We start from the raw sequence: 112,296 nt of genomic DNA, 5'->3' as shown, positions 1-112,296 counted from the left end.
GTGAACAGCCGCGAGCCGTGCGCCGGTACGGCCTGGGTGATGCCGTCCTTGTGCCGGCCGAGGCTCTCGCGGTTCCACACGTCACGTACGGACGCCTGGCCGGTGAAGCCGAGCGCCTGCCAGTCGGCGGTCACCGGCGAGGGGGAGTCACCCTGGTTGAACAGGGCGACGGTGTAGCTGCCGTCGGGGTTCTCGGAGGCCCAGACCTGCTCGTCACCGACCGAGGTGATGGGCTTGGCGGGCTTCCCCGGCTGCTGGTTGATCTCCAGCACGTCGCGGTTGGTCATCAGCGACAGGCCGTAGTCGTCGAGCTTGGTCAGGTCGTCGCCGCTGTACAGCGGCGACTTGGCGACCGCCCACAGCGTCATGTAGCTCTGCCGCTCGGCCTTGGTCAGACCGCTCATGCCGGCGTTGCCGACGTTGATCGCGTCCAGGTCGTTCCAGCCGCCGGGCCCGGCGTACCGGGTCCAGCCGGGCGTGTCACGCCAGCGGTCCTCGACCGAGTTCTCCCACGACACCAGCGTGTTGCAGTAGCACTCGACGTCCGTGTCGACGCGCCAGCCGTTGGACGTGGCCTTCCAGTCCTTGGCGTAGTTGATGTCGAGCGACCAGGAGATCTCCAGGTGGATGGGCCGCCCGGTGGACTTGATGGCCTTCTGCCAGGCGGCGACGTCCGTGCGGTTGTCGTAGTTGTCACCGCTCTTGAAGGACCCCGGGCCCACACCGTCGAGCTTCAGGAAGTCGTAGCCCCAGTCGGCGATCAGCTGCGCCTGCGAGTCGATGTACTTCTGCGCGCACGGCTTCGTGAAGTCGATCTTGTAGGAGCTGTCCCAGCCGTTGGTCGTCCGCAGGTCGCTGTAGACGATGTCCCCGGTGGTGCAGTCGTCGGTGTTCCAGATCTTCAGCTTGCCCTCGCCGTACCCCTCCTTCTCCAGACCCACGGGAAGGTAGATGCCGGCCTTGAGACCCTTGCTGTGGATACGGTCCGCGACCGCCTTCATTCCGCTCGGGAAGCGCTCGGTGTTGGTCTTCTGGCGTCCGTACTCGTCGAACTCCGGAGTCCAGTCCCAGCCACGCCACCAGCCGGCGTCGATGTTGATGTACTCGTAGCCGTACTTCTTGAGCTTCGAGGCCAGCGCGTCCGTCTGCTTGTTCACATTGGCTTCGGTGAGATAGCTGTAGTTGCCGTTGGTGTTCACCCCCGGGTACGAGGTGGTCTGGAGGCTCCAGCTGCTCCAGCCCATGTAGGGCTTCTCGGCGACGGCGTTCTCGCCGGTGGCGGCGGCGCTGTTCTGGGCCTGGGATGCCTGCGGCGCCTGGGCCGGTGCCCGGTCGGGGAGTTGGGCCTGGGCCGTGGTCGGAACGGCGACCGCCAGGCCGGCCGTGACGGCGAGGACGAGTGCGGCGCGCGTGGTTCTCGCGACGGTGCGAGCGGGTGGGCGCATGGGAGGGAGCCTCCTGCTTTCTCGTGATGGGGAGGAGCGGGGGTGGGAGGGACGTGCGGGGGCGCGCGGGAGGGCCTACTTGCCCGCGCCGATGGTCAGACCGCTGATGAACTGGCGCTGGAGCGCGAAGTACACGATCAGCGTAGGAATCGCGGTCATCAGCGCGCCGGCCGCGATGAGGTTGGGATTGGTGAAGTACTGCCCCTCCAGGCTGGCGAGCGCGGAGGTGACGGGACGCTTGTCGCCGGTCTCGATCAGCACGAGCGGCCAGAAGAAGTCGTTGTAGATCCAGATCGACTCCAGCGTCGCGAGCGCGGCGAAGGCCGGCCGGCACAGCGGCAGCACGATCTGGAAGAACTGACGCCACACGGGCGCGCCGTCCACGAGCGCGGCCTCGGTGATCTCCTTCGGGATCGTCTTCATGTAGTTGCTCAGCACGAAGGTGCAGAAGCCGCACTGGTAGGCGATATGGATGACGATGATGCCCCAGTAGGAGTTGTAGAGCAGATACGAGTCGCTCATCCAGCCGGGCAGGTTCCACTGGAGATACAGCCGGTACAGCGGGGTGATGAGCACCTGGGCGGGCAGCAGATTGCCCGCGGTGAACAGCATCAGCAGCGCGATGTTCCAGCGGAAGTCGAAGCGCGATACGTAGAAGGCGACCGCGGCGGAGAAGAACAGGGTGCCGAGCACGGCGGGCACGGTGACGAGCACCGAGTTCCAGAAGAAGTGCGCCAGCCCCGACTGCGCCCACGCGTCGGTGAAGTTCTCCAGGCTCAGACCGCTGGGCCAGGAGAGATAGCCGTTCTTCGCGGTGTCCTCGTACGGGCGCAGCGAGGTGTACATCGCCCACAGCAGCGGGACCAGCCAGAGCAGGGAGATACCGGCGAGGAAGAGATGCCGGCCGGTCTGGCGCCTCGGGCGCGAGGGCTTCGAGGGAGGTGTGGCCTGCGGTGCCCGTGGCGGGGCTGCCGGAGGTGTGGCTGTCGCGGTCACGCCTCCTCCTTGTCCTTGCGGAAGTTCTGTACGAGGAAGGTGCAGATCGCGGTCAGCGAGACCAGCAGCATGATCACCGCGATCGCCGAGCCGTAGCCGATGTGGCTGGTCTCGCCGACGATGTTGTCGGTGATCAGCAGGGAGAGCAGCTCCATACCGGGCTTGCTGCCGATGCCGCCGCCGAGGACGTACACGATGTCGAAGGCGCGCAGCGACTCCATCGCCGTGACGACGAGGATGACGATGTTGACCGGCTTCAGCGCGGGGAAGACCACGCGCAGGAATGTCTGCCGCCCGTTGGCGCCGTCGAGCGCGGCCGCCTCCTTGAGGGCGGGGTCGAAGCCTTTGAGCCCGGCCAGATAGAGAATCATGATGTAGCCGGTGTGCCGCCACGCCGACGCGACGAGCACGGCCCACAGATTGAGGTCGGGATCGCCGAGCCAGTCGATGTGGGTGCCGGGCGAGACCGAACCGATGATGCCGTTCAGCAGGCCGTTGTCCGGGTTGTAGATGATCTCCCAGATCAGCCCGACCACCGCGAGGGACAGCACCATGGGCAGGAAGATCGCGGTCTGGTAGATCCGGGTGAAGCGGATCTTCCGGTCGAGCTGGTACGCGAGGAAGATGCCGAACGGCGTCGGCAGCAGCGCGGTGAACAGCAGCCAGATGACGTTGTGCTGGACGGCCGGCCAGAAGGGCGGGTAATTCGTGAAGATCTCGCGGTAGTTGTCCCAGCCGATCCAGTCGATGCCGGACAGCGAGAGGCCGTCCCAACTGGTGAAGGAGAGGGCGAACGAGGCGAGCGCGGGCAGCCAGACGAAGATCAGCAGGGCCAGCAGCGGTATGCCGACGATGACGCCGAGGAACAGCCGGTCGCGCAGACCGAGCCGGCGCGGCCTGCGCCGGCGCGCGGGCACCTCGCGCGCGGCCGGCGCGACCGGTTCCTCCGGTGCTTTGAGTGTGGAAGTCATAGGGGTGGGCGTCCCTCAGGCGGATCGGCGGGGTGGCGGCTCGGGTGTCTCGGGCGTCGGGGCCGGATCAGCCGGAGAAGAAGCGCGAGCGCTGGGACTCGATCTTCTTCAGCGTGGCCGCGCCGTCGTCGGGGTGGCCGAGCCACTGCGTCAGACCGGGCAGTACGACGGTGGAGATGAACCCGGGATCGCTGTCCCGGTCGCCGAACTGGGTGATGTGCTTGGCGGCGCCGATGAGATCGGCCGACTTCTTCTGCAGTGCGTTGTACTTGCTGGTGTCGGCCTTGCTGTGGACGGCGACATTGCTCGGGTCGACGCCCATGTAGATGCTCTCCGCCTCGGGGCTGCCCAGGAATTCGAGGAACTTCCTCGCGCCCTCGGCGTTCTTGGGCTTGCGGCTGAGCATGAATCCGTCGGTCGGTGCCTCGACGCTGTCCATGCCGTGCGCCGGGTCGATCTCCGGGAACGGGAAGAAGTCGATGTCCTCGCGCAGCGCCGTGTCGGTGATCTGCTGGCCGAGGAAGAGCCCGATGACGGCCATGCCGGACTTCTTGTCGAGCAGCGACTGCGCCGCGTCCTGCCACGAACGCCCGCCGGCGCCCGTCTGGTAGTACGGGGCGAGTTCGCGCCACAGGTCGAGGACGGTGCTCATGCGCCGGTCGTTCCACGCGACGTCGCCGTGCATCAGGTCCATGTGGAAGTCGTAGCCGTTGGCACGGAGGTTCAGATAGTCGAAGGCGCCGAGGACGGACCAGCTGTCGCCGCCGCCGTAGCCGGAGGCGATCGGTGAGAGACCGTCCTTCTTCATCTTCTTGGCGAGCGCGACGAATTGCGACCAGGTCGTCGGCGCCGTGTAGCCGCGCTCCTTGAAGACGCTCTTGCGGTAGAAGACGGCCCACGGGTAGTTGTACAGCGGGACGAAGTAGTACTTGCCGTCGGTGCCCTTGGAGAGCTGCTTGGCGGCCTCGCTGAATCCGGAGCCGATGGTCTCCCACACCTCGTCGACCGGGCTGGCCAGCTTCTTCTCCGCGAAGTACTGCATGCGGTAGCCGGCGAACCAGGTGAAGGTGTCGTCCGGGGTGCCCTGGAGATAGCTGGAGATGCTCTTCTGGAAGGTGTCGTGGTCGACCGTGTTGGTCTTGACCTTCAGCTCGGTGTCCTTGGTGAAGGCCTCGGTCACCGCCGCGTACGCCTTCTTGGGGGTGGCGTCGGCGCCGTTGGAACCGAAGGTCACGGTCTTCGGGTCGCCGGCCGGAGGGCCGCCGCCGCACGCCGCCAGGGCGGGCCCGGCGAGTGCGGCCGCTCCGACCCCCATCAGTCCGTTGACGACGCTGCGTCGTCTCGGACCACCGGCTCCGGGTATGCGGCTCTGCTGCGTCATCGCTTCTCCTAGAAGGTGTCGGACCCGATGAAGGTCTGTATCGCGGTGGCCGCGGCCCCGCGCGCCCACTCCTCGAATGCCAGCGGACGTGTGATCACGTCGCACTGGTCGGCGGTACTGAAAGCGGTCGCGGAGAACGCTTCCTTGATCTGGGCGGCGAACAGGTCGTACGCCGCGAGCCCTTCGCCCGAGATGATCACGCGCTCGGGGCCGAGCAGATTCACCACGGAGCCGATCGCCCGGCCGATCGCGGCGCCCGCGTCCGCGTACGCCTCGCGGGCCACCGGGCTGCCGCCGTGGGCCAGTTCGAGTGCCTGCGCGGGGCCGGCCAGCGGCTCGCCCGTGTCGCGCTGGATACGGCGCACGATGGCCGAGTCCGAGGCGATCGCCTCGACGCACCCGTGGTTGCCGCAGTGGCAGAGCGGTCCTCGCGGGTCGATCGACAGATGGCCGATCTCACCGGCCACGCCGTGTGCCCCGGAGACCACCCGCCCGTTGACCACAAGACCGCAGCCGATACCCGCGCCGACGGTGACCAGCGCGAAGTTGGAGAGTCCCACTCCGGCGCCGAACCACTGCTCGGCGACCGTCAGCGCCCGTACGTCGTTGTCCACCGTCGCCGGCAGCCCGGTCACCGCCGTCGTGAGCTCGGCGAGGGCGATGTCACGCCAGTCGAGGAAGGGGGAGTAGCGCACGACCCCGGCCGCCCGGTCCACATCTCCGGACACGGCGACCGCGAGCCCCTGTACCGGGACGCCGAACCCCTCGGCCTCCGTCCTCAACTCGGCCGTCAGCTCCGCGATCACGGCGATCACGGCGCCGGGCTCACGGTCGGTGAGCGGTACGTGCCGCGCCAGCCGGATCCGGCAGCACAGGTCCGCCAGGACCGCGATCACCTCGTCGGCCGTCACTTTCACGCCGATGAACAGGGCCCTGCCGCCGTCCACCCGCACCGGGTTGGCCGGCCGGCCGACGGCGGGCGGCGCACTCTCGTCCGCGGCCTCGACGAAGTAGCCGGCCGCCATGAGCGGGCGTACGGCCTTGGTCACCGCGGCCGACGAGAGGCCGGTGCGCCGGGAGAGCTCCACCCGTGAGAGCGGGCCCTGGGAGAGCACGGTGGTGAAGACCAAGGAGGCGGCGGGGGTGGCCGCCGGAAACGCCTCCACCTGGTCGGTCGTTGACATGGCCGGAAACGTAGGTGAGTTAATTTCCTCTGTCAATAAAAAAAGCAGGAACCCTGTGAAGTAGAAGTTGATCACCCCTTCTCCTGGAAAAAGTTTGTTGGAGCAGGGCACTTGACAGCGGATCAAAGGGCGGGATTGGCTACCTGCCGTCACAGTGCTGCCCCCGAACGTGAGGATCTCCATGCCCCAGATCTCCTACGCCCCGGATGCCGCCCTGTGGTTGCTCAGTACTCCGCACACGTCGTACGCGGTGCGGACCGACAGCAGCGGCGCGCCGTGTCATGTGGCCTGGGGCGGCAGGCTGACCCTGGACGAGGCGCGGGAGATCGCGGGGCGCCCCCACCCCGTGGACCGTGAGGCCAACAGCTTCGAGGGCCGCCCGCCGGTCGGCGAGGAACTGCCCGTCGACGGCGGCGCGCGCTACGGCGTGCCCTCGCTCCAGGTCCGGTTCGCCGACGGCACCCGCGCCCTCGAATGGGCGGCCGTCGGCCACGACATCCGCGAAACCCCCGGCGGGGCGGCCGAGTTGGACCTGCTCTTCCGCGACCGGCACTACCCGCTCGACATCGGCCTGCACTACCGCGTGCACCACGACAGCGACGTGATCGAGCGCTGGACGACCCTGCGCAACACCGGCACCGACGACATCGTCGTGCTGCGCGCCGACTCGGCGGCCTGGACCCTGCCCCCGCGCCCCGGCTACCGGCTAAGCCATGTCACCGGCCAGTGGGCCGCCGAGACCCAACTGCGGCGCGAGACACTGGCGTTCGGCGAGACCGTCCTGACCAGCCGGCGCGGTATCCCCAGTCACCACCTCAACCCGTGGGTCATGCTGGACGACGGCGGCGCGACCGAGGACCACGGTCAGGTCTGGAGCGCCGCGCTCGCCTGGAGCGGCAGTTGGCGCATCACCGCCCAGCGCACCTCCGACGGCCGGGCCGGCTTCACCGGCGGCGCCGGACACGACTCCACCACGGTGCGTCTGGGCCCCGGACGGACGCACACCACACCGCGCTTCGCCGGGCTCCACACCGAGGGCGGCTTCGGCGCCGCGAGCCGGGCCTGGCACGCGTACATCCGCGCGCACGTCCTGCCGCACCCCGGCGAGCTGCGCCCCGTGCTCTACAACTCCTGGGAAGCCACCGGCTTCGACATCGACGAGAAGCGTCAGATGGCCCTCGCGGCGCGCGCCGCCGAACTGGGGGCGGAGCTGTACGTCATGGACGACGGCTGGTTCGGCGCCCGGCGCAGCGACCGGGCCGGGCTCGGCGACTGGACGCCGTCACCGGACCGGTTCCCCAAGGGCCTCATTCCACTCGCCGACGAGGTGCACCGCCTCGGCATGCTCTTCGGCCTCTGGGTGGAGCCGGAGATGGTCAACGCCGACAGCGACCTCTACCGCGCGCACCCCGACTGGATCCTGCACTTCCCGCACCGTACGCGCACCGAACTGCGCAACCAGCTCGTGCTCAACTTCGCCAGGGACGACGTCGCCGACTGGGCGTACGAGTGGCTCACCGCACTCGTCGCGGACAACGGCATCGACTTCCTCAAGTGGGACATGAACCGCCCGTTCAGCGAGGCGGGCCCCGGCGGCGCGGGCCCGGACGGTGACGACCGGCTGTGGAGCGCGTACGTGCACAACCTCTACCGCGTCATCGACCGGCTGCGTGCCGACCATCCCGCGCTGCGCATCGAGGCGTGCAGCGGTGGCGGCGGGCGTGTGGACCTCGGCATCCTGTCCCGTACCGACCAGGCATGGCCGTCCGACAACACCGACGCGGCCGACCGCATCGGCATCCAGCACGGCTACAGCCAGCTCTACCCGGCGTCGACCATGGCCGCCTGGGTCACCGACGTACCCAACGAACTCACCGCGCGGACCGTGCCGTTGGCCTTCCGTTTCCATGTCGCGATGGCCGGGGTGCTGGCCGTCGGCGGTGATCTGACCCGCTGGCCGGAGGAGGAGATCGCGGAGGCCGCCGGGTTCGTGGGCGCGTACAAGCAGGTCCGTCATCTGGTCCAGCACGGTGTCCAGCACCGGCTGCGGGGACCGGTGGACGACGGACCCACGGTCGTGCAGTACACCTCGCCCGACCGGGCGGAGGCCCTGGTGCTCGCCTGGCAGCGGGCGCCGCGCCGGGGGCGCCCGGAGCTGCCCGTCCGTCTCGCCGGACTCGAACCGGGAGCGGTCTACCGGGACGTGGCGACCGGGATGCGGCACCACGCGACGGTGCTGAGGGAACATGGACTGCCGCTGGAACTTCCGGCGGGTGACTGGGCCAGCACGGCGATCCATCTGATGCGCGTGTCGTCCTGACGGCGGCGGCGGCGTCGGCCGGGCGCGGTGGGCGCCGGCGGGATTCTCACATGGCGCGCAGGCCCCGGTCGGCGAAGGAGATGAGCCACTCGAAGCTCTCGTCGATGTCGGCGCTCCACTGGAAGCCGTTGGCCGCCTGCAACGTGGCGAAGCCGTGGCAGAGGCTGCGGAGCATACGAAGAGCGTGGTCCACGTCGGACTCGTCCGTCTCGTAGCCCCGCAGGACCGCCCTGAACGCGTCGAGCGAACGCTGACCCGCGATGGCCAGCGGATCGTCCGGGCCGTGCGGTTCCACCCCGATCGTCGCGCCGTACCGGCCTGGATGTTCCAGGACGAAGGCGCGGAAGGCACGTGCCGCGGCCGCCAGGGCGTCGCGGCCCGCGTACCCCTGGACCGCGCCGCCGACGGCGTCGGCGGCTTCGCCCAACGCCAGAGTCGCGATACGCCGGTTGAGGTCTTCCTGGCCGCCCACGTGTTTGTACAGGGACGGGGTACGCACGCCCAGCCGCTGGGCCAGCAGACCCATCGTCAGGTGGGCGAGGCCCACCTCGTCGGCGAGGGCGGCACCGGCCGCGACCACGGCCGCCGGGTCCAGACCGGCCCTAGGCACGGGCGGCGTCCGACCGGAGGAAGGCGAGCGTGAGCGAGACGACCTGGTCGGGGAAGTGGTCGTGCGGGTAGTGCCCGGCGCCCTCGATCATTTCGAGGCGACCGAGGCCGGAGGGCAGGGCGTCGACGATCGCCGAACCCTCGGCGTGCGGGTCGGCCCAGTCGGGGTCGAGCGTGCCCATTACGACCAGGACCGGGCAGCGGACATTGCCGAGCTGCGCGCCGGCGTCGGCCGGGGCGCTGCGGCCCATGCCCTGGAGGGCCTTCATCCTGCCCGGCTCGCGCAGCAGGGACTCGATGCGGGCGAGCCGCTCGGCCCAGTCGGCCGGCTTCGTACCGGGGTAGGCCACGTCGAGGTACGAGCGCCAGAGCGGCACGCTGCCGAACGCGCCCGCGCCGAGCAGCCGCAGCATGCCCTGCCGGAAACGCTTGACCCGCAGGTCACCGAGGCGCACCGACTGCTTGCGGGTGAACGGCGTCAGCTCGACAACCGCGGTGATCAGCGAGGGCTCCTGCGCGGCGGCGACGGTCGCGGCGCCCCCGGAGATCGAGTGGCCGACGAGTACGGCCGGGCCACCCAGATGGCGGACCAGTGCGAGCAGGTCACCGGCGATGGCGGTGCGGCTCCAGGCGGGCCAGCCGACGCTGGACTCGCCGCAGCCGCGCAGATCGACCGCGGCGACCCGATAGCCCGCCGCCACGAGCTGCGGGATCACGGCCCGGTACGAGGCGCGGCTGTCGCCCATGCCGTGCGCGAGAACGATCAGCGGGCCGGATCCCGCCACCTCGTAAGCGATCGTGCCGCCGTCGACGGCGAGGTACTCGGTCATGTCATCTCCATGGCTAACGTTGTTAGCTAAAAGCTAATCTGATTAACCGAACCTGTCAAGGGCGGATTGTCCCGGCGCAGCCACCGCGGCGCGGCCGGACAACCAGTCCTGGGCGGGTCACAACGATTGGTTGGGCACTCCTACGATGAGCCGGTGGACACCGAGGCATTGCGATCGTTCGTCCGGGCTGCCGAGCTCGGGCGGTTGCGGCACGCGGCCGACGAACTGGGCATGACACAGCAGGGAGTCTCCAAGCGGATCGCCGCCCTGGAACGCGCGTTGGAGGTGCGGCTGTTCACCCGTACCGCCCGAGGGGTCGAGCTGACGCTCGACGGTCAGGCGTTTCTCCCGCACGCGCGGAGCATCGTCGCCGGTGTCGAGCGCGCCGTCGCCGCGGTCGGGCCGGGCTCCCGGGCCCTTCGGATCGACGTGCTCGGTCTGCGGAGCGCGCAGGCCGTTGTTCTGCACGACTATTGGCGCTCGCATCCCGAGACCGATCTCGACGTGGTGACCCTCAGGGTCAGCGACCCGCGCGTGGCGGTCGCCGCCGTCGAAGCGGGCGATGTCGACGCCTCGTTCCGTACCGTCACCGACCCGGCCGTCCTGCCGCCCGACGTCCGGATGATCCCCGCGTTCGGCTCCCCGCTGGAGCTTCTCGTCGGTCCCGGGCATCCGCTCGCCTCCGCGCGACGACTGACACCGACGCAGCTGCGGAAGCACCGGATCTGGGTGCCGGGTATCGAACCCGGAAGCGAATGGGCGGAGTTCTACGACCAACTGGCGACCGACTTCGACCTACGGATCGACGCGGCGGGCCCGCACTTCGGCGACGAGGTGCTGCTGGACACCCTCGCGGACTCCGCGGACGTGGCCACCCTCGTCGGCGCGCGTGACCGGTACATCTGGCCGGCCAACCACGATCTGCGCCGCATCCCTGTCGTGAACCCGACCCTCGCGTACCCGCTCTCGCTCATCCTCCCCCGTACGAATCCACATCCGGGGCTCCGTCGCATCATCACCCACCTCGGAAGTCTGCCCAGGCTCCCTGAGCCGGTCTGGCTCCCGTCCTGGGCAACGGCCTGAGGGCTGACCGGTTACCCGTACACCAGAAAAGGATCGTGGCATGTCCAGCGACCGTCTCATGCTCATCCGGAGCGCCGAGTTCAACGCCATGGCCGAGAGGGTCCTGCGGGTCACGGAACTCACCTCCCGCCTGAACGTCCTGCCCTTCGACGACGAGGCGGGCAAGGCGGAACTGTTCGAACAGATCCTCGGCAAACCACTGCCGCCGAGAGTCACGATCTATCCGCCCTTCTTCACGGAGCACGGCCTCAACCTCGACCTCTCCGAGCGCGTGTTCATCAACCAGAACTGCACGTTCCTCGATTACGCCGGCATCCGGCTCGGCGAGCGCGTGATGGTGGGCCCGAAGGTCACGTTCATCACCAGCGGCCACCCGGTCGATCCCGGGGAGCGGCGGCTCTACCTCACCGGCGCTCCCATCGACGTGGCGGAGAACGTGTGGATCGGCGCCGGCGCCACGATCCTGCCCGGCGTCAGCATCGGCCGTGACGCGGTGGTCGCCGCCGGCGCCGTCGTGGCCGACGACGTTCCGCCCGCCAGCCTGGTGACGGGCGCCAAGGCGACCGTGCACCGACAGTGGTGAGAACACCGCGCCGGGGGCGCCAAGGCCCCCGGCTACCCGTTCGCCCCCGGCTACCCGTTTCCTGGATGCTCCACCTGCGAATCCGGGCCCGGCACCATGATCAATTCATGACCGCGCTCGTCACGCACCCGGAAAGGCGGTGAATGAGGCGGTCCCAGTACCTCGACGACCTCCATCACCCGGTCCTGCTCGCCAACGACCCGCCCGTGAACCACGAGCCGGTCTCCCTTGTCCGCTTCCATGAATCCGCCCTTCGGTTCAGGCGTGCTGAGGGACCTCGTCCTTCAGCGTGGACCGGATCTGCTCCCGCAGTTCAGGCCCGTCCGCGTGTCCGTGCACGCTCACCGCGTGATCACCGGCGGCGCGGACCACTTCCTCTTCCTCACCGGAGATCGTGAGCGTGCACTTGCTGTCACTCGGGAAATCCCTGCAGTCGGCTACTTTGCGCATGACGCGCCTCCTCTCTTCCAGTGTCCGCCCGTCGCCGGGCATACGCGACTGTCATGGCGTCGCCGACGGGGGCGGACCGGTCCGGAGGGGCCTTGGGGGCGGCCCCTGGGCCCCTGGGGGCGCGCACCGCCGTCCGGTGCCTCGGTACGTGCGCCCGGCGTACGCCGCAGAGCCGTTGTTGGTCTGGACCTGACTATTGCCCTCGAACCGGCCGAAGTCCAAGCTCGCCTCATGGAGCTGGAGTTGCGGCATCTCAAGACGATCCGTGCCATAGCCGACGCGGGCAGCCTCACCAAGGCCGCGTCCGTGCTGGGCCTCGCCCAGCCGGCCCTCAGCGCGCAGCTGAAGCGGATCGAAAGCGCCCTGGGCGGGCGGCTGTTCGAGCGTGGACGGCACGGCGTACGTACGACACCCCTCGGCGAACTCGTCCTGGCCCGCGCCCGGATCGTGTTGCCGGCCGTGACGGAACTCCAGCAGGACGCCGTCCGGTTCGCACGCACCCTGGAGGAGACCCGCCGCTTCCGCCTCGGCGGCACCCACGGTCCCCTCCTCGGCGGGCTCGTGGACCGGCTCGTCACCGCCCACCCCGGCATTCCCGTCACCACGTACACCTCCTGGTCCGAACGGGAGATCGTGGCGTCGGTCTCCGAAGGGCGGATCGACTATGCCCTGATCGGCTGCTGCGGAGCGAGCCAACCACCCGCGGGCGAGCGGCTGGAGTGGCGCGAGATCGCCGGCGACCCCGTCTTCGTCATGCTCGCGGCCGGCCACCCTCTGGCCGGCCGCCAGGAGATCGGCCTCGCCGAACTCGCCGACGAGGCATGGACCGACGTACCGGACGAAGGCTGTTTCGCCGACTGCTTCACCGCCGCCTGCGCCCGCGCCGGCTTCACCCCCACGAGCCTGTACGGGACGGACACCGCCTCCTGCGTCCATCTCGTCCAGGTCGGCCGCGCCGTCGGGCTCTGCCGCGCCACCTTCCCCAACACCGCCGGACTGGTGACCAGGCCCCTGGCCGGCACCCCGGTAAGCTGGCGGCACCTGCTCGGCTGGCACCCGGCCTCGCGGGCCGCCGACGGCGCGCCCGCCGTCTTCGAGCAGGCACGAGCCGCCCACGCCGAAGCGGCGGCACGCAGTGAGAGCTACGCCGACTGGCTCGACGGCGGGCACGGCCCACTCGCCTCCCTGCCGCCCGGCAGCCTCCACGTCAACACGGCAGGGGACCCCGGAGCGTCTTCCATAGCGCCACGCGGAGGGAGAACTGGCATCTTGTGAACGGCAGTTGACCACTTCTACGGTTTCGCTCATTCCCCGCCCGCTCGTCCCCCTCACCGAGGCCGAGGAGACTCCCCATGCTCCACAGACACGCCACGACCGCAGAGTCCGCCGCCGCTCCGCTCCTCGCTCGACGGCCGGCACCGTCTGCGCGGCGGGCGCCCAGGTCACCTACGGCGGTCCTGGCTACCGGTGCCTCCAGCCCCACCAGGCGCAGCCCGGCCGGCGACCCCCGAACGTCCCCGCCCTCTGGCAACGCCTGTGACGCGAGCCATCGCAGACTCGGTCGCGCCCGGTGTTTCAGTCCGCGTCGAGCGGCAACACGAACCTCATGACTGAGGACAGCGAAGCGAAAAGGAACGCGAACGGTACGGCGGCGAAGCTCGGCGCGAGCAAGGCCGCCGCCTCCAAGGCGCGGCGGACCACCAGCGACGCCGCGAGCCGTGCCAAGACGGACTCGGCGCTCGCAGCCTCGAAGGCCAAGTCATCCGTGCGGGCCGCCGAGAAGTCCGCCGAAGCGGGTGTGCGGTCGGCGGGCGAGGCGACGAAACGCGCGGCCACCGCAGGCTGGGAAAGCAGCCGGCAGGCCGTCGTGTCGACGGCGGGCAAGGCGGCCTCCACGGCCACCACCGCGTGGACGGTCGTCAAGCACCGCAAGGCGATCGCGGCAGGAGCCGCCGCCGGTGTCGCCGGCCTGGCAGGCGGGGCCTTCGCCCTGGGGCGGCAGACCGCCAAGCCGCGGGGTCCGCTCTCCAAACTGACCGGAGGCCGGATCTGACAGACCGCTGACAGACCGGACAGCTTCACCACGGAGGACCGACGGACTGCCGTCGGTCCTCCGTGCGTCTGTCCGCGCGTGCGTCCGTCCGGCTGCGACCCAGGGCCCCGGCCACAGCCGCGTCACCCGCTCAGGCGCTCTCGAAACCATATGATCGGACCCGTTATGCGGTGATCACACCCTCATCGCCCCTTTCGGTCCCTGGATGACACGATGTGCTGGAGCGCTACCGCCGACCTCACCGCGGGTGTCTGTATCAGCGCGATCGGAGCGGTCTGTGTCGCGCGCGTACGCCGGGCACGCGATCTGCCGCTCGCCGCGCTGCCCCTGCTCCTGGGCGCCCACCAGATCGTCGAGGCCGTCGTGTGGAACTCGGGCGGAGGCGCCGGACCCGCCACCACCGCCTGGGCCGTCATCGCCATACCACTGCTGGCGCTCTGGGTCCCCCTGGCCGTACTGGCGGCCTCGCCGCCGGGGGCCCGGAGACGGCTGGCCGTGTCCGTCGCCTCCGGTCTCGCCACCTCGGCCGCGCTCTCGTACTACCTGGCCACCCGCGAGGTGACGGCCGACATCCGCGGCCACACGATCGGGTACGCCGTCCACCTGCCGCGGCCGGCGATCGCCGTGGCCGGCTACCTCCTCGCGACCATCGGCGCACTGCTGCTGGCCGCCGACCGGACGGTGCGTCTGCTCGGCGTCCTGATCGCCGTCGGAGCGGTGATCTGCGCGGTGATCTGGCGGATGGAGTTCGTCTCGACCTGGTGCGCCTTCGCCGCGCTCGCCTCACTCGTCATGCTCGGCTGGGCCTGGCGGCGTAAGGGAGCGCCCGGCTCGGCGGCCTGATGCCCCGGGGCTCACGGCCGATGCGCGACCACCATGCGACAGCGCGGGCTTCCGTCCGGCAGCCGCCCCAGGCCGTCGAGCGCGACGAGATCCACCTCGAAGCCCGTACGCGTCAACTCGTCCACCACGTCGGCGAGCCGGAAGGTGCGGTAGTACATGACGAAGGGCGGGTGCCACATCGCGTTGCGCGCCCGCATCGCCGCGTCGAAGCCCCAGAGCGTCCAGTACAGCCGCGAACCGACGCGCGGCGGCGCGGGCACCGGAAAGACGAAGGCGCCTCCGGGCCGCAGGACTTCACGGACCCGGGTGAAGAGCGCGGGGCGCTCGGAGGGCAGGAAGTGGCCGAAGGCGCCGAAGCTCACCGCCACGTCGAAGGCGGCGCGGAAGGGGAGGGCACGGGCGTCGGCCCGTACGAAGTCGACGGCGGGCCCGTCGGAACCGCCCTCGTTCGAACCGCCCCCGCCCGAGCCGTTCTTGGGCAGCACGGCGGACCTGGCGGTGGCGAGCATGCCGGCGCTGAAGTCGACACCGGTGACCCGTTCGACGCAGACCTCTCGCAGGACGTCCACACCGGCTCCGGTGCCGCAGCAGATGTCCAGCCCGGCGCGGAAGGGGCCGAGGTGCCCGAGAGCGTCGGCCACGGCGTCCAGCACGCTGTCCGGAGTACGGAACGGGGTCAGGTCGAACTTCGGCGCGAGCAGGTCGTAGCCGCGCTCCGTCGACGAGAGCGCCTGCACGGTCAGTTCGCGAAGGGTCGGGCCCTGTGGGGTGAACATCACCTCTCACCCTACCGACAGATTCGACACGCGAGGCGGGGAGGGGACATTCACGGACGCTTCCCTCTCCCGGAGGACATAATGCGGCTCGCGGCGCGCGGTCACTGCCCTGTGCGGGTGTTGTCGGGCGTCACGCTTGATCGTTTCTGTGGTCTGGAAGCGAGGAGACGTGTAGCGTCAGTTTTAGCTGTCGTGGTTCCGAAGTACTTTGTCGCCCGTGATCACAGTCGCGGGCGATTCGGCTGTTCAACGTCTCTGAGGACCAGGGCGATCACCTCCGGTTCCCGCACGGTGCGGGGACCGTTATGAGTCCTTTGGAGGACACATGGCCAGCGGTACCGTCAAGTGGTTCAACTCGGAAAAAGGCTTCGGATTCATTGAGCAGGACGGTGGAGGCCCCGACGTCTTCGCCCACTACTCCAACATCGCCACCCAGGGCTTCCGTGAGCTCCAGGAGGGCCAGAAGGTGACCTTCGAGGTCACGCAGGGTCAGAAGGGCCCCCAGGCGGAGAACATCGTCCCCGCCTAGGACACCTCGCCCAGGGACACGACTCCGTGTCCGCCGGTGCCCCGGCAGCGTCCTGCCGGGGCACCGGTGCGTGACGAGGTATCAGGAAGTGGTGACCAAAGAGGTGTAATAGGTGCTCAGACCACCGAGGTACACCGGGTCCCTGGTGTCGTGATCGCGCTCGAACACCGGAGCGCCCTTCACCGTCGACTTCGTACAGCCGACGCGAATCACCCGCGCGGCCGGATCGATCGAGGTCACCAGCCCCGCGGGAATGACGAGACTCTTTCCGAAGACCCACATCCCGGTGTCCACCACCAGGTGTTCGAACGGTGAGCCCTCGGACTGTCTGTCCACGCTGCCCACCGTTCCGTCGGTCGCATGGACGCTGTAACCGGTGAGGTCCATACCCGGCACATGGCCCGACTCGACAGCGAATACCCACATGTCACCCATCCCGGCCCTCACTCTCGTTTCGACTGTCGCGGCGGGATCACCGCTCAAAGTGCACTTGCCCCTCGTGCCCACCCAGCAACCACGCATGGTTCAGCAAGGTGTTACCTGACGGTCGGCTTCGGAATGGACACGCGGGCGGACGTACCATCACGGACAACCGGGGGGCGCCACGCAGATGTCATCCAGAGGAAGCGAGCCATTCATGTCCGGCACCGCCGTCACCGAGTTCACGAGCGTCCAGTCGCAGTACGAGGTCCAGGTCGCGGCCGACCTGGAGCGCAACGTGGCGGAGCGGAAACGTCTCCGCAGTGAGATCGAGTCGCTTCAGGGCCAGTTGGAGACACTGGAGCGTGACCACGCTCTGCTGCTCGGCGTGCAGAGGGTGTTCGCCGACGGCGCAAGGCCCGGCGCCGCGCGGAGCGCGAAGGTGCCGGGGCCGCGGACGGCGAAGCGCCCCGCGAAGGCATCGGCCGGCTCCGGCAAGGCGGGGAAGCGGGCCGAGGTCCCGGCCGGGGCGCCCGCCAAAGCCGGTGCGAAGGCTTCCGGAAGCGCCGGAGCGGCCGAGAAGCGCCCCAGCCTCGCCCAGCTGGTGGGCACACTGCTGGCCGCGCACGGTGAGCCGCGTTCGGCCGCGGAGCTCGCGGCCGAGCTGGCCGCGGCCCACCCGGCGCGCAACTCCAACATCACCGTCGTACGGAACGCCCTGGAAAAGCTCGTCGCCAAGTCCGAGGCCCACCGCACCAAGCAGCAGCAGTCCGTCTTCTACTCCCACGCGGGACGGGACGATACCCCGGCCCCGGTCCCGGCGACGGACTGATCAGGCGACGCGCAGGTCCGCGATCGCGTCCTCGTCCCACTCGATCCCGAGACCGGGCGTCTCGGGCGGTACGACACAACCGTCCTCGATCACCATCGCGCTACGGGTGATGGCGCCGAGCTGCGGTATGTACTCCACATACATACCGGCGGGGACGGCACACGCCAGGCTCGCGTGAAGCTCCATCAGGAAGTGCGGCGCGACCATCACGTTGAAGGCCTCCGCGGCGTGCGCGACCTTCAGCCAGGGCGTGATGCCGCCGACCCTGGCGACATCGACCTGCACGATGCCCGCCGCACCCGCCGACAGATACTCGGCGAAGTGCCCCACGCTGTAGATCGATTCGCCCACGGCGACGGGGACCGTGGTCGAGCGGGCGAGCCGGACGTGGCCGGCGACGTCCTCGGCGGGCAGCGGCTCCTCGAACCAGGCGATGTCGAGCTGCTCGAAGGTACGCGCCCGGCGGATCGCCTCGGCTCCCGTCAGCGACTGGTTGGCGTCGACCATGATCTCGAAGGCGGGCCCTGTCGCCTCCCGTACGGCCGCGAGCCGCTCGGTGTCCTCGACGGCGCTCCTACTGCCGACCTTGAGCTTCGCGCCGCGCAGCCCGGCGGCCTGGGCGGCCTTGGCGTTCTCGACCAGTTCCCCGGACGGCAGATGGAGCCAGCCGCCCTCGGTGTCGTACACCGGCAGCCGTTCGTGCGCGCCGCCCGCCAGACGCCACAGCGGTTCACCCGCGCGCAGACACCGCAGGTCCCACAGGGCCGTGTCGACCGCTGCCAGCGCGAGTGACGTCAGCGCGCCGAACGCGGTCGCGCGGGTCGAGGCGAGCATGCGCGCCCAGACAGCCTCGACGTTACGGGCGTCGGTGCCCGGCAGCGTGCCGGCGAGGTGGTCGCGCAGCAGGGCGAGGACGGAGCTGCCGCCCGTGCCGATCGTGTAGGAGTAGCCGGTGCCGCGCAGCCCGTCGTCCGTCTCGATCGTGACGAGGATGGTCTCCTGACGTACGAACGTCTGGCTGGCGTCCGTACGCAGCGTCTCGGGCTCGATGAAGACGAGCGCGCAGTCGACGCTCTTGATCCTGCTCATATGGGTGCTTCTTTCGTCATCGGTCGATGCGTGTGGCGCGTGGCCGGGCGTCTCGCGGGTCCTCAGGAAGCGGTCGCGACGGGCGAGGGGGCGGCCCGGTCCTTGCGCCGCCAGTCCTCCTCGATCTCCTCCAGGGAGCGGTTCGCCGTCTCCGGTACGCGCGTCAGTACGAAGGCGAGCCCCACCGCCGAGATGGCCGCGTAGATGCCGAAGACCCAGAAGCCGATCGCCGCCAGGATGTCCGGGAACGTCAGCGAGAAGAGGAAGTTGAAGAGGTATTGCGTGAAGGTGACGACCCCCATCCCCAGCGCGCGGGCCCGCAGCGGCAGGATCTCCGGGATGTAGAGCCAGAAGACGGGGCCGAGTCCGAACCCGAACGCGAAGGTGAAGACGAACACGCAGACGATGTCGAGCGCCGCCGCGTGCGGGAACAGCGCGAGCAGGATCAGCGGCGGGACCTGGCCGCCGAGACTGAGCGCCAGCAGCTTCACCCGGCCCAGCCGGTCGATCAGCGGGAGGGACAGGGCCGTCGATATGACCAGTGCGCCGCCGACGCTGTAGTTGGCGATGACGCCGGTGTCGGCGGAGTGTCCGGTGGCCTCGGCGAAGACGGTCGGGGCGTAGTACACGACGGCGTTGATGCCGGTGAAGACCTGGAAGAAGGTCAGTACGAGTCCGATGCTCAGGGCCGGGCGGTAGCGGTGCAGCAGCTCGCGCAGGCCGGCCTCCTGGTGTCCGAGGCTCTGCCTGATCTCGCCGGCCTCGGCGTCGGCCTCCGTCTCGGAGGTGCGCAGGCGCAGCAGGACGGCGCGGGCCTCGTCGTCGCGGCCGCGCAGGATGAGCCAGCGCGGGCTCGCCGGGCTGAGGGCCATGCCGATCAGGAAGAAGACCGCGGGCAGCGCGCCCAGACCGAGCATCCACTCCCAGGAGCCGGAGCCGCGCAGCGCGTCCCCGGTGCCGTACGCGATCAGGATGCCCACGTTGACGCTGAGTTGGTAGAGCGCGCTGATCAGGCCACGGGTGCGCTTCGGCGCCAGTTCGGTCAGATAGATCAGGCCGAACATGTTGGCCAGGCCGACGGCGAGACCCAGGACGAAGCGGGATATCAGCAGCGTCACGACGTCGGTGGAGAACGCGCAGCCGAGCGATCCGAGGATGAAGACGACACCTGCCGCGAGCAGCAGATGGCGGCGGTCGAAGCGTTTGGCGGCCAGGGATCCCGCGACGATCGCGGGCAGCGCGCCGAGCAGGATCAGGCTGGTCACCAGACCCTGTTCGGTCGAGGAGAGACCGAACCGTTCCGTGGCGAAGGGCAGGGCGGTGGCGATGGCACCGGAGTCGTATCCGTACAGCAGTCCGGCCATGCCGCCCAGGACGGCGACGGCTTTGACGAACCGGGGGAGCGGTGGGGGAGCGGCCATAATGCCTCCAGAGGCAGCCGAATTTTCCTATAGGAAATCTGAAGCCTCTGGAGGTTAGCCATGTGCCACGGCCGCACGTCAACCGTTATGCGGCGGGAATTTTCCCGCTCCTGGGCTTCTCTGTCCGAGGCTGTTCCTATAGGTTCCCGCTGGTAGGGGTTCCCGCAGTGGACGGTGGTGGAGGACTGATGCAGCGCATCGCACAGGTGATCAAGGTGCGGCCGGAGAAGCTGGAGGAGTACCGGGAACTTCACCGGGCGGTACCGGAGCCCGTACTCGCCCGGCTGCGCGCCTGCCATATCGCCAACTACTCGATCCACCTGCTGGGCGACCGGCTCTTCAGCTACTTCGAGTACCACGGTGACGACCTGGCGGCCGATCTCGCGGCGATGGCCGCAGACGAGGCGACGCGGGAGTGGTGGAAGCTGACCGACCCCTGCCAGGAGCCGGTCCCCGAGGCGGGGCCCGACGACTGGTGGACCCCCATGGAGCGGGTCTTCCTCATGGAGTAGCGCCTCGGGCCCGGTGGCGAGCCCTATAGAATATGGAGGACGGCTCGCGCGCGGCATGAGGAGATCTGACCTTGTCGGACACGACTTCCGGCCGGACAGGGGGCACGGAGGACACCGGTGCCCCGCACCCGCCCCGCCAGGTCCTGGCCGACAGCGTGTACGAGGCCATCAAGGCGATGGTCATGGACCACGAGATCGAGCCGGGCGCCCGCGTCGGCATCGAATCCCTGTCCCGGACGCTTGAGGTGTCACCCACGCCCGTACGCGAGGCGCTGGCGCGACTGGAGTCCGACGGGCTCGTCACGAAGCGCTCGCTCGCCGGCTATCGCGCCACCGAACTCCTCACCCCGCAGGGCCTTGAGGAACTGTTCGAGATGCGCCTGCTGCTGGAGCCGACAGCGACCGCCCTTGCCGCGGTCAACGCGGACGAGGAGCAGCTGGACGCCATCGAGAATCTGGTGGAGGAGATGCGGGGCCGGCCGGGATCCGGCGAACGGTACGTCGTCTACCGCGAGTTCGCCGCGGCCGACCAGCGCTTCCACGACACGATCGCGCGCGCGGCGGGCCGTTCACTGCTGGCCGACGCGGTGGAGCGGCTCCACTCGCATCTGCACATCTTCCGGCTCAGCGGTATCCCGGGCGCCGGCCCGCTGACCCTCGCGGAGCACGACCGCGTCCTGCGCGCGATCCTGCGCCGCAACCCGGACCGGGCGGCGGAGGCGATGACGGAACACCTGCGCCGCAGCCTGGAACGCCAGCGCACCCGCCGGAGCCCGGACGCCTGACGGCCCGCACCGGTCGGGAGGCGCGGCGCCCGTGGTGTGTTTGGCCGCCGCCTCAAGGGTCACACGCATAGACGTCCATCCGATTCATCGGCACCAGAGGACGTGAGTGACATGACCAAGAAGAAGAATTCGAAGACCGAGGCCAAGATCGAACACGCCAAGGGCAAGGTCAAGGAGACGACCGGGCGCGCGGTGGGCGACGAGCGGCTGGAGGCCGAAGGCCGCGTCGACCAGGCCAAGAGTGACGCGCGTATGGCCAAGGAGAAGGCCAAGGACAGCTTCAGGCACTGACGCCCACGCCGGCTGGCCCACCGGCTCCGGGGCATTCGCCCCCGCCCGGTGGACAGCCCGCCGATTTCGTTGGAGGCGAACCACCGTGACCCATCAGACCGAGAAGTCGGCGGCTGAGCTGGTGCGGCAGACCTCGGAGCAGCTTTCCGAACTCGTCAGGGAAGAACTCCGGCTCGCGACCGCCGAGATGAAGGAGAAGGGCAGAAGGGCCGGCCGTGGCGGCGGGCTCTACGGAGGCGCCGCGCTCGTCGGCGTCCTCGCCCTCCAGGCGCTGGTGGCGACGGTCATCGCCGCGCTCGCCCTGGTGCTCCCGGTCTGGGTGTCCGCGCTGATCGTCACCGCCGTGCTCGCCATGACCGCCGCGGTGCTGGCGGGGCAGGGCCGCCGGGAGACCCGCGAGGCCACGCCGCTGACGCCGGAGCGGGCGACGGCGAGCGTCAAGGCCGACATCGAGGAGATCAAGGAGAGGGCGCACCGATGAGCAAGAACTCGCACGGGCCCGAGGGGTCCGACGACGGTACGGTCGCCGGAGCCAGGCTCCGGGTCGAGAAAGCGCGTGAACGGCTCGGTGACTCGGTGGGAGAGCTCGCCGCCAAGGCCGATGTGAAGGGCCGTACGCAGGAGAAGGCCGCCGAGGTGCGCGACCAGGTCGTCGAGGCCGGCCAGCAGGTCAGGGACCAGGTCAAGGAGCACACGCCGGAACGGGTGCGCGACGCGGGCGTGAAGGCCGCGGTGACCGGCAAGGAGGTGGCCACGAAGGCCGCCGGGACCGGACGCGCCCACCCCCGTCCGCTGCTGCTCGCCGGGGGAGTGGCGGTTGTCGCCCTCGCCGTCGCGCGGGCCCGCCGCAGGGCCCGGAAGTCCTGACCCCGTCGCCACGTGCCGAAGCGCACGAGGGACCGGCCCCCGCCGGACCGCACCACGCGAGACCCGCGGGGGCCCCGCACCGAAGCGTCCCGCCCGAGGAATCGGGGCGGGACGCTTCGGTGTGTACGCTCGCTCCGTACGGCGGAGTCAGGGCAGCGCCGCCGTACGCTCGGCCATCCTCCGGAACTCCCCGAGGTCGTAGTTGGCCAGCGTCGAGTCCAGATTGGTGAGCGCGCCCAGATGCTCCACGAACCCCCGCGGGTCGTACTCGATCTGGAGCGTCACCCGGCTCTCCGTGTCGGTGAGCCGGTGGAAGGTGACGACTCCCGCGTGGTGCACGCCCTCGGTGGTCCGCCAGGCGATGCGGTCCTCGGGGACGACCTCCGTGAGCTCCGCCACAAAGCTCTTGTCGGCGCCCGGCAGGGAGACCTGCCAGGCGAACAGGGAATCGTCGATGCGCTCCACGTGGCCGACATGGCTGAGGAAGGCGGGCCAGCGCTCGACGTCCTTCCACAGCGACCAGCTCACGGCGACGGGAGCCTTGATGTCGACGGCTTCGATCAGTGAGGACGGCATGGATTCTCCTCCTGTGAGTGAGGCGGGACGACCAGGTCTGTCATCCGCTACCCGCCCGATCGGCTTTCACCGCCCGCACCCCCGCATCCTTCGGACATCCCTTCCATAACCATCGAAGGTCCGACCTTCAGCCTGACGCCCGGCGGTGACAGGCTGTCCCTCGTACGAGCACCACCCGTCGCACGAATCACTTACGCACCAGGCCCCACCCGCACCACCGGCCCGAAGACAAGCACGAGAGGCACCCGTGATCCCGAACACCCTCGACACCCCCGGCGGCCATCTGTCACGGCCCGCCCCCGACTGGTGGCGCGAAGCAGTCGTCTACCAGGTGTACGTCCCGAGCTTCGCCGACGCGGACGGCGACGGGATCGGCGATCTCCGCGGGATCACGGACCGGCTCGACCACCTCGCCGGTCTCGGCGTCGACGCCCTGTGGCTCACCCCGTTCTACCCCTCGCCCTGGACCGACGCCGGCTACGACGTCTCCGACTACCGGGGCGTCGACCCGCGCCACGGCACCCTCGACGACTTCCGCGGCCTCGTGCGGCGTGCCCACGGGCTCGGTCTCAAGGTCATCGTCGACGTCGTACCCAACCACTGCTCCGACCAGCACCCCTGGTTCGTGGAAGCACTCGCGTCACCGCCCGGCTCACCGGCGAGGGACCGCTTCATCTTCCGCGAGGGGCGGGGCCCGGACGGGAGTCTGCCGCCCGCCGACTGGAAGTCGAAATTCGGCGGCGGCGCCTGGACACGCGTCCCGGACGGCCAGTGGTACATGCACATCTTCTCCGCCGAGCAGCCCGACCTGAACTGGGAGAACTCCGACGTCCTCGCCGACTTCGAGGGCATCCTGCGCTTCTGGCTCGACCTCGGGGCCGACGGCTTCCGTATCGACGTGGCCCACGGTCTGCGCAAGGACCTCGTGGAGCCCCTGCGGGACACCGGCGGACGTGACTCCGCCTCCCTGAACTCGCCGCCCGAAGGTGAGGACCACCCCTTCTGGGACCGGGACGAGGTCCACGACATATACCGGACCTGGCGCAAGATCATCGACTCCTACGCGCCTCCCCGGATCACCGTCGCCGAAGCGGGAGTCAGCGCGTCCCGGCTGCCCCTCTACACCCGCCCCGACGAACTCCACCAGGCGTTCAACTTCTTCCATCTGCGCTGTCCCTGGGACGCCGAGGAGTTCAGGAAGGTCATCGACACCTCCCTCACCGGCGCCCGCGCGGTCGGCACCCTGCCCACCTGGGTGCTCTCCAACCACGACGTCGTACGCCACCGCACCCGCTACTCCCTTCCCCAGGGCATCGACTACCGCGCCTGGCTGTCCGGCGGCGGCACCGACCCCGCGCCGGACGACGCGCTCGGCCACCGCAGGGCCAGGGCCGCCGCGCTCCTGACCCTCGCCCTGCCCGGCAGCGCCTACCTCTACCAGGGTGAGGAACTCGGTCTCCCCGAGGTCTCCGACCTGCCCCTCGACGCGCTGCGCGACCCCATGTGGGAGCGGACCGGGCGCACGACCAAGGGCCGCGACGGCTGCCGCATCCCCATCCCGTGGACCCGCACGGGCAGCAGCCACGGCTTCGGGCCGGGTGGCAGCTGGCTCCCGCAGCCGGAGGGCTGGGGCGAGAACGCGGTGGACGTCCAGACCGGGCGGCCCGACTCCTTCCTTGAGCTGTACCGCACGGCGCTGTCCATACGCACCCGCTTCCGGGGTGACGAGTCGTTCAGCTGGATGCCCGCGCGCGAAGGCGAACTGGCCTTCCGCAAGGGCCGGTTCGAATGCCGTATCAACCTCTCCGAACGCTCTCTCCCGCTGCCGGACGGCGAGGTGCTGCTCGCCAGCGACAGCCTGGAAGGGGATCTGATCGCCCCGGACACCGCCGTGTGGACAGCGGCGACGGGCGGCTGATCAATCCGTCGGTATCATCCGACTCCTTTCCGTCGCCGTCCCTGTACAACGTGTGAGCACCGACGGGCGCTCCCCTCGGGTGTCACCCGAATGGCTGAATCCGCCCGCCGATGTGCTCGGAGCCCAGCAGGGCGCGTCCAACGCCCCTTTGTCCCCCGGACGGGTCAGAGGGGCGTTCTCCCTGGTTGCCGCCCGCGGTCAGCAGGTGCCGCATGGAAATACGCGAGTCAGCCGACGCGCGGGGATACCGGACCCCGCCGGCTCGCCGCCAAGGAGTGATCACTGATGGCAGCCGACGATGTCTTCCACCACGTGGGTGAACTCACGGGTCTGACGGTCTACGACGCCGCCGGGGAGAAGATAGGCAGTGTTGAGCAGGCATACCTCGACAACCAGACAGGGCGCGCCGAGTGGGTGACAGTCAAGACCGGCATGTTCGGCATGAAGGAGTCCTTCGTGCCGCTCGCCGGCGCAACCCGTGACGAAAACGGTCTCCAGATCCCGCACGCCAAGGAACTGGTCAAGGAAGCCCCCCGGATGGACGCCGACGAACATCTCGACGTCGCCCAGGAGCAGGAGCTGTACGACCACTACGGCCTCGCCCGGCCCAGCGGGCGCAGCGGGTCCCCGGGCATGTCCCCGGCACCCGGAACGGCAGCCACGGAAGGCAGGAGCGGGGAGGACACCATGAGCGGCGAGAGCAGGAGCGACGGCGGCCAGGACCGGACCGACGCCAGGGGCCGGGCGGACATGAACGACCGGACCGACGCCTCGGCCCAGGCCGGGACTGGTCGTACGGACACCTCCAAGGCCGCCATGGCCGGATCGACAGGTGGCGGCGGCGACGAAATGGTGCGTTCGGAGGAGCGTCTGCGGGTCGGCACCGAGGAGCACGAGTCCGGCCGGGCGCGGCTCCGCAAGGTCGTGGTGACCGAGAACGTCACCACCACCGTGCCGGTCACCCACGAAGAGGTCCGGATCGTGCGCGAGCCCATCAACCCGGGCGACCGGAACATCGGCCGCTCGCCCATGGGCGACGCCGAGGCCGAGGTGATCCTGCACGCCGAGGAGGCGGTCGTCCGTAAGGAGGCCGTGCCGGTGGAGCGCGTACGCATGGAGACCGAGAAGGTCACCGAGCAGAAGGAAGTATCGGCCGACGTCCGCAAGGAGCAGGTCGAGTTCGACTCCGGGCAGGACGACCGGGGCCGCGGCGGCGGTCGGGGCCCGAGCCACTGAGCGACGCGCCCTGGGCGCGGCACCCGAAGAACCGCATGTCGGCGTGGGCCCACCGGTCTCCCGGGTGGACCCGCGCCGTGCCGCGTTCTCAGGCGTGCCGCGGACGCCATTCGACCAGCAGCAGCGTCGCGTCGTCGCGCAGCCGGTTGTCGTGGGCGTCGAGAATCGAGTGGATGAGCCGGCGCAGCGACTCGGGAGCCAGTTCGCCGGCCGCCGTCGCCCGGATGATGGAGTCCGTGAAACGGTCGAGGCCGAATTCCGTACGGTCGCCCAGCCGCGACTCGACGACGCCGTCCGTGTAGAGCAGCACCCGGTCCCCGGGCTCCAGTTGCGTCTCGTGGACCGTACGGGGGGTTTCACAGAACCTGACGCCCAGTCCCATCGGCGGCTGGGGGGAACTCTCCAGCTCACCACTGAGTACGCGGTGTCCCCGGATCAGCAGCGGTGGCGGATGCCCGCAGTTGCACCACCGGAACAGGCCGCGGGCGAGATCCAGCTGGGTGACGATCCCGGTGCAGTACTGGTCGGGCAGCCAGCGCGCGAGCGCCTGATCGACGGTGTCCACCAGTTCGAGCAGATCCCCGCCGTTCCTCCGGGCGGCGCGGCAGCCCGCCAGCACGACGGCCGTGGTCAGACCCGCCGCCAGGTCGTGGCCCATCGAGTCGAAGATGTCGACGTGCAGGCTCGATCGGGTCAGCGAGTGGTCGTAGGCGTCGCCGCCGATCTCGTACGCGGGCTCCAGCACCGCCGTCGACAGCGCGTCGGCGCTGCCGATGGTCCGCGGGGGAAGGAAGGCGCGCAGCATCTCGGCGGGCAGCTCCATCCGCTCGGTGCGGGCGTACCGCGCCAGGCTGTCGCTGTACGCCCGCTTCGAGGTGATCGCCATGGCGAGCACGGAGGCGAGCATCCGGCAGCGGCGCAGGCGTACCGGGTCGATGGCGGGCGCGCTGATACCGAGCACGCCGAGGCGCTCCGCCCCGTTGATCAGTGGCAGCCAGGCCGTGAGACCGCCGCCCTCCGACTCCTCGATCCGCAGGTCGAGGGAGCGGTACGCCCGCCCGCCCGTCGTGGAGTCCACGGCGAGGCCGGGCATCCCGTCGGTGAGCGGGACGAGCTGCCGCTGCTGGATGTCGACCAGATAGACCACGATCCGTTTCAGTCCGAGCGCCGTGGCACAGCGGTCCACCAGCTCCGGCAGCTCCATCGGGGCCGCGGCGTGTGTTTCGGCGAGAAACCTTTCGAGCAGCTCCTCACCCGGGTCCGGGGTCGCGCTCTCAGCCGGCATGGCAACCGCCTCCTCACCGGCAGTCTTCTACCAGCATCGCAAACCCGCCCGGGTGGACGCACGCGGCTGTGCGGACGGCCGGACGGGCTGCGTCGGCGGGAACTCGCCGCGATCGCTGGGCAGCGCCGGAGCCGCCCTGATAGGGAGGGGGCATGAGTGAAGAGACCCCGATCCCCCCAGTCCTGACCGTCACCGCCGCCAGCACCATCGAGCCGAACGTCGTCGGGGAGGGCGCCGCCGACCGGAACTCGTGGATGGTGATCGAGACGGCCGAGCAGGGCCAGCTCCTGCTCAATCTGCCGGGACCGCTGTACCGGGCGATGGAGCAGGCGCCCTTCCTGGCCGCCGACGAAGCCGGGCCCGGCCGCCTCGCCCTCACCGGACGGGAGATCGCCGCCTACCGTGAGCGCATCGCCGGGCTCACCGAGAAGCAGTAGCCGACGCCGGCGGAACACCTCTGGCGGGCGGACGGCGGACCCGACGGCCGGCGGCTCGGGCGGATCAGTACGGGCGGTCGCCCGTGATGGCGACCCGTTCGGCGACCCGCCGGTGCGTGCCGTAGTCGGCGACCGCGTAGTGCTGGGTGGCGCGGTTGTCCCAGAAGGCGATGTCGCCCGCCTGCCAGCGGAAGCGGACCTGGTACTCGGGCACATGCGCCTGCTGGAAGAGCAGCCGGAGCAGGCGGTCGCTCTCCTCCTGCGGGAGCCCCACGATCCGGGTGGTGAACGACGTGTTGACGAACAGCATCCGCCGGCCCGTCTCCGGATGCGTACGCACCACCGGGTGCTCCACGGGCGGGAAGACGTCCTGGAACCGGGCCAGGCGTTCGGCGGGGGAGTACCGCGCGAAGCCCGGCACGAAGTCGTGAACGGCTCGGGCGCCGTCGATACGGTCCTTCACCTCACGCGGGAGATTGTCGTACGCCACCGCCATGTCGGCCCATATGGTGTCGCCCCCGGCGGGCGGCACCTCACGCAGTTGCAGCACGGCGCCCATCGCGGGCCGCTCCCGGAACGTGACGTCCGTGTGCCACACGTTCTCGAAGGTCGGGACGGCCGTACGGTCGAAGCGCACCACGTCCTTGGTGTCCCCGGCCGCCGTCAGCAGCGGATTGGTCTCCAACTCGCCCCAGGCGAGGGCGAACGCGCGCTGTGCGTCGGAGGACAGGCGCTGGCCCCGGAAGAAGAGGACCTTCCACTCCAGTAGGGCGCGATTGAGCTCGTCCCGCAGGGCGGGCGACGGCGGAGCCGACAGATCCAGGCCCCGGATCTCGGCGCCGATCGTCGCGGACCGCGGGACGAGCTCGAAGAGTCCGTACGGCCGGTCCTCCCAGCCCTCGGGAACGCGGCGCAGCTCCCGGTGCCCCTCGTACAGGCCGTCGGCGGGGATGTGGGGATCGCGGAGGACGGGAACGGCGGATATGGCGGCGGTGGTGGTCACGAGGCTCCTCGGGAGTACGAACCGGTGGGGAGGTGGGACGGCCCGCACCGGCGCGTGGGCACGGGAGGCGGGTCCGGCGGGACAGCGGCCGTCAGGACGTGACGGTGCGGGCGCGGCGCTACCGAAGGTCAGCGACAGCGACAACAACAGGCGGGCGGGGATCCCACCCGGCCCCGGCGCAGCAGAAAGCTGAGGCCGCGAGGCGCGCACTCACCGCGGGGACCGCTGTGACGCGGCTCCACTGCACGGTAGTTCGAGTACGGGTCCATGGCAGGCACCGTACCTCAGCCATTGTCCCGGCGACATGAGCGGAACCGGCGGTGGGCTTCGGCGGACCCGGGCAGGGTGTGCGTATGGCCCTCTCCGTCGCGCACCTCAGTGACCCGCACCTCACGACCGGCCCGCTGGGCGGCGCACCCGCCGAAGGGCTGGGCCGGGCGCTCGGCCGCGTACTCGTGCTCGATCCGCGGCCGGACTGTGTGGTGATCACCGGGGACCTGGTGGAGCGGGGAGCACCGGACGAGTACGCGGTCCTGCGCGAGGTGATCGGACGCTTCCCGCTGCCCCTGTTCCTGGTGACCGGCAATCATGACGAACCCGGCGCACTGCTCGACGCGTTCGGCGGGACGGCGCTGATGGGCGGGGCCCACCAGGCGTACTACGCGGCCGAGTTGCCCCGGCTCACCGTCGTGGCTCTCGACTCCTCGGTGCCCGGCGCGGGCGGCGGGCGTCTCGGACCGGGCCAACTCGGCTGGCTCGACGAGGTCCTGGCCCGCAGGCCGGACGTCCCGGCGTTCGTCTGTCTGCACCACCCGCCGGTGCCGGTCGGCATTCCGTTCCTGGATGCGATGAGGCTGGCCGACGGCGACGCGCTCGCCGAGGTGCTCGTCCGGCACCCGAACGTGGCTCGCGTGCTCGCGGGTCACGTCCACCGCCCGGTCACGACCGCGTACGCCAACAGCACCCTCGCCCTGGCCCCGAGCACCCACCTCCAGAGCGGCCTCGCCCTGCGCGAAGGCGTCCCCGACTACCTGCCCGAGCCGACGTCCTTCCTCCTCCACCTGCTCGCCGGCACGTCGTGGATAACCCACACCGTCCCGGTCAGCCACGCGGCGGCTCCGGTCGGCGGATACTAGGGCGTGTCCGCAAAGTCCCGCCTGGCCCGCGAAGATCCGCCGGACAGGCCCTGGGCGGTCGCAACGGGCTACCCGTCGAGTCCGACCCGGGCTGCCGCCCCCGACCATGCCAGGGCGTCGCCGCGTGGCTCGTAGCGGCGCAGCCGTTGGGTTCGGGCCACCAGGCGGCGCATGTCGGAGCGGTCTCCGACGAGGCCCTGGGTCCGTGCCTGGACGAGGATGTTGCCGAGTGCGGTGGCCTCGGCCGGGCCCGCGACCACCGGCAACCCCGTCGCGTCCGAGGTCAGTTGGCAGAGCAGTTCGTTGCGGCTGCCGCCCCCGACCAGGTGCACCACGCGGATGTCGGCGCCCGAGAGTTCGGCCGCCGTGCGCAGCGTGGCGCGGTGGGCGAGCGCCAGGCTTTCCAGGATGCAACGGACCGTCGCCGCGTGGTCGGCGGGCGGTCGCTGGCCCGTTCGGGCGCAGTACGCCGCGATACGGGCCGGCATGTCGCCCGGTGTGAGGAACGACGGGTCGTCCGGGTCGACCAGCGCGGCGAACGGCCGTGACCGGGCCGCCCCTGCCATCAGCGGCCCCAGGCCGGCGGGAAGCCCACGCTCCCCCCAGGTGCGCAGGCTCTCCGACAGCAGCCACAGCCCCATGACGTTGCGCAGGAATCGGTAACCGCCGTCCAGCCCCAGCTCGTTGGTGAAGTTCGCGGCCCGGGAAGCCTCGGTGACCACCGGCTCGGTCAGTTCCAGCCCCGCCAGTGACCACGTACCGCACGACACGTACGCGAAGCCCGGCCCGGTCGCGGGGACCGCGGCCACGGCCGAAGCCGTGTCGTGCGAGGCCACGGCCGTGACCGGGGTGGACTCCGGCAGCCCGGTCTCGGCCGCGACGTACGGCAGCAGCGTCCCCGCCGCGTCCCCCGGCCGCCGGATCGGCGGGAACAGGCTCCGGTCGATGCCCAGTCGGCCCATCAGCGCGTGCGACCAGTCGCCCGTGCGCGCGTCGAACAGGCCCGTCGTGGACGCGTTCGTGGCCTCCGCGCCGACACTGCCCGTGAGCCAGTGCGTCAGCAGATCAGGGATCATCAACAGCTGTTTGGCTGCGGCCAGTTGAGCACTCCCGGACGCCGCCGCGAGCTGGAAGACCGTGTTGAACGGCAGATACTGCAACCCGGTGATCCGGTACAGCTCCCCGGCCGGGACCGTCCTCCAGACCCGCTCGCCGACACCCTCGGTACGGGTGTCCCGGTAGTGGTACGGATTGCCGAGCAACTGCCCGTCCGCGTCAAGCAGCCCGTAGTCCACCGCCCAGCTGTCGATCCCGATCGAGGCGACGTCGCCGTAACCACGGGCCGCCCGGCCGAGACCGTCGAGCACCCCCTGGAAGAGCGCGAGCACGTCCCACCGCAGACTGCCCGGCAGCCGAACCGGCCGGTTCGGGAAGCGGTGCACCTCGGACAGGTCGAGTGTCCCGGGACCGGACCGGCCCGACCCGCCCACGCGCCCCGCCATCACCCGCCCGCTGGTGGCGCCGAGATCGACGGCGATGAAGGCGGCCCGCTCCTGCGCGGACTGTGGTTCGGTGCCGTACGACACGGCGGTGCCCCCCGCTCCCTCTCAGCGCCTCAACGCAGGAACGCCGCGGCGACACCCGCGTCGACGGGAATGTGCAGCCCGGTGGTGTGCGTGAGGTCGCCGCCGGTCAGGGCGAACACCGCGTTCGCCACATGTTCCGGCAGCACCTCACGCTTGAGCAGCGTCCGCCGGGCGTAGAACTCGCCCAGCTCCTCCTCCGGCACCCCGTACACCGCCGCCCGCTGCGCCCCCCAGCCCCCCGCGAAGATCCCGGACCCGCGCACCACCCCGTCCGGGTTGACCCCATTGACCCGGATATCGTGCTCTCCCAACTCCGCTGCCAGGAGCCGTACTTGGTGAGCCTGGTCCGCCTTGGTCGCCGAGTACGCGATGTTGTTGGGACCGGCGAACACCGCGTTCTTCGACGTGATGTAGACGATGTCCCCGCCGAGCCCCTGCCCGGTCATGACCCGCGCCGCCTCCCGCGAGACCAGGAACGAACCGCGCGCCATGATGTCGTGCTGGAGGTCCCAGTCCCGGGCGGTCGTCTCCAGCAGAGGCTTCGAGATCGAGATGCCGGCGTTGTTGACGACCAGATCCACCCCGCCGAAGGCGAGCACCGCCTCGCGGAACGCGGCGGCGATCGCGTCCTCGTCCGTCACGTCGACGGTGACCGCCAACGCCCGGTCCGGGCCGCCCAGTTCACCGGCGACCTCCGCCGCGCTCTCCGCGTTCACATCGGCGACCACCACGCACGCGCCCTCGGCAGCCAGCCGGTGCGCGACCGCCTTCCCGATACCGGACCCGCCGCCGGTCACCAGCGCGACCCGGGTCGCCAGCGGCTTCGGAGCCGGCATCCGCCGGAGCTTCGCCTCCTCCAGCGCCCAGTACTCGATACGGAACTTCTCCGCCTCGTCGATCGGTGCGTACGAGGAGACGGCCTCGGCGCCCCGCATCACATTGATCGCGTTGAGATAGAACTCCCCGGCGACTCGCGCCGTCTGCTTGTCCTTGCCGTACGAGAACATGCCCACGCCCGGCACCAGCACGATCGCCGGGTCGGCGCCGCGCATCGCCGGTGAGCCGGCGTCGGCGTGCCGGTCGTAGTAGGCGGCGTACTCCGCGCGGTACTCCTCGTGCAGGCGGGCGAAGCGGGCCGTCACCTCGTCGAGCGGAGCGGACGCCGGCAGATCGAGAACCAGCGGCCGGACCTTCGTACGGAGGAAGTGGTCCGGGCACGAGGTACCGAGGGCCGCGAGACGCCGGTGCTCCGCGCGGGCCAGGAAGTCCAGCACCGGCGCGCTGTCGGTGAAGTGGCCCACCTGGGGCCGGTTCGTGGAGGCCAGCCCCCGCAGCAGCGGGGCCAGCGCGGCGGCGCGGGCCCGCCGCTCGTCGTCGGGCAGCGGCCCGTATCCCTCCAGGAGGGGACCGAACGGCTCGGGCCTGCCGCGCTTCACGAGGAACCGCTCGGCCTCGCGGATGATGCTCAGTGAGTTCTCCTCGCACTCCCGCGAGGTGTCGCCCCACGCGGTGATGCCGTGGCCGCCGAGCACACAGCCGATCGCCCGGGGGTTGGCCCGCTTCATCCCGGCGATGTCCAGGCCGAGTTGGAAGCCGGGACGGCGCCAGGGCACCCACACCACACGGTCGCCGAAGCACTCCGCCGTCAGAGCCTCGCCGTCCGCCGCGCAGGCGAGCGCGATGCCGGAGTCGGGGTGCAGATGATCGACATGCGCGGCGTCCACCAGGCCGTGCATGGCGGTGTCGATGGAGGGAGCCGCGCCGCCCTTGCCGTGCAGGCAGTATTCGAAGGCGGCGACCATCTCGTCCTCGCGCTCCACACCCGGATACACCTCGACGAGCGCGCGCAGCCGGTCGAGCCGGAGCACCGCCAGCCCCGGCTCGGTGAGCGTGCCCAGATCCCCGCCGGAGCCCTTCACCCACATCAGCTCCGTGTCGGCGCCGCTCACCGGATCGGGAGCCAGGCCCTTGGCGGAGGTGTTGCCGCCCGCGTAGTTGGTGTTGCGCGGGTCCGCACCCAGGCGGTGGGAACGCGCAAGGAGTTCGGCGGCGGGGAGGGGCCGAGCGGCTTCGGGGGAGGGCGTCATCAAGAGGCTTCCTTCGATCCCTGATCGATGAATGAATCGATTCATTGAGAAGGTAGGCGGGGCCGCCGACGCATGTCAAGGTAGGGGTGGGACCTAGGGTCTGTCGTTTGGATCAGACCCCGCTCCCTGATCCAGCCTGATCCAAACGACAGACCCTAGGCCGTGTCCGTGAAGTCCCGCCGCGTACGGCTGAACCGTTCCAGGTCGGACGCCGTCGGCCACCGGCTGCCCGCACTCACCCCTTCGCCAGCGACTCCGCTATCTCGTCGTGCAGTTGAAGCGGCAGCCGGGTGCCCCAGCGAGCGGAGGCCTCGGCCGCCAGGTCCCGGCTCCACCCCCAGCTCTCCACCGCCGCCGACCGCAGTTCGGCCGGTCGCGCCACGCCGGTCGTGCGGAGATGGCGCGCGCGGTCGGCCTCCGGAAGGTCCTGCTCCAGCGCGCGGCTCGGCGTCGGCCAGTGCGCCGTGGACCCGCGCAGCAGCCGGCACAGCTTCAACTGGAGCGGTGAGACGACGGCATGCAGCAGGTTGTACGCGCGGGCGCTCTCGCCCCGCGCCATCACATGCGCCAGCATCAGCGTCCAGTTGGCGAGCTCGTCGCACAGCTCCTGCGCGGTGGACACCGGCTCGGGCGGACGGAATTCGGCGAGCCGTCGGGCCGCGGCGGTCAGCCGCCCACCGCGGTCGAGCAGGACGGCCGAGTCGGGGTCGGGAAGATGCACCGACCCCTCCCACGAAGGGATCAGGTCGATCCCGGGCCCCGCCGCGTCGACGTGGAACTCCCCACGCATCAGGTCATCGAAGACGACGGCGAGGATGCCGTACATATTGGTGTGGGCCAGCTTCAGCGGGGCCAGCCGCTCGACGAACTCCCGCCCGTCGAAGGTCTCCGCGTCCGCGTCCCGTACGAAGAGATACGCGTCGATGTCGGAGTGCGCGTCCGACTCCCCGAGGGTCCACGACCCGTACAACAGCACACCGTCCAGGCGCGGTTCGGCCTCGGCGAGCTCACGCAGCCGTTCGATGCGGCGGTTCAGGACAGGGGACGGCGATCCATGACGCATGAGGCAGGTCTCTCCTGGATCTGGGTGACGGCACACGAACGCGGCCCGGTGGCTGCCGGACACGCCCTAGGTCTCGGACCACGCTCGTGTGCTCAGGTCATACCCATGCCGTAGATCTTAGAGGACGTTCCCGGTGGCCCTACCTGGACAGCAGGGGCTCCAGCGGCTCCAGGGACGGGAGAGGAATGTCGGGAAGTTCGGGGAGGATCGGTGGGATGGAGCCCAACGGGTCGCTCTCGACGACATAGCTGCAGTACGTGTACGAGTAGCCGGGATCGATCGACATGCCGTCCGTCGTGCTCGTGACGTCGTCCGCCGCGTCCCCGGAGTGCTTGAGGAGGAAGTGGTAGTCACCCACGGGCAGCCGCAGCGTCTTCCTCGGGTAGTTCTTGCCGGAGTCCTTGCAGGCACTGTCCACGGCGTCGTAGCTGGAGTAGTTCACGCAGCCACCACACGCCTTGATCTTGACCGTACCGGTCACGGGCCCGGTGTAGAGGATCTCCACCGCGTCCGAGGCGTCGTTGCTGATCACCACTTCCAGCCGGGGACCGCCCGGCGCGTTCTCCGGGGGCAGGCGGTCGCCGGCCGCCGCGCGTTCCTGCGCGATCTCGGCGGCGATGGCGATGTCCCGTGCCCGGTCCCTGCGCGAACTGTCCTTGTACGTGGACCTGAACGAGGTCAGCGTCTCCAGGGCGAGGTCGAAATCCTTGTCCCTGAACTGGTCGACACCGCAGGCGTAGGTTCCGGACTCCACGGCCGACGCGGCGCTCTTCTTGAGTGCGGCCGTGTCCGTCTCGAAGGTGCCGACCATCTCGGAGATGCTCTCCAACTCCGTTTTGGACGAGCAGGGATCGGCTCCGCCCAGCTTCCCGGAGCGGTCCTTGATCGCGGCGGCCACGGCCGGCTTCACCTCCGCCGCCTGCTCCGACTCGGGGAACAGCGAGATGAGTTCGGCCAGTTCGCCGCGGCCGGAGACCGGCTTGCCCGGGGCCAGCCCCAGCCTCCCGCACTCCAGGAGCGAGGTGGCCAACGGCTGGTCGGGCCACTTGGCCAGCTCGCCGAGCAGGTCGGCGTCGACCGAATCGGGCACGTCACGCAGGTACTTGAGGGCGTCGACGGCGTCGCAGTAGTTCTTCCGCGTGTACGGGACGGACACGGCGTCGTAGAACGTGGTGAGCCGCTTCGGTACGAGCTTGCCCGCTCTCGAATCCCCTTCGTTCTCGCCGAGTTCCCGGTAGACACCGAGTGCGGCGGTGAACCCCACGCTCTTGTCCCTGCTGCTGCCGTCGCCCTCGCGCGTCGCCTCGACCTTCTTGTCGGCCTCGGCGAGCCGGTCGAGCAGCATCCGCTCGACCGCCTCGTCCCGCGCCCCGTCGTAGGCGACGGCCCCGCCCACGGGTATGGCGAGCAGGACAAGGGCCACGGCGACGGCCACGGCGGGCCGCAGGGCGGGGAGCACCAACGGCGGTCGCCCGACCGGGACACGGGCGCGCCGCGCGCCGTCGAGGGCCGCGGCGATCAGCACCAGGGCGTAGAGCGCGACAAGCAGCCCGGGTGCGCCGTTGGTGTCCGCGGGCAGCACGAGGAGAAGGAACAGCCCACTCGCGGCCAGGCTGAGTCCGAGCCGTAGCCAGTCGCGGATCAGGGCGTAACCGAGCCCGAGGCCGGTGAGATTGAGGAGCGCGACGGCGGCGACATGCCCGGACGGGGTCGGCGGGCCGACGGGCTGGGGAGGAACGGCGGGCGGGGGATACTCGAAGGCCGGGGGCTGGGCCGGTTGCGGCGGTGTCACCGGGGACCGGGCAGGCGGTGAGGCGGGCGGCGGCGGTGTCAGCGGCTGCGTCGGTACGGACGGCGGTACGGCGTCACCGGGCCCGCCGGCACCCGTCCCCGAGGCGTCCGCGTCTCTGCCCGCTTCGGAGCCTGAGCCCGCGCCCGTCCCTTTCTCGTCACTGTCTCTGCCCGTGGCCATGTGCCCCCCTGTTGTGTTGTACCGCAGTCTCCCACTGCTACTTCATACAGTGAACGTCAAGGTCGGTGCCGTGCAAGGCAGTTGGGGAATGATCGCGGTATCCGCCCAGGTCGGCCGGACTCCCCGCATCGTTACCGAAATTCGGCCATGGAGATGATTGACGCACTCGAAGTCTGGCCAGAATGATGCCGTGACAGTGAGTCGGCGAACTACATAATAATACGTTGGGGCGCCCCTAAAGATCATTGATTCTGCTCTCCGGGAATCGCCCTGCAACCGCGCACCGTCAGCACTCAGCAATACGTCCCAGGCCACCCGGCCACCAATGAACGGCGCGAGGAGAGCGGCCGTGCATGATGAATTCCTGTGCCATGTCACCGCCTACGGAGTCAGTGGCGGTCAGCGTATAGGCGTACCCCTGGGAACGTATCGCGCACCCACTCTGTCACTTGCACTGTGGTGGTTACGGGACCGGGCCACATGGATTGCGGAACGTCTCGATCCGAGCCCCGACAATGATAATTTTCCCGCCCAGGCGCTCGCCCCGCTGGCGGACAATGTCCCCGACGTACCCCAGATGCTGCGGGCATGGCGCGACAATCAGACCCATCAGGACCGCGTCGCGGAACATCTGGCGGCGGGCCATCTCATTCGAGTGGCCACGCGTGACGAAACCACGGAATACGAACTGCTCGCGGAATCCGTGGACGCACTGCGGATGGACCGGGCCAGCCCGTCGCTGATCGACGAGACGGAAATCCGGGACGGTTACGTGGACGGCGATGCGTACGGGCGGACATCCGTCGCCGCGGAGCACGAGTACGAGAGTGAGTACGGTTACGCGTACGCATATGTAAAGCCGTCGGAAGGCGCCGGGAAATGGCGTACGTCCGAGGACTCCTTCGCCGACACCTTGCAACTGGGCAGGCTGCCCCGGTAATCGCGGGACCGGCACATCGGAATAACTTCTTCCGCACCGTCGTTCACCGTCTCGGAACACGCGGCGCGCGGCATGCGCCGCACAACGGCCGCTGTCGCGCGGACGTTGCTACGGTCGGATGCGCACGAGCCCCTGGCCGCCCCCACGCGGGACGCCACGGGCACGGCGAGACCCGGAAGGAGACGGCAGATGCTGTACGGCAAAGAGCATGTGAAGCGCTACCAGGAGACGGACGGCGAGGTGGGGCACGTGTGGGAGAAAGGCACCACCACGCTGATCCTCACCACCACAGGCCGCAAGAGCGGCGAGCAACGCAGCACCCCCCTCATCTACCGCAGCCACGGTGACGACGTGATGGTCGTCGCCTCCCACGGCGGCGCCGACCTGGCTCCGCAGTGGTACCGCAACATCCAGGCCGACCCCGAGGTCCAGGTACAGGTGAAGGGCGACCGCTTCACCGCCCGCGCGCGTACCGCGACCGCGGAGGAGAGGCCGGAGATGTGGCGCAAGATGGCCGAGGTCTGGCCCGCGTACGACGACTACCAGACCAAGACGGACCGGGAGATCCCCGTGGTCGTCCTGGAACGCGTCTGACCACTCCGGCCGTGCGCGACGGCCGCCGATGGCAGCCGGCGCGTTCTTCGCTTCCGTGAAGTCGCCCGCCCGCACCGCGGGCGGGCGTTCTTCCGCGACGGCCCGTCAGCTCCGAGGTGTCAGCTCCAGAGCCTTGGCCAGTGTGCGCCACTCGGCGAGCGGCAGGTCCTTGCCCCGGTCGCCCGCCAGCACCTGAAGCGCCAGATGGTCGGCGCCCGCGTCCACGTACTCCTCGACACGCGCGCGCACCGTATCGGCGTCACCCAGCGCGAAGAGCGCGGCCAGGAGCCGGTCGCTGCCGCCGTCCGCGAAGTCGCCCTCGGTGAAGCCGAGCCGGAGCAGGTTGTTGGTGTAGTTGGGCAGCTGCAGATACATCGACAGCATCCCGCGCGCGACGGTCCGGGCCGCGTCGATGTCCGTGTCGAGTACGACGGTGAGCTCCGGCGCGAGCAGCGCGTCCGGACCCAGCGTGGCGCGGGCCTCCGCCGTGTGCTCCGCGGTGACGAGATAGGGGTGCGCGCCCACCGCCCGCTTGGCGGCGAGCTTCAGCATCTTCGGGCCGAGTGCGGCGAGGACCCGCCCCGACGCGGGTACAGGGGCCGCCGCCGCGTCCAGGGCGTCAAGGTACTCGACCATGGTCGAGTAAGGCCGTGCGTAGTTGGGGGTGAACCCGCCGTGGCTGACACCCAGCCCGAGGACGAAGCGTCCCGCGGCGTCCTGCTGGAGCCGCGCCGCCTGCTCGGCGACCGCCTGGGCCGGGTGCTCCCAGATGCTGAGGATGCCGGTCGCGACGGTGATGTGTCGGGTCGCCTCGACGACGGGAGCGACCTGGTCCAGCGACGGGCTGCCGCCCATCCAGACCGTTCCGTAGCCGAGCGCGTCGAGTTCGGCCGTGGCCGCCGAGACGGCGGCGATCTTGCCGGGGTCCGAGGGGTGCAGGGCCGAGCTCCAGATACCGATCTTGCCGAAACGTTCGTGATTCACAGAGGGCATACCGAAAACGTAACTCAGGACGCCTCGCCACGCCGCCACCGCGCCCGCCGGCCGGCGCCGGCGGACCCCTCGGTAGTGACGGGATGGTTCCCCGCCCGTTCATCAAACCAACATCCGCCGCTCACTCGGTGTCGACAACATCGCCCTACCCCCCCGGCCGCCTGAACGACATATAGGAGCCCAGTGAAGATCCTCCGTAAGTTCTCATCAAGCGCGAGCAGCGGGAGGCCGCGGCCGGGCCGGCCGGCCGGTGCGCGAGTGGGCACCCGGATTCGCGATCTCCAGGAGGCGAACCGGCGGACGGAGCAGGAGGCGGCGCGCGTCAGGCCCGTCACCACCTCCGACATCCTCACCAAGCACCGCAAGGGCTTCCCCCACCACGGCTGGGTGGAGATCGACTCCGAGCACTGCCCGCCGTTCGTCATGTTCTGCGCGAACGACGAGGCCGTCGCCCTCGACACGGTGTGGAACGGCCGCTTCGGTTACGAGTCGTCGAGCCTGCACCACTGGAGCCGGCTCGCCGCCACCAGCCGTACGATCCTCGACATCGGCGCCCACGTCGGCTACTACGCGATGATCGCCGCGCTCTCCGCCCCCAAGGCCACCGTGCACGCTTTCGAGCCGGTGCCGCCGATCCACGCGAGGCTGGCCGTCAACCACCGGGCGAACAACCTCAAGAATCTCGTACTGCACCAGAACGGCGTCTCGGACCACGGGGGCACCGCGGACATAAACATCCGCTTCCCGCTGTCGAACCTGCTCTCCACCGGCTCCTCGCTGGAGGACTTCACCAAGCCGCCGGCCAGCGCGTTCACCACACGGGTCCATCTGCTCACCGTGGACGAGACTCTGGGGGACACCCCGGTCGACCTGATCAAGATCGACGTCGAGGGCCATGAGCCGAGCGTCCTGGCCGGAGCGCGGGGCGTCATCAAGCGCGACCGTCCGGTCATCATTCTCGAAGCCCTGCACAAGACGCTGCTCGGCAAGCTCACCGAGCCCTTCGAGGGTCTCGACTACACCTTCCGCTGGATCTCGGAGGCGGACGGCCGGCTCGTCCCCATCACCGGGGACCGCCCCGAGAAGAGCCGCAACCTGATCTTCGCGCCGAAGGAGCGGGAGTACGCCTGACCCGCTCGGCTGCCCGCTGTCCGTCGCTGCCCGCTGTCCGCCGCCCCGGCCGGACATGGCGCCGCCCCGGCACGGGCGGTGACGCTCGTGCCGGGGCGGCTGGTCGGCGGACCCGGCCGGCCCAGTCGGCCGGCCGGGTCCGCCGGTTCAGTGGTTCGGCCGGTCAGCCGGTGGTCAGCTGAAGACGACCGAACGGACCATCAGCCGCTCGGAGGCATGGCCACCGTTGGGCCGAAGGGTGAAGTGATCGCCTTCGCAGTCGGCGCCCGCGAAGACGGTCGCCGTGGCGTCCGTGTTGTTGCGGGGGCTGTGCGCCGGCGCCGTCATCTCGTTCTCGACCTCGGGCAGCGTGATGCACTCGCGGCTCTGCGGGTCCACGAGAGCCGACGTCTGGGAGATGCCGGTCTCGCTGTTGTGCTGGTAGGTGAAGTCACCCTGGGCCGCGCCGGCCGAGGCCGGAAGGGCGATGACGAGGGCGAGGGCGCCGACGGTGGCAGCCACACTGGTACGAAGTCGCACTGGACACTCCAATGGTGCGGTGGGGGTGGAACAGATCGTCGAAAGACTGTCCCGGCCTGTGTGGATGTTCTCCGAACATCCCCGTCCGTCCCTCCAACAGCGGGTTGCAGAAACGGTTCTTCATGGACCATGTGGGTCTCCGGGCCGGTCGCCCGCCCGTCGGCGCCCTTCTGTCAGAGCCCGTCGGTGAACAGGAGCCGGTTCGGTGAGCCCTCGCCGACGGCCGACAGCCTGTTCTCGGTGGCCGAGCCGCTGAGCCAGTCCGCCAGTTCCTCCGGAGTCGCGTCCGGGTGCTCCGCCTTGTAGAGCGCGGCCACGCCCGCGACATGCGGAGAGGCCATCGACGTGCCGTTCAGGGAGACGCTGCCGCCGCCCAGCTTGGCCGACACGATGGCTGCCCCCGGCGCGTACAGCGACAGGCACTTCCCGTGGTTGGAGAAGCTGGACTGCTTGTCGTTCCGGTCGGTCGAGCCGACCGTCACGACACCCTCCGCGGAGGCCGGTGAGACGGAGCAGGCGTCCACCGCGTCGTTGCCCGCCGCGAGGATCGGCAGGACGCCCCGCTGCGAGAGCGCCGTCGCCGCGTTGTTCACGGCGACCGACTTGGGGCCGCCGAGTGAGCCGTTGAGCACGGCCGGCTGCTTGGCGTTGGCGGCGACCCAGTCGAAGCCGGCGAGGATCCCCGACCAGGTGCCCTTGCCCTTGCAGTCCAGGACCCGGACGCTCACCAGGTCGGCCTCGGGAGCGACACCGTGCGTACGGCCGGCGACCGTGCCCGCCACGTGCGTGCCGTGGCCCTGACAGTCCTTGCCCTGGCGGCCGTCGCCGATGGCGTCGTACCCCGGCCGCGCGCGCTCGCCGAACTCGTCGTGGCCGAAGTCGATGCCCGTGTCGACGACATACGCGGTGACACCCTTGCCGGTGCTCTTCGCGTCGTACAGGCCGTCCAGCGGCAGTTCCTGCTGGTCGATCCGGTCCAGACCCCAGGACGAGGCGGGCACCAGGCTCTTCGCCGGAGCGGTCCCCAGCGCCTCGATCTCGGAGTCCTCCTCGACGGCGGTGACGCCGGGAGTGGCCCGGATGGTCTTGAGCTGGGCGGGAGTCAGCTCGGCCGCGAATCCGCGCAGCACGCTCGTGTACGTGAACAGGGGCTTCACCCCAGCCCGGTTGAGCAGCTTGCTCGCGTCGAAGGCGGCGTCGACAGAGACGATGTAGCGGTCGAGCAGCGGCGCCGCGGAGCGGTGCAGCGGCGCGGAGTAGGGCTGGGCGGAGGCCGGCTGGGCCGTGGTGGGGAGCGGGCCGGCCGCCACTACCACCGCGCTCGTGGCGACCAGGAACATGCTGAGTTTCAGGTGATTTTTCATGAAAGGTACTTAAACATGATCGAATTATCTTGACCCGCAGGCTGGGCGGGTGGTTCACCCGACCAGATGGCCCCCGGCCCATGACGCGATGTGTGGGCAGTACGTCGTTGACGACGCGATCCGTGGACGCGCACGCTTGACGGCGTGCAGCACCGACGCGTTGTCTTCGTGATCTTCGAGGGGTTCCAGTCGCTCGACCTCTCGGGTCCCTTCGAGGTGTTCCAGCAGGCCGGCCGTGCGGGCCCCGGCTACGACTGCCGCATCGTGGCCCCCGTCGCGGGCCCGGTGCGCTCGACCGGCGGGCTGCGGGTCCACGCCGACCACTCAATCGCCGATCTGGATCCCGCCGGGATCGACACCCTGGTGGTCGCCGGTGGGGGAGGAGTCGACGAGGCGGCGCGGAACGCCGGCCTCGTCGACTGGATCGCCGAGGCGGGCGCCACCGCCCGCCGGGTCACCTCGGTGTGCAGCGGTGTGTTCCTGCTCGCGGCCACCGGGCTGCTCGCCGGACGGCGCGTCACCAGCCACTGGAGCCGCGACGCTCAGCTGCGCCGTGAACATCCCGAGCTGACCGTGGACACCCGGCCGATCTTCGTGCGCGACGGACGGGTCTGGACGTCCGCCGGGGTGACCGCGGGCATGGACCTGGCGCTCGCGCTCGTCGAGGACGACCTCGGCCGGGAGGTCGCCCACACCGTCGCCCAGCATCTCGTGCTCTTCCTGCGCAGGCCCGGCAGCCAGGCGCAGTTCAGTGTGCCGCTGTGGTCCACGCAGCCTGCCACCGACCCGATCCGGGCCGCCGTCTCGGCGGTCCACGCCGATCCCGGCTCCCCCCACACCCTCGCCGACCTGGCCGCCCGCGCCGGGCTGAGCCCGCGTCACCTCCAGCGCCGGTTCACCGCGGAGCTGGGGGTGGGACCCGGCGAGTACGTGGAGCGCGTACGGGTGGAAGCCGCCCAGCAGGCACTCACCGGCGGCGACGAGCCCGTGGCCACGATCGCGCGCCGCTGCGGACTCGGCAGCTCCGAATCACTGCGGCGCGCGTTCCACCGCCACTGCGGCGTGACGCCGACCGACTACCGCAACCGCTTCCGGTCGACCGAGGGCGGCACCTGACGCCCCACGACGTCCCCCCCCGCCCGCCTGACCACGAAGGACCACCTATGACGACCAAGGACCACCCATGACCACGTACGGACTGCTGATCTTCGACGGCGCCGAGGAACTGGACTTCGTCGGCCCCTGGGAGGTGTTCACCGCCTCCTCCATGCTGCGCGACCGGGCCGACACGGCCGTCCTGTTGGCCGAACGTCCCGGCCCGGTCACGTGCGCCAAAGGCATGCGGGTCATACCCGACCACACGCTCGGCGAGAGCCCGCGGCTGGAGGTGCTGCTCGTCCCCGGCGGCCGGGGAACCCGGCGCGAGGTGGCCAACCCCGCGCTGACCGGGTGGATCGGCGGGACGGCCGCCGGCGCCGACTGGGTCACGAGCGTGTGCACCGGCTCTCTTCTGCTGCACGAGGCCGGTCCCGCCCGTGGGCGACGGGTGGCCACCCATCACGGCTTCGAGGACGAACTCCAGGCGCGCGGCGATGTCACGGTCGTCCGTGACGCCCGCTATGTCGTGGACGGGAACCTGGTCACCAGTCAGGGCGTCTCGGCCGGGATCGACATGGCGCTGTGGCTGGTCGGCCGGCTGCACGGACGCGACCATGCCCGCGCGGTCCGCCGGTACATCCAGTACGAGCCCGCGCCGCCCTACCTGGCCGACGAGCCGGTGGCGTACTGATCACGGGGCCTCAGGGCCTCTTTGTCGCCGGGGCGTGGCAAAGCTGTGGCGAGGCGGTCTGTCCTCTTTTGCGTTAGAATTTCGCCCCTTTACTGTGGCTCTGTCGCCAACTGTGGAAGAGGGTCTGTCATGTCCGTCACAGACGAATTCGTCGCCAACAACGGGACTTACGCGGAGACATTCTCGGGACCTCTGCAACCGCCCCCCTCCCGTCGGCTCGCCGTAGTGGCCTGCATGGACGCGCGGCTGGACATCTACCGCATCCTCGGCCTCGAAGAGGGCGACGCCCATGTCATCAGGAACGCCGGGGGAGCGGTCACCGACGACACGATCCGTTCCCTGGCGATCAGTCAGCGGCTGCTCGGCACACGGAAGATCTTCCTGATCCACCACACGGACTGCGGGATGCTCACCTTCACCGACGACGGCTTCAAGCGGGACATCGAGAACGACACCGGGATCCGCCCGCCGTGGGCCGCCGAGGCGTTCACGGACCTGGAGGAGGACGTGCGTCAGTCCGTCCGCCGGATCACGGTGAGCCCCTTCGTCCCGCACACCGACGCGGTCCGCGGATTCGTCTTCGACGTGGCGACGGGACGGCTCAAAGAGGTGGAGTGAGTGGCGCGACCCGGCTCGGGCCCGGCCGGGATCGGCCGGGCCCGGCGGGTGTCAGCCCCGGTCCGTGTGGCGGAGTACGGCGGGAATCGCCGTGTCCCACACACGGGCCGGGGGCACCTGATGACCGACCCCGTCCAGGGTGACGAGACGGGCGCCGGGAATCCCTTCGGCCAGTGCCCGCGCGTGGCCGAGCGGGAAGAGAGGGTCCTCGGTGCCGTGCAGGACGAGGGTGGGCGCGGCCACCTCCGCCAAGCGGACCGTGACCGGGTTCTCGTCGTCCTTGAGCGCCCAGTGATTCTTCATGGCCGCCTCGATGTCCGTGGTGCGGTCCACGATCCGGCCCGACAACTCCCGTACCGCTTCCTCGTCGAACGGCGCCGAACCGGTGAACAGCCGCTCGCCCTCGACCAGATACGCGATCACCGCGGCGCGGTCCGACCAGTCCGGCTCGGGGGCCGGATCGGCGAACGCCGCGCGCAGGCTCTCCGACGGGGGCGGCAGCTCCGACCCGGTGGGACCCGCCGGGCTGGTGGAGACAAGAGTGAGCGTCGCGACCCGCTCCGGGTACGCGACGGCCAGGCACTGCGCGAGCGCGCCTCCCATGGAGATGCCCACCACATGCGGCCGGTCGACGCCCAGCGTGTCCAGCAGACCGACCGCGTCCGCGGTCAGGTCCGAGAAGGTGTAGTCCGGGGCGCCCGCCGGAGAGGCGACGGACCGGCCGGTGTCCCGCTGGTCGTAGCGCACGACATGCCGCCCGCCGGCCGCGAGCCGGGCGCAGAACCCGTCGTCCCAGCCGTCCATCGAGCTCGCCGCGCCGCTGATCAGCAGGACGGTCGGGTCGGCGGGTTCGCCGAAGGCCTGGACGCACAGGCGTACGCCGTTGGCCTCGACCAGGCGCTCGGCGCCCCGGGGCACGTCGCTGCCGGACACGGCGTCATTGGGGATCATGCGTGGCTCCAGTGTTCTCGGGCGTCGGCCGTGGCCGTTCGCGTATGACCGCTTCCGCTGCTGTTACGACCGGACGGCGCTCCGGAACTCATCGGCCGATCAGCTCCCGAAGGACTCCGCGAGATCCGTCGGGGCTGCCTGCTTCCAGGAGTCGACCAGGATGTCGTACAGCTCGGTCTCGTCCTCAAGCGCGCTCAACCGGGCACGTACCCATGAGGAGTTGGCCTCGTGAGGCGGGACCCAGAACTTGTCGGGCTCCGCCGCGATCAGCTCCGTCCGCTCGAACTTGGGGCAGCGGACGGCGAACGACGTCCCGTCGTCGGGCACCGTGACGAACATCCGGCCCGCGACATGGAAGGTGGGGATGTTCCAGAGCTCCTTCTCCACCGTGCGCGGCAGGGACATCGCGATACGGCGGACGTCGTCGGCGTCAAGACCCGCGTGGTCAAGGTCTGCGTCTAGCATGGTCGTTGCCTTCGGATCGATGGACGCGGCTGCTCCCATGATCCGGCATCCTCCGGCCTCGCGTACCCCGGTCGTCCCGCGTACCCTCGTCGTCCTGCGCGTCGCGGACCACCTCGCTCAGCGTCCGGCCCGTGCGGGCGGACCGGGCCCGCCGTGGGTCGGGGGTGGCGCGGACGCCGTGCGTACTGCCGGAACCGGCCTTCTTCACCAGCAGCCATGCCTCGCCCGATCCGTCCCTGCCGTCACGGAACCGGGTGAGCGCGTAGGCGCCGCGCAGCTTCCGCCCGTTCAGCCGGAACGAGGCGTGGCCCCTGTCCAGCGCGGCGGCGAAGGCCGCCTGGCTCTCGACCCCCAACGGCGAGTAGGTCCCCCGGTCCCACACGATGACCGGGCCGGCCCCGTACTCACCGGAGGCGATGACGCCCTCGTACTCCCGGTACTCCAGCGGGTGGTCCTCGGTGGGCACCGCCAGACGCTTGTCGCCGGGGTCGGTCGAGGGACCCTTCGGCACGGCCCAGGACTTCAGTACGCCGTCCACCTCCAGCCGGAAGTCGAAGTGCGTACGGCGCGCGTCATGGATCTGGACGACGAACGACAGTTCCTCGGAGGGGCCCACGCTCTCGCCGCGCGGCTCGTCGGTGGTGTCGAACCGGCGCCTTGAGTGGTAGCGCGCCAGTCGGTCCTCTCCGCTCCCGTCGGCCACGGCGGACCTCAGCCCGTACGGCATTCAGGAACGAGCGCGGCACGGGAGCCGCGCCGCCCGGTGAACGTTCGTCGCCCTCGCACTAGCCCTCGGCCTCCTCGTCCGGAGAGATGTGCATGGCTGCCTCCTCGGCCGACGCCGCGCCGCCGTCGATCCCCACGTCGCGCGCCGACACGTCCGAATGCCGGCGGGGAGCGATGTCGTCAACCGGCTGCAAGCGCCCCGCCCGCACCTCACCGGTCTCCGTGTCCCTGGGCTCGCCCTCGCCGTCGGGCACGTCACCGACGTCGTCGCCCTCCTCCGGCCGCACGTCCGGAGCCTCCTGCGCGAGCCGCTGCTCCAGGGTCTCGCCCTCCTGCTGCTCCTCGCCGGTGACCCCGTACTTGTTGACACCGAGAGGACGCTCGGGCGGGGAGTACCCCTCCGCCATCATGTCGTCCAGCCCGCGCTCGTCTATCACGTTCTCCAGATCGAGGTCGTCGGAGGGGCCGTTCTGCACGTCCGAGTTCTCGGGCTGGTACACATCGTCGCCTCGTGACTCGTCGGCCATGACTCGATCCTTTCCAGAGGGGCTCCTGCCTGCGCGTTTCCGGAGCGTCGCGGTACGACGTCCGGGACCGCCCCCTGCGGGTGCCCGGCTCGGCTCCCGTCAACCTGGAGGATGGGAATCGGGGGCCACCAGGAACATGACGAGAGATCTTCAGAATACGCCCGAAATGTCCTCCGGGTGGATCGGGAGCGGCTCGGAAGGGGCCGTCCCGGTGACGAACGCCGCCGCGATCTCCGCCTCCGGGCGTGCGTCTGGGGCTGACGCCGGGCTCCGTCGTCGGTCATGAGCGGCCGCTCTCCAGTTCGGCCGGCGGCAACGGATTTTGAGCAGGGCGGCGGATTCCGGGCACACGAGCGCTCGACGGGCCGACAACGGAGCCCGGACGAGCGGACAACGAGTCGAGGGAAGGAGCCTGATGGATACCGAGCACGATGTGGTCGCACTGATCCTCCGGGACCACCGGACGATGGAGGATCTGTTCCGGCGGATGCGGAGCGTGGAGGAGGACCGCGCGGCGGCGCTGCGCGAGTTCGCCGGGCTGCTGATCGCCCACGCCCACGCCGAGGAGACGGAGGTCTACCCCGCGCTACGCCGCTTCAGGAACATCGACGACGACGAGGTCGAGCACGGCGAGGAGGAGCACGACGAGGGCAACGAGGCGCTGCTGGACCTGCTGGAGACCGGTCTGGAGGCCGGTGACGTCGGCTCGGCCGCATGGGACGAGAAGCTGGAGAACCTCGTCGAAGCGGTGACCCACCACCTTGACGAGGAGGAGCGGACCATCCTCAACGGCGCCCGGGAGAACGTCCCCGCCGACCGCCGTGCCGAACTCGGCGTCGCTTTCGGCGAGGAGCGCGCCAGGCAACTGGCGGCAGACTGCGGCCGTATCGAGAACGTCCGTGAGCAGGTCAAGAGCCGGCGGTGACGGACCCACGGGCTGTCTGCCGCGGCCCGTGCCGGGCAGACGGAGGGCAGGCACGGGAGAAGCCTTTCCCCGTCCCGCCGCAGACGGCCCGTCAACTCGGCGGGACCGGCTCAGCCGGTGGTCCAGCCGTGCAGGTGGCGGGCGATGCCGGCGACGCCGAGCGTCCCCGACGCGGCGTCGCGTACGAGCGCGACCGCCGCCTTCGCGGGGTACTCCAGCCGGTGCCCGTGAATTGAGAGGAACGCCTCGCAGGAGTGCCAGGCGAAGCCCTCGTTGGAGTGCTCCAGACAGGGCAGCCGGGCCAGGGTCTGGAGCAGCGCGGCGGCCTTGAGGTGCGGGGAGCCGTAGATGTCCCGGTCCATGGCGCGGGAGTAGACGCGGGCCACGGCCGCGTGGAGCGGGCCGTAGTCGTCGACCTGCGGGTCGCGGGGCAGCAGTTCGGCCGCGTGCAGCAGGTAGGACACATCGATCCTCGGCTCGGGCTCGCTCGCACTCACGCGGCGTGACCCTGGTCGCGGTCTTCGAGTTCCTGCCGGGCCCGCCGGTCGGCGGCGCGCTGCTCGGGCGTGGGGTCGATCGCGCTCGGCTCGGTGTCGAACGCGTCGCCGCCCCGCTCCATCGACGCCTTGAAGCCTTCGAGGAAGGTGTTCTCCACGGCGGTGGCGCGGTCGTACGCGGCCGACAGGACGTACTCCTGGAGACTGACACCGGCGGCCTTGGCCGCGGCGACGATCGCGGCCCGCTGTCCGGGATCGGGGAAGCGCAGGCTCATGGCCGCGGCCTTGGATTCGCTCATGGCCGCGAAGCTACCACTGATACCGCTGCCACCACAGGCCGGGAACGATCGACGCGCCAAGAAGTCGCTGTCAGGAGCATTGACACCGCGAGAGATCAAGTGATCTATTCACTTTATGAGTCGCAGTGAGTTGTCGTTGTCCGAGCGACTGGCGGACAACATCGTCGAGATCATCCGCTCGGAACGCCTCGGTCATGGAGACGCCCTGGCGTCCTCCCGTGACCTCGCCCGCCGCTTCGGCGTCACCACCCCCACGGTGCGTGAGGCGCTGCGCAGGCTGGAGGCGACCGGCGTGGTGGAGTTCCGGCACGGTTCCGGCACGTACGTGGGCCCGGGCATCGGGCGCCGGCTGATGGCCAACCCCCATCTGCCGCGCAGCACCCGCGCCTCGGTGCTGGAGCTGGTCGAGGCCCGGCTGGTGCTGGAGCCGGCCGTCGCCGCCGCGGCGGCGAACGTGCGGATGGCCGAGGCCGTACGGGAGTTGGAGTCGGCGGCGTCCAACGCGCTGCATCCACCTGAGGAATCCCTGCGGCAGTCGGTGCACTTCCACGTCGCACTGGCGGCGGCGAGCGGCAACTCCCTGCTCCGTGAGGCCGTCGAGGCCCTGCTCCAGGTCCGCGCCCGGGACCAGGTGGAGATCCGGCACCGGTACAACGACCGGGCCCGGGACCACGCCGAGCACCTGGAGATCCTCGACGCGGTACGCGACGGTGACGCGGTGGCGGCCGAGCGGCTGACCCGTACGCATCTGGCGGCGATCCGCGACGCGGTCCTCACGGCCGACTTCCCGGCCGACGAGCCGGACACCGATCTCGCGCTCCCGGAAGGAGGCCCGCGGTGAACTCCGAACCGTCTTCCCCCGGGCACTCCCGGCGGCTCGCGGAGATGACGACCGTGGAGGCGGCCGACGCCGTGACGTCCAGCCCCGTGGTGATCCTGCCGGCCGGCGCCTTCGAGCAGCACGGCCCCGGGATGCCGATGGCAACGGACACGCTCCGCGCGGAGTCCGTGGTCGACCTGGTGGCCGCCGAACTCGGCGGGCGCGCGGTGATCGGTCCCTCCCTGCCGGTCGGAGTCTCCCCCCACCACTTGGCGTTCGCCGGTACGGTGACGCTCTCCACGACGACGTTCGCCGCCGTCGTACGGGAGTACGTCGACAGCCTGTACCGGCACGGCTGGCGGAAGATCCTCGTCGTGACCGGCCACGGCGGCAACAACGCCACCCTGTCCACCGTCGCGCAGGACCTGCTCGTCACCCGGCCCGGCCTTGAGTTCGCGTGGACGCCGCTCACCGCGCTGGCGCCCGAGGCCGTGGCGGACATGCGCGTCGGCGAGGTGCACGGACACAGCGGTGAGGCCGAGACGGCCCAGATGCTGTACCTCGCGCCTCATCTCGTGCACAACGACCGGCTCACCCCCGGGTCGACGGCCACCGCCGATCTCGATCCGCTCTCCCGGCTCTCCAGGCGCGGCCACCCCGCGCTCGCGGTGAGCTACGACCGGCTCTCCTCCAACGGCGTGCTCGGCGACCCGCGCCGTGCCACCGCCGCCGCGGGGCAGGCCATCGTGGACACGGCCGTCTCCCGCATCGTGGCTTTTGTCAAGGAGTGGCTGGACGCCTAGAGAGGCCCGGAAAGGCCATCTCCCGCACATCCACCACTTCCCGCGTGCGCCGCCCCCGCACGACCGGCGGCGCACGCCCCTCACCCGTCCCCGTCCCTGCACTCCGCGCTTGGTTCCGAGCGCGCTGATTTCCCGCACCTCCGTCCCCGCACCGTCTCATCACACCCAGCCGTACGCGCACCCCGCGCCGTACGGCAGAAGGAGCCTGCAATGAAGCAGTCCCCGTTCGGCGGCAGACGCCTGACTCCGGGCCGTGCACGGGCCCTGTTCCGCACCTCCGTGGCCGCGGCCGGACTCGTCCTCGTCGGTTCGGCGTTGGCGCCGGTCACGGCGACCGCCGCCGCGCCCACGGCCGTCTCCGCCGCCACCTCCGCGTCGGCCAAGGGCTGTCGGCAGCCCGCGCCGCAGCAGCCGGGCACCAGTGAGCTCCGCACCGTCGCGAGCGGCGGGCTCTGGCGTACGTACCAACTCCATCTGCCCGCCGACTACACCCCGCGCGAGGACTGGCCCGTCGTGCTCGCCTTCCACGGCCGGGGCAACACCGGTGCCGGTACGGAGGAGTTCTCCGGGCTGTCGAACCTGCCCGCGATCGTCGCGTACCCCAACGGGGTCATCGGGACCGGCGACGGCGACCGGCAGGCCTGGCAGGGAGCGCCGTACGCCGCGGCAGGCGTCGACGACGTCGCCTTCACCGGCGACCTGATCGACGAGTTGAAGGGCACTCTCTGCGTCGACTCGCGACGCGTATATGCCACCGGCAAGTCGAACGGCGCCGGCTTCACCGGTCTGCTCGCCTGCCGGATGTCCGACCGGATCGCCGCCATCGCTCCCGTGGCCGGCGCGTTCTACCCCGAGACGGGCGAGAACTGCCGCCCCTCGCGGCCCGTCCCCGTCATCGACTTCCACGGCACGGGCGACGTCACGATCCCCTACGCCGGCGACGCCGAGCGCGGCCTGCCCGCCATCCCCGACTGGACCGCCGAGTGGGCGGACCGCAACGACTGCCGCTCCCGGCCGCACACCCGCACGATCGAGCCCGACATCACGATCACCAGCTACAACGGCTGCGACCGCGGCGCCGACGTGCGCCATGTCGCCGTCACGGACGGCGGCCACACCTGGCCCGGCGCCGACAGCTACAGCGGTGGCGGATACGTCACCGGGACCATCGAGGCGCACGAGGTGATGTGGCAGTTCCTGCGCCAGTACCGGACCCCGAGATCAGCCGGCCGCTGACGCGCGGTAACCGAGTAAGGAGAGCCGCTCATGAGTACTGAGAACCCCGCTCCACCGGGTACCCCGGGTACCCCCGGCACACCGGGCGAGACCCCCGCCGAGCCCCGGCTGCCGCTGATCATCCGTGCCATGGGCGTCATCGAACGTGCCGGCAACGCCCTTCCGCACCCCTTCTGGCTGTTCTGGATCCTGTCCGGGATCCTCGCCGTCGTCAGCGCCGTGCTCGCGGCGGCGGAGGTCTCCGTCGTCTCCCCGGCGGACGACAAGACAGTCGTCGTACAGAACCTGCTCAGCGGCGACGGGCTCGCCATGGCGGTCTCGACGATGATCGAGAACTTCGCCACGTTCCCGCCCATGGCGACCATCGTCGTCGTCATCATGGGTGTGGCCGTCGCCGAACGCAGTGGATTCCTTGCCGCGTTGATGCGGGTCGGCGTCTCGCGCGTACCGGCTTCGTGGGTCGTGTTCGCCGTGGCCTTCGCGGGCACGGTCGCCCATGTCGCCTCCGCCGCCGCCTACATCATCCTCGTGCCGCTCGGCGGTCTGGCCTTCCGCGCGGTGGGCCGTTCGCCGATCCTCGGCATCGTGGTCGCGTACACCGCGATCGCCTCCGGATACGACGCCAGTCCGCTGCCCACTCCCAACGACGCCATCTTCGCGGGCATCACCACGGCCGCCGCGCAGATAGTCGGCGGGGACGACGCGTACGTGTCGCCGCTGAGCAACTGGTTCTTCAACATCGCGTCCTCGTTCCTGCTCGCCGTCGTGATCACGCTGGTGACCAAGTACGTGCTCAGCAAGCGGCCCGACCTGGACGCCGATCCCGACGCCGACCTGGACGACCTGGGCCAACTGACGCTCAGCGACCAGGAACGCTCCGCGCTGCGCCGCGCCGTGTGCACGCTGCTCGCGGCCGTCGTGGTCCTGACGGCGGCGCTTCTGCCGGCCTCGTCCCCGCTGCGGGGAGACGGCGGCAGCATTGTCGAATCCCCCTTCCTGGACGGCATCGCGGCCGTCGTCGCCTTCCTCTTCGGACTGGTGGGCATCGTCTACGGCCTGCGTTCCGGCTCGATCAAGAAGGCCGCCGACGTACCGAGGCTGATGGGCGAGGGCATCAAGCAGATGGCGCCCGTGCTGGTGCTCTTCTTCGCGATAGCCCAGTTCCTGGCGTACTTCGACTGGACCCACATGGGCGATGTGCTCGCGGTCAGGGCGGCCGAGGCGCTTCAGTCCAGCGGACTGCCGATCGTGGTCGTCTTCCTGCTGGTCCTGCTCCTGCTGACGCTGGTGAACGTGATGGTGACCAGCGGCTCGGCGATGTGGGCGCTGGCGGCGCCGGTGCTCGTGCCCATGCTGATGCTGGTCAGCGTGCCGGCGGAGACGACGCAGGCGCTGTTCCGCATCGCGGACTCCGGCTCCACGGCCATCACACCGATGAGTCCGTACTTCGTGATGGCGCTCGGCTTCCTTCAGCGGTACCGCAAGAGCGCGGGCATCGGCACGCTCGCCTCGTACACGCTGCCGCTCGCCGTCGCGATGACCGTGGCCTGGACGCTGCTGTTCCTGGCGTGGTGGGCGCTCGGCATACCGCTGGGTCCGGGAGCGCCGGTGCGCTGATCCTCTCGACAGGGGGCGGCCCGTACAACGACACTTGAAACGAACCATTCGGTATCCTTCTGAAGCTCTGAATTCAGGTTCTGAGTAGATTTGTCCATTGAGAATCACCTATGGATCTCCAGAACCGGCCCTTTGACAAAACGGCTGGACGGTTTGTATTGTTCGAAGTCATTGGTCGATGGCGACAGGCAGGGCTGGGGGGCCACGATGCGTTTCAGTGTTCTGGGGCCGTTGGAAGTCACGGCCGGTGAACGGACCGTCGAACTGGTGGGCGTGAAGCAGCGGGCGGCACTCGGCTACTTGCTGCTTCACGCCAACCAGATCGTGCCGATCAGCCGGTTGCTCGGAGCCATGTGGAGTGTCGGCGAGGCTCCGGCGACCTCACGGAAGATCCTGCAGAACGCGGTGTGGGGGCTGCGCCGCGCACTGGCGGCGGACAGCCATCCCCGGTCTCCGGCAATGCTGTTGACCCGGGCGCCCGGCTATCAGATCCGTGTCGAGCCCGACCAGGTCGACCTGTATCTGTACGACCGCTGGGTTAAGGACGGCCGGAACGCGCTCGCGGCCGACGATCCCGCGCTGTCCGCCGCGTCGCTCCGCAAGGCCCTGGCGCTGTGGCGCGGACCCGCGCTCGCCGATGTCGCCGAGACAGGGGCGATGTGGCCGGAGCTGAACTCCCTCCAGAGCGCCCGGCTGGACGTGATGGAGGACTACTTCGAGGCGGAGCTCGCCTGCGGGCGCTATCTGTCCGTCCTCAGCGCCGTCGAGTCGATGGTCGAGGCCGAGCCGCTGCGTGAGCGTGCCTGCGGGCAGTTGATGCGCGCGCTCTACTACTGCGGGCGGCAGGCGGACGCCCTGGGTGTCTACTCCCGGGTGCGTACCGCCCTGATCGAGGGGCTGGGCCTGGAGCCGGGGCGCGAACTGCGCCTGCTGCAGGAGGCGATCCTCACCCACGACCCGGCGCTGCATGTGCCGACGCCGCTGCCGGGTGTTCCGCACCGGGCGTCGGTGTCGGCGACGTCCGTGTCCGCGTCGGTGTCCGCCTCCGCGTCGGTCGACACCCCGGAGTCCCCGGTTCCGGCGCGACGCGAGCCGGCGCGAGGTGATCAGGGATCGCCGACCGAACGCCGCAACGTCAGCGTCCTGTTGGTACGCGGCCGGCTGGGCAACGAGTTCAGTACCGTGCCCGCCGAGCGCGTCGACGACGTCCTCGAAGGCGTCGCGGCCATGACCCGCGAGAAGATCGAGCAGCACGGGGGAGTGGTCGCCGCCTCGATCGGATCGGTCTGCCTCGGACTCTTCGAGGCGCGCGACGACGCACAGGACGGCGGGCGGGACGGCGCGAGCCGCGCGGTGCGTGCCGCCGTCGCGATACGCGACTCCCTCGTCCCCGCAGCTGTCCCGGCCGGCCCCGCCTGCTCCGCCGGAGCGGCGGGCGGGCCCGACGACCGTACGAGGCCCGCGCTGCGCGGACTCGCCGTGCGCGCCGCGGTCGCCACCGGTGACGCCCTCGTACGTCACCGGTCCGACGACAGCACCACGCCGCTGTCGGTCAACGGGGCGCTGCTGGACGTGTGTCACTCCCTGCTCGCGCTGGTCCCTCTCGGCGCCGTCCAGGTCTGCGACAACACCCACCGGGCCACCGTGTCCGAGATCCGCTACCGCCGGATCGCCGGCACCCCGTCCCGCTGGGCCGCCGAGGACACCGCCCGCCCCGCACGCTCCGACCTCGCCGTGGCCGCGCGCCCGGCGCCGGTCACCGAGCACGAGAGCGAACTCGACCTGATGCGCGGCATCCTGGAGCGGACGAGACGGTGCGAGCTGCCCCATCTCGTCACCGTGCTCGGGGAGTCGGACGGCTGCCGGTCCCAGGTGCTCGCCGAGTTCCGGCGCCGGGCGAGCGGCGGCGGGTCCCCGGGCGGCGGGCACTTCCTCTTCTGGCACGCCCCGCCGTCCGTGCCGGACGGGCCGCATGCCCTGCGGAGGGAGATCGTCGCCACCTACTGCGGACTACGGGAGGGCGACTCTCCCGCGACCGTGGACGACAAGCTGTGCGACGTCGTCCAGAGCGTCGCGAGGAGCCGGGAGGGCGCCAGGCGGCTGCGTATTCGCCTGGGCTCCCTGCTCGCGCCGGTCGGTTCGGGACCCCGTGGGACCGGGCGGCGGGAAGTGGAGCAGGACTGGCGGCAGTTCCTCGGCCACGTCGCCCGCGACCGGCCGCTGGTAATCGTCATGGACGACCTCCATCTCGCCGGCGCCCGGCTGCTGGACCTGGTCGAGAACCTGGCCGGTACGGCGGGTCCCGTGCCGCTGCTGACAGTGGCGGCGGCCCGCCCCGAACTCCTGCTGCGCCGCCCGTCCTGGTCCGGCGGCGGCCCCCACACCGCGACGATCACGATCAACGGCTCCCCGGCCCCGGAACCGGGCATGAACCAACTGCTGGAGTCACTGCTGGCGACGTGACCCGGGTGGTACGAGGTGGGCCGCCCGCCTCGTACCCCGTCCCCGGGCCGGCGCACGCCGGGATGGCCCCGCCCGTGCAAGGGCGGGGCCACCGCTGTCGGGCGCTACCGGGGCGCGGCCGGTGCGGGCGGCGCGCCCGGGGCCGGGGCATAGCCGGTCGGGCGGGCCGTGAAAGTGCCACGGCCCTGCGTACGGCTGCGCAACCGCGTCGCGTAGCCGAACAGTTCGGCCAGCGGCACCGTCGCGGTGACCACGGCCGTACCCGCCCGAGCCGTCGAGCCCGAGACCCGGCCGCGCCGGGCCGCCAGATCGCCGAGCACCCCGCCGACGGCGTCGTCGGGGACGGTCACGGTGACCTCGACCACCGGTTCCAGCAGCACCATCGTGCCGGCCCGCAGTGCCTCGCGGAGCGCGAGCCGTCCGGCCGTACGGAACGCCATCTCCGACGAGTCCTTCGAATGGGTCGCCCCGTCCGTCAGGGTGACGCGTACCCCGGTCACCGGGTGACCGCCGAGCGGACCCTCGGCGAGCGCGTCCCGGCAGCCGGCCTCGACCGCCCGGACGTACTCCTGCGGCACTCGCCCGCCGACCACGGTCGACCGGAACTCGAAGCCGCCCCGGTCGTCCGAAGCCTCCTCCAACGGCTCGGTGCCGAGGACGACATGCGCGAACTGCCCGGCGCCGCCGTCCTGCTTGACGTGCCGGTACACCAGCCCCGACACCCCGCGCCCGACCGTCTCCCGGTACGCCACCTGCGGTCGGCCGACTCCGACGTCCAGCCCGTGGGCGCGGCGGATCTTCTCCACCGCGACCTCCAGATGCAGCTCACCCATCCCCGACAGCACCGTCTGGCCGGTCTCGGAATCTGTCCGTACGCCCAGCGAGGGATCCTCCTCGACCAGCCGCGCCAGCGCCGTCACCAGCCGGTCGACGTCCGTGCGCCTGCGCGCCTCGACGGCCACGGAGACCACCGGATCGGCGACGGTGGGCGGTTCGAGGACCAGCGGAGCCGACGGTACGCACAGGGTGGCACCCGCACGGGCGGCCTTCACCCCGATCACGGCGACGATGTCCCCGGCGACAGCCCGGTCCACCTCCGCGTGACGGTCGGCCTGGACCCGCAGGATCCGGCTGATCCGCTCGGTACGCCGCGTACCCACGTCCAGCACCGCCTCTCCCTTTCCGACCGTTCCCGAATAGACCCGCAGATACGTCAGCCGCCCCGTGGTGGTCGAGTTGACCTTGAACACCAGCGCCGCGAACGGCCCCGCCGGGTCGGCGGCCCGCTCGTGCTCCTCGCCGCCCAGCGTCCCGCGCACCGCCGGTACGTCCAGCGGCGACGGCAGATAGGCGACGACCGCCTCCAGCAGCGGCTCGATCCCGCGGTTGCGGTACGCCGAGCCGCACAGCACCACGACACCCTCACCGGTACGGGTCAGGTCCCGCAGTGCGGAGGCCAACGTCCGTGCGGAGAGCGTCGATTGCGCGCAGAACTCCTCCAGCGCGAGCGGATGCAGTTCCGCGACCGCCTCCTCCAGCACCCGGCGGCGCCGGAGCGCCTCCGCCACCAGGGAGTCGGGCACGGGACCCTCCTCGCAGGCGTCGGCGCCGCCGCCGGACCAGATCTGAGCGCGCATCCGGAGCAGGTCCACCACACCGGTGAAACCGTCCTCCGTACCGATCGGCAACTGCACCACCAGCGGCGCCGGATGGAGTCGCCGGCGGATCGACTCGACGGCCGTGTCGAGATCGGCCCCGGCGCGGTCCAGCTTGTTGACGAACGCGATCCGGGGCACGCCGTACCGGTCCGCCTGCCGCCACACCGACTCACTCTGCGGTTCGACGCCCGCGACCGCGTCGAACACCGCGACGGCGCCGTCGAGCACGCGCAGCGAACGCTCCACCTCGTCGGCGAAGTCGACGTGGCCGGGCGTGTCGATGAGGTTGATCCGGTGACCGTCCCAGGCGCAGCTCACGGCCGCGGCGAAGATGGTGATGCCACGGTCGCGCTCCTGCGAGTCGAAGTCCGTGACGGTCGTGCCGTCATGGACCTCACCACGCTTGTGGGTGGTGCCGGTGAGGTAGAGGATCCGCTCGGTGACGGTGGTCTTTCCGGCGTCCACGTGGGCGAGGATGCCCAGGTTCCGGACGGCGGTGAGCGGGTTGGTGAGCGCGCTGGTGGGTTGACGGTGCAGGTCGGTACGCACGGCCCATGGCCTTTCGGGTGATCCAGGGAGAAGGGCGACGCGATTGCCGGACGAAGCAACCCCGACGGAGCAACCCGACGCGGCGTGGAAAATCCCCCGCGGGCCCATGCCCAACGAGGTTTCCCACACGGTGAGTTGACGGGGACTGACGGAGGATCAGGCGTTCGTCACGGACATCCGGGACCGGCCGCGCAGCCGGCGCCGGGAGCCGCGAGACACCAGGATCACCTCGTACCGTGCCGGGGGAACGACAACAGCGGTGCGGTAGCGCACGGCCGGTCTCCCCTCACTGGTCACGGAGCGCACGCCGCGACGGAGTGTGTGCGGCGCGCGAGTTCGTGGTGAGTGTACTGAGAGCGGCGCGGCAAGCGCACCGCTTTTTCTTCGCGGCGTTTTCGAGCACGCCGAGACCTTGCCGCCGTGTTCACCGCCGCCGGGTGCGACGGCTGGCACGGCTCTTCGGGGGTAGGCGCAACGCATGGCCTCCACCATCCCGGAGCCCGGGACGAGCCGATATCCGCTGACCCAGGAACAGGCCGGAATGCTGACCTGGGTGCGATGGGTGTACGCGGGCATGGCCGTCCTGGCCGCCGCGCACCTCGCCGACGCCCTGTGGGCCGGACACCCCGGCGAGCAGACGCTGTGGACCAGCACGATCGGCGTGCTCGCGTTCCCCGTCCTCGTGTTCCTGTCGCATCGTCAGTTGCGCCGCCACCGGGCGGCGTTGAAGGAACCACGCCGTCGGCGTGCGCCGAGGTAAAGGCCCGCCTGTCCCGCTGAGCCACCACGGGCAGCGGTAATTTCGCTTCAGTCTTCGGATCATGACGCGGATCGGTCGATAATTTCCAGTCCTCTGTCTTGCCCGTGGACTGTCATGTCCCTACGTTGTGGGGGGCCGCACCGTGCGCCGGGACGCGCACGGCGACGCCATGTACCACGTACTCCGCATGCCGCCGCATGCCGCTCTTCCCCGCACCTCCACACGCAGAGCCGATTGCGAGGAACCCCGTGGCACTTTCCAGACGCACCGTGATCGCGTCCGCGATAGCCGGCGCCGGAGCGGCGGCAGGCCTGCCCGCCCAGACCGGGACCGCACAGGCGGCCGCCTCCCCACCCGGAGACGTCGTCGGCAAGATCACCGTCGGCTACCAGGGCTGGTTCGCCTGCTCGGGCGACGGCGCGCCGATCAACGGCTGGTGGCACTGGTCGCAGAACTGGGGCCAGTCGCCCTCCCCGAGCAACACCGCGATCGTGAGCTGGCCCGACGTACGCGACTACACCCACACCTACCGGACGGCCTACCCGGCGCTCGGCAACGGGCAGCCCGCCTCACTGTTCTCCTCGTACGACCAGCAGACCGTCGACACGCACTTCTCGTGGATGCAGCAGAACGGCATCGACACCGCCGCCCTTCAGCGCTTCAACCCCAACGGCGGCGAGGGCGCGACCCGTGACGACATGGCGGTGAAGGTACGGAACTCCGCGGAGAAGTACGGGCGCAAGTACTACATCATGTACGACGCCACCGCGTGGACGGACATGCAGCCGGAGATGAAGGCGGACTGGCTCGCCAAGATGAAGGCGAACACCGAGTCTCCGGCCTATGCCCGGCAGAACGGCAAACCGGTGGTCGGCATCTGGGGCTTCGGCTTCAACGAGCCCAACAAGACCTGGTCGGCCGCCGTCTGTCTGGATGTCGTCAACTGGTTCAAGGCGCAGGGGTGTTACGTGATGGGCGGCGTGCCCACGCACTGGCGCAGGGGCATCGAGGACTCACGGCCCGGGTACATGGACGTGTACCTCGCCTTCGACATGCTCTCGCCGTGGATGGTCGGCCGGATCGGGGACATCGCGGGCGCCGACAACTTCTACGCCAACGTCAACACACCCGACCAGGCACACTGCGACGCCAACGGGATCGACTACCAGCCGTGCGTCCTGCCCGGCGACCTCCAGTCCGGCCACCGCGCGCACGGCGACTTCATGTGGCGGCAGTTCTACAACATGTGCCGGATCGGCGTGCAGGGCATCTACATCTCGATGTTCGACGAGTACAACGAGGGCAACCAGATCGCCAAGACCGCCGAGACCTCCGCCCAGGTCCCGGTGGGTTCCGGCATCCGGGCGCTGGACGAGGACGGCACCGCCTGCTCGGCGGACTACTATCTGCGGCTCACCGGCGACGGAGGCCGGATGCTCAAGGGCGAGCTGGCGCTGACGCCGACCCGCCCGACACCGCCGGTCGTCGGCGGCGGCGGCCCCAACCCCCCGACGGGCGACCTCGCCCTGCGCAGGGCCGCGAGCGCGAGCAGCCAGACGCAGAGCTACGGGGCGGGCAACGCCGTCGACGGCAACGCCAACAGCTACTGGGAGAGCGCCAACAACGCCTTCCCGCAGTGGATCCAGATCGATCTCGGTTCCGCCCTGCCGGTGCGACGGCTCGTCCTGTCGCTGCCGCCGAACCCCGCCTGGGGCGCCCGTACCCAGACGCTGTCCGTCCTCGGCTCCACGAACGGGACGAGCTTCGCGACGCTGAGCGCGCCGGCCGCCCGCGTCTTCGACCCGGCGAGCGGGAACACGGCGACGGTCACCCTCGCGTCGGCGGCGTCAGCCCGGTACGTACGGGTGCAGATCACCGGCAACACAGGCTGGCCCGCGGGTCAGCTGTCCGGCCTGAGCGTCTACGCGGAGTGAGCCCCTCCGGAGAATGATCGGCGGGCCCCGACGCGCGGCAGGTTCGCGGTGAGCGCCCTCTCCCCCCGGCCGTGACCGGCCGGGGGGAGAGGGCTTGGAGACCGTCCGGCCGGCTACGCCTCGGGCTCGATCCAGATGTTGCGGTAACGCACCTTGTTGCCGTGGTCCTGGAGCCGGATGGCTCCGCTGGCCGTGGTCTCCGGCGCGCCGTTGCCCGTCGGACCGTCGATCGCCACGTCGTCGTGGACGAGCTTGCCGTTCCACACCACGGAGACGCGGGCGTCCTCCGTCTTCTTCCCGTCGGCGCCGAAGCGGGCGGCACGGAACGTGATCTCGTACGTCTGCCAGGTCTCCGGCGCGGTCGAGGCGTTGAGGTCCGCCGCCTTCTTGGTGTAGATCGCCGCCGCCTCGTTGTCGGCGAGCTTCTCGACACCGAACGAGTCCAGGATCTGGACCTCGTACCGCTCCTGGAGATAGACACCGCTGTTCCCGCGGTCCTGGCCGGTCACGTCCGGTGGCAGCTGCGGCACCCGGAACTCGACATGCAGCTTGAAGTCCTTGAACGCCTGCTTGGTGCGGATGTCGCCGCAGCAGACCTCCATCGCTCCCTCGTCCGCCGACGGCCACCGGACGTCACTGCCGTCGATGTGCTGCCACTGCGACCGGTCCTTCCCGTCGAACAGCGTGATGCGGCTGTCGTTGGGATGGACGGAGATCAGGTCGAGATTGACATGGCCGGTGTCGCCCTCGTCGTACCGGTACGCGATGGTGTTGGCCCCGCGGCTCAGCGGCAGCGACTCGGTCGCCGTCGCCCAGCCGTCCCACTTGCCGGTGCTGGGCAGGTTCAGCTGTTTCATCTTGCGGCCGTTGACGTAGACGCTCACCGTCTTGTCGCCGACGAACGGGTTCGGACCGTTGGCGTACCGCAGCCCGACGTCGTACTTGCCCGCCCTGGTCGTCGTCACGTCGAACGTGGTGGTGGCGCCCTGCGTCCCGTAACTGTCGACGAAGCCGCCGCCGGAGTGGCCCAGGTGCTCGGTGTCGACCCGCGCGCCGCCGGTCAGCGCGGCCTCCTCCGCCTCGTACAGCGTCTTCGGCGCCTCACCCCCGACCAGCGAGTTGAGGGTGTACCAGGCCTCGGTGCTCCACAGCGTCTCACCGCCCTCGGCGCTGAAGGGCCGCGGCGAGCGCACGTGCACCACACGGTTGGACTTGAGGCCGTCGATCGCGAGGGTGACCTTCTTGCCGTCGGCGGACACCGTGGCCGACTGGACCTTCAGCGTCTCCTCGCCGATCTTCGGACCGCCGTAGTCCGGCGTCGCCGTGTAGTACCACTGCTTGACCTCGTAGCGGTCGACCAGCTCCGCGACGGTCTCGGCGGAGAGCGGCTTGGTGTACTCCAGCTCGAAGCCGCCCGGCTTCGCCCGCATCGCCAGGATGTCGAAGGCCTCTTGGCCGTTCGGCGTCAACTTCTGGAGGCCGTGGGAGAGTTTGCCCTCCTGGCCCCAGTTGCCGCCGGCCCCGAGACCACCGGCGTAGATCGCGCCGTCGGGGCCCATGCTGATCCGGTTGACGCCCGCTTCGAGGCCCTGGGTCATCCGGAAGACCGCGCCCTGGTACTCGCCCTTGACCTTCTCCAGATACGCGCGCTGAATGCCGCCGTACGTGACGTCGCCGAAGATCATCTGCCCGGCGAACGGCCCTTCCTTCAACAGCAGAGGCGTACTCGGGGAGTTGGCGATCTCGTTCTGCGGCAGCCACAGCACCGGCTTGGTGACCGGCTTGGCGTCGAACGGCCCGGCCGGGTTGGTGTAGTGGTTGAAGAAGCGGTCCTGCTTGATGTGGACCAGCTTCGACGAGGGCAGCCAGCCGCCCTGGTTGTCGGTCACGAAGATGTCGCCCTCGGGGCCCCAGCCGATGCCGTTGGGGGTCCGCAGGCCACCGGCCACGTAACTGACCTCGCCGGTCTCCTTGTTCACCTTGATCGTGGAGCCGCGGTTCTTCGCGGGCTGCGGATCCGTCGTCGCGCCGCCCTGGTTGATCGCGACGGACAGGTTCAGATAGAAGAAGCCGTCCTGGTAGAGCAGCCCGAACGCGAACTCGTGGAAGTTCCCGCCGTGCGGCCAGGTCGCGACCTTCCGGTAGGTGTCGGTGACGTCGTCCCCGTCGGTGTCCTGAAGCTCCGTCAACTCGTGCTTCTGCGACACATACAGCGAACCGTCGACATACTTGATGCCCTGCGGCTCCTTGAGACCCTCGGCGATCTTCTTGGCCTTCACCTTGTCGGGGCCCGTGCTGCCCGTGACATCGCTGAGGAGGTAGACCTCGCCGGTCACATTGTCGGTGCCGCCCCAGGTGGTGACGGCCAGCCGGCCGTCGGGCAGCCAGTCCATGGCGGTGACCTGAGGTTCGAACCCGCTCGGCCGGAGGTCGGTCAGCGTGTACCCGGGGTGCACGCTGTTGAGGGGCAGACCGTCGCCGGGGGAGTCCCGGACGCCCTCGCACTCCTTGCGGCCCGGCGCCGTCACACGTACGACACCGGCGTCCGTGCTGAGAACGGAGTTGGGTACGACGGCGAAGCCGGACGCGCCCGGCGGCTGCCACGCGAGGGTGATGTTCTGGCCGCCGGTGCGGTCGAAGTGCTCGATACGCAGGGAGTGGTAACCGGCCGTCAGCGTGACCGTGCCGTCCTTCGGCTCGGCGCCGTGCAGACCGTCGTGGTCGATGACGACCTGATCGTCTATCAGCAGCCGCGAACCGTCGTCGCTGGTCAGCCGGAAGGCGTAGGAACCGTCCTGCGGGACGTCGATGTTGCCGATGACCTGCGACACGAAGTTGTCGCCGATCCCGCCGAAGTCGTCGGTGGACGACCAGTCGATCGTGGGCTTCAACGTGTCGGCGTTCGGGGTCTGTCCGGGTTTCAGAACGCAGATCTTGTCCAGCGGCACCTGCACGTCGAACACGCGCAGTGTGACCCCCGGCTCCTGCGGCGGCACTTCACGGGTGACGGGATCGGCCGCGACGGGGTCGGCGGCGGTCGCCGGGGTTGTCATGAGGCCGGTGGCGAGGAACGAGACGGCGAGCAGACTGAGCAGACAGCTGCGCAGGCGGCGGCCCGGTCTTTGATCCATTCTTCCTCCTGGCACTTCGCGCACCGGGAAGAAAGAACACCCTGGCCCCTGGGCGGAGTTCACCGCGGGGCAAGCCCTTCGAACCGGATACGGAGGTCTGGCAACGGATGCGGATGCGGACGTGGCGTTCTGTCGGTTCGCGGCTCGACTGAGGTCCTGTCATGTACGCCGCCAGTCGACGTCGAGCGAAAGACTAGAGACTTCCGTCGGGAGCGTCCATACTTTGTCACGCACGAGTGGAAAGTCCTCGGGAGCGGTCGACCGGCCACCGCGCCCGGCGGACAGGCCTAGGCGTGTGGTGAAAGTCCCGCCTGGCCCGCGGCGGCTGGCACGGACCTCGCCGCGTTGTCTTCAGCCGGCCACGTACGTCCGGTCCATCGACAACGCCGATCCTCCGCCTCGCGACGCACCGCACCAGCCGCCGCGGGCCCCCGTCCTGCGGGCGGACGGCGCTACTTCGCGGACGCGCCCTGGTGCCCCGACCGGTGTCCGAGTCGTACCGACAGTGCTTCCGCGCCCTTCGCGGCCAGTTGGGCCAGCTCTTCCTCGCGGGTCTCGGTCCAGCGGATCATCGGGACGGAGATCGAGAGCGCGGCCACGACCTGGCCCCGCCTGTCGCGGACCGGAGCGGCCACGCAGCTCACGTCCGAGTTGGACTCCCGGTGCTCCACCGCGATACCGCGCCGCCTGATGCCGGCGAGCGCCGTCCGCAGCACAGCCGGGTCGGTGATGCTGTTGGCGGTCATGGCCGTGAGTTCGGCGCCGGTGAGCCGGGCGTCGAGCTCCGGCTCGGGGAGTGAGGCCAGCAGCATCTTGCCGACCGAGGTGCAGTGCGCGGGCAGCCGGCGGCCCGCGGCCGACACCATCCGGACCGTGTGGGTGGAGTCCACCTTCGCGATGTAGATGACGTCGAGGGCTTCGAGGACCGCGACATGCACGGTCTCGTCGCAGGTCTCCGCGATGTCCGTGGCGATCTGCCGGCCCTCGGCGGCGAGGTCGAGCTGCTCCGCGTACCGGCTGCCGAGCTGATAGGCGCGTACGCCGAGGCGGTAGCGGCCGGGCTGCTCGGGGATCGCCTCCAGATACGAGCGGGCCGCGAGGGTGGTGAGCAGTTCGTGCACGGTGGTGCGCGGCAGCCCCAGCCGGCGGATGACATCGGGCGCGGAGAGTTTCCCGTCGCCCTCCAGGAACAGTTCGAGAATGTCGAACGCCCGCGTCACCGCGGGGACCAGCCGTCCCATGTCTGCCCCACCTCGTGTTCGATACTTCGGCCATTGATCGGAATGACGAACAAAGGCTAGCGGCTGCACGCCCCATTGACACCCCCCGCCCGGCTGTTTACGGTCACGCCAGCATTTCGAACGCGTGACGAAATATCGAACAGCTAGGGGTACCGCAGTGCGCATCACGGGAATCAGCACGCATGTCGTCGGCACGCCCTGGCGCAATCTCACCTACGTCCTGGTCCACACCGACGAGGGGCTCACCGGGGTCGGCGAGACGCGGATGCTCGGCAGGACCGACGCGCTGGTCGGGTATCTGCGCGAGGCCGAGACCAACCACATCGCGGGTTCCGACCCGTTCGCGGTCGAGGACCTGGTCCGCCGGATGAAGTACGGCGACTACGGGCGGGCCGGCGAGATCGTCATGTCGGGCATCGCCGTGGTGGAGATGGCCTGTTGGGACATCAAGGGCAAGGCGCTCGGCGTCCCGGTGTGGCAGCTGCTCGGCGGAAAGGTCACCGACCGGGTCAAGGCGTACGCGAACGGCTGGTACACCACCGAGCGCACCCCGGAGGCGTACCACCAGGCCGCCGAGGCGGTCGTGGCCCGCGGCTACCGCGCCCTGAAGATCGACCCGTTCGGCACCGGCCACTTCGAGCTGGACCCGGCCGGCACCCGCTACGCGGTGTCGCTGATCGAGGCCGTACGGGACGCGATCGGCCCCGACACCGAGCTGATGCTGGAGATGCACGGACGGTTCAGCCCGGCGACGGCGGTACGGCTGGCGCGCGAACTGGCCCCGTACGACCCGGCGTGGCTGGAGGAGCCCGTACCGCCGGAGAATCTTCAGGCGCTGAGCAAGGTCGCCGGGAAGGTGGACATCCCCGTCGCGACCGGCGAACGCATCCACGACCGCATCGAGTTCCGTGAGCTGTTCGCCTCCCAGGCCGCCGACATCATCCAGCCGGACGTCGGCCACCTCGGCGGCATCCTGGAGACGCGGAAGCTCGCCGCCACCGCCGAGACGCACTACGTGCTGGTGGCCCCGCACAACGTCGGCGGGTCCGTGCTGACGGCCGCCAGCCTCCAACTGGCCGCCTGCACGCCCAACTTCAAGATCCTTGAGCATTTCAACGACTTCGCCGACGCGGAGATCAAGAAGATCGTCACGGGCGCGCCCGAGGTCGATCCGGAGACGGGCTGCTTCGAGATCTCGCACGCGCCGGGGCTCGGTGTCGAGTTCGACGCCGACGCCGCGGCCGAATTCCCGCAGCAGCAGGCCCGGTTCGACCTCTGGGCCGAGGGCTGGGAGAAGCGCGACCCGAAGGCGCCCCGATGAGCCGGGCCATCGTCGTCGACCGGCCCGGCGTCCACCGGCTCGTCGAGGGCGAGCGACCCGTCCCCGGACCCGGGGAGGTGCTGGTCAAGGTCGCGGCCGCCGGGATCTGTCTGAGTGACCGCGAGGTGTACCACGGCCGCCGCGACCCGGGTTACGTCCGCTACCCCGTCACCCCCGGCCATGAATGGTCCGGCACAGTCGAGGCCGTCGGCGGGGGGGTCGATCCGGCGCTCGTCGGCAGGCGCGCCGTCGCCGAGGGCTTTCGCACCTGCGGCATCTGCGAGCGGTGCCGCACCGGCGACACATCGCTGTGCACCGGCGGCTACGACGAGACGGGCTTCACCCGGCCGGGCGCGTTCGCCGACCATGTCGCCGTCCCCGCACGGCTGTTGCACCCCCTGGCCGACGACGCCGATCTGCGGGCCGCCGCCCTCCTGGAGCCGGCCGCCGTGGTCGCCGGAGCCGTACGGGCCGGCTGCCCGGAGCCCGGCGAGCGGATCGCCGTCGTGGGCACCGGAACGCTCGGACTGCTCGCGGTCCAGTTCCTCGCCGCGTACGCCCCGGGCGAGCTGACGGTGGTCGAACCGCGGGCCCGACGCGCCGCCCTCGCGCCCACGTTCGGCGCGCACGAAGTCCTCACACCGGCGGAGGCCGACGGCCGCCGGGGCCACTACGACCTCGTGGTCGAGACGGCGGGCGCGCCCACCACCGCGGCCTCGTCCTGCCTGCTGGCACGGCGTGGCGGCCGGGTCGTACTCACCGGCATGTTCACGGCCGGTGCGACCGGGATCGACCCCGTCCACCTCTCGCTGAACCAGCTGACCGTACGCAGCGTCTTCGGCGCCCCGTCGGCCGCCTGGTCCTTCGCAGTGCGCGCCTTCACGGCGGGCCTGCTCGACCCCGGCCCGCTCATCACCCACGAGTTCCCGCTGGAGCGGTACGCCGAGGCGCTCGCGCTCGTCGGCGGCGGCGATCCCGGCACGGGGAAGGTGCTGCTGCGTCCCTGACCACGCCGGTGGGGCTCCCCATGACCGCCTCCGGCCGCGAGATCCGAACGTGGTTCGAAATATCGAACATCTCTCCACGTCCATCAACTCCCCTGAACGCAAGCACCGCCGAGCACCCTCAGGCAGCGACCGAAGGACATGTCCGTTGACCGACGCATCAGCCCCCGGCACCCGCCGCCGCCCCGGTGAGCAGGCCCTCGCCGCCCTCGGCCTGGCCGCCCCGGAGGACCATCCCGCGGACACGTCGCCGCACACCTTCCCCGACGGCGGCACCTGGCGCACCGAGATCCCCTCCGTCGAAGGCCCCGAAGCCCTCACCGAAGTCCTCAAGGAATCCGCCCGCCTCGACGTGCCCGTCCACCGGATAAGCCAGGGCAGCGGCGTCTGGATGCTCACCGACGACGAGATCACCGAGATGTCCGGCGCCTGCGCGGACCGCGACATCGAACTGTGCCTCTTCACCGGCCCACGCGGCACCTGGGACACCGGCGCGGCCACCCGCACCGACTCCGGCGGCGCCGGTCTGCGCGCCCGTGGCCGCGACGCCGTCGCCGGCTGTGTCGAAGACGCCCTGCGCGCAGCCGAGTTGGGCGTCAAATGCCTGCTCGTCGCCGACGAGGGGGTGCTCTGGTCACTGCACCGGCTGCGGGCGCGTGGTGACCTGCCCGCCGACACCACCCTCAAGGTGTCGGCGCTCATCGGGCCGGTCAACCCCGCCTCGTACGCGGTCTACGAACGCCTGGGCGCCGACTCCCTGAACATCCCCTCCGATCTCGCGCTCGCCCACTTCACCGAGATCCGCGGCGCCAGCCGGGCCCCGATGGATCTCTATATCGAGGCACCCGACGATCTCGGCGGCTACGTCCGGATGTACGAGACCGCCGAACTGATCCGGCGCGGCGCGCCCCTGTACCTGAAGTTCGGCCTCTCCAAGGCGCCCGGCATCTACCCGTACGGCGCCCACTTGCGCGAGCTCACCCTGGCCACCGCCCGCGAACGCGTACGGCGCGGCCGGCTCGTCCTCGACCTGCTCGCCCGGCACGGCGCCGACGGCGGCATGTCGCCGCTCGGCTCCCGCCTCCCCGGACCGCTCAACCGTTTCCCGCTCTCCTAAGGACAAGGACTGATGACCATGCGCACCAGCCGCGCCGCACTCACCGTCGTCGTCGCATCGCTCGCCCTCGCACTGACCGCCTGCGGCCAAAGCGGCGAGGGCGGGAGCAAGGAAGAGAAGAAAGGCGGCAAGGGCTCCACCGTCGGGATCGCGATGCCGACCAAATCGTCGGAACGGTGGATCGCCGACGGCCGCAACATGGTCGCCGAGTTCGAGAAGCTCGGCTACAAGACCGACCTCCAGTACGGCGAGGACGACGTCGACCAGCAGGTCTCCCAGATCGAGAACATGATCACGAAGGGCGTCGACGTCCTCGTCGTCGCCTCCATCGACGGCCGCGCGCTGGGCGACGTCCTCGGCCAGGCGGCCGACCAGGGCATCAAGGTCATCTCCTACGACCGGCTCATCCTGGGCAGCCCCGACGTCGACTACTACGCGTCGTTCGACAACGAGAAGGTCGGCGTCCTCCAGGCGACGTACCTCATCGACAAGCTCGGCCTGAAGGACGGCGGCGAGGACCAAGGCCCGTTCAACATCGAGCTGTTCGCCGGCTCGCCGGACGACAACAACACCCGCTACTTCTTCCAGGGCGCCTGGAAGACCCTCAAGCCGTACATCGACAGCAAGCGACTCGTCGTCAGGAGCGGCCAGACACAGCTCGACCAGATCACCACTCTCCGCTGGGACGGCGGCACCGCGCAGAGGCGCATGGACGACCTGCTCACCAAGTCCTACGGCTCCGAGGACGTCGACGCCGTTCTCTCGCCCTACGACGGGATCTCCATCGGCATCCTGTCCGCCCTGAAGTCCGACGGCTACGGCACGTCCGCCAAGCCGTACCCGCTCGTCACCGGCCAGGACGCCGAGGTCGCCTCGGTCAAGTCGATCATCGCCGGACAGCAGACGCAGACCGTCTACAAGGACACCCGGGCGCTGGCCAAACAGGCGGTACAGATGGCCGACGCCGTACTGAACGACAAGAAGCCCGAGGTCAACGACGAGAAGACGTACGACAACGAGACCAAGGTCGTCCCGGCCTATCTGCTGGACCCGGTCAGCGTCGACAAGGCCAACTACCGGTCGGTCCTCGTCGACTCCGGCTACATCAAGGCGAGTGACCTGTGACCGCACCCGTTCTGGAGATGCGCTCCATCGTCAAGACCTTCCCCGGGGTCAGGGCGCTCTCCGACGTCACCCTCACCGTGGCGCCGGGGGAGGTGCACGCCATCTGCGGGGAGAACGGAGCGGGCAAGTCCACGCTGATGAAGGTCCTCAGCGGCGTTCATCCGCACGGCAGTTACGACGGCGAGATCCTCTTCCAGGGCTCACCCTGCGCCTTCAAGGACATCGGCGCCAGCGAGGCCCGCGGCATCGTGATCATCCATCAGGAACTGGCCCTCGTCCCGTACTTGTCCATCGCCGAGAACATCTTCCTCGGCAACGAGCACGCGAGGCACGGGATCATCAGCTGGAACGAGACGCTGAAGCACGCCGCCGCGCTTCTGAAGAGGGTCGGACTCACCGAGCACCCACAGACCAGGGTCGCCGACATCGGCGTGGGCAAGCAGCAGTTGGTGGAGATCGCCAAGGCCCTCGCCAAAGAGGTGAAGCTGCTCATCCTGGATGAGCCGACCGCGGCGCTCAACGACTCGGACAGCGCCCAACTCCTGCTCCTCATAAGGGAATTGCAGGCACAGGGCATCACCTCCATCATCATCTCGCACAAGCTCAACGAGATCGCCGAGGTCGCCGACTCCGTCACCATCCTCCGTGACGGCCGCACCATCGAAACCCTCGACGTGAGGGCCGGGTCGACCACCGAGGACCGCATCATCCGCGGCATGGTCGGCCGCGACCTCGACCACCGCTTCCCCGCCCGCACACCGCACGACGGGGACCCCGGGGCGCGGCCCGCGCTGGAGATCCGCGACTGGACCGTGCACCACCCGATCGACCAGCAGCGCAAGGTGGTCGACAACGTCTCGATCCATGTCCGCCGGGGCGAGATCGTCGGTATCGCCGGCCTGATGGGCGCGGGCCGCACCGAACTCGCCATGAGCGTCTTCGGGCGCTCCTACGGCCGCAACATCAGCGGGACCGTCTTCAAGGACGGCCGGGAGATCCGTACGAGGACCGTGCCCGAAGCCGTGGGACACGGCATCGCGTACGTCACCGAGGACCGCAAGCAGTACGGGCTCAACCTCATCGACACCATCGGCCGCAACATCACCCTCAGCGCCCTGCCGAAGGTCGCGCGGCGTGGCATCGTCGACGAGCACGAGGAGACCCGCGTCGCCGAGTCCTACCGAACGAGCATGAACATCAAGGCCCCGACGGTCTTCGAACAGACGGGCCGGCTCTCCGGCGGCAACCAGCAGAAGGTCGTCCTCAGCAAGTGGATCTTCGCCGGACCCGATGTGCTCCTGCTCGACGAGCCGACCCGCGGGATAGACGTCGGCGCCAAGTACGAGATCTACACCGTCATCGACCGGCTCGCCGCACAGGGCAAGGCCGTCGTCTTCATCTCCTCCGAACTCCCGGAGCTGCTCGGGATGTGCGACCGCGTCTACACGATGGCGGCCGGCCGGCTCACCGGTGAGATCCCACGAGCGGAGGCGACCCAGGAAGTCCTGATGCGCCACATGACCAGGAACACGAGGTAGACGACATGGGTCCGGCCACCACCGACCTTTTCAAGTCCCCGGGCGACAAGTCCCCGGGCGACGCACCGCGGCCCGCCCGCCCGCACTCCACCACCACTCGCGATCTGCTGCTGGACGCGGCGCGGCGCAACATGCGGCAGTACGGCATGCTCATCGCGCTGGCGCTGATCGTCGTGCTGTTCCAGATATGGACCGACGGCGTACTCCTCAAGCCCAACAACGTCACCAACCTGGTCCTCCAGAACAGCTACATCCTGGTGCTGGGAATCGGCATGATGATCGTCATCATCGCCGGCCACATCGACCTCTCCGTCGGCTCCCTGGCCGCGTTCGTCTCGGCCGCGTGCGCGGTGATGATGGTCGAGCACGACATCCCGTGGGTCCTCGCGCTCGTACTCGGCCTCGCCATCGGCGCGGTGGCGGGCGCCTGGCAGGGCTTCTGGATCGCGTACGTCGGCATCCCCTCGTTCATCGTCACCCTCGCGGGGATGCTGCTCTTCCGCGGCGGCACACAGATCTTCCTCGGCTCACGCTCGCTCGGCCCGTTCCCCGAAGGCTTCCAGAAGATCTCCACCGGCTACCTCCCGGAGATCGGACCGGCCACCAACTACCACAATCTGACTCTCCTGTTGGGGCTGGCACTGCTCGCGTTCGCGCTGCTCCAGGAGGTGCGGGACCGCCGCCGCCAGAAGGAGTACGAGCTGGAGGTCCTGCCCCGCAACCTCTTCCTCACCAAGTGCGTGGCGCTCGCCGCGGCGGTTCTCGCCTTCACCATGACGCTCGCCAGCTACCGCGGTGTCCCCGTCGTCCTGCTGCTGCTCGCCGCGCTGCTCATCGGCTTCGGCTATGTCATGCGCAACGCCGTCGTCGGCCGGCACGTGTACGCGCTGGGCGGCAACCGCGCGGCGGCGAAACTCTCCGGCGTGAAGGACCGGCGTGTCACTTTCCTCGTCTTCGTCAATATGGGCGTACTGGCCGCGCTCGCCGGGATCGTCTACGCGGCGCGCCTCAACGCGGGTGTCCCGCAGGCCGGCGTCAACTTCGAACTGGAGGCCATCGCGGCGGCGTTCATCGGCGGCGCGTCGATGAGCGGCGGCGTCGGCACGGTGTTCGGCGCGATCATCGGCGGACTCGTCCTCGGTGTCCTCAACAACGGCATGTCCCTGGTCGGCATCGGCACCGACTACCAGCAGGTCATCAAGGGTCTGGTGCTGCTGGCCGCCGTCGGGTTCGACGTCTGGAACAAACGCCGGGTGGGCTCCTGACGACCCGTCAGCGTCCCTCGGAGAGTCCGGGCGCCGGGCCGAGGGGGATCGTGAGCGAGGAGGCGCCGTGCAGGTCCAGCCACGCGGTGTCCGTCCCCCGGACCAGCCGGAGCACCACCTGTTCGCACCGCGGGCACCGGGCCACCAGACCCGGTGCCCGGTCGTAGACGTGCAGTTGGGCCACCGGACCCCGCAGGCCGCACCCGGCGCAGCGGCCCACGGCGCCGGTCAGATCGACCGCGAAGATCTCGGAGAGCGGGCCGCCCAGCGCGTTGCCGTCCTGGTAGGTGTCGTCGCTGGTCCGGTTGACGTCCATGTCATCCTCCACTGGGGCCGAAGCGTTCGGTCCTGATCCGGCCGGGGTCGTGGCCGAGGCCGGTCAGCAGCGTCGCGGCGTTCTCGACGAAGCCCGTCGGCCCGCACACGTAACACATGGGCCGCCGATCGGCGGGCCAGCCCGCGCGGAGAAGATCCTCGGCCGTCAACCGGCCCACCGGCCTCGGGTGTTCGGGCGGGGCGGCGCGCGTGTAGAGATACTCCGTGTCGAGGCCGGGCTCCCCGCGCAGCAGTTCGGGCACATAGAGCTGATCGTCAGGCTCGCGTACCGAGTAGAGCAGACGGAACGGCGCGCCCCCGCCCACCGCGCCACGCGTCCGCACCATCGACATCAGCGGTACCACCCCCGAGCCGCCGCCCACCAGCAGCACCGGCTCGGCCCGCTCCGGCCGCCAGACGAACCAGCCGCCGATGGGACCGCGCAGCTCCACCCGGTCGCCGGGGACCATGACATCCATCAGATACGGCGACACCTCACCGTCGTCCACCCGCTGGATCGTCAGCTCCACGCGGTCACCGTCCGGCGCGGACGCCACCGAGTAACTGCGCTGCGTGCTGTACCCGTCCTCCGCGGTCAGCCGAACGTCGACGTGCTGGCCGGCCAGATGCAGCGGCCAGCCGGGCACGTCGAACACCAGCGTCCGGGCCGTCCGCGACTCCGCCCGCCGGTCCACCAGCTCGGCCACCAGCCAGCGCAGCGGTGCGCGCGCCATCAGTCCCCCTGATAGCGCTGCTCGCGCCACGGGTCTCCGTACGAGTGGTAGCCCAGGCCCTCCCAGAACCCCGGCTCGTCGTCGAGCAGCAACTCGATCCCGCGCACCCATTTCGCGGACTTCCACAGATACAGGTGCGGTACGAGCAGCCGCGCCGGGCCGCCGTGCTCCGGGGCCAGTTCCTCACCGTCGTAGCGGTGGGCGATCCAGGCCTTGCCGTCGAGCAGGTCCTCCAGCGGGAGGTTGGTCGTGTACCCGCCGTAGGAGTGGACGAGGGCGAAGTCGGCGGCCGTCTCGACGTCTTCCATCAGGCTGTCGAGCGAGACCCCCTCCCAGTGCGTCTCGAACTTCGACCACTTCGTCACACAGTGCAGGTCGACCGTCGGCGTCTCGACGGGCATGGCCATCAGCTGTGCCCAGTCCCAGGTGTGCCGGGCGCCCGCCTCGGTGGTGAGGGTGAACTCCCACTCGTCGTGCGTCACGCGTGGGGTGGGCCCGGCGGACAGGACGGGAAAGTCGTGGACCTCGTACTGTCCGGGCGGCAGTTTCCGGCCGGGGTCCGGCCTTCGGCCGTGGAACCCGCGCGAGATGATCGACATGGCGGGACTTCCCTCCTCCGCCCGGACGGTCGAAAGGCGCGGTCGGAAACACGGTCCGGACAGCCTCAGACCAGCGTAAAGGCGTGGGCCGGGGTCGGCGACGCGGGAGGTGACCCGCCCCGGCCCCCCCGATACGCCCCGCCCCGGCCCGTGACCGCCCTCCGCGCCTACTCGAACCGCGCGGGGTCGCCCGCCCCCCTGCGTACGATCTCCGGCTCACCTTCGGAGAAGTCGATGACGGTGGTCGGCTCGGTGCCGCAGTCGCCGGAGTCGACCACGACGTCCAGCACATGGTCGAGCCGCTCCTTGATCTCCCAGCCCTGGGTCATCGGCTCACCGTCGTCGGGCAGCAGCAGCGTGCTGGAGAGCAGCGGCTCCCCGAGCTCCGCGAGCAGGGCCTGGGCGACGACATGGTCCGGGATACGGACACCGACCGTCTTCTTCTTCGGGTGCAGCAGCTGACGCGGCACCTCCCTGGTCGCCGGCAGGATGAAGGTGTAACTGCCGGGCGTCGCCGCCTTGATCGCGCGGAACACGTCGTTGTCGATCTGCACCAACTGGCCGAGCTGCGCGAAGTTCTGACAGACCAGCGTGAAGTGGTGACGGTCGTCGAGATTCCGGATGGACCGGATCCGGCTGATGCCGTCCCGACTGCCCAACTGGCAGCCCAACGCGTAGCAGGAGTCCGTCGGGTACGCGATGAGCGCGCCGGACCGGATGCTCTCGGCCACGCCGGTGATGGTGCGCCGCTGGGGGTTCTCGGGGTGTACGTCGAAATACTTGGCCATTGGCCGAGCTTAAGGGCTGTCCCGTGATCCCCGGCGGCGCACGGCGACAGCTACCGCACCTCGCTGTGTTGTCGGATCGCCCGAATACGCCCGGTATGAGGACGACCCTGCGCCTTGCGATGTACCGCATCCGCGGAGGTCCGGGTGCTCGGCGGGACATGAGCGGTCTCCGTTCGCCTAAAGAATTGGTATGGACCTTTCCAGGGAGGGGTGGCTGCCCGTAGCCTCTGCGCGGCGACGTCCGTGTAACCGGCCTGTCCTGGGCGGCAGTTGTGGACGAGCGCCGGACCCATGAACGCCTGTCCCCCACACACCGTTCAGGAGTGAAGCCCAGTGTTGAGAAGAGGCACCACGGCCGTCATGGCCGCCCTGCTGCTGGTCTGCGGTCTGCTCGTCGCCGCGCTGCCGGCCGCCGCACAGTCCTCCCGGAGCGAGAGCGGCCAAGGCGCGACGGGTGAGGCGCGAGGCGCGCACCACAAGCCGCGATTCGTCGTCAGCGAGGCCCAGTTCGAGCGGATGTTCCCGGACCGGGACCCGTTCTTCACGTACGACGGCCTCATCGAGGCCACCGAGGCGTACCCCGGCTTCGCGAAGACGGGCAGCCGCACGACCCGCAAGCAGGAAGCGGCGGCCTTCCTCGCCAACATCAGCCATGAGACCGGCGGGCTGTTCTACGTGGTGTCGCAGAACCCCGACATGTACCCGATCTTCTGCGACGACACCCAGCCCTACGGCTGCCCGGCCGGGCGGGACGCCTACTACGGGCGCGGCGCGATCATGCTGAGCTGGAACTTCAACTACAAGGCGGCGGGCGACGCGCTCGGCCTGGACCTGCTCAACAATCCGTGGCTGGTCGAGACCGATCCGGCCGTGGCCTGGATGACGGCCCTCTGGTACTGGAACACCCAGTCCGGGCCGGGCACGATGACCGGGCACGACGCGATGGTGGACAAGAAGGGCTTCGGGCAGACGATCTGGAGCCTGAACGGATCCGCCGAGTGCAACGGCGGCAATCCCGCGCAGATGGAACACCGGGTCGAGCTGTACAAGCAGTTCACGCGGGTGCTGCGCACCGCGCCGGGCCGCGATCTGACCTGCTGAGAAGGCGAGTGACCGCTGCCCGACCCGGTGGTTCGCCGGGTCGGGCAGCGGTGTCTCTGTGACGATACGCACGTTGCCTTCGCGGCCCCGTATTGCCTAATGTCCGATTTGTGCTTCGAATCCCGAGACTGTCGCAACTGGCCGCGGCCGCGCTCGCCCTCGCGGTGACGGCGTCGGGCGCGGCCTTCGCCACGACCCAGACGTCCGACGGGCCGGCGTCCGGCCGGCCGGCTCACGCCGTCGCCTCGTCGTCGGCCGGAGTCGACGGCGCGATGCGCGCGGCGCTGGACGCGCTTCCCAAGGGTGACGGCCGTTACACCGTCGCCGTCGAGGACCTCGACGGCGGAAACGCGGCTGTGTACGGCGCTGGCACCGGCGCCTACGACACCGCGAGCATCGTCAAGGTCGACATCCTCGCGGCCCTGCTGCTCGACGCCCAGGACAGCGGAGCGCCGCTCACCGCGAAGCAGAAGAAGCTGGCCGCCGCGATGATCCGCGACAGCGACAACGACGCGACGAACGCGCTGTGGAAGACCATCGGCGAAACGGACGGCCTCGACGCCGCCAACAAGCGTCTCGGCCTGAAAGCCACCCACGGCGACCGGGACGGCCACTGGGGCCTGACCCGCACGACGGCGGCCGACCAGACAGTGCTCCTGGAGGCCGTTCTCGGCGACGCCCACTCCCCGCTGACCACGCACTCCCAGGCGTACCTGCGGTCACTGATGACCACCGTGAAGGCGGACCAGCGGTGGGGGATATCCGCCGCCGACGGCAAGGGGGCCGCCGCCAAGCCGCCGCTGAAGAACGGCTGGCTGTCACGGAGCGCGACGGGTCTGTGGGACGTCAACAGCATCGGGCGCGTCGAGTACGGCGGCCACACGCTGCTGGTCGCGGTCCTGTCCGACGGACAGCACACCTACCGCCAGGGTGTCGACCTGGTGGAGCGTGCCGCGGCGACGGCCGTGAAGGCCTTCGTCAAGGCGGAGACCAGCGACGTTCTGCCGAAGGCGTAGGGCCTGTCCGGCGGATCTTCGCGGGCCCGGGACGCCTGCCAGGGCACCTCGCTTCGTTGTCTCCAGTCGTCCCCGGTACGTCCGGCCCATCCGCAACGCCGATCCTCCGCCTCGCGATGCACCGCAGCAGCCGTCCCGGGCTGATCCACGAAGATCCGCCGGTCAGGCCCTGGGCCGCTTCGGCGTACGAGGTCCGTCCGTTCTACTGGGACATCGCGTCCGTCGCCGCCGCTACGCGTCGGCCTTGAGCAGACCGAGCCGGAGCAGGCTCTCCGCCGTGGCCGTGACGGTGTCCGCGCTGGAGCGCGGGTTCCAGCCGAGAACGCGCCCTCCACCCTCCTCGGCCATGAAGTCCCAGGCCGCGCGCTCGGCCAGCGTCTTGGACTTGATGTAAGGGGCGATGTCGTTGTCGACCCTCGTCCAGTCGTCCTCCGTGAAGGGCCGGTCGGTCTGCGGGTGGCCGTAGCCGACCGCGCCGAACGAGGAGGTGACGACCACCCGCCGGACACCCGCGTCGCGGGCCGCGCGCAGTACCCGGAGCGTCCCCTCCCGTGCGGGCACGATCAGGTCGTCCTCGTTCTCGGGCCGTCCCGGCGGGAAGGGCGAGGCGACGTGCAGGACGTAGTCGCAGCCCGCCGTGGCCTCCGGCCACCCCTCGTCCGACGTCAGGTCGGCGACGGCGAAGGACACCGCGTCCCCGGGCGTGACGCCCGTGGCCTCGACGTGTTCCCGTACGTCGCTCTCCCGCGCCGGATTCCGCACGGTGGTGCGTACGCGGTAGCCCTGCTGGAGCGCCTGCGCGATGCAACGGGTGGCGAGGAACCCGGATCCACCGGTCACCAGGACCGTCGTTCTGCTGTTGTCGCTCATGTCGTCCTCTGCTGTGCCTCGTGAAACGTGCGTTGCCGTATGTCTCACGCTAGGTCTGACCAGCGGATTCGTCCTGTCCCCGCGACTACCGGGCTGGGCGGCGAGGCGCGCTCCCCGGCGCCGGCGCAGGCGGTCAACGGCGGGCGAGCTGGCGCTCGCCGCTGGGGCCCGGCTCGTAGGGCAGGTCGTAGTGGGAGAAGACCGCCTTCTCGTCCTCGACGGGCAGCACATCGTCCGTACCCATGGACGGCGCCTCCTTCACGACCGACTTCGCGTAGTTGACCCTGACGTAGCCCGGCCCCACGACGGCCCCCGAGAGCGGGACGAAGACCAGGCGGTGCCGGGTCGGCATGCCGATCAGCACCGTCGCCACGGAAGGCTCGTCCGTACGGGTGTCGACGTAGACCGCCTCCAGCGAGCCGATCTTGCGCCCGTCGGAGTCGACGACGTCCTGCGTACGCCATTCGCGGATGTCCACGGAATCGATCATGTCGGCTCTCCTCCTCCGGTGGCCCTCGCGATCGGGCTCACCCGTGCGTGTACTCCGCCCGGCTCCGGATCATGGTGACCGACGGCGCGGGGGGCGGCCACTCGGAAGCGCCAGGGGGACGACGCGGGCGACGCGAAGGCGCCCGGACGGGTGGGGGGCCCGGTCAAGCCGCTCCGGTGCGGGACTCCCCGCCGTACGCGAGTTCGCTCGCCAGCAGCGCCGCGCCCACGACCCCCGCGCGCGGCCCCAGTTCGGACATGACGATCGGCAGATTGCCCGTGGCCAGGGGCAGTGAGCGTTTGTACACGACGCTGCGGATCTCGGCGAGCAGCGGATAGCCGAGCCCGGTCAGACCGCCGCCGATCACGATCATCGACGGATTCATGAAGCTGACCAGAGTGGCGAGCACCTGTCCGACCCGGTGGCCGCCGGCCCGGACGAGGTTGACGCTCGTGTTGTCGCCGCCGTCCGCGCACTCCGCGACATCCAGGGCGGTCAACACCCCGCGCCCGGCGAGCCGTTCGGCGAGCGCGGGCGACTGGCCCGACACCGCGGCCGCTGTGGCGTCCCTGGCCAGCGCCACCCCGCCGAAGTACGCCTCCAGGCAGCCGGTGTTCCCGCAGGAACAGACAGGCCCGTCCGACTCGGCCTCCACCTGGACATGCCCGATGTCTCCGGCGCAGCCCTCCGCGCCCCGGTAGATACGGCCGTGGTGCTGCATACCGGAGCCGATACCGCTGCCGATCTTCACGAAGAGCAGATGGTCGACGGTCCTCGCGACCCCGCTGTGCTGCTCCCCGAGAGACATCACGTTGACGTCGTTGTCGACCACGACCGGGCAGCCGTGCTCGCGGGCGAGGGTGTCGCGTACGGGAAAACGGTTCCAGCCCACCATGATCGGCGGCGAGACCGGGACTCCCTCCCGGAACGAGACCGGCCCCGGCAGCCCGATGCCGATGGCGTCGAGCCGCGTGTAGTGCCCCTGGCCGGCCATCTCGCGCAGGAGTTCGCTGACGCGGCCGAGCACGGCGACCGGCCCGGAGCGGATGTCGGCGGGCTCGGAACAGGAGGCCACCGGTGCGAGCGCGCCGTCGGTGATCTCGATGTCGACGGAGCTGGCCCCCAGATCGACGGCGGCGAACCGCAGGCCGGGGTCGAGCTGTACGAGGGTGGAGCGCCGCCCGCCGCGCGACGCGGCGGGTCCCGCCTCCACGACCCGCCCGGCCGCGACCATACGGTCGAGTTCGCCGAGCAGCCGCGGGCGGGGAACCTCCAGCCGGTCCGCGAGCTGGGCGCGCGACAGCGGGCCGTTGTCCCGCAGCAGACTCAACACGCGGTACTGGATGCTCACGGGCTCACTTCCTCTGGACGCCTATGTGCGGCTGTCGGGAGTCGTCACGGGGCCGGTACGGGGGCGCCGGCACCGTGACGCCCGGCAAGGCTCGTGCTCGCGGGTGGCGGGACCGTGCGTCTGCCGTCTGCCGTCTGCCGTCAGTCGTCCGCGTACGGTCGGTTCGGCCGTCCCGACCGCGCGGCTGACGCGCGGCCTCGGACAGCGCTAGGTGTCAGACACGCCCTTGGGCAACTTTTTCACAGAAGACCGAAAGTTGCCGCCGTCTTGACGGAACCCGCTTCACCATCGCCCCACACCGGCGACGGAGTCCGGGCACGGAACTGCCCCGCCCGGTGAGGGCGGGGCAGTCCTCCCTGTCCCGGCGTCAGCCGGTGGCGCCTCCCTTCAGCGCCCGCGCGTCCCGTGCCAGGGCCGCACCCGCCGCACTGTCCGGCACCAGAGCGGCATCGGCCGTGTAACCGGCGAACGACTCCAGCACGGCCGCGGCCTGACTGGTCCGGCCCGCGTCGGCGTGCGCCTCGGCCTGACCGAGCCGTACGGTCAGCCGCTGCTGTCCCTGCGCCGTGACCAGGCCGTCGGCCCGCAGTTTCGTGATCAGCGCGCGGATGTCCGCGTAGGAGGTACGGGTGGTGAAGGCCACCGTCTTCGTGGTCGTGTTGCCGGCCTTGTCGCGGGCCCTGACCGTGAGGTCGTGGCTCCCCAGAGGCAGCCGCCACAGCTCCAGCGCCTGGCCCGAGTTGACGGCCTTGCCGTCGACCGTGGCCGTGGTGGTGGCGGTACCGGAGACCGCGTCCGCGGCCGAGAAGACCGGCGTCGGGCGCTCGGAGTCCCCGTAGACCCCGTCGGCGTCGAGACCGGTGGCCGTCACCGTGGGGCCGGTGCGGTCGATCCGTACGGTGAGCGAGCCCACCTCGGAGACGTTGCCGCCGTTGTCGGTCGCCCGGTAACGGACGGTCGTGGCGCCCTCCCGGGACAGCGTGACGGCCGCGTTGGCGGACTGCCACGTCGCGCCCTCGTCGATCGAGTACTGACGGGTGGCGACCGTTCCGTTGTCCGTCGCCGCGACCGACAGGGACACATTGCTGGTGTACCAGCCGTCGTCACCGTTCGGCCGGGGCGGGTTGAGCGTGGCGGTGACCTTGGGCGCGGTCTTGTCCGCGACGCCCGCGCCCTGGAAGGTCAGCGAGTCCAGTTCGACACCGCCGGAGCTGGTGACGAAGACCTCGCCCGTCCCGGAAGGGGCGTCGTCCAGCGCGGTGGTGACGGTCCCCCAGCCCTCGCCGGCCGGTACCGGCACCGTCGCGAACGGCTCCGCGTCCGCCGAGCCCCAGCGCAGCGCCAGCGTACCGGCGCCGCTCGCACGGGTCTTGACCCCGTTGATCCCGGCGAACGCCACCGGGTCGTACGCGATCCAGTCGCCCGCGTCGAAGGAGGTCACCTTGCGCTGTCCGGACGCCGTGGTGTCGTCCGTGATCGTGACACCCTCCGCGGAGTCGTAGTGCTCGCCCTGCGTCAGTGCCGGGTTGAGCACCACCTGGGCGTCACCGGTCGCCGCCGGCACGCCCCCCGCGCCCTTGTCGGTGTAGGTGATGCCGAGGACGCCGAAGACGTTCTCGGTGTCGCCGTGCCCCGCGTCGGCCGGGGTCGCGACGCCGCCCGTGCAGCCGGTGCCGCTGTTGACCGGGTGCCCGTGCTGGTTGTGCCCCAGACCGAAGGTCCACGCGGCCTTGGCACAGTCCGGCGTGGTGCCGTCCTCCGGGTCCTCGACGGCGATGCCGTACGGCACGGCGTCACCCCAGTTGAAGAACCCGCCGTCGGGGGGCGAGGTGATCCGTACCGTCGGCGCCGTGTTGCCCACGGTGATCTGACGGCTCGTCAGCCCGAACTTCCCTTGCGGGTCGGACACCTTGAGCCGGGCCTGGAACTGTCCGTTCTCCGGGTACGTGCGGTTCACCGTGGGTCCGGTGGCGTCGAAGGTCCCGTCGCCGTCGAGGTCCCACTGGTAGGTGAGGTCGCCGTTCTCCGGGTCGCTGGACCCGGTGGCGCTGAAGGAGACCTCCAACGGGGCCTGGCCGGACGTCTTGTCGGCCTTGATCACCGCGGTGGGAGCCTTGTTGCCCTCGGCGTAGTCGATCCGGTAGAGACCCGCGTCGGGGTTCTGCCGGAAGAAGCCGTCGCCGTAGTCGAGGACGTAGAGCGCGCCGTCGGGGCCGAACTCCAGGTCCATCGGGTTGTCCCACTGCGGGATGCCGTTCTGCGCGCGCTCGCTGTTGGGCAGCACGTTCTCCAGCTTGCTCACCGGGCCGTCGGGACCGTCGAGCGTGAGCGCGGCGACGTAGTCCTGGGAGAACTCCGCCATGAACGCCTTGCCGTCCCAGTACTCCGGGAACTTGCCCGGCGAGGGGTTGTCCGCGTCGTAGTGGTAGACCGGACCGCCCATCGGGGCCTGACCGCCCGGACCGCCGGGACCGCGGAAGGCGGTCAGCTCGGGCCACGGCTGGTCGGTGTCCCTGTCGCCGTACCAGAGCGTGGCCGGCGCGGACGCGGGCAGCTCGGTCAGGCCGGTGTTCCAACGCGAGTCGTTCACGGGAGCCGCGCAGTCGAAGGCCGGGCCGGGTGTGAGGGTCGCGAAGTCGAAGTCCCGGTAGGGCTTGGTGTTGTCACCGGTGCAGAACGGCCAGCCGCTGTTCAGGGGCTTGGTCGTGGTCTGCCACTCGACGTACCCCATCGGGCCGCGGTTCGGGTCGGCCGTACCGGCGTCGGGGCCGTAGTCGCCCCACATCACGGCGTCGGTCTTCTGGTCCACCGCCAGCCGGAAGGGGTTGCGCAGACCCATCACGAAGATCTCCGGCCGGGTCTTGGCCGTGCCCGGCTCGAAGAGATTCCCCTCCGGGATGGTGTAACCGCCGTCCTCCTGGACGTCGATCCGCAGGATCTTGCCCCGCAGGTCGTTGGTGTTGCCCGCGCCACGGCGCTCGTCTAGCCCCGGGTTGTAGCCGGCCGCGTCGTTGATCGGCGTGTACCCGTTGACGTTCGGGCCCGACGCCGGGGTGTTGCCGCCGGTCGCGAGGTAGAGGTTCCCCTTGCTGTCGAAGTCCACGTCACCCGCGACATGGCAGCACTGGCCACGGTTGGCGTCGACCCGGATGATCTCCTGCGCGGTGGAGAGATCGAGCTTGTCGCCGGTCCACTTGAAGCGGGTCAGGGTGTCGTACCCTTCCCACTGCTTCCAGTACGCGTCGGTCTGCCCGGCGGGCAGCGTCTGCGGCGCGGAGCCGGGCGGGGTGTTCAGCGGCGGAGAGTAGTAGAGATAGACCCACTTGTTGGTGGCGAAGTCCGGGTCGAGAGTGACCGTCTGCAACCCCATCTCGGAGTTCTGGTACACGTCGACGTGGTTGACGACCTTCGTGACACCGGTACCGGGGTCGGTGAGCCGGACGTCGCCGTTGCGGGCGGTGTGCAGGACCCGGTTGTCGGGCAGCACGGCGAGGTCGATCGGCTCGCCGGTGTCCTTCGTCAGGGTGACTTTCTCGTAGTTCGACCAGTCCAGGGCGTGTTCGTGGCCCGGGTGCGCCTGGGCGGCGGGCGCGACGGCCACACCGCCCAGCGCGGGCAGTGCCACGAGCAGGACCCCTGTCATCAGGCGTCTCAGGGTGCGGTGCACGGTGATGCGTCTCCTCGGTCGCTGGCGGTAAGGAGCGGATGGAACACACGAGGCACCCCCGCGCGCGGAGGCGCCTCGCGTGCTTTTCGGGGGAGGCTCGCTCAGCCGAGGAGTCCCTTGAGCGCCGTGAAGCTGCGCTCCGCCGCGCCGAGCGAACCCGGCGGATTCGGCAGGGTGTTGGGCGCGGTGTCCTGCTCCCAGATGCCGACGTGCGAGGCGCGCGGCCCGATGTCGCGGATGAACTTCTCGTACGGGAGGTCGCCGGCGCCGAACTCGACGATGTCGAAACCGTTGGCGTTCGCCGAGTTGGCGTCGCCGTCCTTCATGTGGAACAGCGGGTAGCGGTACGGCTGGTTGCGTACGTACGCCGCCGGGTCGAATCCCGGCCAGCGGTACTGGCCCACGTACGCCCAGTAGATGTCCAGCTCCAGATAGACATGGCGCGGGTCGGTGTTCTTGAGGAACACGTCGTACAGCCGGACCGACGGCTGGTCCGTCGCGAACGCGAACTCGCCCGCGTGGTTGTGCTGGTAGAGCTTCAGACCGCGCGCGGTGGCCGCGGCGCCCCAGACGTTGAACTCGTCGGCGGCGGCGCGGTAGCCCGCGACGGTGTTGAGGTTCGACGGCGCGTTGGCCGTACCCACGTGGGGCGTGCCGAGGATCTCGGCGGCGTCGAGCTCACCCTGGAGGTTCGAGCGGAGGTTGCCGATGCCGACGTGACTGCCGACCGCGCGCAGACCGTTGTCGTCGAGCAGCGTGCGGATCTCCGGGAGGGTGATCTGCCGGCCCAGGATGGAGGTGTTCTGGGTGTATCCGGCGAACTCGATCTCCTGGTAGCCGATCCGCGCCAGCTCGGCGAGGACGACGGCGAAGCCGAGCGAACCGACCTTGTCGCGGATGCTGTAGAGCTGGATGCCGATCCGGTCCTTGGGGATGGACAGATTGGTCCGCGCCGGGGCGGCGGAGGCCGCGGTGGCTCCGGTGACGGAGGCGGCGGCGAGGGCGACGGTCGTGCCGGCGGTGGCGCGCAGGAAGTCCCTGCGGTCGAAGGACTTGTGAATATGGCTCACGGTCACTCCTGGGAATGGAGGAGAAGAGGGTGGGACCGGGGCGCGCGCGACCGGAGCTGCTGCTCTGCGGTGCGCGCGCCGCGACGGCGGAGGGGCGGCGTGGCGAGTGCGTCGGCCGTGTTCCGGCCGGTTCGCCGGCGGGAAGGGGAAGAGCGCCGAGCGGTGGGGAGGAGGAACGGCGACGGGGCGGTCGCCGTGTCCTGCCGGGTGCGTCGCTACGAGTGCCGTTGGTGGGGCGGTGGGTGGTGCGGCGGTGGGTGGTGCGGCGAGTGGTGCCTTTGGTGGTGCGTGCGGGTGTGCGGTAGGAGTCGCGCCTGGGGAGGCGCCGGCCGGGTGTTCCGCCGCGGCTGTCCGCCCGGCGTCAGAGGCTGGACTTGCCCGCTTCGCCCGCGTCGGCCCGCGCCGCGTCGGCACGCTCGGCGGCCTTCTCGGCGAGGTCGGCACCACGGTCCTGCGGTGCGGCCCTCTTGGCCGAGGGGGAGGACGACGCGCGGGCGTCGGCGGTCTCTCCGGTGACCTTGCCACGGATACGCGCCGACTCGCCCACGACCAGGACGGGGTTGTTGCCCGTCGCGGTGAGTGCGCCGCGCACGATCGCGTTGTCGAGCACGGAGTTGGCGGTGTTGTCGGTGACCGCGAGGTCGCCGCCGAAGTACGAGGCGCCGGTGCAGCTTCCGAGCAGGCCCTCGCCGCCGATCTGCAGAATGTCGGCGTTGCCCGCGTACTTGGCGGCGCCGTACACCTCGCTGGCGCAGAACACGCCGCCGAGGGTGTTGCCGTTGACGGTGAGCGCGCCCTTGACGGTGGAGTCGTACACGTCGGTGTACTGGTTGCCGTCGCCGGTCACCGAGCCGGTGAGGGTGCTGCCGGAGACGTACAGCTCGCCGGCCTCGCTGCTGATGTTCCCGCCGACGGTCGAGTCGACCGTGTAGAGGAATCCCTCGGTGGCGTCGACCGACTTGAGGGTGCTCTGCTCCAGGTGCGCGCCGAACGCGGACTCGGTGGTCAGCGTGCCCTTGACGGTGGTGTCGGTGAGGTCGAGATAGGCGTCCTCCTCGACGGTGACCGCGCTGTTGAAGGTGGCTCCCGCCGCCACGAGGTCGGCGCCGGCCTCGACCGTCACCGTGCCCTTGACTCTCGTGCCGGTGAGGGTGCAGGACTTCCCGGCCGGTACGACCAGGTCGTTGCTGACGGTCACGGCCCCGCCGTCACCGACGCAGGTGGTGTAGAGAGCGGCCTGGGCGGAGCCGGAGAAAGCCACCAGGCTCCCGGATGCCACCAGTGAGGCCGTGGCGATGAAAGTACGGATCTTCATGTCGCTTCCCTTCCGCTGCGGTCACGGCAGAGTCGGTGACCCGGCCGGTTTCCCCGTCGTCCGACGGGGGTTGCTGCACGGTGCGTGAGCGACGACCGCCGTCACGGCGGTCGCGCGGCGCCTCGTGACGGGCGGTGGCCCGGCCATGGGGGGAGAGACGTGGAAAGACTCGTGGGGTCAAGGGCGTTCGAGGGAGCGCCGATCGGCTGCGGTGTTACCGCGACGAAACACATGTCTCGGTGGGCCGAGACATTAGAGCGCCGCGTGTGGGCTGTCCAGAGGTTTGGTACGAATCTCTAGAACTTTCTGATGATTCATCAAAAGGTGTGAAGGATTGATGGAGGGGGGCGATGAAGCGTCCAGAGGTGGCGGAGTGCGCGCAACGTCGTGGCCGGGCGGGGCGTGGCGCGGCGGGGCGGGGCGGGGCGGGGCGGGGGGCGCGTTCGCGGTCGCGAAGCGGGCGCGCGGCGCCAACGCGCTTCGGCGGCAGGCGAGTTGCGGTGCCGGTGGGCCGGACCGCCGGGACATGCTCTAGCGGTAGCTCGGCTGCGCCCCGGCCCGGGTCCCGGCCTGCGGTGTGGAAGCGTGTGCCTCGTCGTACGTCTCGCGGGCCGCGAACACCGCGTCCAGCCGCCGCTCCGTCCAGCGCGCCAGCTGCCACACCTGCTCGGCCGCCTCGCGGCCCAGCTCCGTCAGCGAGTAGTCCACGCGCGGCGGGATCACGGGCTTGGCGTCGCGGTGGACGAAGCCGTCGCGTTCAAGGGTCTGAAGCGTCTGGGCGAGCATCTTCTCGCTGACCCCGTCGATCTCGCGGCGCAGCTCGCTGAAACGGTACGAGCGATCCAGCAGAGCCGCCAGCACCAGCACGCCCCAGCGGCTCGTGACATGTTCCAGTACGAGCCGGGAGGGGCACATCCGCCGGTTGACGCTGGGGGAGGAGATGCTTTCGTCCATTCCGGTACCTTACTTCAAGGTGGGTACTTCCTCGGAGTTAGTGCGATACATATCGTTGGTCGGGCGAGTTACGAAGTATCGCCAAGCAGGACCAATCATATGAAATGGGTAGCCACCTCATGAGCATCGTCGTCACCGGAGCGACCGGACACCTCGGCCGTCTCGTCATCGAATCCCTCCTGACCGCCGACGTGCCGGCCGGTGGGATCGCCGCTGTCGCGCGGGACAGCGAGAAGGCCGCGCCCCTGGCGGCGCTCGGTGTCGAGGTACGGATCGCCGACTACGACAGCCCCGCGACACTGACGGACGCCTTCCGGGCGGGCGACCGTGTCCTGTTCATCTCCGGCGACGAGGCCGGCCGCCGCGTACCGCAGCACACCGCCGTCATCGACGCCGCGCGGGCGGCGGGCGTGGCGCAACTCGCGTACACCGGCGTACTCGGCGGCCCCGACGCCGACTTCGAACTGGCCGCCGACCACAAGGCCACCGAGCAGCTGATCCTGGACTCCGGGCTGCGGTACACCTTTCTGCGCAACGGCTGGTACACCGAGAACTACACCGAGAACCTGGCCCCCGTGCTGGAGCACGGCGCAGTGGTCGCGGCGGCGGGCGAGGGCCGCATCGCCGCCGCCGCCCGTGCCGACTACGCGGCGGCGGCAGCCGCCGTACTGACCGGCGAGGGTCATCTCGACAAGGCGTACGAGCTCAGCGGCGACACGGCGTGGTCCTTGGCCGAATACGCGGCGGAGCTTTCGCGACAGACCGGGCGCACGATCGTCTACGACAACGTCCCCGGCGAGACGCTGCTGGGCATCCTCACGGGAGCCGGAGTGCCCAAGCCGATGGCCGCGATCCTCCTGGGCGTGGACACGGCCATCGAACGCGGCCTCCTGGCGGGTACGACGGGCGACCTCTCCCGTCTGTCGGGCCGGCCCACGACCCCGTTGGCCCAGTCGGTCGCGGAGGCTCTGAAGTCCTGACCACGCCGCTCTGTCGACTCCGTCCGGCTCGCGGGGAGTTGGGAGTTGGGAGTTCGAGCCGTCACTCGAAGGGGTTCTTCCGGGAATGCGAGGGGCGGTGAACGCGCCAGGTTCGCCTGGGAGTCGCCCGTGACACGGGCGTCGCGTTCTAACGTCGTCACGACACGCCGTCCCCGTCCTGAGGAGTCGCGATGACCGCCGCTGTCCCTGCCACCCACGGCGAAGTGTGGCTGCGTGCCCGGCCGGACGGGCTGCTCAGCACCGATCACTTCGAGGTGGTGCGGGTACCGGTCCCGGAGGTGACGGCAGGACAGGTGCTGGTGCGCAACCGGCTGATGAGCGTGGCCGCCGTCATGCGTACCGTGCTTCAGGGCGGTTCCGACCTGCCCATCCCGGTGGCCGCGCTGGGTGAGCCGTTGTGGGCGCCCGCTGTCGGGGAGGTCGTGGCGGCGCCGGGCGGGGAGCTGGAGCCGGGCGCTGTCGTGACCCACGGTCTGGGCTGGCGTGAGTACGCGGCCGTGGATGTGGCGGATGCCGAGCGCGTCGACCCGTCCGTCCTCCCCGACGAGGCCGCGTACCTCTCCCAGGCGGTGACCGCGTGGATCGGCGTCGTACGAGGCGGTGAAGTACGGCCCGGGGACACGGTGTTCGTTACCGGCGCGGCGGGCGGTGTCGGGACGATGGCCGGTCAGTTCGCGCGGCTGCGCGGGGCCGGGCGGGTGATCGGCAGCACGGGCTCCCGGCTCAAGGGTGCCTATCTGGTCCGGGAGTTGGGGTACGACGCCGTCGTCATCCGGGGAGCGGGCCCGATCGAGGAGCAGTTGCGCGAGGCGGCTCCGGACGGCCTCGACGTGGTCTTCGACAACGTCGGCGGCGAGCAGCTCGTCGCGGCGCTGGCGGTGGCCAGGCGCGGCGCGCGCGTGGCACTGGTCGGCGCGCTGTCCGGCCAGTTGGCCGGCGGGTTCACGGCGCCCGTCGGGATCGACACCGGCTCGCTCATCGTGCGGGGGATCACCCTGCGCGGCACATCGGCCAGTGATCATCTGGACGCGATCCCCGAGGGCATGCGGGAGTTCGGGCGTGGCCTGCGCGAGGGCACCGTCGTCTTCCCGCACGCGCGGCTGTCGGGCATCGATCAGGCGCCCCGCGCGCTGTGCGAACTGCTCGAAGGACGCCATACGGGCGCCGTACTCGTGGAGTTGTGACCGGGGAGAGCCGGAGTGCGTCCGGCGGCGGCGCCCCGGGCACCGTGGCCCGCCGTGCGGCTCCGCCTCAAGTCACCCACCCCCGCTATTGGTTGATCTTTCATCGCGCTGACACCTCCTGACGCTCGGTATGTCGACAACGGCCGAGAGGGTGATCCGAGCATGTCAAAATGACCGACGCCCCCACGTTGTGGTCGATCAGGAGGACGCAGTGAAGAAAACCTCGCGCATCCGGAATGTCTCACTCACCCTTGGCAGCGCCATCGCGCTCGTCATCGCATTTCCCGGTAGCGCGCTCGCCGATCCCCCCAGCGCCCTTCCCGCCAACGCGGACGGGCTGGAGCAGACATTCCAGCCGGCGTTCGACTACGACACGGACGGCTGCTACCCCACTCCGGCCATCGGCCCTGACGGCACCATCAACCCGGGCCTCAACCCGAGTGGCGCCCTCAACGGCCAGTGCCGCGACTCCTGGGACCTCGACAACACCAACGGATACTCGCGCAGCAAGTGCAACAACGGCTGGTGCGCCATCATGTACGGCCTTTACTTCGAGAAGGACCAGGCCGTGATCGGCAGCGGGCTCGGCGGGCACCGTAACGACTGGGAACATGTCGTGGTGTGGGTGCAGAACGACCAGGTGCAGTACGTCTCCACCTCCGCCCACGGCAATTTCGACATCCACACCCGTGACCAGATGCGGTTCGACGGGACGCACGCCAAGGTCGTCTACCACAAGGACGGCGCGGGGACGCACGCCTTCCGCGCGGCGAACAGCAACGACGACCCGCCGGAGAACCACCACGGCACCTGGCAGTTCCCGAGGCTCGTCGGCTGGAACGGCTACCCGGCCGGCCTGCGCGACAAGCTGAGCCAGGCCAACTTCGGCAGCGCCGTCTTCGGCCTCAAGGACGGCAACTTCAACGGCCATCTGGTGAAGGCCAAGCCCGCCGGTATCCCGTTCGACCCCAACGCGTGACGTGAGCGGGCCGGGGATGCGCGAAGCGTGTGAGGCGCCACGCCACCCCCGGCCCGGTCGTTGCTCCACCCTGCCGATTTGAGCGAAGAGCGGCACCGGCCCGGCGCGGTGGCCCGGATACTGGCCGCGCTCTCGCCCGGCAGCGCCGTCGGCGGACTGGCGAACGGCGGACTGGCGACGGCGCCGTCTCCGGGCGGTCGGCCGCCCGGACGAGGCTCACCGTCATCTGTGCGGCGCTCGGCGCCGCGCCGGCGGCGGGGCTCACTCCGCTTCGTCCTGGTGGCCGTACCGGCGCTGGTCTGCCCCGCCGTGACGCTTCGCGGCAGCAACCGGCCGGTCCCGGTGACCGAGCGGACTGGGGGCGACAGCGCCGGTCAGCCCTCGTGAGCCGTTCGCGACACCCGGTGGTACCGGAAAAATGCCCAGGATCGCGGCACCGGTCGGGGCTACTCTCGCCGCACTCCGAGTGCCACGAGAGGACCCCTGATGAGCCGCCCCCTTCTCTATCTCGATGTGGACGGCCCGTTGAACCCGTACGCCGCCAAGCCCCATCGGCGCCCGTTCGGCTACACGACGCACCGGATGAAGCCCGAGGGCTGGATCGCCCAGCACCCGGGCATGCCACGGACGACCGTGAGGCCCCTGCGGGTCTGGCTCAACCCCGACCACGGGCGCCGGCTCCGGGAGCTCGCCGGGCTGTACGACCTGGTGTGGGCCACCACATGGGGGAGGGAGGCGAACGTGTTCATCGGGCCCGTTCTCGGACTGCCCGAACTCCCCGCGGTGGACTGGCCGGTGATGCACGCGGCGGGACCGGAGGAGACGTTCTGGAAGACGCGTGACCTCGTCGCGTACGCCACCGGCAGGCCCTTCGCCTGGGTCGACGACGAACTGGGCGACGCCGACCGGGCCTACGTCGCCGCACACCACGAGGGATCAGCGCTCCTGCTTCGGATCGACCCACGGCTCGGCCTGCTGGACCCCGACTTCCGGGCACTCGACGCCTTCGCACGCACGCTCGGGGGCCGGACTTGACCTGACTAGTCGAGGCGGCCCCGGGGCGCGGGTGACCTTGTGGGAGCGGGGTCGTGCCGGGCCCCGGCAGGGCCCGGCAGCGTCCCCCGGCGGCCGATCGGCCGGGCGTCATGGGCCTGCCAGCAGCACCTCCAGCGCCACCGCCGTATCCGGGTGGCGGCCGGTGAGCACCGCGCCCGGGGGGACCGGAGCGGCCCTCGTCCACTCACCCCCGTAACCCAGCAGACCCGCGACCGCGTCGCACGCCCCGGGGTACGCGGCGAGCAGCGCGGCGCCCGTGCCCGTGCCCGCGCCTCCGCCGTCGGTGCGGGCCGATCGGTGCGTGGCCCCCGCGTCCGGCGACTCCCGCCAGGGCGGTACCCACGCGTCCAGCGCCGCGAGCCGGCCGGGGAAGATCCGTCCCGCCTCCCGGATCAGCAGCGGTGCCAGATCGGCGCCGTCGGAGCGCAACGTGCTGATCAGGGTCGGCAGCCACGGCAGCAGCACCGGATCCGGCAGCCGTGCGAAGGCGTTGGACACCGCCTCCACGACGAAGTCCGCCAACTGTGGGACAGGCTCCAGCGCGTGCAGGAACCCGCTGAGGTAGCGAGGGTAGGCAGGCACCACCAGAGGGTTGCCGAGCAGTTCGTCGCACCGCGCACGCAACTGCGCCCGGGACAGCTGACCGAGCTGCACCTGAGCCGCCCACAGCAGCGCCAGCTTGGCCGGCTCCCGCGGATGCGACTGCGCGAACGCGAGCTCCAACTGCGTCCGGTCGCAGCCCAGCGACAGCGCCAGACTCTCCATGCTGAACAGGAAGCCCAGCGTCGCGGCCACCTGCCGGACGGTCGCGTCCTCGTCGGTGAACGCCGTCGGCAACAGGGTGCAGTAGTGCGCGTAACCGGTCTTGACGAAGGACTCGATCCACGGCGGCAGTACCGGCTCACTGGTCCGGTAGTACGCGAGCAGCCGGCGCACCCGGCGCAGCACCTCCGGCGCGCCGTCGACACCGCGCTCGGTCGCCAGCACCTCCAGGGCGCGCGTACCCAGTTCGTCGGCGAGGCGGCGGCTGCGCAGATACAGCGTCGCGTCCTCGACCGCCTCCAGGACGACCGCCGCGGTCGCCTGCGGGTCGTACGCCCGGCGCCGAAGACGCTGCTCCAGGACCTGCTCGATGCTGACGCCCTCGTAACCGAGCTCGATCAGCGCCCGCTGATGCGTGCCCAGCGCCAGGTCCCACGACTCCTGGATGGGCTGCTCGCCCAGCCGCCGTTCGCCCATGATCGCCCGCGCGGCGCCCCACGGCAGCAGATGGCGCAGCATCCACAGCACGTCGGAGCACCGCCCCAGCTCCGGATTCGCGGCCATGTCCAGCAACGCCCGCTGCACACCGCGCTGCTGGAGCTTGAGATTCAGCGGCGCGAGCCGGTCGTGCACGTCACGCGCCAGCGGCGGCAGGGCGTCGTACCCGACCTGTCCGATCCGGTCGCCGCCCATCATGATCTCGACGATGCGACGTACGTCGCGCCGGCCCGGCACCTTGTCCTTCTCGATGCAGGTGATCGCCGCGTCCTGGAAGTCGTACGGCGTCGGCCTGGCCCGGTCGCGCATACCGGCCAGCAGGATCGACGTCTCGAACACGGCGATGGCGTCGGCGGTGGAGGCGAGATAGCCGTTGCGGCGCGCGGCGCGCACGATCTCCACCGACCAGCCGAGCAACTCGGCCTCGTCCAGCGGATCGAGGACGGGCGCGCGCCGCAGGAAACCGGACAGCCTGTCCGACAGGGTGTCCGGGGCCTCGGGGAGGGCCGGGACCGCGGCTTTCGCGGGCTTCGCCGCCGCCTTCTTCGCACCCGCCTGCCCCACGAGCCGGAACGGCTGGACCCGCGTCCGTTTGAGGTTCTTCGCCCACTGGGTCGCCGCGATGGACACCGAGCCGGCGGCGAGGCCGAACTGCGCCTCGATCGCCGCGTGGCTGGAGGGGATCAGACCGTGCTGCCACACGCTCGCACTGGGCGGGCTGATCGCGAAGGTGTCGGCGCCGTCGACGCCGAACTCCGCGACCCGGCTGGCCGCGTGGAACGCGCCGCAGACATAGAGACAGTCCCCGGGATCGCTGCCGGACGCGGCGAGATGCTCGCGCATCCTGGTCCACATGTAGCGTTCGCGGTCCTCGTCCACCCGTACCCGGTCCTCGTCGCCGGGCGCCAGTCGCCGGAAGAGGCTGCCGATCAGCAGCATGACTTGCCGATAGGTGTCGTGATCGCTGTCGCCGAGCGGCAGCTCGACGTACTGGTGCCACCACTCCGACCAGTGCCGCACCCGGCCGTGGCGCAGCAGATGCTCCTCCAACTCGGCGAAGCGCGGGCGAAGGTCGCCGATCTCCACGCCGACCGCGTCGCCGTGCAGCCCCGCCTCCTCCTCGGCCGGCCCGGTCCCCGGATCTTCGGGTTCCGCCGACTCCGTCCCGGTCGCCTGCCACTGGAACACATGGTCCGAGGAACGGTCGACAAGGACCAGCTCCACGCCGGGCGTGTCCAGCGCGTAGGCGATCGCCTGATACTCGGCCGACGCCTCGGTGATCGGTGCGACGACCGACAGCGGCGCCCAGTCGGCGGGGAAGCCGTCGACCTCGCTCGCGAACGCCTGGACCGCCACCGGAAGTCGGCAGTTGCGCAGCTCGGACAGGAGCGGAGCCATGTCCTCGCACAGCTCCAGATACACGACCTTCGGCCGCTTCTCCCGCAGCCGCCGCGCCATGGCGATCGCCGAGGCCGGTGAGTGGTGGCAGACGGGGAAGATCTCCAGCGGTTCGCGCACCGCGCGGTCGACGTCGTCGACGATGCCGAGGAGGATGCCCTCCAGCGCCTCCGGCCCGTCGGCCAGCGACGTGGCCGCCTCCTGCAACTGCGTGCGCAGTGCCTCGAAGGCCGTCCCCTCCCGCACCGCGCTCATGAGAGGGTGGCGATCGCGTCCCGACCGCCCTCCAGGAACTCCGGCCAGGACCCGCCCTTTTCCTTGCTGCGCGGCTCCACGACGCCGTGCAGGTACTTGTTGAGGATGGCCAGGTCCTCGGGCTCGCGCCGCGCCAGCGACCCGACGAGCGAGGAGGCGAGGGCACGGGCCGTCAGCTCGCGCTCGCCGAAGAAGTTGCTGTGCAGGATCGCGTCCTCCAGTACGCCGATCTGCTCGGCGCTCGACAGCGCGGACTCCAGCTTCTCGTCGTCGCTGCCCGCGGCCGCGGCGGAGGCGCGCAGATCGGCGAAGCTCTGGAGCAGCACGTCCAGCAGAGTGGGCGGCACGTCCAGATCGATCTGGTGACGGCGCAGCAGTTCCTCCGTACGGAAGCGGACGATCTCCGCCTCGCTCTTCCTGTTCGTCACCACCGGGATGCGGACGAAGTTGAACCGGCGCTTGAGCGCCGAGGAAAGATCGTTGACGCCCCGGTCGCGGCTGTTGGCGGTGGCGATGACGGAGAATCCGGGCTTGGCGAAGACGATGCTGTCGCTGTCCAGCTCCGGGACCGAGATGTACTTCTCCGACAGGATCGAGATCAGGGCGTCCTGGACGTCACTCGTGGAGCGGGTGAGCTCCTCGAACCGTCCGATCGCACCTGTCTCCATCGCGGTCATGATCGGCGAGGGGATCATCGACTCGCGCGACTGGCCCTTGGCGATCACCATCGACACGTTCCACGAATACTTGATGTGATCCTCGGTCGTGCCGGCGGTGCCCTGCACCACCAGGGTCGAGCTACGGCATATCGCGGCGGACAGCAGCTCGGCCAGCCAGCTCTTCCCCGTTCCCGGATCACCGATCAGCAGCAGGCCGCGGTCCGACGCCAGTGTGACGACGGCGCGCTCGACCAGGCTGCGATCGCCGAACCACTTCTGCGGGATCTCCCGGTCGAGACCGTCGGAACGCTCGGACCCCAGGATGAACAGACGGACCATCTTCGGCGAAAGGCGCCAGGAGAACGGCTTGGGACCGTCGTCGACCGACTCCAGCCAGTCCAGCTCCTCGGCGTACTTGGTCTCGGCGGGGGCGCGCAACAGGTCAGACATGACGGGGCCTTTCTAAGCGAGAAACGTCTTGAGTTCGTGGACGAGCTTGCGTATGTGACCGGAGATCACCGGCGTGCCGAGTGCCTTGAATCGCTCCCGGAACCAGGGGTTGACCTCCTGGCGGCCGGAGCTGGTCACCGAGCCGACCGGAATGAACTTCACCCCGGACCGGTGGACCGCCTCGATGCCCTCGAACAACGGCTGGGAGCGGTCGAATTCGTAGAAGTCCGAGATCCACACCATCACGGTGTCCCGGGGATCGGTGATCTTCGGGAGCGCCATCGCCATCGCGACGGGACCGTCGTTGCCGCCGCCGAGATTGGTGCGCAACAGCGACTCGAAGGGGTCCTGAACCCACGGGGTCAGGTCGATCGCACGGGTGTCGTACGCGATCAGATGGACGTCCACCTTCGGCAGCCCGGCGAAGATCGACGCCAGAATGGTGCAGTTGACCATCGAGTCGGTCATGGAACCCGACTGGTCGACCACCACGATCAGCCGCTGGGGCGTCGTCTTGCGCGCGGTGTGGCGGTAGAAGAGGCGGTCGACGTAGAGCCGTTCCTCCTCGGGACTCCAGTTGGTGAGGTTCTTCCAGATCGTGCGGTCCAGGTCGAGGTTGCGGAACACCCGCTTGGGCGGTACCGAGCGGTCCAGGGCGCCGACCGAGGCCTTCTCCACCTGCGTACGCAGCACCTCGGCGACCTCGTCGACAAAGCGCCTGATGAGGGCCTTCGCGTTGGCCAGTGCCACGCCGGACAGATTGTCCTTGTCGCGCAGCAACTGCTCGATCAGCGACATGCTCGGGGTGAGCCGCGCGGCGAGTTCGGGATCGGCGAGCACCTCGCGCAGGTGCATCCGCCTGACCAGGTCCGCCTCGATGGCGCCCAGTTCCGGACCGATCGTCGGGATCAGCCGGCTCAGGTCCGGTGTCGTACCGCCTCCGGAGGCGTACGGGCTGTCGCCGCGTCCTTCGCCGCCCCGCGCGGGGCGGCCTCCACGCAGCGCACCGGGCTCACAGCCCAGGGCGCGCTCCAGCCAGCCCGCGTCGGACTGCCACCGCGAGAGCTGGTCCGCGGTGACCGTGCCCGAGCCGGACGCGTAGACGTTCAGCAGCACCTTGGACACCAGCGCCGCGCGCCGTACCTCGGCGGGCTGATCACGTGTGTCGGCGCCGTCGGGCTCTGAGCCGGTGGCCTCAGAGGCGGGCACCATCAGACCGTCGAACTCGGCGGCCAGCTCAGGGTGGCGCTGTACGGTCGAGCCCACCGAGACCTTCGGGTCCAGCAACGCCGACGGCAGTCCGATGTCCTCGACGACGGCGAGGCTCGCCGACTCCAGCGCCGCCTGCTCCTCGGGATCGAAGAGCTGGGCGAGGAGTCGCCAGTACAGGACCTGGCGGCGGTTGTCGTGCGAGCTCGCCTCTGTGTTGTCTCCGGTCATTTCCGCAACAGCCTTCCCGCCCGCTCGCGCAGCACCGCCCCGGCGTCGGTGGCGGCCTTCTCGGCCCTGGCACCGGCCTTGTCGGTCGTACCGCCGGCCCAGGCCCCGGCGTGGATCGCGGCGAGCTTCTTCCGTACGGTGGTCTCGACGGCGAGCGGCTGGACGGTGAACTCCCCGGCGTCCCAGCGGAGCAGTCCGACGCACGCCTGTGACACGGCGACGGCCTCGGGGGTGAGCGGACCGGCCGTCGGAATACGGTCGGTGTCCACGGGCAGGCGATGGCCCGCGACCGTGAACGTCAGCCCGTCGTCGTCCTGTTGAGAGCTGTAGCCCTCCAGGAAGACCGGTGCCGCGATCCGCGCGGGATGCCGGTCCAGGGGCGCGGTCGCGGAAACCGAGGCGGTGGACAGCGCGACGCGGGCGGTGGCGAAGGCGTCGGCGGGCGCGCCTGCGCGGGCCTGCGCGTCGCTCCAGACAAGGTCGCCCTCGGCGGTGATGGGCATGTCGGTGAGGTCCATCGAGCGGCCTTCGCTCACGGCCGCCAGGAGCGACATGTGCGGTCGCAGGAGCTGCCACAGGCCGGCACCGACGATCGTGTCGGGCTTCGGTACCGACACGTATCCGCGCACCAGGCGCGACGCGCCACCGTCCGCGGGCTCGAACACCGCGTGCACCTGGGCCTGCACGGCGGTGGCGTGTTCCTGCACGTCGACGCCCAGGGGCAGGAGCCGTCCGGTGACCGTACCGGTCACGGGAACATCAGCCGCGCCGGGAACCGTCAGCACCACCGCCCGTGACCACAGGTCGGCCCAGCGGCGTGCCGGTACGCGTTCCAGCGCGGAGCCGGGGCAGGAGGCGGCGAGTTCGGCGGCGAAGCCGTCGAGGACCATCGCAAGGCGGCGCAGGTCCGGGTGCGGCAGCATCGCGGAGACCACGGCCGCCGCCCCGGAGACCACCTCGTGATCGATGCCCTTCCAGCCGCAGCGCGCCAGGTCGGCCAGCCAGGAACGGGCGGCCGCGAGCAGGTTCGCCGCCTGCCGCGCGGCAGGCTCCGGGACGCTCTCCTCGGCCTGTGATCGGCCGGTCGCCTCCACGACGCGCTCCATCAGCGCGTCGTGGACGGAGCCGTACAGGGCGGTGCGGGCGGCGGCGAGGGCGACGAAGTGCTCCTCGCTCGCGGCGCCGGCCGCCGCTTTCCCCGCCGCCTCGGCGACTCTGCCGGCCAGCGGCGTCCCCGCGACGGCGTCGGCCAGCTCGGTCAGACCGGCGGCCTGGACGGCGTGGGGACGGAGCAGGCCGACGACCAGTGCCCGGTCGAAGGCGTCGACGGCCGCCAGAGCCTCCTCCAGCCCCGCGACGGGCTCGGTCAGCAGGTCGACGCGCATCACGCCACCGCCCTGGTGGGCGGGAACCACTGCATCTCCGGCACCGGCGCGGTGGTCGGGGCCAGTTCCAGATACGCCAGGTGGCGCAGGAACCGGCTGAAGACGGAGGCTGCTGCCGCGTTGTCTCCTCGGGGTGGACCGGTGGCGATCATGGCCACGGCGAGGGCATCCTCGCTCGTTCCCCAGAACTCGGTGTCGAGCCGGAGATAGCGGGCGACGCGCTCGGCGCCGTACTGGAGCGCCGCCTCGTTGACCAGGGTCCGGATGTGTTTGCAGAACCCGCCTCGCGCACCGCCACAGGGACGGTTGTTGTTGGTGCTGCACGCGAACGCGTACGTACCGGCCGCGACCGACGAGACGTAGACCCGCTCGATGTCCGATCCACTGGACACCACACCCTGCACGCGTCCGTCGGCCAGCTCGACGAACGGGACCTTGGCGAGCTTGCGCGGCCGCGCGGGTGGGACCACCCGTGCCGTGCTCGACCTCTCCCAATCCGACACCGCACCATCTCCTTTTCCGCAGGGGGGACTTGGGCGCCGCCAGAACGGCGGAACACGAATGAACCTACTGGCCACCACTGACAACGGTGATCACCTGTCCACAGGGCGACGGCACACGACGGTCCGGAGCGGGCCGGGAGGCCGTACTAGGGTTGCTCGGCATGACCGACCGCGTTCTGCGTCTGCTTCGCACCCGCCCCGATCTGGCCGCCATCGCGGCGTTCCCGTTCAACTTCGACGTCGACCGGGCGCACCACGTCGAAGACGTCCATCTGGCATCCGGGGCGCCGCTGGAGCCGATCGCGGGTGACGACACCGGCGGTACGTACTTTCTCTGCGGGGGTACGGCCGTGCTGTACGCCTCCTCCGAGGGCGACGCGGTGCTGATCGCCGACAGCGTCCGCGATGCGGTGGAGAGACTCGTCCGGCTGCCCTGGTACTGCGAGGACATCTCCGCCGACCTCGACGAGGAGCGGATCCGGGCGGCGGTGGACGCGGCCGACGAGGAGGCACGCGAGGAGTTCGCCCCCGAACTGGATTCCCGGCGCGCCGCGTTGCTCACCGGACTGGGGCTTCCCGAGCGCCCGCTGACCGAACTCGTCGCCATGACGGAGTCGGCCGCGCAACGCACCGAGCCCGACCATCTCCTCCTCAACTCCCGTGAGCTCAGGGCCTATCGGCTCCCGGGCGCGTCACGTCGCCTGCCGCTGCGCGACATCGTGCTCGGCCCGGGACGGGCGGCGCTCGCGCGGTTCCGCGCGGGCGAGCCCGGGGTGCGTGACGAGGCCGCGGGGGACGCGGTGCTGCGCGCCGGGGCGATACGGGCGGCGCAGTACGACCGCCGGGACGGCGACCTGCCCCTGCTGCGGCTGCTCCTGGAGCGCGAGACGGCCGAGCGGACCGAGTGGTACGCGGAGCGGTGGATCGCGGCGATGCTGGTGGCGTTCCACGGCGACGAGGAGGACCTGCCACTGGTGCGGGCCGCGACGCGGGGATGGGCGGCCGGCGCCGAGAATGCCCGCGACTGGGCCCGTACCGTCGACGCCGAGCGTTACGGCCACGACCCGGCGACGGAAAGCCTCCTCACCTGGATCGAACTGGCCAGCCGTCAGGGCAGGACCGAGGACGCCCGGGTGGCGCTCATCCGGATGCTGGACGACACCGGCCCCGACGCGGATCGTCTCGGCGCGCTGAGCGAGGCCCTGGAACACATCGGCGACTACGCCCAGGCCGCCCGCGCCCAGACCGCCTACCTCTCCGATCCGGGGCGACAGGGAGGCAACATGTCTGACACCGACCTGCGTGACATCGAAGCGCTCGACGCCCGTGAGTCCGACCGCATCGCCGTTGTGACCGGCGCCGGCCGTGGCATCGGGGCGGCCATCGCCAGCCGTCTCGGCGCCGACGGGTATCCGTCGCAGTTCACTACCGTCAGGACTCGGCCGCCGCGGCCGGCGTCGTCGAGAAGATCACCGCGGCCGGCGGTACGGCGTTCTCCTTCGCCGCCGACCTGGCCGCACCCGATACCGGCACCGCGTTCTGGGCGGCCTGCTACGCGGCTGCGGGCTCGCTGCGCGACGTGCCCGTGCGGGTGCTGGTGAACAACGCCGGGATCGCCCTGCACGGTTCCATCGAGGAGTTCGGCGCCGAGGACTTCATCCGCCAGCGGCGGATCAACGCCACCGCGCCGTTCCTGATCATCAAGGCCGCTCTGCCGCGCCTGGCCGACGGCGGACGCATCGTGAACATCTCCTCGGGCACTTCCGCGTCGCCCTCCCCGATCTCATCGGCTACACCATGACGGGTTGCGCGGCAACTCCGAACTCATCGCCGCCATCGCCGCACAGAATGCCCTCGGCCGCATCGGCGAACCCGCCGACGTCGCCGACGTAGTCGCCCTTCTCGCCTCCCACGACGCCCGGTGGATCACGGGCCAACTCATCGACGCCACCGGCGGCTTCCGCCTGTAGGCGGTATCCCTCCGGGGACGCGGGAGACATCCGAGTCGCGACATGGTCGACACACAAAGAGAGCCCGGCCGGTGGCCCGGCTCTCGGAGGTGCGGTGGCTTCAGCCGCAGGCGAGAATCGCTCCCGGAGGTCAGATGCCGAGTTGTCGCTGTACGGCCTGGGCGTCGATCAGGTAGTTCATCTCGTAGAAGCGTCCGTCACGCACCTTGTGGAAGGAGTACTCGGCGTACTCGATCGTTTCGCCGGTCGGAGCGACGCCGAACCACTCCTTCGCGGGGGTGCCCTTGTTGAACAGACGGGCTGCGACGCGGTCACCGTCGATGGCTACGTCCCGTACCCGCCAGGTGAAGTCCGGCACCGCGTCGCCGTGCCCCTTCAGCTCCGCGATGACGTCGTCCCGCGAACTCGCCGTGGTGACTGCCGTCGTGGGTGGGAACCGAGAGTGCAAGCTTTCTATTCTGATCGGTATAGAATTCGTGCGGATCGTCACTCGGGAGTACGCTGCACACATGGCTGGTTCGCGGAGCCCCGTTATGGGTCGGCCTCGAGAATTCGATATCGACGAGGCGCTGGAGCGCGCCATGCGGGTGTTCTGGGAACGGGGATACGAGGGGGTCAGCCTCACCGATCTGACCAAGGCCATGGGCATCACGAAGCCAAGCCTGTACGCGGCCTTCGGCAACAAAGAGGAGCTGTTCCGCAAAGCTCTGGAGCGCTACACCGAGGGTCCGGCCGCCTACGGGACGCGCGCCCTGGAGGAGCCGACCGCGCGAGGCGTGGCCGAGGCGATTCTCTGCGGAGCGGTTCGGACCACGACGCGTCCCGGAGGCCCTGCGGGATGCCTGGTCGTGCAGGGCGCGCTGGCGTCGAGCGATGCGGGTCGGCCCGCGCACGACATGCTGGTCGAGTGGCGGAACGATTCGGGGCTACGCCTTGAGGAGCGCTTCCGGAGGGCCGTCGACGAGGGCGATCTTCCGCGCGACGCCGCCCCCCGACAGCTCGCCCGATATGTCATGACGGTGACGTTCGGCATCGCCGTCCAGGCCGCAGGCGGCCTCGGCCGCGAAGAACTCCAGGACATCGCCGACATGGCACTGGAGCGCTGGCTGCCGTAGCGGGCGTGCGGCGGACGCGCACGGGGCGTTCCCGAGTCAAAGACGGTCAGACAGAGACTCGCATTCCGTCCTCTGAGTGTCCGTCCTCCTACGCGGGAGCCGAGGCACTGTCAGTGGCTCGGTCCAGATTCGTGCCGTCCTTGTTCGACGACGATCTGTACGGCCGCGCGATGACAAGCACGTTCGCCGAGCTCACGAAGGCCGCCGGCGCCGGGCCGGTCGCTGATCCGGGTTGCGGGCGGCCCGGACACGTGACGGCCTATCTGGACTCCCTCGGCGTCAGCGCGTTCGGCATCGACCTGTCGCGGGGGGACGGTCGCGGTGGCCCGCCGCACGTACCCGCACCCGCGGTTCGATGAAGGGACGATGACGGGCCTGGATCTCGCGGACGGCACTCTCGGCGGCGTTGTCGCGTGGTACTCGAACGTGCACACCCCTCCGGGGGTGTTGCCGGTGGTGTTCGCGGAGCCCGACGAGACCGAGAAGGCTCGGCAAGGCGTATCTCATGGCGCGAAGCCGGGGGAGTGAGGGTCGGCCGAGGACCCGGGCTTGTCAGTGGTGGCTGGGATGCTGACGTGATGGACGAACTGATACGGCGGCGGGTGTACGGCGCCGACCACGACGACCCCGATCCCGGCCCACGACCCGGCCGCGTGTACCGGGAGCTGTGCGCGGGCCCGTTGGACGGGCTGCTGCTCGACGTGACCGGCTGGACGGACGAGGAGCTCGGCACGGGCGCGATGCTGGTCACGGAGATCGGAGCGTACGGCCCGGGTGGCCGCACCGGCTACGGGCCGCGCGCCGGTGATCCGCGGCGATGGGACTGGGAGGGCGACAGCCCGTGAGGGTGGTGGGCGGGTGTTCGGCCCGGCCCGGCAGGACTGGTCCGGAGACCGGACGGCTCCGGGCCCCACGCCTGGGGCGAAGCCGTGGGCCACGGGCCGAAGGCGATTCAGATCACCGGCGGCCCCGTCTCGATGCGGCGTAGCACCGGAGGCAGCCGGTCCAGGTCGGGGCCGGTCTGGATCTGTCGCTCGTCCCACCACGTGGCGCCGGCGTCGTGCAGCGGTCCGATCACGTCCTTGGCCTTGGCCGCGTTCGGGGGAGTGGCACCGCCGAGCACGAACTCGAAGGGTCGCCCCGCCGCCGTACGCTGCTCGCGGACGTACCCGACCATCTCCCGTACCTCCGCCGCGTCCGGCACGTGACCATGCCGGGCCGTCTCGAAAAGCGGCACCGCGCCGTCCCATCGTGCCGCACGCCGCATGGGCGCACGACGCGGCCAGAAACCGCCGATCCACACCGGCGGACGGGGCCGCCGCACGGTGGCGGGCAGCAGCGTCACGTCCCGGACCTCGTAGTGGCGACCGCGGTGGTTCACGGCCTCGCCGGACCAGAAGCGTTCCAAAAGCTCCAGTCCCTCGTCCAGCCGCTCGCCGAGCAGCCGCGGCTCGGCGAGGTCGCCGAAGCTGCGGTATTCGTCCTCCACCGGACCGCCCAGGCCCGCGGCGAAGACCACCCTGCCGCCGCTGAGCTGGTCCAACGTGGCTACCTGGCGGGCGAGTTGCTGCGGGCGGTAGCGGGGGACCGGAGTCAGCAGGGTCCCCAACCGGATCCGCGAGGTCACCAGCGCGGCTGCGGTCAGCAGCATCCAGGGATCCCCGAAGGGACGCCCCTGATGGTAGCGGTGCAGCACATGGTCCCAGACGAAGAGCCCGTCCCAGCCGGCCTGTTCGGCGGCAGCCGCCACGGTCGCGACGTTACGGGGGTCGGCGAAGTCACCGAAGTTGGGGATGTTGATGGAGAAGCGCATCCCCGCAGGATGCGCAGCCGGCCGTGAAGGTGCAACGGGATTCGGATCCGGGCGGCATCACGCCGACGGCCGACAGACGCGGGAGCACCCGAGAATTCCGCCTGGGCCTGTGTTCCCAGCAAGGCGCTCCCGCGGCCGGTGATCGCCGTCTCCGACGCCCGCCGCGTCGACGGTGCCCGGCAGGCCGTCACCGGCACGATCGACACGAGCCAGGTCTTCGCCCGCCGTAACCGATATGTCACCGACTGGGACGACACCGGGCAGGCTGAGGGGGTCAAGTCCAGCGGCGCCGACCTCTTCCGCGGCCACGGACGGATCGACGGCCCCCGGCGCGTCACGGTCACCCGCGACGACGGCGCACACCTCACCCTCACCGCCCGGCACGCGGTCGCCATCGCCACCGGAAGCCGGCCGGCCCTGCCCGACATCCCCGGGATCCAGGAAGCCCGGCCCTGGACGAACCGGCAGGGTACGGACTCCAGCATCGTGCCCGCCCGGCTCGCCATCGTCGGAGGCGGAGGCATCGGTATCGAGATGGCCACCCTCTGGCAGGGGCTGGGCTCCCGGGTCACCCTGCTGGCCCGCGGTCGCCTCATCCCCCGGATGGAACCTTTCGCGGGCGAACTGGTCGCCGGCGGCCTCAGCGACGCCGGGGTCGACGTACGAACCGGTGTGCGGCTCACCGCGCTGCGTCGGCCGGATCCCAACGGACCCGTGACGCTCACCCTTGACGGCGGCGGCGAACTGGCAGCCGACGAGGTCATGTTGGCCACCGGCCGCGCCCCCAACACCGACGACATCGGCACGGTCGGCCTCACCCCCGGCACCTGGCTGGATGTCGACACCACCTGCCTGGTCCGCGGCGCCGACGGCGAGTGGCTGTACGCCCTCGGCGACGTCAACCACCGCGCCCTCCTCACCCACCAGGGCAAATACCAGGGCCGGACCGCGGGTGGCGCCGTCGGCCGCCGCGGCGCCGAGCAGCGCGGTGAGCGTGGGTGTGAGCGTCTGAAGGAAGTAGCCGGGCAAGGCCTCGTACGCCGGGTCGCCCGAGTGCAGCGCCGAGGCGAGTCCCCGCTTGGTTCCGAGGAGTTCGGTGTACTGCCGCAGCCACATCTCCAGCGCTGTACCCGGCTCGTGAGCGGCGCTGAGGTGTGCTCCGGCGGCGGCGCAGGCGTCGATGTCGCTCTGGACCACCGCCTTGACGAGGTCGGAGCGCAGAGGGAAGTGGCGGTAGAGCGTCCCTACGCCCAGCCCGGCCAGGTCGGTGATCTCCTTCGCGGGCGCGTCGACCCCCGACGTGTCGAAGACCGTCTTGGCGGCCTCCAGCAAGGCGGTGACGTTGCGCTGGGCGTCCGCGCGAAGCCGGCGCGGCGCGGCAGGCTGGTCCGCGTCCGCGCGTGGTGCCGCGTTCTCGGGCACGGGAGTTCTCCTTCGGTGCGTAAGTGGAAAGGTCTTCCGCTTGACTCCAGGGCATGGCATCCGCCGTGGCGCGGCCCGCTCGCAGGAGGCGGTCATGCGGTACCGCACGCTCGGTGGCACCGGGCCCCGCGCCGCAGCCCCCAGCCCCCCAGCCCCCAGCCATCGCACCGCCTGACCGCCTCGCTGGGCGAGACTCTCGCTACGATCGCCGACGTGGGCGCAAACATCGTGGTCGCCGAAGACGACGTGAAACAGTCCGAATTGGTGCGCCGTTACCTGGAGCACGAGGGGCACACGGTCACGGTCGTCGGGGACGGCCGTGCGGCTCTTGACGAGGTACGGCGCGGGAGATCCGATCTGCTCGTCCTCGACGTGATGATGCCCCGGACCGACGGACTCGACGTGGTACGGATCCTGCGCGCCGAGTCCCGTGACGTACTGGTGTTGATGCTGACGGCCCGCAGCACCGAGGACGATCTGCTGCTCGGTCTCGATCTGGGCGCGGACGACTACATGACGAAGCCGTTCAGTCCGCGGGAGTTGACGGCTCGCGTACGCACACTCCTGCGCCGCAACCGGCGTTCGGGCGACGGCCCCGTGTCCGCACCCGCCACCGCCCCCGCCGACGAGGCGCTGTCGGTGGGCACGCTCAGGATCGACCCGGCCCGGCACGAGGTGTCGGTCGGGGGAACGCCGGTCGAGTGCACACCCGGCGAGTTCCGCATACTCACCGCGATGGCCATGGAGCCCGACCGGGTCTTCACCCGGCAGCGGCTCCTGGAGGAACTGCATGGCTTCGACAAGTACATCAGCGATCGCACCGTCGACGTGCACATCATGAATCTGCGCAAGAAGATCGAGCACGCGCCACGGCGGCCGACCCGGCTGCTGACGGTGTTCGGCGTCGGCTACAAACTGACGGACCCCGCGAAGAACGTACGCCATGCCCGGTCCTGAACAGCCGGGTCCACAGCGCCGGTCGGGGCGCCTACGGCTACGGGGCAGGCCGCGCCTGCCGCTGCGCAGGAGTCTGCTCGGCAGGCTGCTGACCGTGTCCGTGCTGGTGGCCTCGTGCTCGGTCGCCGCCACGGCCTGGCTCGCGGTCCAGACGACCTCCGGGGCGATCCGCCAGGAGCAGGGGCAGGACCTCAGCTCCGACGCGAAGATCTACGACACGCTGCTGGAGTACGCGGCAACCCACCCCGGTTGGGAGGGCGTCGAGGACACCGTGCGCGAGCTGGCCGCCAACTCCAAACGCCGGATCGCGCTGACGACCGAGGACCGGCGCCTCCTCTTCGACTCCGCGGGCGAGTCCTCCGCCGGTGCTCCGTCCGTCCCACCCTTGCCGGCCCAGGCTTCGGCGGTTGTCGACCCGCTGTCCGTCGACACCGTGCTGGTGCCCGAGGCCGTACCCGCCGGCGCGGACCGAGTCGATCCACGCGCTGTGGGCCCCTTCCTGCTGCCCGCGGCGGAGCGTGCCGAACTGCGTAAGAGCACCGCCGAGCACGTCGAGTGCCTGAGCGCGGTGGGCATCGCCGCCGACGTGGTCGAGAGCCCGAGCGGGCGCCCCCGTGTCGAGTTCGTCAGCAACGACACCGACCGCTCCCTGGAACTCAAGTGCCTGGCAGCCGAGTCGGGCACCACCCCGACCGAGAAGAAGGCCCTGGACGAACTCGACGAGTTGGCCGACGCCTGCCTGAAACGCCAGGGGCGTACGGGTGTGAAGCTGAATCTGGACCTGTCCTGGGACCGGGGGCACGACCAGGCCGCGATCCCCGAACAGAATCCGGGCACCGGCACCGGCGCGGCCGACAAGGAAGCCGAACTGATGGCCGCCGAGAAGATGGCGGCCGACAAGAAGAAGGCGGCGGAGTCCGCCGCCGGGCCCGGGGCCCGGGTGGCCGGAGCCCACGACAGCGCGTACGACCGGGCCATCGCCTCCTGCGTCGGCAGCGCCCGCCGTGAGCAGCTCACGGCCTATGTCGCCGCGCCCGCACTGCTGTTCATCGAGGGCACCGGCGCCGTCAGTGTGCCCGGCTTCGACCTCTCACCGGCGAACACCGCACGCATCGTCGGGGTCACGGCCCTCGTCCTGGCACTGACCGTAGGCGCCTCGGTGATCGCCGGAGCCCGGCTCGTACGGCCCCTGCACGCGCTCACCGGCGCCGCGCAGCGGATGCGCGACGGCTTGGACTCGGCACCGGTGCCGGTCGGCCCGGACAACGAGATAGGACGGCTGGCCGCCACCTTCAACGACATGGCCGTACACCGCGCCCGGCTTGAGGAACAGCGCAAGGTGATGGTCAGCGACGTCGCCCACGAGTTGCGTACGCCGCTGAGCAACATCCGCGGCTGGCTGGAGGCGGCACAGGACGGACTGGCCGACCCCGACCCGGCGTTCGTCTCCTCGCTCCTGGAGGAGGCGGTCCAGCTCCAGCACATCATCGACGATCTGCGGGACCTGGGAGCGGCGGACGCGGGCGCCCTGCGTCTGCATCCGGAGCCGGTGAACGCCGACGAACTCCTCGGCCAGGTGGCGGCGGCGTACCAGGGCCCGGCGGAGACCGCCGGGGTCACCCTCATGGTCTCCTCGGCGGAGCCCGGGGGATCCGGTCCGTCGCTGTACGCCGACCCCGTTCGGTTGCGCCAGGCCGTCAGCAATCTCGTTTCCAACGCCGTACGTCACACACCGTCCGGGGGCCGGGTGACGTTGCGTTCGTACGCGACCGGTTCCGGGGACGAGGTGGCGCTGGAGGTGGCCGACACCGGCGCGGGTATCCCGGCGGAGGACGTTCCGCACGTGTTCGACCGCTTCTGGCGGGCGGAGAAGTCCCGGAACCGGAGTACCGGCGGCAGCGGCCTCGGCCTGGCGATCGTGCTCAAGCTCGCGGAGGCGCAGGGCGGGACGGCGGAGGTCGTGAGCACGGAGGGGCAGGGTTCGCTCTTCACCTTGCGGCTGCCGGCCGCGCCCGCGGACGGCCCGGCGCATGAGGAGACCGGGGAGACCGAGATGGACAAGGAGGGCACCGCCGGGCCCTGATGCGATCAACATGACGCTCTGACAGCTTCTTCACAGGTTGGCGACAGCCTGAAGCCCTGCCCGGAACCTGGTGCGATTCAACGCCCGGGTATCACCGAGTCCGGGCCGGAACTGGAGCCATACATGTCACATCGTCACCGTCTGAGTCTCGCCGTCCTGCCCGCCGTCGTGGCCGGCGCGATGTTCGTCCCGGTCTCCGCGGCTGTCGCCTCCGAAGCGGCCCATCCGCCGGTCATGTCGGCGGCCGACGAGCCGCCCACCGACGAGACGGCGGACGAGAAGAAGGCCGCCGAGCAGAAGAAGGCGGCGGAGGAGCAGAAGGCCGCGGAGCAGAAGAAGGCCCAGGCCGCGAAGGAGGGCGGGCTCTCCGCCGGGGAAAAGGCGAAGGAGGACGCCGCGAAGAAGGCCGCGGCCGGCGAGAAGGCCGTCCCCCGCGGCGGCGTGGCCGCGGGCGAGGCCCCGGCGGGAGACAGCGGAGCGACCACCCTCGTCGGCTCGGCCGCCGGAGCGCTGCTGCTCGCGGGCGCCGGCACCTTCGTGGTGCGCCGCCGCTCCGCCGGGCGGCGCGAAATCTGACCCGGCACGACAGTGGCGCCGTCCTTGCCGGGCGGCGCCACCTCGTAAGTACCAAGAGTCCGTTCCGCCTCGGGGGCCGCCGAGGGCCTTCGGCAACGGCTGACGCCGGCCACTCGTCCGGCCCGATCCGACCACAGGCCCCTGATCTTCCCGGTCCTGTCCTGGAGCCCGCTGTGTCCCCTGCCCGCCTCGCCCGCGTCGTCCCTCTGATCCTCATCGTGCTGACCGGCTGCTCGTCGGCACCGGGCACGGCTCCCGAGGACCCGGCCACCGGCACCGGAGCCCCCGGCCGTAACGCCGTCGGCACCCCTTCGCCCCGTACTCCGGCGGCAGTTGGACGGCCCGCGGCTCCGGTGGAGGTCGAGATCCCCTCCATCGGCGTGAAGAGTTCCCTGATGGAGCTCGGTCTCAACACCGACGGAACGGTCGAAGTGCCGCCGCCGGACAAGGGCATGACCGCCGGCTGGTACACCGGCGGCGCCGCGCCCGGTGAGGCCGGCGCCGCCGTCATCATCGGCCACAACGACACCCGGTTCGGCAAGGCTGTCTTCCACGACCTCAAGAAGATCACCAAGGGCGCGGACATCATGGTCCGCAACAGCCTGGGGGAGTCCGCGCGATTCACCGTCACGGGCTCCGAGAGTGTCAGCAAGGACTCCTTCCCCACCGACAAGGTCTACGGCCGGACTCGGGACCACGCCCTGCGACTGATCACCTGCGACGGCGACTTCGACGCCGAGGGCCACCCGGTGAACAACCTGATCGTCTACGCGACGCTGGACTGACGCCCACTCGGAAGCCCTCCCCGGGGAGGCGGAGGTCGCCGTAGCCGCCGGGCCGGTCGGGGCGCACGTCAGTCGGACACGATGTGGACGATCGCCGTACCGTTCTCACCGGTCGCCGCCTGGATCACCACGGCATCGGGCTGCCTGCCCGGCCGTTCGGCCTCACCGAGTCCGCCGCAGGAGTTTCCACTGCCGCTGGTGCGAAGGACAGTGATGCATCCCTGCCCCGGGCCGCTCGCCCCGCCCTGGGACCGGCCGTTGCCGGACGTCACCGTGTATTCGACCTTGTTCTTGCCGATCTCGGTCACCGAGAGGGTCGCCGCACCGTCCGGGCCCCTGAACGGGAACGTCACCGGCTCGGACACCGCGATCTCGCAGTTGCCGTCCTCGCACGCACCGACATCGCTCCCGTCCGCCGCCGCCGCCGACGGCTTCGCGGGGGAGGGCCGGGCGGAAGGGGACTTCGAGGTCCGCTGCTCGGGCGAGGGACTCGCGTCGGCCCCGCCCGCCCCGTCGGTCGTGTCGGATCCCCCGCACCCGGCCACCGTCAGAGCTGCCAGCGCGGCGAGCGCGATGCCCGTTCCCCACCGCTTCGCACGCTGTCCTCGGGGCCTGCGTGCGGATGTCGTCGCGGCCATGATCTTTCCCCCGTGTTCCGGTGTGCTGTGGTTCTGTGCTCGGCGGTCAGCGTCCAGCGTTCCCTGTTGTCACCGTCGTCACGCACCGCACCGGCGGCAAAGGCGCTGACGAGGTCGGTGCGGCAACGCCACCGAGCGCCCCCGGCGCGAACCTGGGGCCATGGCGTACACACGCTGGGAGATCTCGTGGATGTCGATCCGCGCAAGCTGCGCTACTTCGCGGTCGTCGCCGAGGAACTGCACTTCGGCCGGGCCGCCGAGCGGCTGCACATCACGCAACCCGTGCTCTCCCGCCAGATCCGCGCCCTGGAGCACGAGCTACGCGCGCGGCTGTTCGACAGGAACAAGCAGTCCACCGAGCTGACGGCCGCGGGCCACCAATTGCTGGAGGACGCCGGACCCCTGCTCGCCTCGGCCCAGGCACTCACCCTCCGAGTACAGCGGGCCGCGCACGGGGCGTCGGCGTTCACGGTCGGCTTCATGCCCGGCATCACCGTGGACCGGCCCGGTGCGGGTCTTCTCCGCCCGCCATCCCGAGCTGACCGTGAAAGTGATGCGCACCTCCCGGGGAGATCAGGTCCAAGGGGTGCGCGAGGCTTTTCGACGTGAGCTTCGTACGGATGCCCGTCGACACCGCCGACATCGACCGCGCCGCGGCGGAGGCACTGCAGGACGGTGCGGGAAGCCGCCCGTACGTACACACCGGCGGGGGTGGGTGTACGGCGACACCGACGGGATCGGGGACGAGGACACCCCGATGAGCCCGCCGCCCATCACCACCTGGCGGCTGGAGAACGAGAAGCGCGTGCTCGCCCGTGCCGGGACCGGGGAGCGTCCGGTGGTGGTGATGCCAGGACTGGTCTACGGCCGTTCCGGCGGGCTGTCGCAGATGTACTTCGTCGAGCCGGGGCGGGCCGCCGGGGCCGTGCCCTCCATCGGGGACGGCTCCAACCACTGGGCACTGGTCCACGTCGACGACATCGCCGAACTGTACGTCCTGGCGCTGAACGCCCCCACGGGTTCTGTCTACATCGGTGCCGGCGGCCAGAATCTCCTGCTGGCGGACATCGTCCAAGCTCTCAGCCAGGCCGCCGGATGCCCGGGGAAGACCGAGCCGCTGACCCTTGAGGAGGCCGTGCGGCGGATGGGCCCGATCGCCGAGGCGTTCGCCCTCGACCAGCAGCTCTCCGGCGACCGGGCCCGCCGTGAGCTCGGCTGGGCACCCACGCACCTCGACGCCCTGACCGATATCGCCCAGGGCACCTGAACCCCCTGAACCACCTGAACGCCTCGGGCGGCCCGCCGAGAAAGGATCATGAGGGCAGGCGGGCTGACCCCGCATCAGGTGACGTGGCGTCAGCGTGCGCGGTGTTTGTGCGGGGAAGTGCCCGATGCCAGGGGAGAACGCGCCAGTTCGATGCAGCCGGCCGTGATGAGGGCGACCGCGAGGAGTTCGGGCAGCAGCCACCAGCCGGTACGTACGGTCTCGCCGAACAGCGTCACCCCGTAGGTGATGCTGATCAGCGCGTCGCCGAGCGTCAGCATCGGCTGCGACGCGACGAGGGAGCCTGCCTGGAGGGCGTTCTGGAGGAGGAAGAGCGCACCGACTCCGGCGACGCCGGTGGCGTACAGCTGCCAGGAGGAGAAGAACGCACCGATCCCCGCCCCTGCCTCAAGGCTCGCCACGGCGTCCTTGAGAAGCGCGGCGGTCAGGGCGTACGCGCAGGCGGCCGCGAGTCCCAGCAGCGCGGCACGCGTGTTCCTCCGCGTCCGGAGCGCGGCGGCGATCACCAGTGCCTCGAAGATCCCGGTGATGACCAGAGCCGGGACCCAGGAGAGACCCTTCACGGTGTCGGTGCCGCCGGTGGGCGCGGCCGCACCGAGTCCGAGCGCCAGACCGGCGGTCACCGCGGCCACGCCCAACCAGGCGCTGGGCGCCAGCCGGGTACGGAAGGCGTAGCTCGCGATCAGCAGGGTCAGGGGCAGCTCGATGACGAAGATCGGCTGTACGACGGCGATGGGCCCGGTCGCGAGCGCCACCCCCTGGCAGATCGCGGCCACGATCACCAGCCCGATACCGGCGAGCCAGACACGTTTGCGGAGCAGATGCCCGATCAGCGACAGGCGCATGGCGTCGGAGTCGGGCAGGGTGGAGGCGGCGCGCCGCTGGAGCACGGCGGCGCAGGCGTTGCTGATCGATGTCAGCACGGCGAAGAGGACACTGATCACCGGCCCATCATGCGGGCGGCGGGCGCCGGGGCCGCTCTCATCGCGGGCGATGCGGCTGTGCGGGGGCCGAACGGGTGAACAGCGACGTGTCGACGGGGAGCGGGCCTCGCCGCCGCGGGGCCGGCGGCGTACGTCCGCCGCCGACCCCGCGCCCCAGCTCTCGGTCGACTAGTCGACGGTGAACGCGGGGGAGGTCCCCGTGAACGGCGTGATCTTCCCGAGCAGGTTCTTCGAGTCGCCGTGGTGCACGATCCGATAGGTACCGGGAGCGGTGTCCGCGCCGATGTCCCAGGTGATGGTGGCCTTCGACGTGCCGGTGAGACCGTTGACGCGCGTCCACCGGTACATGGTCCGCCAGTCGCCGTCGTCCAGCGTCCGC

The 112,296-nt window shown here is 70.4% G+C and carries 106 protein-coding genes and 4 pseudogenes (2 of these 110 only partly in view); 56 read left to right on the top strand and 54 right to left on the bottom strand.

Features of this window, described 5'->3' with window-relative positions; translation table 11 throughout:
* The 5 genes from ACIBBB_RS06125 to ACIBBB_RS06105 form a co-directional block, all read right to left on the bottom strand.
* Positions 1–1,445, bottom strand: partial view of an alpha-galactosidase D gene (locus tag ACIBBB_RS06125; RefSeq protein WP_398979235.1) — the 5' portion only. Its footprint begins 409 nt before the window's first position; only the first 1,445 of its 1,854 coding nucleotides appear in the window; the start codon lies at positions 1,443–1,445; the stop codon falls past the left edge of the window.
* A 75-nt stretch (positions 1,446–1,520) separates the two neighbouring features.
* Positions 1,521–2,441, bottom strand: coding sequence for a carbohydrate ABC transporter permease (locus ACIBBB_RS06120; protein ID WP_398979233.1), 921 nt, complete (start codon positions 2,439–2,441; stop codon positions 1,521–1,523).
* Complete coding sequence (locus tag ACIBBB_RS06115; RefSeq protein ID WP_398979231.1) at positions 2,438–3,412, bottom strand: carbohydrate ABC transporter permease; 975 nt, start codon at positions 3,410–3,412, stop codon at positions 2,438–2,440. Before ACIBBB_RS06115 ends, ACIBBB_RS06120 begins: the two co-directional genes overlap by 4 nt.
* Before the next feature lie 67 nt (positions 3,413–3,479).
* Positions 3,480–4,793, bottom strand: a complete 1,314-nt coding sequence (locus tag ACIBBB_RS06110; protein ID WP_398979229.1) for an ABC transporter substrate-binding protein — start codon at positions 4,791–4,793, stop codon at positions 3,480–3,482.
* Positions 4,794–4,801: 8 nt separating this feature from the next.
* Positions 4,802–5,977: an ROK family protein gene (locus ACIBBB_RS06105; protein ID WP_398979227.1), complete on the bottom strand. Its 1,176-nt coding sequence runs from the start codon at positions 5,975–5,977 to the stop codon at positions 4,802–4,804.
* Positions 5,978–6,158: 181 nt separating this feature from the next.
* Between ACIBBB_RS06105 and ACIBBB_RS06100 the strand changes: the two genes are divergently transcribed.
* Complete coding sequence (locus ACIBBB_RS06100; protein WP_398979225.1) at positions 6,159–8,297, top strand: alpha-galactosidase; 2,139 nt, start codon at positions 6,159–6,161, stop codon at positions 8,295–8,297.
* 46 nt (positions 8,298–8,343) lie between these two features.
* Here ACIBBB_RS06100 and ACIBBB_RS06095 read toward each other — a convergent pair whose 3' ends face one another.
* Positions 8,344–8,877, bottom strand: coding sequence for a TetR/AcrR family transcriptional regulator (locus ACIBBB_RS06095; RefSeq protein ID WP_398980041.1), 534 nt, complete (start codon positions 8,875–8,877; stop codon positions 8,344–8,346).
* A 22-nt stretch (positions 8,878–8,899) separates the two neighbouring features.
* Complete coding sequence (locus tag ACIBBB_RS06090; protein ID WP_398979223.1) at positions 8,900–9,736, bottom strand: alpha/beta fold hydrolase; 837 nt, start codon at positions 9,734–9,736, stop codon at positions 8,900–8,902.
* A gap of 153 nt (positions 9,737–9,889) precedes the next feature.
* Here ACIBBB_RS06090 and ACIBBB_RS06085 point away from each other — a divergent pair, with 153 nt between their 5' ends.
* Together ACIBBB_RS06085 and ACIBBB_RS06080 are read left to right on the top strand one after the other, a co-directional pair.
* Positions 9,890–10,819: a LysR family transcriptional regulator gene (locus ACIBBB_RS06085; protein ID WP_398979221.1), complete on the top strand. Its 930-nt coding sequence runs from the start codon at positions 9,890–9,892 to the stop codon at positions 10,817–10,819.
* Positions 10,820–10,859: 40 nt separating this feature from the next.
* Complete coding sequence (locus ACIBBB_RS06080) at positions 10,860–11,402, top strand: DapH/DapD/GlmU-related protein (protein WP_398979219.1); 543 nt, start codon at positions 10,860–10,862, stop codon at positions 11,400–11,402.
* A 50-nt stretch (positions 11,403–11,452) separates the two neighbouring features.
* Here ACIBBB_RS06080 and ACIBBB_RS06075 read toward each other — a convergent pair whose 3' ends face one another.
* Positions 11,453–11,644, bottom strand: a complete 192-nt coding sequence (locus tag ACIBBB_RS06075; protein ID WP_398979217.1) for a DUF1918 domain-containing protein — start codon at positions 11,642–11,644, stop codon at positions 11,453–11,455.
* A 16-nt stretch (positions 11,645–11,660) separates the two neighbouring features.
* Entirely contained in the window at positions 11,661–11,852 is a 192-nt protein-coding gene (locus tag ACIBBB_RS06070; protein ID WP_189105814.1) for a DUF1059 domain-containing protein, read from the bottom strand.
* A gap of 231 nt (positions 11,853–12,083) precedes the next feature.
* On the opposite strand from ACIBBB_RS06070, the gene ACIBBB_RS06065 reads away from it, so the two are divergent.
* The 4 genes and pseudogenes from ACIBBB_RS06065 to ACIBBB_RS06050 all read left to right on the top strand — a co-directional run bounded on the left by ACIBBB_RS06065 (position 12,084) and on the right by ACIBBB_RS06050 (position 14,748).
* Complete coding sequence (locus ACIBBB_RS06065; RefSeq protein ID WP_398979214.1) at positions 12,084–13,127, top strand: LysR family transcriptional regulator; 1,044 nt, start codon at positions 12,084–12,086, stop codon at positions 13,125–13,127.
* Positions 13,128–13,263: 136 nt separating this feature from the next.
* Positions 13,264–13,392: pseudogene (locus ACIBBB_RS06060) on the top strand (carbohydrate-binding protein); the annotation flags it as partial.
* 66 nt (positions 13,393–13,458) lie between these two features.
* Entirely contained in the window at positions 13,459–13,905 is a 447-nt protein-coding gene (locus tag ACIBBB_RS06055; protein ID WP_398979213.1) for a hypothetical protein, read from the top strand.
* Between the two features lie 213 nt (positions 13,906–14,118).
* Entirely contained in the window at positions 14,119–14,748 is a 630-nt protein-coding gene (locus ACIBBB_RS06050) for a DUF6629 family protein (protein WP_398979212.1), read from the top strand.
* Between the two features lie 11 nt (positions 14,749–14,759).
* Here the strand turns inward: ACIBBB_RS06050 and ACIBBB_RS06045 are convergent, their stop codons facing one another.
* Positions 14,760–15,524: a class I SAM-dependent methyltransferase gene (locus tag ACIBBB_RS06045; RefSeq protein ID WP_398979210.1), complete on the bottom strand. Its 765-nt coding sequence runs from the start codon at positions 15,522–15,524 to the stop codon at positions 14,760–14,762.
* A 325-nt stretch (positions 15,525–15,849) separates the two neighbouring features.
* On the opposite strand from ACIBBB_RS06045, the gene ACIBBB_RS06040 reads away from it, so the two are divergent.
* Positions 15,850–16,053 carry a cold-shock protein gene (locus ACIBBB_RS06040; RefSeq protein WP_023543681.1) on the top strand — a complete coding sequence of 68 codons (204 nt, stop codon included), beginning with the start codon at positions 15,850–15,852 and terminating at the stop codon, positions 16,051–16,053.
* An 81-nt stretch (positions 16,054–16,134) separates the two neighbouring features.
* On the opposite strand, the gene ACIBBB_RS06035 is transcribed toward ACIBBB_RS06040, so the two are convergent.
* Positions 16,135–16,479, bottom strand: coding sequence for a PRC-barrel domain containing protein (locus tag ACIBBB_RS06035; protein ID WP_398979207.1), 345 nt, complete (start codon positions 16,477–16,479; stop codon positions 16,135–16,137).
* 211 nt (positions 16,480–16,690) lie between these two features.
* Between ACIBBB_RS06035 and ACIBBB_RS06030 the strand changes: the two genes are divergently transcribed.
* Complete coding sequence (locus ACIBBB_RS06030) at positions 16,691–17,305, top strand: hypothetical protein (protein WP_398979206.1); 615 nt, start codon at positions 16,691–16,693, stop codon at positions 17,303–17,305.
* On the opposite strand, the gene ACIBBB_RS06025 is transcribed toward ACIBBB_RS06030, so the two are convergent.
* The gene (locus ACIBBB_RS06025) at positions 17,306–18,394 is read right to left on the bottom strand and encodes a mandelate racemase/muconate lactonizing enzyme family protein (RefSeq protein WP_398979204.1); all 1,089 of its coding nucleotides are present in this window, start codon (positions 18,392–18,394) and stop codon (positions 17,306–17,308) included.
* Positions 18,395–18,456: 62 nt separating this feature from the next.
* Positions 18,457–19,815, bottom strand: coding sequence for a sugar porter family MFS transporter (locus tag ACIBBB_RS06020; RefSeq protein ID WP_398979202.1), 1,359 nt, complete (start codon positions 19,813–19,815; stop codon positions 18,457–18,459).
* Positions 19,816–20,003: 188 nt separating this feature from the next.
* On the opposite strand from ACIBBB_RS06020, the gene ACIBBB_RS06015 reads away from it, so the two are divergent.
* The 5 genes from ACIBBB_RS06015 (at position 20,004) to ACIBBB_RS05995 (ending at position 22,270) form a co-directional block, all read left to right on the top strand.
* On the top strand, positions 20,004–20,327 hold the full coding sequence (locus tag ACIBBB_RS06015; protein WP_398979200.1) for an L-rhamnose mutarotase: 324 nt from the start codon (positions 20,004–20,006) through the stop codon (positions 20,325–20,327).
* Positions 20,328–20,503: 176 nt separating this feature from the next.
* The gene (locus ACIBBB_RS06010) at positions 20,504–21,112 is read left to right on the top strand and encodes a GntR family transcriptional regulator (protein ID WP_398980038.1); all 609 of its coding nucleotides are present in this window, start codon (positions 20,504–20,506) and stop codon (positions 21,110–21,112) included.
* A gap of 111 nt (positions 21,113–21,223) precedes the next feature.
* Positions 21,224–21,403 (top strand): CsbD family protein, encoded by a 180-nt coding sequence (locus tag ACIBBB_RS06005; protein WP_398979198.1) that lies wholly within the window; start codon positions 21,224–21,226, stop codon positions 21,401–21,403.
* Between the two features lie 85 nt (positions 21,404–21,488).
* Positions 21,489–21,884, top strand: a complete 396-nt coding sequence (locus ACIBBB_RS06000; protein ID WP_398979196.1) for a phage holin family protein — start codon at positions 21,489–21,491, stop codon at positions 21,882–21,884.
* Positions 21,881–22,270 (top strand): DUF3618 domain-containing protein, encoded by a 390-nt coding sequence (locus ACIBBB_RS05995; RefSeq protein ID WP_398979193.1) that lies wholly within the window; start codon positions 21,881–21,883, stop codon positions 22,268–22,270. The genes ACIBBB_RS06000 and ACIBBB_RS05995 overlap by 4 nt, the downstream gene beginning before the upstream one ends.
* Before the next feature lie 147 nt (positions 22,271–22,417).
* Here ACIBBB_RS05995 and ACIBBB_RS05990 read toward each other — a convergent pair whose 3' ends face one another.
* Positions 22,418–22,846 (bottom strand): SRPBCC family protein, encoded by a 429-nt coding sequence (locus ACIBBB_RS05990; RefSeq protein WP_398979191.1) that lies wholly within the window; start codon positions 22,844–22,846, stop codon positions 22,418–22,420.
* Positions 22,847–23,093: 247 nt separating this feature from the next.
* On the opposite strand from ACIBBB_RS05990, the gene ACIBBB_RS05985 reads away from it, so the two are divergent.
* Positions 23,094–24,764: a glycoside hydrolase family 13 protein gene (locus ACIBBB_RS05985; protein WP_398979189.1), complete on the top strand. Its 1,671-nt coding sequence runs from the start codon at positions 23,094–23,096 to the stop codon at positions 24,762–24,764.
* A gap of 285 nt (positions 24,765–25,049) precedes the next feature.
* Complete coding sequence (locus tag ACIBBB_RS05980; RefSeq protein ID WP_398979187.1) at positions 25,050–26,000, top strand: PRC and DUF2382 domain-containing protein; 951 nt, start codon at positions 25,050–25,052, stop codon at positions 25,998–26,000.
* Between the two features lie 88 nt (positions 26,001–26,088).
* Here ACIBBB_RS05980 and ACIBBB_RS05975 read toward each other — a convergent pair whose 3' ends face one another.
* Entirely contained in the window at positions 26,089–27,285 is a 1,197-nt protein-coding gene (locus tag ACIBBB_RS05975; protein WP_398979185.1) for a PP2C family protein-serine/threonine phosphatase, read from the bottom strand.
* A gap of 152 nt (positions 27,286–27,437) precedes the next feature.
* On the opposite strand from ACIBBB_RS05975, the gene ACIBBB_RS05970 reads away from it, so the two are divergent.
* Positions 27,438–27,722 (top strand): hypothetical protein, encoded by a 285-nt coding sequence (locus ACIBBB_RS05970; RefSeq protein WP_398979183.1) that lies wholly within the window; start codon positions 27,438–27,440, stop codon positions 27,720–27,722.
* Between the two features lie 64 nt (positions 27,723–27,786).
* On the opposite strand, the gene ACIBBB_RS05965 is transcribed toward ACIBBB_RS05970, so the two are convergent.
* Positions 27,787–28,725, bottom strand: coding sequence for a TauD/TfdA dioxygenase family protein (locus tag ACIBBB_RS05965; RefSeq protein ID WP_398979181.1), 939 nt, complete (start codon positions 28,723–28,725; stop codon positions 27,787–27,789).
* Between the two features lie 353 nt (positions 28,726–29,078).
* Between ACIBBB_RS05965 and ACIBBB_RS05960 the strand changes: the two genes are divergently transcribed.
* On the top strand, positions 29,079–29,861 hold the full coding sequence (locus ACIBBB_RS05960; RefSeq protein WP_398979180.1) for a phosphodiesterase: 783 nt from the start codon (positions 29,079–29,081) through the stop codon (positions 29,859–29,861).
* A 68-nt stretch (positions 29,862–29,929) separates the two neighbouring features.
* Here ACIBBB_RS05960 and ACIBBB_RS05955 read toward each other — a convergent pair whose 3' ends face one another.
* The 4 genes from ACIBBB_RS05955 to ACIBBB_RS05940 all read right to left on the bottom strand — a co-directional run bounded on the left by ACIBBB_RS05955 (position 29,930) and on the right by ACIBBB_RS05940 (position 36,569).
* Entirely contained in the window at positions 29,930–31,363 is a 1,434-nt protein-coding gene (locus tag ACIBBB_RS05955) for a rhamnulokinase family protein (RefSeq protein ID WP_398980036.1), read from the bottom strand.
* A gap of 113 nt (positions 31,364–31,476) precedes the next feature.
* Positions 31,477–33,534 carry a bifunctional aldolase/short-chain dehydrogenase gene (locus tag ACIBBB_RS05950; RefSeq protein WP_398979178.1) on the bottom strand — a complete coding sequence of 686 codons (2,058 nt, stop codon included), beginning with the start codon at positions 33,532–33,534 and terminating at the stop codon, positions 31,477–31,479.
* A gap of 235 nt (positions 33,535–33,769) precedes the next feature.
* On the bottom strand, positions 33,770–34,597 hold the full coding sequence (locus ACIBBB_RS05945; protein ID WP_398979176.1) for a nucleotidyltransferase domain-containing protein: 828 nt from the start codon (positions 34,595–34,597) through the stop codon (positions 33,770–33,772).
* Positions 34,598–34,736: 139 nt separating this feature from the next.
* The gene (locus ACIBBB_RS05940) at positions 34,737–36,569 is read right to left on the bottom strand and encodes a hypothetical protein (protein WP_398979174.1); all 1,833 of its coding nucleotides are present in this window, start codon (positions 36,567–36,569) and stop codon (positions 34,737–34,739) included.
* Positions 36,570–36,918: 349 nt separating this feature from the next.
* Here ACIBBB_RS05940 and ACIBBB_RS05935 point away from each other — a divergent pair.
* Positions 36,919–37,314, top strand: a pseudogene (locus ACIBBB_RS05935) (hypothetical protein); the annotation flags it as partial.
* A 384-nt stretch (positions 37,315–37,698) separates the two neighbouring features.
* Complete coding sequence (locus ACIBBB_RS05930) at positions 37,699–38,103, top strand: nitroreductase family deazaflavin-dependent oxidoreductase (protein WP_398979172.1); 405 nt, start codon at positions 37,699–37,701, stop codon at positions 38,101–38,103.
* Positions 38,104–38,208: 105 nt separating this feature from the next.
* Here the strand turns inward: ACIBBB_RS05930 and ACIBBB_RS05925 are convergent, their stop codons facing one another.
* Positions 38,209–39,096, bottom strand: a complete 888-nt coding sequence (locus ACIBBB_RS05925; RefSeq protein ID WP_398979170.1) for an LLM class F420-dependent oxidoreductase — start codon at positions 39,094–39,096, stop codon at positions 38,209–38,211.
* Positions 39,097–39,354: 258 nt separating this feature from the next.
* Between ACIBBB_RS05925 and ACIBBB_RS05920 the strand changes: the two genes are divergently transcribed.
* Positions 39,355–40,227: an FkbM family methyltransferase gene (locus tag ACIBBB_RS05920; protein WP_398979168.1), complete on the top strand. Its 873-nt coding sequence runs from the start codon at positions 39,355–39,357 to the stop codon at positions 40,225–40,227.
* Positions 40,228–40,401: 174 nt separating this feature from the next.
* Here the strand turns inward: ACIBBB_RS05920 and ACIBBB_RS05915 are convergent, their stop codons facing one another.
* Complete coding sequence (locus ACIBBB_RS05915; protein WP_398979166.1) at positions 40,402–40,746, bottom strand: hypothetical protein; 345 nt, start codon at positions 40,744–40,746, stop codon at positions 40,402–40,404.
* A 173-nt stretch (positions 40,747–40,919) separates the two neighbouring features.
* A complete protein-coding gene (locus ACIBBB_RS05910) occupies positions 40,920–42,110 on the bottom strand; it encodes a S8 family peptidase (protein WP_398979165.1) in 1,191 nt (396 codons plus the stop codon).
* 144 nt (positions 42,111–42,254) lie between these two features.
* Here ACIBBB_RS05910 and ACIBBB_RS05905 point away from each other — a divergent pair, with 144 nt between their 5' ends.
* The 3 genes from ACIBBB_RS05905 to ACIBBB_RS05895 all read left to right on the top strand — a co-directional run bounded on the left by ACIBBB_RS05905 (position 42,255) and on the right by ACIBBB_RS05895 (position 44,517).
* Positions 42,255–43,226 carry a GlxA family transcriptional regulator gene (locus tag ACIBBB_RS05905; RefSeq protein WP_398979162.1) on the top strand — a complete coding sequence of 324 codons (972 nt, stop codon included), beginning with the start codon at positions 42,255–42,257 and terminating at the stop codon, positions 43,224–43,226.
* Between the two features lie 67 nt (positions 43,227–43,293).
* Complete coding sequence (locus tag ACIBBB_RS05900; RefSeq protein ID WP_398979160.1) at positions 43,294–43,899, top strand: DJ-1/PfpI family protein; 606 nt, start codon at positions 43,294–43,296, stop codon at positions 43,897–43,899.
* Positions 43,900–44,028: 129 nt separating this feature from the next.
* On the top strand, positions 44,029–44,517 hold the full coding sequence (locus ACIBBB_RS05895; protein ID WP_398979158.1) for a beta-class carbonic anhydrase: 489 nt from the start codon (positions 44,029–44,031) through the stop codon (positions 44,515–44,517).
* 51 nt (positions 44,518–44,568) lie between these two features.
* On the opposite strand, the gene ACIBBB_RS05890 is transcribed toward ACIBBB_RS05895, so the two are convergent.
* From ACIBBB_RS05890 to ACIBBB_RS05875, 4 genes are all read right to left on the bottom strand, one after another.
* On the bottom strand, positions 44,569–45,468 hold the full coding sequence (locus ACIBBB_RS05890; RefSeq protein WP_398979156.1) for an alpha/beta fold hydrolase: 900 nt from the start codon (positions 45,466–45,468) through the stop codon (positions 44,569–44,571).
* A gap of 99 nt (positions 45,469–45,567) precedes the next feature.
* Positions 45,568–45,933 (bottom strand): MmcQ/YjbR family DNA-binding protein, encoded by a 366-nt coding sequence (locus tag ACIBBB_RS05885; RefSeq protein ID WP_398979154.1) that lies wholly within the window; start codon positions 45,931–45,933, stop codon positions 45,568–45,570.
* Positions 45,914–46,660: a DNA polymerase ligase N-terminal domain-containing protein gene (locus ACIBBB_RS05880; protein ID WP_398979153.1), complete on the bottom strand. Its 747-nt coding sequence runs from the start codon at positions 46,658–46,660 to the stop codon at positions 45,914–45,916. Before ACIBBB_RS05880 ends, ACIBBB_RS05885 begins: the two co-directional genes overlap by 20 nt.
* A 58-nt stretch (positions 46,661–46,718) precedes the next feature.
* A complete protein-coding gene (locus tag ACIBBB_RS05875; RefSeq protein WP_398979152.1) occupies positions 46,719–47,186 on the bottom strand; it encodes a DUF5709 domain-containing protein in 468 nt (155 codons plus the stop codon).
* 415 nt (positions 47,187–47,601) lie between these two features.
* Here ACIBBB_RS05875 and ACIBBB_RS05870 point away from each other — a divergent pair, with 415 nt between their 5' ends.
* Complete coding sequence (locus ACIBBB_RS05870; RefSeq protein WP_398979150.1) at positions 47,602–48,111, top strand: hemerythrin domain-containing protein; 510 nt, start codon at positions 47,602–47,604, stop codon at positions 48,109–48,111.
* Between the two features lie 110 nt (positions 48,112–48,221).
* Here ACIBBB_RS05870 and ACIBBB_RS05865 read toward each other — a convergent pair whose 3' ends face one another.
* Positions 48,222–48,608 (bottom strand): fic family toxin-antitoxin system, toxin component, encoded by a 387-nt coding sequence (locus ACIBBB_RS05865; RefSeq protein WP_398979148.1) that lies wholly within the window; start codon positions 48,606–48,608, stop codon positions 48,222–48,224.
* The gene (locus tag ACIBBB_RS05860) at positions 48,605–48,907 is read right to left on the bottom strand and encodes a DUF1778 domain-containing protein (RefSeq protein WP_398979146.1); all 303 of its coding nucleotides are present in this window, start codon (positions 48,905–48,907) and stop codon (positions 48,605–48,607) included. The genes ACIBBB_RS05865 and ACIBBB_RS05860 overlap by 4 nt, the downstream gene beginning before the upstream one ends.
* 115 nt (positions 48,908–49,022) lie before the next feature.
* On the opposite strand from ACIBBB_RS05860, the gene ACIBBB_RS05855 reads away from it, so the two are divergent.
* From ACIBBB_RS05855 to ACIBBB_RS05835, 5 genes are all read left to right on the top strand, one after another.
* Positions 49,023–49,748: a FadR/GntR family transcriptional regulator gene (locus ACIBBB_RS05855; RefSeq protein ID WP_398979144.1), complete on the top strand. Its 726-nt coding sequence runs from the start codon at positions 49,023–49,025 to the stop codon at positions 49,746–49,748.
* Positions 49,745–50,530: a creatininase family protein gene (locus tag ACIBBB_RS05850; protein WP_398979142.1), complete on the top strand. Its 786-nt coding sequence runs from the start codon at positions 49,745–49,747 to the stop codon at positions 50,528–50,530. The genes ACIBBB_RS05855 and ACIBBB_RS05850 overlap by 4 nt, the downstream gene beginning before the upstream one ends.
* A gap of 210 nt (positions 50,531–50,740) precedes the next feature.
* Positions 50,741–51,766 (top strand): alpha/beta hydrolase family esterase, encoded by a 1,026-nt coding sequence (locus ACIBBB_RS05845; RefSeq protein WP_398979140.1) that lies wholly within the window; start codon positions 50,741–50,743, stop codon positions 51,764–51,766.
* Positions 51,767–51,796: 30 nt separating this feature from the next.
* Positions 51,797–53,383 carry an AbgT family transporter gene (locus ACIBBB_RS05840; protein ID WP_398979138.1) on the top strand — a complete coding sequence of 529 codons (1,587 nt, stop codon included), beginning with the start codon at positions 51,797–51,799 and terminating at the stop codon, positions 53,381–53,383.
* Between the two features lie 207 nt (positions 53,384–53,590).
* Positions 53,591–55,846 (top strand): BTAD domain-containing putative transcriptional regulator, encoded by a 2,256-nt coding sequence (locus tag ACIBBB_RS05835; RefSeq protein WP_398979136.1) that lies wholly within the window; start codon positions 53,591–53,593, stop codon positions 55,844–55,846.
* Between the two features lie 104 nt (positions 55,847–55,950).
* Here ACIBBB_RS05835 and fusA read toward each other — a convergent pair whose 3' ends face one another.
* The gene (fusA, locus tag ACIBBB_RS05830; RefSeq protein WP_398979134.1) at positions 55,951–58,053 is read right to left on the bottom strand and encodes an elongation factor G; all 2,103 of its coding nucleotides are present in this window, start codon (positions 58,051–58,053) and stop codon (positions 55,951–55,953) included.
* A 478-nt stretch (positions 58,054–58,531) separates the two neighbouring features.
* On the opposite strand from fusA, the gene ACIBBB_RS05825 reads away from it, so the two are divergent.
* Complete coding sequence (locus ACIBBB_RS05825; protein ID WP_398979132.1) at positions 58,532–58,813, top strand: hypothetical protein; 282 nt, start codon at positions 58,532–58,534, stop codon at positions 58,811–58,813.
* 197 nt (positions 58,814–59,010) lie between these two features.
* Entirely contained in the window at positions 59,011–60,747 is a 1,737-nt protein-coding gene (locus ACIBBB_RS05820) for a discoidin domain-containing protein (RefSeq protein ID WP_398979131.1), read from the top strand.
* A 113-nt stretch (positions 60,748–60,860) separates the two neighbouring features.
* Here ACIBBB_RS05820 and ACIBBB_RS05815 read toward each other — a convergent pair whose 3' ends face one another.
* On the bottom strand, positions 60,861–63,878 hold the full coding sequence (locus tag ACIBBB_RS05815) for a family 16 glycoside hydrolase (protein WP_398979129.1): 3,018 nt from the start codon (positions 63,876–63,878) through the stop codon (positions 60,861–60,863).
* A 452-nt stretch (positions 63,879–64,330) separates the two neighbouring features.
* The gene (locus ACIBBB_RS05810; RefSeq protein WP_398979127.1) at positions 64,331–65,119 is read right to left on the bottom strand and encodes an IclR family transcriptional regulator; all 789 of its coding nucleotides are present in this window, start codon (positions 65,117–65,119) and stop codon (positions 64,331–64,333) included.
* Between the two features lie 157 nt (positions 65,120–65,276).
* On the opposite strand from ACIBBB_RS05810, the gene ACIBBB_RS05805 reads away from it, so the two are divergent.
* The 6 genes from ACIBBB_RS05805 (at position 65,277) to mmsB (ending at position 72,489) form a co-directional block, all read left to right on the top strand.
* Positions 65,277–66,440, top strand: a complete 1,164-nt coding sequence (locus tag ACIBBB_RS05805) for a mandelate racemase/muconate lactonizing enzyme family protein (protein ID WP_398979125.1) — start codon at positions 65,277–65,279, stop codon at positions 66,438–66,440.
* Positions 66,437–67,447: a zinc-binding dehydrogenase gene (locus ACIBBB_RS05800; protein ID WP_398979123.1), complete on the top strand. Its 1,011-nt coding sequence runs from the start codon at positions 66,437–66,439 to the stop codon at positions 67,445–67,447. The genes ACIBBB_RS05805 and ACIBBB_RS05800 overlap by 4 nt, the downstream gene beginning before the upstream one ends.
* 145 nt (positions 67,448–67,592) lie before the next feature.
* Positions 67,593–68,561: a hypothetical protein gene (locus tag ACIBBB_RS05795; RefSeq protein WP_398979121.1), complete on the top strand. Its 969-nt coding sequence runs from the start codon at positions 67,593–67,595 to the stop codon at positions 68,559–68,561.
* Between the two features lie 18 nt (positions 68,562–68,579).
* Positions 68,580–69,686, top strand: a complete 1,107-nt coding sequence (gene chvE / locus ACIBBB_RS05790; RefSeq protein ID WP_398980035.1) for a multiple monosaccharide ABC transporter substrate-binding protein — start codon at positions 68,580–68,582, stop codon at positions 69,684–69,686.
* The gene (gene mmsA, locus ACIBBB_RS05785; protein ID WP_398979118.1) at positions 69,683–71,224 is read left to right on the top strand and encodes a multiple monosaccharide ABC transporter ATP-binding protein; all 1,542 of its coding nucleotides are present in this window, start codon (positions 69,683–69,685) and stop codon (positions 71,222–71,224) included. The genes chvE and mmsA overlap by 4 nt, the downstream gene beginning before the upstream one ends.
* A 5-nt stretch (positions 71,225–71,229) precedes the next feature.
* A complete protein-coding gene (gene mmsB / locus ACIBBB_RS05780) occupies positions 71,230–72,489 on the top strand; it encodes a multiple monosaccharide ABC transporter permease (RefSeq protein ID WP_398979116.1) in 1,260 nt (419 codons plus the stop codon).
* A 7-nt stretch (positions 72,490–72,496) separates the two neighbouring features.
* Here the strand turns inward: mmsB and ACIBBB_RS05775 are convergent, their stop codons facing one another.
* The 4 genes from ACIBBB_RS05775 to ACIBBB_RS05760 form a co-directional block, all read right to left on the bottom strand.
* The gene (locus ACIBBB_RS05775) at positions 72,497–72,805 is read right to left on the bottom strand and encodes a DUF6510 family protein (protein WP_398979114.1); all 309 of its coding nucleotides are present in this window, start codon (positions 72,803–72,805) and stop codon (positions 72,497–72,499) included.
* A gap of 1 nt (position 72,806) precedes the next feature.
* Positions 72,807–73,538, bottom strand: coding sequence for a ferredoxin reductase (locus tag ACIBBB_RS05770; RefSeq protein WP_398979112.1), 732 nt, complete (start codon positions 73,536–73,538; stop codon positions 72,807–72,809).
* Positions 73,538–74,137 carry a sulfite oxidase-like oxidoreductase gene (locus ACIBBB_RS05765; protein WP_398979110.1) on the bottom strand — a complete coding sequence of 200 codons (600 nt, stop codon included), beginning with the start codon at positions 74,135–74,137 and terminating at the stop codon, positions 73,538–73,540. Before ACIBBB_RS05765 ends, ACIBBB_RS05770 begins: the two co-directional genes overlap by 1 nt.
* 167 nt (positions 74,138–74,304) lie before the next feature.
* On the bottom strand, positions 74,305–74,925 hold the full coding sequence (locus tag ACIBBB_RS05760; RefSeq protein ID WP_398979108.1) for an L-threonylcarbamoyladenylate synthase: 621 nt from the start codon (positions 74,923–74,925) through the stop codon (positions 74,305–74,307).
* A gap of 336 nt (positions 74,926–75,261) precedes the next feature.
* On the opposite strand from ACIBBB_RS05760, the gene ACIBBB_RS05755 reads away from it, so the two are divergent.
* Positions 75,262–76,026 (top strand): chitinase, encoded by a 765-nt coding sequence (locus tag ACIBBB_RS05755; protein ID WP_398979106.1) that lies wholly within the window; start codon positions 75,262–75,264, stop codon positions 76,024–76,026.
* A 110-nt stretch (positions 76,027–76,136) separates the two neighbouring features.
* Positions 76,137–77,042 (top strand): serine hydrolase, encoded by a 906-nt coding sequence (locus ACIBBB_RS05750; RefSeq protein ID WP_398979104.1) that lies wholly within the window; start codon positions 76,137–76,139, stop codon positions 77,040–77,042.
* 231 nt (positions 77,043–77,273) lie between these two features.
* Here the strand turns inward: ACIBBB_RS05750 and ACIBBB_RS05745 are convergent, their stop codons facing one another.
* The 7 genes from ACIBBB_RS05745 to ACIBBB_RS05715 all read right to left on the bottom strand — a co-directional run bounded on the left by ACIBBB_RS05745 (position 77,274) and on the right by ACIBBB_RS05715 (position 86,759).
* Positions 77,274–77,912, bottom strand: a complete 639-nt coding sequence (locus tag ACIBBB_RS05745) for an NAD-dependent epimerase/dehydratase family protein (protein WP_398979102.1) — start codon at positions 77,910–77,912, stop codon at positions 77,274–77,276.
* 133 nt (positions 77,913–78,045) lie between these two features.
* Positions 78,046–78,402, bottom strand: a complete 357-nt coding sequence (locus ACIBBB_RS05740; RefSeq protein WP_398979100.1) for a PRC-barrel domain-containing protein — start codon at positions 78,400–78,402, stop codon at positions 78,046–78,048.
* Between the two features lie 163 nt (positions 78,403–78,565).
* Complete coding sequence (locus tag ACIBBB_RS05735; protein WP_398979098.1) at positions 78,566–79,753, bottom strand: ROK family protein; 1,188 nt, start codon at positions 79,751–79,753, stop codon at positions 78,566–78,568.
* Between the two features lie 367 nt (positions 79,754–80,120).
* Positions 80,121–83,420 carry a PQQ-dependent sugar dehydrogenase gene (locus ACIBBB_RS05730; RefSeq protein ID WP_398979096.1) on the bottom strand — a complete coding sequence of 1,100 codons (3,300 nt, stop codon included), beginning with the start codon at positions 83,418–83,420 and terminating at the stop codon, positions 80,121–80,123.
* Between the two features lie 101 nt (positions 83,421–83,521).
* Positions 83,522–84,490, bottom strand: coding sequence for a sugar phosphate isomerase/epimerase family protein (locus ACIBBB_RS05725; RefSeq protein WP_398979094.1), 969 nt, complete (start codon positions 84,488–84,490; stop codon positions 83,522–83,524).
* Positions 84,491–84,851: 361 nt separating this feature from the next.
* A complete protein-coding gene (locus tag ACIBBB_RS05720; protein WP_398979092.1) occupies positions 84,852–85,805 on the bottom strand; it encodes a hypothetical protein in 954 nt (317 codons plus the stop codon).
* Between the two features lie 531 nt (positions 85,806–86,336).
* On the bottom strand, positions 86,337–86,759 hold the full coding sequence (locus ACIBBB_RS05715; RefSeq protein WP_398979090.1) for a winged helix-turn-helix transcriptional regulator: 423 nt from the start codon (positions 86,757–86,759) through the stop codon (positions 86,337–86,339).
* Between the two features lie 119 nt (positions 86,760–86,878).
* On the opposite strand from ACIBBB_RS05715, the gene ACIBBB_RS05710 reads away from it, so the two are divergent.
* The 5 genes from ACIBBB_RS05710 to ACIBBB_RS05690 all read left to right on the top strand — a co-directional run bounded on the left by ACIBBB_RS05710 (position 86,879) and on the right by ACIBBB_RS05690 (position 90,958).
* Positions 86,879–87,739: an SDR family oxidoreductase gene (locus tag ACIBBB_RS05710; protein ID WP_398979088.1), complete on the top strand. Its 861-nt coding sequence runs from the start codon at positions 86,879–86,881 to the stop codon at positions 87,737–87,739.
* Positions 87,740–87,930: 191 nt separating this feature from the next.
* Entirely contained in the window at positions 87,931–88,944 is a 1,014-nt protein-coding gene (locus ACIBBB_RS05705) for an MDR family NADP-dependent oxidoreductase (protein ID WP_398979086.1), read from the top strand.
* Between the two features lie 211 nt (positions 88,945–89,155).
* On the top strand, positions 89,156–89,923 hold the full coding sequence (locus ACIBBB_RS05700; protein ID WP_398979084.1) for an NPP1 family protein: 768 nt from the start codon (positions 89,156–89,158) through the stop codon (positions 89,921–89,923).
* 78 nt (positions 89,924–90,001) lie between these two features.
* On the top strand, positions 90,002–90,310 hold the full coding sequence (locus ACIBBB_RS05695) for a hypothetical protein (protein WP_398979082.1): 309 nt from the start codon (positions 90,002–90,004) through the stop codon (positions 90,308–90,310).
* Between the two features lie 99 nt (positions 90,311–90,409).
* Positions 90,410–90,958, top strand: a complete 549-nt coding sequence (locus ACIBBB_RS05690) for a hypothetical protein (protein WP_398979079.1) — start codon at positions 90,410–90,412, stop codon at positions 90,956–90,958.
* A gap of 108 nt (positions 90,959–91,066) precedes the next feature.
* On the opposite strand, the gene ACIBBB_RS05685 is transcribed toward ACIBBB_RS05690, so the two are convergent.
* The 5 genes from ACIBBB_RS05685 to ACIBBB_RS05665 are packed head-to-tail and all read right to left on the bottom strand — an operon-like array spanning position 91,067 to position 98,329.
* Complete coding sequence (locus ACIBBB_RS05685; protein ID WP_398979076.1) at positions 91,067–93,892, bottom strand: hypothetical protein; 2,826 nt, start codon at positions 93,890–93,892, stop codon at positions 91,067–91,069.
* Positions 93,889–95,001, bottom strand: a complete 1,113-nt coding sequence (locus tag ACIBBB_RS05680) for an AAA family ATPase (protein WP_398979074.1) — start codon at positions 94,999–95,001, stop codon at positions 93,889–93,891. Before ACIBBB_RS05680 ends, ACIBBB_RS05685 begins: the two co-directional genes overlap by 4 nt.
* Before the next feature lie 12 nt (positions 95,002–95,013).
* Positions 95,014–96,441 carry a VWA domain-containing protein gene (locus ACIBBB_RS05675; RefSeq protein WP_398979072.1) on the bottom strand — a complete coding sequence of 476 codons (1,428 nt, stop codon included), beginning with the start codon at positions 96,439–96,441 and terminating at the stop codon, positions 95,014–95,016.
* Complete coding sequence (locus tag ACIBBB_RS05670) at positions 96,438–97,856, bottom strand: hypothetical protein (protein ID WP_398979070.1); 1,419 nt, start codon at positions 97,854–97,856, stop codon at positions 96,438–96,440. Before ACIBBB_RS05670 ends, ACIBBB_RS05675 begins: the two co-directional genes overlap by 4 nt.
* A complete protein-coding gene (locus tag ACIBBB_RS05665) occupies positions 97,826–98,329 on the bottom strand; it encodes a hypothetical protein (protein ID WP_398979068.1) in 504 nt (167 codons plus the stop codon). The genes ACIBBB_RS05670 and ACIBBB_RS05665 overlap by 31 nt, the downstream gene beginning before the upstream one ends.
* Before the next feature lie 1,468 nt (positions 98,330–99,797).
* On the opposite strand from ACIBBB_RS05665, the gene ACIBBB_RS05660 reads away from it, so the two are divergent.
* Positions 99,798–100,130, top strand: a complete 333-nt coding sequence (locus ACIBBB_RS05660) for an SDR family NAD(P)-dependent oxidoreductase (RefSeq protein ID WP_398980033.1) — start codon at positions 99,798–99,800, stop codon at positions 100,128–100,130.
* A 4-nt stretch (positions 100,131–100,134) separates the two neighbouring features.
* Positions 100,135–100,299 carry an SDR family oxidoreductase gene (locus ACIBBB_RS05655; protein ID WP_398979066.1) on the top strand — a complete coding sequence of 55 codons (165 nt, stop codon included), beginning with the start codon at positions 100,135–100,137 and terminating at the stop codon, positions 100,297–100,299.
* Between the two features lie 130 nt (positions 100,300–100,429).
* Here ACIBBB_RS05655 and ACIBBB_RS05650 read toward each other — a convergent pair whose 3' ends face one another.
* Positions 100,430–100,747 carry an ester cyclase gene (locus tag ACIBBB_RS05650; protein ID WP_398979064.1) on the bottom strand — a complete coding sequence of 106 codons (318 nt, stop codon included), beginning with the start codon at positions 100,745–100,747 and terminating at the stop codon, positions 100,430–100,432.
* An 85-nt stretch (positions 100,748–100,832) separates the two neighbouring features.
* Between ACIBBB_RS05650 and ACIBBB_RS05645 the strand changes: the two genes are divergently transcribed.
* Together ACIBBB_RS05645 and ACIBBB_RS05640 are read left to right on the top strand one after the other, a co-directional pair.
* A complete protein-coding gene (locus tag ACIBBB_RS05645; RefSeq protein WP_398979062.1) occupies positions 100,833–101,414 on the top strand; it encodes a TetR/AcrR family transcriptional regulator in 582 nt (193 codons plus the stop codon).
* Between the two features lie 578 nt (positions 101,415–101,992).
* Positions 101,993–102,259 carry a hypothetical protein gene (locus ACIBBB_RS05640; protein ID WP_398979060.1) on the top strand — a complete coding sequence of 89 codons (267 nt, stop codon included), beginning with the start codon at positions 101,993–101,995 and terminating at the stop codon, positions 102,257–102,259.
* Between the two features lie 107 nt (positions 102,260–102,366).
* Here the strand turns inward: ACIBBB_RS05640 and ACIBBB_RS05635 are convergent, their stop codons facing one another.
* Complete coding sequence (locus tag ACIBBB_RS05635) at positions 102,367–103,227, bottom strand: LLM class flavin-dependent oxidoreductase (protein ID WP_398979058.1); 861 nt, start codon at positions 103,225–103,227, stop codon at positions 102,367–102,369.
* A gap of 39 nt (positions 103,228–103,266) precedes the next feature.
* Between ACIBBB_RS05635 and ACIBBB_RS05630 the strand changes: the two are divergent.
* Positions 103,267–104,145: pseudogene (locus ACIBBB_RS05630) on the top strand (FAD-dependent oxidoreductase); the annotation flags it as partial.
* Positions 104,146–104,481: 336 nt separating this feature from the next.
* On the opposite strand, the pseudogene ACIBBB_RS05625 reads toward ACIBBB_RS05630, so the two are convergent.
* A pseudogene (locus ACIBBB_RS05625) lies at positions 104,482–104,709 on the bottom strand (hypothetical protein); the annotation flags it as partial.
* Positions 104,710–104,862: 153 nt separating this feature from the next.
* Here ACIBBB_RS05625 and ACIBBB_RS05620 point away from each other — a divergent pair.
* The 4 genes from ACIBBB_RS05620 to ACIBBB_RS05605 all read left to right on the top strand — a co-directional run bounded on the left by ACIBBB_RS05620 (position 104,863) and on the right by ACIBBB_RS05605 (position 109,050).
* Positions 104,863–105,606: a response regulator transcription factor gene (locus ACIBBB_RS05620; protein WP_398979056.1), complete on the top strand. Its 744-nt coding sequence runs from the start codon at positions 104,863–104,865 to the stop codon at positions 105,604–105,606.
* Complete coding sequence (locus tag ACIBBB_RS05615; RefSeq protein ID WP_398979053.1) at positions 105,593–107,689, top strand: sensor histidine kinase; 2,097 nt, start codon at positions 105,593–105,595, stop codon at positions 107,687–107,689. The genes ACIBBB_RS05620 and ACIBBB_RS05615 overlap by 14 nt, the downstream gene beginning before the upstream one ends.
* Before the next feature lie 123 nt (positions 107,690–107,812).
* Entirely contained in the window at positions 107,813–108,265 is a 453-nt protein-coding gene (locus ACIBBB_RS05610; RefSeq protein ID WP_398979052.1) for a hypothetical protein, read from the top strand.
* Between the two features lie 173 nt (positions 108,266–108,438).
* Positions 108,439–109,050 (top strand): class F sortase, encoded by a 612-nt coding sequence (locus ACIBBB_RS05605; RefSeq protein WP_398979050.1) that lies wholly within the window; start codon positions 108,439–108,441, stop codon positions 109,048–109,050.
* A gap of 68 nt (positions 109,051–109,118) precedes the next feature.
* On the opposite strand, the gene ACIBBB_RS05600 is transcribed toward ACIBBB_RS05605, so the two are convergent.
* Complete coding sequence (locus ACIBBB_RS05600) at positions 109,119–109,688, bottom strand: hypothetical protein (RefSeq protein WP_398979048.1); 570 nt, start codon at positions 109,686–109,688, stop codon at positions 109,119–109,121.
* Positions 109,689–109,874: 186 nt separating this feature from the next.
* On the opposite strand from ACIBBB_RS05600, the gene ACIBBB_RS05595 reads away from it, so the two are divergent.
* Together ACIBBB_RS05595 and ACIBBB_RS05590 are read left to right on the top strand one after the other, a co-directional pair.
* A complete protein-coding gene (locus ACIBBB_RS05595) occupies positions 109,875–110,297 on the top strand; it encodes a LysR family transcriptional regulator (protein WP_398979046.1) in 423 nt (140 codons plus the stop codon).
* Positions 110,298–110,445: 148 nt separating this feature from the next.
* The gene (locus ACIBBB_RS05590; RefSeq protein ID WP_398979044.1) at positions 110,446–110,955 is read left to right on the top strand and encodes an NAD-dependent epimerase/dehydratase family protein; all 510 of its coding nucleotides are present in this window, start codon (positions 110,446–110,448) and stop codon (positions 110,953–110,955) included.
* An 89-nt stretch (positions 110,956–111,044) separates the two neighbouring features.
* Here the strand turns inward: ACIBBB_RS05590 and ACIBBB_RS05585 are convergent, their stop codons facing one another.
* On the bottom strand, positions 111,045–111,917 hold the full coding sequence (locus ACIBBB_RS05585) for a DMT family transporter (RefSeq protein ID WP_398979042.1): 873 nt from the start codon (positions 111,915–111,917) through the stop codon (positions 111,045–111,047).
* A 168-nt stretch (positions 111,918–112,085) separates the two neighbouring features.
* Positions 112,086–112,296, bottom strand: the 3' end of a protein-coding gene (locus tag ACIBBB_RS05580) for a neutral/alkaline ceramidase (protein ID WP_398979041.1). 1,865 nt of this gene lie beyond the right edge of the window; only the last 211 of its 2,076 coding nucleotides appear in the window; its start codon lies off the right edge, out of view; it ends in the stop codon at positions 112,086–112,088.

The organism is Streptomyces sp. NPDC051217 (assembly GCF_044455465.1).
Taxonomy (GTDB): Bacteria; Actinomycetota; Actinomycetes; order Streptomycetales; family Streptomycetaceae; genus Streptomyces.
Note: the sequence above shows the minus strand (reverse complement) of the source record. Positions and strands in the feature narration are given on the sequence as shown.

Excerpts from the sequence above, each read along its gene's own strand:
- ACIBBB_RS06115 (WP_398979231.1), bottom strand. The coding sequence starts at position 3,412 with ATGACTTCCACACTCAAAGCACCGGAGGAACCGGTCGCGCCGGCCGCG.
- ACIBBB_RS06110 (WP_398979229.1), bottom strand. The coding sequence starts at position 4,793 with ATGACGCAGCAGAGCCGCATACCCGGAGCCGGTGGTCCGAGACGACGC.
- ACIBBB_RS06105 (WP_398979227.1), bottom strand. The coding sequence starts at position 5,977 with ATGTCAACGACCGACCAGGTGGAGGCGTTTCCGGCGGCCACCCCCGCC.
- ACIBBB_RS06100 (WP_398979225.1), top strand. The coding sequence starts at position 6,159 with ATGCCCCAGATCTCCTACGCCCCGGATGCCGCCCTGTGGTTGCTCAGT.
- ACIBBB_RS06090 (WP_398979223.1), bottom strand. The coding sequence starts at position 9,736 with ATGACCGAGTACCTCGCCGTCGACGGCGGCACGATCGCTTACGAGGTG.
- ACIBBB_RS06080 (WP_398979219.1), top strand. The coding sequence starts at position 10,860 with ATGTCCAGCGACCGTCTCATGCTCATCCGGAGCGCCGAGTTCAACGCC.
- ACIBBB_RS06075 (WP_398979217.1), bottom strand. The coding sequence starts at position 11,644 with ATGGAAGCGGACAAGGGAGACCGGCTCGTGGTTCACGGGCGGGTCGTT.
- ACIBBB_RS06070 (WP_189105814.1), bottom strand. The coding sequence starts at position 11,852 with ATGCGCAAAGTAGCCGACTGCAGGGATTTCCCGAGTGACAGCAAGTGC.
- ACIBBB_RS06065 (WP_398979214.1), top strand. The coding sequence starts at position 12,084 with ATGGAGCTGGAGTTGCGGCATCTCAAGACGATCCGTGCCATAGCCGAC.
- ACIBBB_RS06055 (WP_398979213.1), top strand. The coding sequence starts at position 13,459 with ATGACTGAGGACAGCGAAGCGAAAAGGAACGCGAACGGTACGGCGGCG.
- ACIBBB_RS06050 (WP_398979212.1), top strand. The coding sequence starts at position 14,119 with ATGTGCTGGAGCGCTACCGCCGACCTCACCGCGGGTGTCTGTATCAGC.
- ACIBBB_RS06045 (WP_398979210.1), bottom strand. The coding sequence starts at position 15,524 with ATGTTCACCCCACAGGGCCCGACCCTTCGCGAACTGACCGTGCAGGCG.
- ACIBBB_RS06040 (WP_023543681.1), top strand. The coding sequence starts at position 15,850 with ATGGCCAGCGGTACCGTCAAGTGGTTCAACTCGGAAAAAGGCTTCGGA.
- ACIBBB_RS06035 (WP_398979207.1), bottom strand. The coding sequence starts at position 16,479 with ATGTGGGTATTCGCTGTCGAGTCGGGCCATGTGCCGGGTATGGACCTC.
- ACIBBB_RS06030 (WP_398979206.1), top strand. The coding sequence starts at position 16,691 with ATGTCCGGCACCGCCGTCACCGAGTTCACGAGCGTCCAGTCGCAGTAC.
- ACIBBB_RS06025 (WP_398979204.1), bottom strand. The coding sequence starts at position 18,394 with ATGAGCAGGATCAAGAGCGTCGACTGCGCGCTCGTCTTCATCGAGCCC.
- ACIBBB_RS06020 (WP_398979202.1), bottom strand. The coding sequence starts at position 19,815 with ATGGCCGCTCCCCCACCGCTCCCCCGGTTCGTCAAAGCCGTCGCCGTC.
- ACIBBB_RS06015 (WP_398979200.1), top strand. The coding sequence starts at position 20,004 with ATGCAGCGCATCGCACAGGTGATCAAGGTGCGGCCGGAGAAGCTGGAG.
- ACIBBB_RS06010 (WP_398980038.1), top strand. The coding sequence starts at position 20,504 with ATGGTCATGGACCACGAGATCGAGCCGGGCGCCCGCGTCGGCATCGAA.
- ACIBBB_RS06005 (WP_398979198.1), top strand. The coding sequence starts at position 21,224 with ATGACCAAGAAGAAGAATTCGAAGACCGAGGCCAAGATCGAACACGCC.
- ACIBBB_RS05995 (WP_398979193.1), top strand. The coding sequence starts at position 21,881 with ATGAGCAAGAACTCGCACGGGCCCGAGGGGTCCGACGACGGTACGGTC.
- ACIBBB_RS05990 (WP_398979191.1), bottom strand. The coding sequence starts at position 22,846 with ATGCCGTCCTCACTGATCGAAGCCGTCGACATCAAGGCTCCCGTCGCC.
- ACIBBB_RS05980 (WP_398979187.1), top strand. The coding sequence starts at position 25,050 with ATGGCAGCCGACGATGTCTTCCACCACGTGGGTGAACTCACGGGTCTG.
- ACIBBB_RS05975 (WP_398979185.1), bottom strand. The coding sequence starts at position 27,285 with ATGCCGGCTGAGAGCGCGACCCCGGACCCGGGTGAGGAGCTGCTCGAA.
- ACIBBB_RS05970 (WP_398979183.1), top strand. The coding sequence starts at position 27,438 with ATGAGTGAAGAGACCCCGATCCCCCCAGTCCTGACCGTCACCGCCGCC.
- ACIBBB_RS05960 (WP_398979180.1), top strand. The coding sequence starts at position 29,079 with ATGGCCCTCTCCGTCGCGCACCTCAGTGACCCGCACCTCACGACCGGC.
- ACIBBB_RS05955 (WP_398980036.1), bottom strand. The coding sequence starts at position 31,363 with ATGGCGGGGCGCGTGGGCGGGTCGGGCCGGTCCGGTCCCGGGACACTC.
- ACIBBB_RS05950 (WP_398979178.1), bottom strand. The coding sequence starts at position 33,534 with ATGACGCCCTCCCCCGAAGCCGCTCGGCCCCTCCCCGCCGCCGAACTC.
- ACIBBB_RS05945 (WP_398979176.1), bottom strand. The coding sequence starts at position 34,597 with ATGCGTCATGGATCGCCGTCCCCTGTCCTGAACCGCCGCATCGAACGG.
- ACIBBB_RS05940 (WP_398979174.1), bottom strand. The coding sequence starts at position 36,569 with ATGGCCACGGGCAGAGACAGTGACGAGAAAGGGACGGGCGCGGGCTCA.
- ACIBBB_RS05930 (WP_398979172.1), top strand. The coding sequence starts at position 37,699 with ATGCTGTACGGCAAAGAGCATGTGAAGCGCTACCAGGAGACGGACGGC.
- ACIBBB_RS05925 (WP_398979170.1), bottom strand. The coding sequence starts at position 39,096 with ATGCCCTCTGTGAATCACGAACGTTTCGGCAAGATCGGTATCTGGAGC.
- ACIBBB_RS05910 (WP_398979165.1), bottom strand. The coding sequence starts at position 42,110 with ATGAAAAATCACCTGAAACTCAGCATGTTCCTGGTCGCCACGAGCGCG.
- ACIBBB_RS05900 (WP_398979160.1), top strand. The coding sequence starts at position 43,294 with ATGACCACGTACGGACTGCTGATCTTCGACGGCGCCGAGGAACTGGAC.
- ACIBBB_RS05895 (WP_398979158.1), top strand. The coding sequence starts at position 44,029 with ATGTCCGTCACAGACGAATTCGTCGCCAACAACGGGACTTACGCGGAG.
- ACIBBB_RS05890 (WP_398979156.1), bottom strand. The coding sequence starts at position 45,468 with ATGATCCCCAATGACGCCGTGTCCGGCAGCGACGTGCCCCGGGGCGCC.
- ACIBBB_RS05885 (WP_398979154.1), bottom strand. The coding sequence starts at position 45,933 with ATGCTAGACGCAGACCTTGACCACGCGGGTCTTGACGCCGACGACGTC.
- ACIBBB_RS05880 (WP_398979153.1), bottom strand. The coding sequence starts at position 46,660 with ATGCCGTACGGGCTGAGGTCCGCCGTGGCCGACGGGAGCGGAGAGGAC.
- ACIBBB_RS05875 (WP_398979152.1), bottom strand. The coding sequence starts at position 47,186 with ATGGCCGACGAGTCACGAGGCGACGATGTGTACCAGCCCGAGAACTCG.
- ACIBBB_RS05870 (WP_398979150.1), top strand. The coding sequence starts at position 47,602 with ATGGATACCGAGCACGATGTGGTCGCACTGATCCTCCGGGACCACCGG.
- ACIBBB_RS05860 (WP_398979146.1), bottom strand. The coding sequence starts at position 48,907 with ATGAGCGAATCCAAGGCCGCGGCCATGAGCCTGCGCTTCCCCGATCCC.
- ACIBBB_RS05855 (WP_398979144.1), top strand. The coding sequence starts at position 49,023 with ATGAGTCGCAGTGAGTTGTCGTTGTCCGAGCGACTGGCGGACAACATC.
- ACIBBB_RS05845 (WP_398979140.1), top strand. The coding sequence starts at position 50,741 with ATGAAGCAGTCCCCGTTCGGCGGCAGACGCCTGACTCCGGGCCGTGCA.
- ACIBBB_RS05840 (WP_398979138.1), top strand. The coding sequence starts at position 51,797 with ATGAGTACTGAGAACCCCGCTCCACCGGGTACCCCGGGTACCCCCGGC.
- ACIBBB_RS05835 (WP_398979136.1), top strand. The coding sequence starts at position 53,591 with ATGCGTTTCAGTGTTCTGGGGCCGTTGGAAGTCACGGCCGGTGAACGG.
- ACIBBB_RS05825 (WP_398979132.1), top strand. The coding sequence starts at position 58,532 with ATGGCCTCCACCATCCCGGAGCCCGGGACGAGCCGATATCCGCTGACC.
- ACIBBB_RS05820 (WP_398979131.1), top strand. The coding sequence starts at position 59,011 with ATGCCGCTCTTCCCCGCACCTCCACACGCAGAGCCGATTGCGAGGAAC.
- ACIBBB_RS05815 (WP_398979129.1), bottom strand. The coding sequence starts at position 63,878 with ATGGATCAAAGACCGGGCCGCCGCCTGCGCAGCTGTCTGCTCAGTCTG.
- ACIBBB_RS05810 (WP_398979127.1), bottom strand. The coding sequence starts at position 65,119 with ATGGGACGGCTGGTCCCCGCGGTGACGCGGGCGTTCGACATTCTCGAA.
- ACIBBB_RS05800 (WP_398979123.1), top strand. The coding sequence starts at position 66,437 with ATGAGCCGGGCCATCGTCGTCGACCGGCCCGGCGTCCACCGGCTCGTC.
- chvE (WP_398980035.1), top strand. The coding sequence starts at position 68,580 with ATGCGCACCAGCCGCGCCGCACTCACCGTCGTCGTCGCATCGCTCGCC.
- mmsB (WP_398979116.1), top strand. The coding sequence starts at position 71,230 with ATGGGTCCGGCCACCACCGACCTTTTCAAGTCCCCGGGCGACAAGTCC.
- ACIBBB_RS05775 (WP_398979114.1), bottom strand. The coding sequence starts at position 72,805 with ATGGACGTCAACCGGACCAGCGACGACACCTACCAGGACGGCAACGCG.
- ACIBBB_RS05770 (WP_398979112.1), bottom strand. The coding sequence starts at position 73,538 with ATGGCGCGCGCACCGCTGCGCTGGCTGGTGGCCGAGCTGGTGGACCGG.
- ACIBBB_RS05765 (WP_398979110.1), bottom strand. The coding sequence starts at position 74,137 with ATGTCGATCATCTCGCGCGGGTTCCACGGCCGAAGGCCGGACCCCGGC.
- ACIBBB_RS05760 (WP_398979108.1), bottom strand. The coding sequence starts at position 74,925 with ATGGCCAAGTATTTCGACGTACACCCCGAGAACCCCCAGCGGCGCACC.
- ACIBBB_RS05745 (WP_398979102.1), bottom strand. The coding sequence starts at position 77,912 with ATGAGCGACAACAGCAGAACGACGGTCCTGGTGACCGGTGGATCCGGG.
- ACIBBB_RS05740 (WP_398979100.1), bottom strand. The coding sequence starts at position 78,402 with ATGATCGATTCCGTGGACATCCGCGAATGGCGTACGCAGGACGTCGTC.
- ACIBBB_RS05720 (WP_398979092.1), bottom strand. The coding sequence starts at position 85,805 with ATGAAGATCCGTACTTTCATCGCCACGGCCTCACTGGTGGCATCCGGG.
- ACIBBB_RS05715 (WP_398979090.1), bottom strand. The coding sequence starts at position 86,759 with ATGGACGAAAGCATCTCCTCCCCCAGCGTCAACCGGCGGATGTGCCCC.
- ACIBBB_RS05710 (WP_398979088.1), top strand. The coding sequence starts at position 86,879 with ATGAGCATCGTCGTCACCGGAGCGACCGGACACCTCGGCCGTCTCGTC.
- ACIBBB_RS05705 (WP_398979086.1), top strand. The coding sequence starts at position 87,931 with ATGACCGCCGCTGTCCCTGCCACCCACGGCGAAGTGTGGCTGCGTGCC.
- ACIBBB_RS05690 (WP_398979079.1), top strand. The coding sequence starts at position 90,410 with ATGAGCCGCCCCCTTCTCTATCTCGATGTGGACGGCCCGTTGAACCCG.
- ACIBBB_RS05685 (WP_398979076.1), bottom strand. The coding sequence starts at position 93,892 with ATGAGCGCGGTGCGGGAGGGGACGGCCTTCGAGGCACTGCGCACGCAG.
- ACIBBB_RS05680 (WP_398979074.1), bottom strand. The coding sequence starts at position 95,001 with ATGTCTGACCTGTTGCGCGCCCCCGCCGAGACCAAGTACGCCGAGGAG.
- ACIBBB_RS05675 (WP_398979072.1), bottom strand. The coding sequence starts at position 96,441 with ATGACCGGAGACAACACAGAGGCGAGCTCGCACGACAACCGCCGCCAG.
- ACIBBB_RS05645 (WP_398979062.1), top strand. The coding sequence starts at position 100,833 with ATGGGTCGGCCTCGAGAATTCGATATCGACGAGGCGCTGGAGCGCGCC.
- ACIBBB_RS05640 (WP_398979060.1), top strand. The coding sequence starts at position 101,993 with ATGGACGAACTGATACGGCGGCGGGTGTACGGCGCCGACCACGACGAC.
- ACIBBB_RS05635 (WP_398979058.1), bottom strand. The coding sequence starts at position 103,227 with ATGCGCTTCTCCATCAACATCCCCAACTTCGGTGACTTCGCCGACCCC.
- ACIBBB_RS05615 (WP_398979053.1), top strand. The coding sequence starts at position 105,593 with ATGCCCGGTCCTGAACAGCCGGGTCCACAGCGCCGGTCGGGGCGCCTA.
- ACIBBB_RS05610 (WP_398979052.1), top strand. The coding sequence starts at position 107,813 with ATGTCACATCGTCACCGTCTGAGTCTCGCCGTCCTGCCCGCCGTCGTG.
- ACIBBB_RS05600 (WP_398979048.1), bottom strand. The coding sequence starts at position 109,688 with ATGGCCGCGACGACATCCGCACGCAGGCCCCGAGGACAGCGTGCGAAG.
- ACIBBB_RS05590 (WP_398979044.1), top strand. The coding sequence starts at position 110,446 with ATGAGCCCGCCGCCCATCACCACCTGGCGGCTGGAGAACGAGAAGCGC.